At 61.1% G+C, this 112527-nt stretch carries 111 protein-coding genes, 1 tRNA gene and 1 pseudogene (1 of these 113 running past the window's edge); 48 read left to right on the top strand and 65 right to left on the bottom strand.

Annotated features, from left to right (window positions below; translation table 11 throughout):
* A protein-coding gene (locus tag VI234_RS11100) for a helix-turn-helix domain-containing protein (protein WP_336330041.1) crosses the window boundary here: on the bottom strand, window positions 1-309 show its start. It extends 396 nt beyond the left edge of the window; the window shows 309 of its 705 coding nt (coding positions 1-309); it begins with the start codon at window positions 307-309; the stop codon falls past the left edge of the window.
* Window positions 310-417: 108 nt separating this feature from the next.
* On the opposite strand from VI234_RS11100, the gene VI234_RS11095 reads away from it, so the two are divergent.
* The gene (locus tag VI234_RS11095; RefSeq protein WP_336330040.1) at window positions 418-1002 is read left to right on the top strand and encodes a GNAT family N-acetyltransferase; all 585 of its coding nucleotides are present in this window, start codon (window positions 418-420) and stop codon (window positions 1000-1002) included.
* Window positions 1003-1046: 44 nt separating this feature from the next.
* Here VI234_RS11095 and VI234_RS11090 read toward each other — a convergent pair whose 3' ends face one another.
* On the bottom strand, window positions 1047-1520 hold the full coding sequence (locus VI234_RS11090; protein ID WP_008309516.1) for an FKBP-type peptidyl-prolyl cis-trans isomerase: 474 nt from the start codon (window positions 1518-1520) through the stop codon (window positions 1047-1049).
* Window positions 1521-1650: 130 nt separating this feature from the next.
* On the opposite strand from VI234_RS11090, the gene VI234_RS11085 reads away from it, so the two are divergent.
* Window positions 1651-3333: an acyl-CoA mutase large subunit family protein gene (locus tag VI234_RS11085; protein ID WP_336330039.1), complete on the top strand. Its 1683-nt coding sequence runs from the start codon at window positions 1651-1653 to the stop codon at window positions 3331-3333.
* A 563-nt stretch (window positions 3334-3896) separates the two neighbouring features.
* Here the strand turns inward: VI234_RS11085 and VI234_RS11080 are convergent.
* Window positions 3897-4607, bottom strand: coding sequence for a cupredoxin domain-containing protein (locus tag VI234_RS11080; RefSeq protein ID WP_336330038.1), 711 nt, complete (start codon window positions 4605-4607; stop codon window positions 3897-3899).
* A 103-nt stretch (window positions 4608-4710) separates the two neighbouring features.
* On the opposite strand from VI234_RS11080, the gene VI234_RS11075 reads away from it, so the two are divergent.
* The 4 genes from VI234_RS11075 (at window position 4711) to mce (ending at window position 6102) form a co-directional block, all read left to right on the top strand.
* Complete coding sequence (locus VI234_RS11075) at window positions 4711-5064, top strand: ArsR/SmtB family transcription factor (RefSeq protein ID WP_336330037.1); 354 nt, start codon at window positions 4711-4713, stop codon at window positions 5062-5064.
* Between the two features lie 2 nt (window positions 5065-5066).
* Window positions 5067-5366 carry a DUF7521 family protein gene (locus tag VI234_RS11070; RefSeq protein ID WP_336330036.1) on the top strand — a complete coding sequence of 100 codons (300 nt, stop codon included), beginning with the start codon at window positions 5067-5069 and terminating at the stop codon, window positions 5364-5366.
* Complete coding sequence (locus VI234_RS11065; RefSeq protein ID WP_336330035.1) at window positions 5363-5638, top strand: DUF7521 family protein; 276 nt, start codon at window positions 5363-5365, stop codon at window positions 5636-5638. Before VI234_RS11070 ends, VI234_RS11065 begins: the two co-directional genes overlap by 4 nt.
* Window positions 5639-5712: 74 nt before the next feature.
* On the top strand, window positions 5713-6102 hold the full coding sequence (mce, locus tag VI234_RS11060) for a methylmalonyl-CoA epimerase (RefSeq protein WP_336330034.1): 390 nt from the start codon (window positions 5713-5715) through the stop codon (window positions 6100-6102).
* 25 nt (window positions 6103-6127) lie between these two features.
* Here the strand turns inward: mce and VI234_RS11055 are convergent, their stop codons facing one another.
* Window positions 6128-6775 (bottom strand): NUDIX hydrolase, encoded by a 648-nt coding sequence (locus VI234_RS11055; protein ID WP_336330033.1) that lies wholly within the window; start codon window positions 6773-6775, stop codon window positions 6128-6130.
* 84 nt (window positions 6776-6859) lie between these two features.
* On the opposite strand from VI234_RS11055, the gene VI234_RS11050 reads away from it, so the two are divergent.
* Window positions 6860-7828 carry an NDP-sugar synthase gene (locus VI234_RS11050; protein ID WP_336330032.1) on the top strand — a complete coding sequence of 323 codons (969 nt, stop codon included), beginning with the start codon at window positions 6860-6862 and terminating at the stop codon, window positions 7826-7828.
* A 26-nt stretch (window positions 7829-7854) separates the two neighbouring features.
* Here the strand turns inward: VI234_RS11050 and VI234_RS11045 are convergent, their stop codons facing one another.
* The 4 genes from VI234_RS11045 to VI234_RS11030 are packed head-to-tail and all read right to left on the bottom strand — an operon-like array spanning window position 7855 to window position 11540.
* Window positions 7855-8574: a diphthine--ammonia ligase gene (locus VI234_RS11045; protein ID WP_336330031.1), complete on the bottom strand. Its 720-nt coding sequence runs from the start codon at window positions 8572-8574 to the stop codon at window positions 7855-7857.
* A 35-nt stretch (window positions 8575-8609) separates the two neighbouring features.
* Window positions 8610-9731: a DUF373 family protein gene (locus tag VI234_RS11040; protein ID WP_336330030.1), complete on the bottom strand. Its 1122-nt coding sequence runs from the start codon at window positions 9729-9731 to the stop codon at window positions 8610-8612.
* A 40-nt stretch (window positions 9732-9771) separates the two neighbouring features.
* On the bottom strand, window positions 9772-10767 hold the full coding sequence (sppA, locus tag VI234_RS11035; protein WP_336330029.1) for a signal peptide peptidase SppA: 996 nt from the start codon (window positions 10765-10767) through the stop codon (window positions 9772-9774).
* A complete protein-coding gene (locus VI234_RS11030) occupies window positions 10767-11540 on the bottom strand; it encodes a proteasome assembly chaperone family protein (protein WP_336330028.1) in 774 nt (257 codons plus the stop codon). Before VI234_RS11030 ends, sppA begins: the two co-directional genes overlap by 1 nt.
* A 51-nt stretch (window positions 11541-11591) precedes the next feature.
* On the opposite strand from VI234_RS11030, the gene VI234_RS11025 reads away from it, so the two are divergent.
* Both VI234_RS11025 and VI234_RS11020 read left to right on the top strand, forming a co-directional pair.
* Window positions 11592-12503 (top strand): RsmB/NOP family class I SAM-dependent RNA methyltransferase, encoded by a 912-nt coding sequence (locus VI234_RS11025; RefSeq protein ID WP_008309528.1) that lies wholly within the window; start codon window positions 11592-11594, stop codon window positions 12501-12503.
* Entirely contained in the window at window positions 12500-13000 is a 501-nt protein-coding gene (locus VI234_RS11020; protein ID WP_008309530.1) for a DUF7122 family protein, read from the top strand. The genes VI234_RS11025 and VI234_RS11020 overlap by 4 nt, the downstream gene beginning before the upstream one ends.
* A gap of 33 nt (window positions 13001-13033) precedes the next feature.
* On the opposite strand, the gene VI234_RS11015 is transcribed toward VI234_RS11020, so the two are convergent.
* Entirely contained in the window at window positions 13034-14842 is a 1809-nt protein-coding gene (locus VI234_RS11015) for an ABC transporter ATP-binding protein (RefSeq protein ID WP_336330027.1), read from the bottom strand.
* A 150-nt stretch (window positions 14843-14992) separates the two neighbouring features.
* Between VI234_RS11015 and VI234_RS11010 the strand changes: the two genes are divergently transcribed.
* The 4 genes from VI234_RS11010 to VI234_RS10995 all read left to right on the top strand — a co-directional run bounded on the left by VI234_RS11010 (window position 14993) and on the right by VI234_RS10995 (window position 18263).
* Window positions 14993-15289 (top strand): PqqD family peptide modification chaperone, encoded by a 297-nt coding sequence (locus tag VI234_RS11010; RefSeq protein ID WP_336330026.1) that lies wholly within the window; start codon window positions 14993-14995, stop codon window positions 15287-15289.
* Entirely contained in the window at window positions 15264-15707 is a 444-nt protein-coding gene (locus tag VI234_RS11005) for a lasso peptide biosynthesis B2 protein (protein ID WP_336330025.1), read from the top strand. Before VI234_RS11010 ends, VI234_RS11005 begins: the two co-directional genes overlap by 26 nt.
* A gap of 424 nt (window positions 15708-16131) precedes the next feature.
* On the top strand, window positions 16132-17046 hold the full coding sequence (locus VI234_RS11000; protein ID WP_336330024.1) for a hypothetical protein: 915 nt from the start codon (window positions 16132-16134) through the stop codon (window positions 17044-17046).
* Window positions 17040-18263: a nucleotidyltransferase domain-containing protein gene (locus VI234_RS10995; protein ID WP_336330023.1), complete on the top strand. Its 1224-nt coding sequence runs from the start codon at window positions 17040-17042 to the stop codon at window positions 18261-18263. Before VI234_RS11000 ends, VI234_RS10995 begins: the two co-directional genes overlap by 7 nt.
* A 79-nt stretch (window positions 18264-18342) precedes the next feature.
* Here the strand turns inward: VI234_RS10995 and VI234_RS10990 are convergent, their stop codons facing one another.
* Both VI234_RS10990 and VI234_RS10985 read right to left on the bottom strand, forming a co-directional pair.
* Window positions 18343-19920 carry a DUF790 family protein gene (locus VI234_RS10990; RefSeq protein WP_336330022.1) on the bottom strand — a complete coding sequence of 526 codons (1578 nt, stop codon included), beginning with the start codon at window positions 19918-19920 and terminating at the stop codon, window positions 18343-18345.
* A 90-nt stretch (window positions 19921-20010) separates the two neighbouring features.
* Window positions 20011-21345: a DEAD/DEAH box helicase gene (locus tag VI234_RS10985; RefSeq protein ID WP_336330021.1), complete on the bottom strand. Its 1335-nt coding sequence runs from the start codon at window positions 21343-21345 to the stop codon at window positions 20011-20013.
* Window positions 21346-21455: 110 nt separating this feature from the next.
* Here VI234_RS10985 and VI234_RS10980 point away from each other — a divergent pair, with 110 nt between their 5' ends.
* The 4 genes from VI234_RS10980 (at window position 21456) to VI234_RS10965 (ending at window position 25576) form a co-directional block, all read left to right on the top strand.
* The gene (locus VI234_RS10980) at window positions 21456-22541 is read left to right on the top strand and encodes a right-handed parallel beta-helix repeat-containing protein (protein WP_336330020.1); all 1086 of its coding nucleotides are present in this window, start codon (window positions 21456-21458) and stop codon (window positions 22539-22541) included.
* A gap of 96 nt (window positions 22542-22637) precedes the next feature.
* A tRNA-Pro gene (locus tag VI234_RS10975) sits at window positions 22638-22708 on the top strand.
* Between the two features lie 286 nt (window positions 22709-22994).
* Complete coding sequence (locus tag VI234_RS10970) at window positions 22995-23312, top strand: hypothetical protein (RefSeq protein ID WP_155120741.1); 318 nt, start codon at window positions 22995-22997, stop codon at window positions 23310-23312.
* A gap of 422 nt (window positions 23313-23734) precedes the next feature.
* Window positions 23735-25576 (top strand): hypothetical protein, encoded by a 1842-nt coding sequence (locus VI234_RS10965; RefSeq protein WP_336330019.1) that lies wholly within the window; start codon window positions 23735-23737, stop codon window positions 25574-25576.
* Window positions 25577-25596: 20 nt separating this feature from the next.
* Here VI234_RS10965 and VI234_RS10960 read toward each other — a convergent pair whose 3' ends face one another.
* On the bottom strand, window positions 25597-26313 hold the full coding sequence (locus VI234_RS10960; protein WP_336330018.1) for a hypothetical protein: 717 nt from the start codon (window positions 26311-26313) through the stop codon (window positions 25597-25599).
* A 138-nt stretch (window positions 26314-26451) separates the two neighbouring features.
* Window positions 26452-26664 carry a hypothetical protein gene (locus VI234_RS10955; RefSeq protein WP_121302957.1) on the bottom strand — a complete coding sequence of 71 codons (213 nt, stop codon included), beginning with the start codon at window positions 26662-26664 and terminating at the stop codon, window positions 26452-26454.
* 486 nt (window positions 26665-27150) lie between these two features.
* Between VI234_RS10955 and VI234_RS10950 the strand changes: the two genes are divergently transcribed.
* From VI234_RS10950 to VI234_RS10915, 8 genes are all read left to right on the top strand, one after another.
* A complete protein-coding gene (locus VI234_RS10950) occupies window positions 27151-28227 on the top strand; it encodes a tyrosine-type recombinase/integrase (RefSeq protein ID WP_064287945.1) in 1077 nt (358 codons plus the stop codon).
* A gap of 315 nt (window positions 28228-28542) precedes the next feature.
* The gene (locus VI234_RS10945; RefSeq protein ID WP_336330017.1) at window positions 28543-28875 is read left to right on the top strand and encodes a hypothetical protein; all 333 of its coding nucleotides are present in this window, start codon (window positions 28543-28545) and stop codon (window positions 28873-28875) included.
* Window positions 28876-29157, top strand: a complete 282-nt coding sequence (locus tag VI234_RS10940) for a hypothetical protein (protein WP_336330016.1) — start codon at window positions 28876-28878, stop codon at window positions 29155-29157.
* Complete coding sequence (locus VI234_RS10935) at window positions 29157-29687, top strand: hypothetical protein (RefSeq protein ID WP_336330015.1); 531 nt, start codon at window positions 29157-29159, stop codon at window positions 29685-29687. The genes VI234_RS10940 and VI234_RS10935 overlap by 1 nt, the downstream gene beginning before the upstream one ends.
* Window positions 29684-31318, top strand: coding sequence for a DUF7845 domain-containing protein (locus tag VI234_RS10930; RefSeq protein ID WP_336330014.1), 1635 nt, complete (start codon window positions 29684-29686; stop codon window positions 31316-31318). The genes VI234_RS10935 and VI234_RS10930 overlap by 4 nt, the downstream gene beginning before the upstream one ends.
* Before the next feature lie 335 nt (window positions 31319-31653).
* Window positions 31654-31872 (top strand): hypothetical protein, encoded by a 219-nt coding sequence (locus tag VI234_RS10925; protein WP_336330013.1) that lies wholly within the window; start codon window positions 31654-31656, stop codon window positions 31870-31872.
* A gap of 127 nt (window positions 31873-31999) precedes the next feature.
* Window positions 32000-32368 (top strand): hypothetical protein, encoded by a 369-nt coding sequence (locus VI234_RS10920; protein WP_336330012.1) that lies wholly within the window; start codon window positions 32000-32002, stop codon window positions 32366-32368.
* A 292-nt stretch (window positions 32369-32660) separates the two neighbouring features.
* Window positions 32661-32852, top strand: coding sequence for a hypothetical protein (locus VI234_RS10915; RefSeq protein ID WP_336330011.1), 192 nt, complete (start codon window positions 32661-32663; stop codon window positions 32850-32852).
* Window positions 32853-33024: 172 nt separating this feature from the next.
* Here VI234_RS10915 and VI234_RS10910 read toward each other — a convergent pair whose 3' ends face one another.
* The 17 genes from VI234_RS10910 to VI234_RS10830 form a co-directional block, all read right to left on the bottom strand.
* Window positions 33025-33570 carry a hypothetical protein gene (locus tag VI234_RS10910; RefSeq protein ID WP_336330010.1) on the bottom strand — a complete coding sequence of 182 codons (546 nt, stop codon included), beginning with the start codon at window positions 33568-33570 and terminating at the stop codon, window positions 33025-33027.
* Window positions 33567-35393 (bottom strand): ATP-binding protein, encoded by a 1827-nt coding sequence (locus VI234_RS10905; RefSeq protein ID WP_336330009.1) that lies wholly within the window; start codon window positions 35391-35393, stop codon window positions 33567-33569. The genes VI234_RS10910 and VI234_RS10905 overlap by 4 nt, the downstream gene beginning before the upstream one ends.
* Complete coding sequence (locus tag VI234_RS10900; protein WP_336330008.1) at window positions 35390-35725, bottom strand: hypothetical protein; 336 nt, start codon at window positions 35723-35725, stop codon at window positions 35390-35392. The genes VI234_RS10905 and VI234_RS10900 overlap by 4 nt, the downstream gene beginning before the upstream one ends.
* A 292-nt stretch (window positions 35726-36017) precedes the next feature.
* A complete protein-coding gene (locus VI234_RS10895; RefSeq protein WP_336330007.1) occupies window positions 36018-37160 on the bottom strand; it encodes an ATP-binding protein in 1143 nt (380 codons plus the stop codon).
* 2 nt (window positions 37161-37162) lie between these two features.
* A complete protein-coding gene (locus VI234_RS10890; RefSeq protein ID WP_050037923.1) occupies window positions 37163-37993 on the bottom strand; it encodes a hypothetical protein in 831 nt (276 codons plus the stop codon).
* Window positions 37993-39750, bottom strand: a complete 1758-nt coding sequence (locus tag VI234_RS10885) for a hypothetical protein (RefSeq protein ID WP_336330006.1) — start codon at window positions 39748-39750, stop codon at window positions 37993-37995. Before VI234_RS10885 ends, VI234_RS10890 begins: the two co-directional genes overlap by 1 nt.
* Window positions 39750-43733: a hypothetical protein gene (locus VI234_RS10880; protein ID WP_336330005.1), complete on the bottom strand. Its 3984-nt coding sequence runs from the start codon at window positions 43731-43733 to the stop codon at window positions 39750-39752. The genes VI234_RS10885 and VI234_RS10880 overlap by 1 nt, the downstream gene beginning before the upstream one ends.
* Window positions 43734-43766: 33 nt before the next feature.
* Window positions 43767-44216, bottom strand: a complete 450-nt coding sequence (locus VI234_RS10875) for a hypothetical protein (protein ID WP_154021056.1) — start codon at window positions 44214-44216, stop codon at window positions 43767-43769.
* Between the two features lie 70 nt (window positions 44217-44286).
* Entirely contained in the window at window positions 44287-44598 is a 312-nt protein-coding gene (locus VI234_RS10870; protein ID WP_050037919.1) for a hypothetical protein, read from the bottom strand.
* Window positions 44598-45080, bottom strand: coding sequence for a hypothetical protein (locus tag VI234_RS10865; RefSeq protein ID WP_336330004.1), 483 nt, complete (start codon window positions 45078-45080; stop codon window positions 44598-44600). The genes VI234_RS10870 and VI234_RS10865 overlap by 1 nt, the downstream gene beginning before the upstream one ends.
* A complete protein-coding gene (locus tag VI234_RS10860; RefSeq protein ID WP_058997738.1) occupies window positions 45077-45457 on the bottom strand; it encodes a hypothetical protein in 381 nt (126 codons plus the stop codon). The genes VI234_RS10865 and VI234_RS10860 overlap by 4 nt, the downstream gene beginning before the upstream one ends.
* Before the next feature lie 43 nt (window positions 45458-45500).
* Window positions 45501-45947, bottom strand: coding sequence for a hypothetical protein (locus tag VI234_RS10855; RefSeq protein WP_050037916.1), 447 nt, complete (start codon window positions 45945-45947; stop codon window positions 45501-45503).
* Window positions 45948-45990: 43 nt separating this feature from the next.
* Complete coding sequence (locus VI234_RS10850; protein WP_336330003.1) at window positions 45991-47505, bottom strand: hypothetical protein; 1515 nt, start codon at window positions 47503-47505, stop codon at window positions 45991-45993.
* Window positions 47502-47648: a hypothetical protein gene (locus tag VI234_RS10845; RefSeq protein ID WP_336330002.1), complete on the bottom strand. Its 147-nt coding sequence runs from the start codon at window positions 47646-47648 to the stop codon at window positions 47502-47504. The genes VI234_RS10850 and VI234_RS10845 overlap by 4 nt, the downstream gene beginning before the upstream one ends.
* On the bottom strand, window positions 47641-47910 hold the full coding sequence (locus tag VI234_RS10840) for a hypothetical protein (protein WP_336330001.1): 270 nt from the start codon (window positions 47908-47910) through the stop codon (window positions 47641-47643). The genes VI234_RS10845 and VI234_RS10840 overlap by 8 nt, the downstream gene beginning before the upstream one ends.
* A complete protein-coding gene (locus VI234_RS10835; RefSeq protein WP_336330000.1) occupies window positions 47907-48503 on the bottom strand; it encodes a hypothetical protein in 597 nt (198 codons plus the stop codon). Before VI234_RS10835 ends, VI234_RS10840 begins: the two co-directional genes overlap by 4 nt.
* Entirely contained in the window at window positions 48500-48679 is a 180-nt protein-coding gene (locus tag VI234_RS10830; protein WP_336329999.1) for a hypothetical protein, read from the bottom strand. The genes VI234_RS10835 and VI234_RS10830 overlap by 4 nt, the downstream gene beginning before the upstream one ends.
* Window positions 48680-48834: 155 nt before the next feature.
* Between VI234_RS10830 and VI234_RS10825 the strand changes: the two genes are divergently transcribed.
* Entirely contained in the window at window positions 48835-49089 is a 255-nt protein-coding gene (locus tag VI234_RS10825; protein ID WP_336329998.1) for a hypothetical protein, read from the top strand.
* A gap of 9 nt (window positions 49090-49098) precedes the next feature.
* Here VI234_RS10825 and VI234_RS10820 read toward each other — a convergent pair whose 3' ends face one another.
* The 3 genes from VI234_RS10820 to VI234_RS10810 form a co-directional block, all read right to left on the bottom strand.
* On the bottom strand, window positions 49099-49875 hold the full coding sequence (locus tag VI234_RS10820; protein ID WP_336329997.1) for a hypothetical protein: 777 nt from the start codon (window positions 49873-49875) through the stop codon (window positions 49099-49101).
* Window positions 49876-49877: 2 nt separating this feature from the next.
* Window positions 49878-50438 carry an NUDIX hydrolase gene (locus tag VI234_RS10815; RefSeq protein WP_336329996.1) on the bottom strand — a complete coding sequence of 187 codons (561 nt, stop codon included), beginning with the start codon at window positions 50436-50438 and terminating at the stop codon, window positions 49878-49880.
* 224 nt (window positions 50439-50662) lie between these two features.
* Window positions 50663-51259: a site-specific integrase gene (locus VI234_RS10810; protein ID WP_336329995.1), complete on the bottom strand. Its 597-nt coding sequence runs from the start codon at window positions 51257-51259 to the stop codon at window positions 50663-50665.
* A 213-nt stretch (window positions 51260-51472) separates the two neighbouring features.
* On the opposite strand from VI234_RS10810, the gene VI234_RS10805 reads away from it, so the two are divergent.
* The gene (locus tag VI234_RS10805; protein WP_336329994.1) at window positions 51473-52039 is read left to right on the top strand and encodes a hypothetical protein; all 567 of its coding nucleotides are present in this window, start codon (window positions 51473-51475) and stop codon (window positions 52037-52039) included.
* Window positions 52040-52168: 129 nt separating this feature from the next.
* Here VI234_RS10805 and VI234_RS10800 read toward each other — a convergent pair whose 3' ends face one another.
* Entirely contained in the window at window positions 52169-52834 is a 666-nt protein-coding gene (locus VI234_RS10800; protein WP_336329993.1) for a hypothetical protein, read from the bottom strand.
* Window positions 52831-55227 carry an outer membrane protein assembly factor BamB family protein gene (locus VI234_RS10795; protein ID WP_336329992.1) on the bottom strand — a complete coding sequence of 799 codons (2397 nt, stop codon included), beginning with the start codon at window positions 55225-55227 and terminating at the stop codon, window positions 52831-52833. The genes VI234_RS10800 and VI234_RS10795 overlap by 4 nt, the downstream gene beginning before the upstream one ends.
* Window positions 55228-55434: 207 nt before the next feature.
* Between VI234_RS10795 and VI234_RS10790 the strand changes: the two genes are divergently transcribed.
* The gene (locus VI234_RS10790) at window positions 55435-56430 is read left to right on the top strand and encodes a Cdc6/Cdc18 family protein (RefSeq protein WP_336329991.1); all 996 of its coding nucleotides are present in this window, start codon (window positions 55435-55437) and stop codon (window positions 56428-56430) included.
* Window positions 56431-56510: 80 nt separating this feature from the next.
* Here the strand turns inward: VI234_RS10790 and VI234_RS10785 are convergent, their stop codons facing one another.
* The gene (locus tag VI234_RS10785) at window positions 56511-57254 is read right to left on the bottom strand and encodes a hypothetical protein (RefSeq protein ID WP_336329990.1); all 744 of its coding nucleotides are present in this window, start codon (window positions 57252-57254) and stop codon (window positions 56511-56513) included.
* Between the two features lie 290 nt (window positions 57255-57544).
* Here VI234_RS10785 and VI234_RS10780 point away from each other — a divergent pair, with 290 nt between their 5' ends.
* From VI234_RS10780 to VI234_RS10765, 4 genes are read left to right on the top strand one after another with little or no spacing between them, the layout of a single operon-like run.
* A complete protein-coding gene (locus VI234_RS10780; protein ID WP_336329989.1) occupies window positions 57545-57820 on the top strand; it encodes a hypothetical protein in 276 nt (91 codons plus the stop codon).
* Complete coding sequence (locus VI234_RS10775) at window positions 57817-58503, top strand: hypothetical protein (protein ID WP_336329988.1); 687 nt, start codon at window positions 57817-57819, stop codon at window positions 58501-58503. The genes VI234_RS10780 and VI234_RS10775 overlap by 4 nt, the downstream gene beginning before the upstream one ends.
* The gene (locus tag VI234_RS10770; RefSeq protein ID WP_336329987.1) at window positions 58503-58748 is read left to right on the top strand and encodes a hypothetical protein; all 246 of its coding nucleotides are present in this window, start codon (window positions 58503-58505) and stop codon (window positions 58746-58748) included. The genes VI234_RS10775 and VI234_RS10770 overlap by 1 nt, the downstream gene beginning before the upstream one ends.
* Window positions 58749-58751: 3 nt before the next feature.
* Window positions 58752-60863 carry a type B DNA-directed DNA polymerase gene (locus tag VI234_RS10765; protein ID WP_336329986.1) on the top strand — a complete coding sequence of 704 codons (2112 nt, stop codon included), beginning with the start codon at window positions 58752-58754 and terminating at the stop codon, window positions 60861-60863.
* A 38-nt stretch (window positions 60864-60901) separates the two neighbouring features.
* Here the strand turns inward: VI234_RS10765 and VI234_RS10760 are convergent, their stop codons facing one another.
* The 4 genes from VI234_RS10760 to VI234_RS10745 form a co-directional block, all read right to left on the bottom strand.
* Entirely contained in the window at window positions 60902-61132 is a 231-nt protein-coding gene (locus VI234_RS10760) for a type II toxin-antitoxin system HicB family antitoxin (protein WP_336329985.1), read from the bottom strand.
* Between the two features lie 120 nt (window positions 61133-61252).
* Entirely contained in the window at window positions 61253-61462 is a 210-nt protein-coding gene (locus VI234_RS10755; protein WP_336329984.1) for a hypothetical protein, read from the bottom strand.
* Window positions 61462-61845, bottom strand: coding sequence for a hypothetical protein (locus tag VI234_RS10750; protein ID WP_336329983.1), 384 nt, complete (start codon window positions 61843-61845; stop codon window positions 61462-61464). Before VI234_RS10750 ends, VI234_RS10755 begins: the two co-directional genes overlap by 1 nt.
* A gap of 223 nt (window positions 61846-62068) precedes the next feature.
* On the bottom strand, window positions 62069-62332 hold the full coding sequence (locus VI234_RS10745; RefSeq protein WP_336329982.1) for a winged-helix domain-containing protein: 264 nt from the start codon (window positions 62330-62332) through the stop codon (window positions 62069-62071).
* Between the two features lie 249 nt (window positions 62333-62581).
* Between VI234_RS10745 and VI234_RS10740 the strand changes: the two genes are divergently transcribed.
* The 5 genes from VI234_RS10740 to VI234_RS10720 all read left to right on the top strand — a co-directional run bounded on the left by VI234_RS10740 (window position 62582) and on the right by VI234_RS10720 (window position 66794).
* The gene (locus VI234_RS10740) at window positions 62582-62785 is read left to right on the top strand and encodes a hypothetical protein (RefSeq protein WP_336329981.1); all 204 of its coding nucleotides are present in this window, start codon (window positions 62582-62584) and stop codon (window positions 62783-62785) included.
* Window positions 62782-63261, top strand: coding sequence for a hypothetical protein (locus VI234_RS10735; RefSeq protein ID WP_336329980.1), 480 nt, complete (start codon window positions 62782-62784; stop codon window positions 63259-63261). The genes VI234_RS10740 and VI234_RS10735 overlap by 4 nt, the downstream gene beginning before the upstream one ends.
* Window positions 63258-63845 (top strand): J domain-containing protein, encoded by a 588-nt coding sequence (locus tag VI234_RS10730; RefSeq protein ID WP_050037893.1) that lies wholly within the window; start codon window positions 63258-63260, stop codon window positions 63843-63845. The genes VI234_RS10735 and VI234_RS10730 overlap by 4 nt, the downstream gene beginning before the upstream one ends.
* 225 nt (window positions 63846-64070) lie before the next feature.
* Window positions 64071-65249 carry a tyrosine-type recombinase/integrase gene (locus tag VI234_RS10725; RefSeq protein WP_336329979.1) on the top strand — a complete coding sequence of 393 codons (1179 nt, stop codon included), beginning with the start codon at window positions 64071-64073 and terminating at the stop codon, window positions 65247-65249.
* A gap of 294 nt (window positions 65250-65543) precedes the next feature.
* On the top strand, window positions 65544-66794 hold the full coding sequence (locus VI234_RS10720; RefSeq protein ID WP_336329978.1) for a mandelate racemase/muconate lactonizing enzyme family protein: 1251 nt from the start codon (window positions 65544-65546) through the stop codon (window positions 66792-66794).
* A 77-nt stretch (window positions 66795-66871) separates the two neighbouring features.
* Here the strand turns inward: VI234_RS10720 and VI234_RS10715 are convergent, their stop codons facing one another.
* The 10 genes from VI234_RS10715 to VI234_RS10670 form a co-directional block, all read right to left on the bottom strand.
* Window positions 66872-68743, bottom strand: a complete 1872-nt coding sequence (locus VI234_RS10715; protein ID WP_336329977.1) for a PAS domain S-box protein — start codon at window positions 68741-68743, stop codon at window positions 66872-66874.
* Window positions 68744-68797: 54 nt separating this feature from the next.
* The gene (locus VI234_RS10710; RefSeq protein ID WP_336329976.1) at window positions 68798-70462 is read right to left on the bottom strand and encodes an AMP-binding protein; all 1665 of its coding nucleotides are present in this window, start codon (window positions 70460-70462) and stop codon (window positions 68798-68800) included.
* A complete protein-coding gene (locus VI234_RS10705) occupies window positions 70455-71309 on the bottom strand; it encodes an alpha/beta fold hydrolase (protein WP_336329975.1) in 855 nt (284 codons plus the stop codon). Before VI234_RS10705 ends, VI234_RS10710 begins: the two co-directional genes overlap by 8 nt.
* Window positions 71310-71457: 148 nt before the next feature.
* Window positions 71458-72621: a branched-chain amino acid ABC transporter permease gene (locus tag VI234_RS10700; RefSeq protein ID WP_336329974.1), complete on the bottom strand. Its 1164-nt coding sequence runs from the start codon at window positions 72619-72621 to the stop codon at window positions 71458-71460.
* Window positions 72622-72760: 139 nt separating this feature from the next.
* Window positions 72761-73750 carry a branched-chain amino acid ABC transporter permease gene (locus VI234_RS10695; protein WP_336329973.1) on the bottom strand — a complete coding sequence of 330 codons (990 nt, stop codon included), beginning with the start codon at window positions 73748-73750 and terminating at the stop codon, window positions 72761-72763.
* Complete coding sequence (locus VI234_RS10690) at window positions 73747-74445, bottom strand: ABC transporter ATP-binding protein (RefSeq protein WP_336329972.1); 699 nt, start codon at window positions 74443-74445, stop codon at window positions 73747-73749. The genes VI234_RS10695 and VI234_RS10690 overlap by 4 nt, the downstream gene beginning before the upstream one ends.
* Window positions 74442-75254, bottom strand: coding sequence for an ABC transporter ATP-binding protein (locus tag VI234_RS10685; protein ID WP_336329971.1), 813 nt, complete (start codon window positions 75252-75254; stop codon window positions 74442-74444). The genes VI234_RS10690 and VI234_RS10685 overlap by 4 nt, the downstream gene beginning before the upstream one ends.
* A gap of 2 nt (window positions 75255-75256) precedes the next feature.
* Window positions 75257-76669 carry an ABC transporter substrate-binding protein gene (locus VI234_RS10680; protein WP_336329970.1) on the bottom strand — a complete coding sequence of 471 codons (1413 nt, stop codon included), beginning with the start codon at window positions 76667-76669 and terminating at the stop codon, window positions 75257-75259.
* A 397-nt stretch (window positions 76670-77066) separates the two neighbouring features.
* Window positions 77067-77399: a hypothetical protein gene (locus VI234_RS10675; RefSeq protein ID WP_242493312.1), complete on the bottom strand. Its 333-nt coding sequence runs from the start codon at window positions 77397-77399 to the stop codon at window positions 77067-77069.
* Window positions 77400-77815: 416 nt separating this feature from the next.
* Window positions 77816-78520 carry a helix-turn-helix domain-containing protein gene (locus VI234_RS10670; protein WP_336329969.1) on the bottom strand — a complete coding sequence of 235 codons (705 nt, stop codon included), beginning with the start codon at window positions 78518-78520 and terminating at the stop codon, window positions 77816-77818.
* 153 nt (window positions 78521-78673) lie between these two features.
* On the opposite strand from VI234_RS10670, the gene ppc reads away from it, so the two are divergent.
* Together ppc and VI234_RS10660 are read left to right on the top strand one after the other, a co-directional pair.
* Window positions 78674-81370, top strand: coding sequence for a phosphoenolpyruvate carboxylase (ppc, locus tag VI234_RS10665; protein ID WP_336329968.1), 2697 nt, complete (start codon window positions 78674-78676; stop codon window positions 81368-81370).
* Between the two features lie 97 nt (window positions 81371-81467).
* Window positions 81468-81920, top strand: coding sequence for a universal stress protein (locus VI234_RS10660; protein ID WP_008309612.1), 453 nt, complete (start codon window positions 81468-81470; stop codon window positions 81918-81920).
* A 24-nt stretch (window positions 81921-81944) separates the two neighbouring features.
* Here VI234_RS10660 and VI234_RS10655 read toward each other — a convergent pair whose 3' ends face one another.
* Genes VI234_RS10655 through glpA form a run of 3 tightly spaced genes read right to left on the bottom strand, consistent with a single transcriptional unit; the run spans window position 81945 to window position 86312 of the window.
* Window positions 81945-83321: an anaerobic glycerol-3-phosphate dehydrogenase subunit C gene (locus VI234_RS10655; protein WP_336329967.1), complete on the bottom strand. Its 1377-nt coding sequence runs from the start codon at window positions 83319-83321 to the stop codon at window positions 81945-81947.
* Window positions 83318-84592, bottom strand: coding sequence for a glycerol-3-phosphate dehydrogenase subunit GlpB (glpB, locus tag VI234_RS10650; RefSeq protein WP_336329966.1), 1275 nt, complete (start codon window positions 84590-84592; stop codon window positions 83318-83320). Before glpB ends, VI234_RS10655 begins: the two co-directional genes overlap by 4 nt.
* A complete protein-coding gene (gene glpA / locus VI234_RS10645) occupies window positions 84582-86312 on the bottom strand; it encodes an anaerobic glycerol-3-phosphate dehydrogenase subunit GlpA (protein ID WP_151146486.1) in 1731 nt (576 codons plus the stop codon). Before glpA ends, glpB begins: the two co-directional genes overlap by 11 nt.
* Before the next feature lie 350 nt (window positions 86313-86662).
* Between glpA and VI234_RS10640 the strand changes: the two genes are divergently transcribed.
* The 4 genes from VI234_RS10640 (at window position 86663) to VI234_RS10625 (ending at window position 93200) form a co-directional block, all read left to right on the top strand.
* Entirely contained in the window at window positions 86663-89206 is a 2544-nt protein-coding gene (locus tag VI234_RS10640) for an extracellular solute-binding protein (protein ID WP_336329965.1), read from the top strand.
* Window positions 89207-89334: 128 nt separating this feature from the next.
* The gene (glpK, locus tag VI234_RS10635; protein ID WP_336329964.1) at window positions 89335-90867 is read left to right on the top strand and encodes a glycerol kinase GlpK; all 1533 of its coding nucleotides are present in this window, start codon (window positions 89335-89337) and stop codon (window positions 90865-90867) included.
* Window positions 90868-90870: 3 nt separating this feature from the next.
* Window positions 90871-91962 carry a hypothetical protein gene (locus tag VI234_RS10630; RefSeq protein ID WP_336329963.1) on the top strand — a complete coding sequence of 364 codons (1092 nt, stop codon included), beginning with the start codon at window positions 90871-90873 and terminating at the stop codon, window positions 91960-91962.
* 62 nt (window positions 91963-92024) lie between these two features.
* Window positions 92025-93200 (top strand): Cdc6/Cdc18 family protein, encoded by a 1176-nt coding sequence (locus VI234_RS10625; protein ID WP_008309624.1) that lies wholly within the window; start codon window positions 92025-92027, stop codon window positions 93198-93200.
* 30 nt (window positions 93201-93230) lie between these two features.
* On the opposite strand, the gene VI234_RS10620 is transcribed toward VI234_RS10625, so the two are convergent.
* From VI234_RS10620 to kdgK1, 3 genes are all read right to left on the bottom strand, one after another.
* Window positions 93231-94202, bottom strand: a complete 972-nt coding sequence (locus tag VI234_RS10620; protein WP_008309626.1) for an ROK family protein — start codon at window positions 94200-94202, stop codon at window positions 93231-93233.
* A gap of 52 nt (window positions 94203-94254) precedes the next feature.
* Entirely contained in the window at window positions 94255-96045 is a 1791-nt protein-coding gene (gene pyk, locus VI234_RS10615) for a pyruvate kinase (RefSeq protein WP_008309628.1), read from the bottom strand.
* Between the two features lie 100 nt (window positions 96046-96145).
* A complete protein-coding gene (kdgK1, locus tag VI234_RS10610) occupies window positions 96146-97105 on the bottom strand; it encodes a bifunctional 2-dehydro-3-deoxygluconokinase/2-dehydro-3-deoxygalactonokinase (RefSeq protein ID WP_336329962.1) in 960 nt (319 codons plus the stop codon).
* 336 nt (window positions 97106-97441) lie between these two features.
* Here kdgK1 and VI234_RS10605 point away from each other — a divergent pair, with 336 nt between their 5' ends.
* The 3 genes from VI234_RS10605 to VI234_RS10595 are packed head-to-tail and all read left to right on the top strand — an operon-like array spanning window position 97442 to window position 101048.
* The gene (locus VI234_RS10605) at window positions 97442-98650 is read left to right on the top strand and encodes an ABC transporter substrate-binding protein (RefSeq protein ID WP_008309632.1); all 1209 of its coding nucleotides are present in this window, start codon (window positions 97442-97444) and stop codon (window positions 98648-98650) included.
* A gap of 2 nt (window positions 98651-98652) precedes the next feature.
* Window positions 98653-100575 (top strand): HAMP domain-containing protein, encoded by a 1923-nt coding sequence (locus tag VI234_RS10600; RefSeq protein WP_336329961.1) that lies wholly within the window; start codon window positions 98653-98655, stop codon window positions 100573-100575.
* A 47-nt stretch (window positions 100576-100622) separates the two neighbouring features.
* Complete coding sequence (locus VI234_RS10595) at window positions 100623-101048, top strand: hypothetical protein (protein ID WP_336329960.1); 426 nt, start codon at window positions 100623-100625, stop codon at window positions 101046-101048.
* Window positions 101049-101429: 381 nt separating this feature from the next.
* Here VI234_RS10595 and VI234_RS10590 read toward each other — a convergent pair whose 3' ends face one another.
* Window positions 101430-101552, bottom strand: a complete 123-nt coding sequence (locus VI234_RS10590) for a hypothetical protein (RefSeq protein ID WP_336329959.1) — start codon at window positions 101550-101552, stop codon at window positions 101430-101432.
* Window positions 101553-102727: 1175 nt separating this feature from the next.
* Here VI234_RS10590 and VI234_RS10585 point away from each other — a divergent pair.
* Window positions 102728-103141: a DUF5805 domain-containing protein gene (locus VI234_RS10585; protein WP_008309641.1), complete on the top strand. Its 414-nt coding sequence runs from the start codon at window positions 102728-102730 to the stop codon at window positions 103139-103141.
* Window positions 103138-104175 (top strand): tyrosine-type recombinase/integrase, encoded by a 1038-nt coding sequence (locus VI234_RS10580; RefSeq protein ID WP_336329958.1) that lies wholly within the window; start codon window positions 103138-103140, stop codon window positions 104173-104175. The genes VI234_RS10585 and VI234_RS10580 overlap by 4 nt, the downstream gene beginning before the upstream one ends.
* A 351-nt stretch (window positions 104176-104526) precedes the next feature.
* Here the strand turns inward: VI234_RS10580 and VI234_RS10575 are convergent, their stop codons facing one another.
* The 8 genes and pseudogenes from VI234_RS10575 to gdhB all read right to left on the bottom strand — a co-directional run bounded on the left by VI234_RS10575 (window position 104527) and on the right by gdhB (window position 112284).
* Complete coding sequence (locus VI234_RS10575; protein ID WP_008309643.1) at window positions 104527-105243, bottom strand: helix-turn-helix domain-containing protein; 717 nt, start codon at window positions 105241-105243, stop codon at window positions 104527-104529.
* Window positions 105244-105285: 42 nt separating this feature from the next.
* Window positions 105286-106272, bottom strand: a complete 987-nt coding sequence (locus VI234_RS10570; RefSeq protein ID WP_336329957.1) for an amino acid ABC transporter permease — start codon at window positions 106270-106272, stop codon at window positions 105286-105288.
* Window positions 106269-107021 (bottom strand): amino acid ABC transporter ATP-binding protein, encoded by a 753-nt coding sequence (locus VI234_RS10565; protein ID WP_336329956.1) that lies wholly within the window; start codon window positions 107019-107021, stop codon window positions 106269-106271. Before VI234_RS10565 ends, VI234_RS10570 begins: the two co-directional genes overlap by 4 nt.
* Window positions 107018-107698, bottom strand: a pseudogene (locus VI234_RS10560) (amino acid ABC transporter permease). Before VI234_RS10560 ends, VI234_RS10565 begins: the two are co-directional and overlap by 4 nt.
* A gap of 4 nt (window positions 107699-107702) precedes the next feature.
* Window positions 107703-108491, bottom strand: a complete 789-nt coding sequence (locus tag VI234_RS10555) for a transporter substrate-binding domain-containing protein (protein WP_336329955.1) — start codon at window positions 108489-108491, stop codon at window positions 107703-107705.
* 59 nt (window positions 108492-108550) lie between these two features.
* Window positions 108551-109873, bottom strand: a complete 1323-nt coding sequence (locus VI234_RS10550; RefSeq protein ID WP_336329954.1) for a class-III pyridoxal-phosphate-dependent aminotransferase — start codon at window positions 109871-109873, stop codon at window positions 108551-108553.
* Between the two features lie 173 nt (window positions 109874-110046).
* Entirely contained in the window at window positions 110047-110994 is a 948-nt protein-coding gene (rocF, locus tag VI234_RS10545; protein ID WP_336357954.1) for an arginase, read from the bottom strand.
* Window positions 110995-111000: 6 nt separating this feature from the next.
* Entirely contained in the window at window positions 111001-112284 is a 1284-nt protein-coding gene (gene gdhB / locus VI234_RS10540; RefSeq protein ID WP_336329953.1) for a glutamate dehydrogenase GdhB, read from the bottom strand.
* Between the last annotated feature and the right edge of the window lie 243 nt (window positions 112285-112527).

Raw genomic sequence — 112527 nt, 5'->3', positions numbered from 1 at the left:
GGTGATGTAGCCGCTGTGGTCGCGGATGACGCTCATCGCGTTCGTCTCGTCGATGCGCGAGCGGATGAGCGCCAGGTCGCCCTTCCGACGGAGAAGCTGATAGGACTCCATGTGATCGTGCGTCTCCAGCGCGTTCAGCCCGCGATCCAGTTCCTCCCAGTCCGCGCCGTTGACCATGATCCGCGTCTCCAACTCCCGCTCGACAGGGTGGAAATCCCACTGCTTGGCCAGAAACGACACCTCGTAGTCCCGTGTTGTGTCGATATACGGACAGTCGTACTGGACCATGTCCATCTCGAGCGAGATCATGGGTAATCAATCATGTTGAACTCTCTTAGTGATTGCCTCTCCGCCACGTAACCCGACCGTGCCAGTCACGCCGCAAACCCTTTTGACTGCGGCAGTTAACTTTCGAGTATGTACGTCCGGGATGCGAAAAACCGAGAGGAAGTCTGGTTGCTCGACCGTATCGAGGAGATGGGGCTGGACGAGACGGCTTTCAGATCCCGGGACTACGTCGTCGCTATCGACGAGGAGAGCCACGAAAAGGCGGGCTTCGGCCGTATCCGTATTCACAAGAGCGACGAGGAGTCCGTCTGTGAACTGACGAGTATCGGCGTGCTGCCCGTATGGCGCAACCAGGGGGTCGGCGCACACGTCATCGAGCGCCTGGTCGAGTACGCCGGCGACGAGGGGTTCGACACCGTCTACTCGCTGACGAACGCCTCCGAGTACCTCGCGCAGTTCGGTTTCGAGCGCATCGAGCCGGCGCAACTCCCTGACTCGCTCCGGGACCGACTCGCGACCAAACAGGAGAACATCCAGCCCGACGCGGTGCCGCTCCGGGTGGCCCTCGACCGCTTCGAAGTACCGGGGCACCTCCGCAAACGGTTCAAGCGGGCCAGTGCCGGCGAGTCCGAGGAATCCGAGCCGGAGGAGGGTCCCGAGGACTTCGGCATCGACCCCGACGAAGCGACCTACAAGTACGACACGGGCGACTGATTATTTGCCGACGACGGACCGATTACCTGCCGACGACAGACTGATTATCTGACATCGACGACTTCGATATCGAACACGAGCGTCTTGCCGGACAGCTCGTGGTTGAAATCCACCTCGATAGCGTCGTCGCGGACCGCAGTCACATCCCCGTGGAGGCCGTTCTCGGCCTCGACGTGGAGCCCGACCTCCGGCTCTTTTCCGACCATACCCTCGAACGTCTCCGGGTCGTACTCGCGGACGCGGTCGGCCTGGAACTCCCCGTAAGCCTTTGCTGGCGGCACTGTGACGGTGGCCTCCTCACCCGCAGTCATTCCGACGATAGCCTCGTCGATCCCTTCGATGATCTCCCCCGCACCGACGGTGAAGGAAAGCGGTGCGTACTCGCTCGCCTCGACGCCCTGTGCCTCGATGAGTCCGTGCTCTCTGGCGACTTCGGGACGTGACGTATCGAAGACGCTCCCGTCCTCGAAGCGGCCGACGTACTCGATAGTGACGCCGTCTCCCGGTTCGATTGGCATACGTCCTCGATAGATACCGACGATATAAACCCGCCTCGGAACAGCGCGCGACCGTCTCACGGTGGGACGCGCATTACAAACCGTGAAGGATTTAAGAACCCTTAAGCCTCCGCCGTCCGACAATCCGTCCATGTTTGACCCCGACGAGCTGGCGGAGATACGGGAGTCGAAGGCTCAGTGGGAGGAAGACGACGTCCAGCCCACCGTCGACCGCTTTGGCGAACGCAAGGAGACGTTCACCACGGACACCGAGGGACACGAGGTAGACCGTCTGTACACCCCCGAAGACATCTCCGATATGGACTACGAGGAGGACCTGGGCTTCCCCGGCCAGGAACCGTACACCCGCGGCGTGTATCCGACCGGCTATCGGGGCCGACTCTGGACGATGCGTCAGTACGCCGGGATGGGGACCGCGACCGAGACTAACGAGCGGTTCAATTACCTGCTCGACCAGGGCCAGACCGGGCTCTCGATGGCTTTTGACCTCCCGACGCAGATGGGCTACGACTCCGACCACGCGATGGCCGCCGGTGAAGTCGGCAAGACCGGCGTCGCCATCGATTCGCTGGACGACATGGAGACCGTGTTCGACGGCATCCCGTTAGACGAAGTCTCGACGAGCATGACAATCAACGCCCCAGCGTCGGTGCTGCTGGCGATGTACATCGCCGTCGGCGACAAGCAGGGCGTCGACCGCGAGGCACTCCGCGGAACCATCCAGAACGACGTGCTCAAGGAATACATCGCTCGGAACACGTTCATCTACCCACCGGAGCCGTCGATGCGACTCATCACCGACATCTTCGAGTTCTGCGCCGCCGAGACGCCGAAGTTCAACACCATCTCCATCTCGGGGTATCACATCCGCGAAGCCGGTTCGACGGCCGCTCAGGAAATCGCGTTCACGCTCGGCGACGGCATCGAGTACGTCGAAGCCGCCATCGAAGCCGGCCTCGATGTGGACGAGTTCGCCCCGCAGCTCTCCTTTTTCTTTGCCTCCTACAACAACATCTTCGAGGAGGTGGCGAAGTTCCGGGCGGCCCGGCGCCTCTGGGCGAAGATCATGGACGAGCGCTTCGACGCCCAGAACCCAAAGTCCAAGCAACTGAAGTTCCACACCCAGACCGCCGGCTCGACGCTGACCGCCCAGCAAATCGAGAACAACGTCGTTCGCGTGTCCTACCAGGCGCTTGCGGCGGTCCTCGGCGGAACCCAGAGCCTCCACACCAACGGCAAAGACGAGGCCATCGGCCTCCCGACCGAGCAGTCAGTCAGGACCGCGCTGCGGACTCAGCAGATTCTCGCGCACGAATCCGGCGCAGCCGACACCATCGACCCGCTGGCCGGGAGCTACTACGTCGAGTCCCTGACCGACGAACTCGAAGCCGAGGCCCGCGAACTCATCGAGGAGGTCGACGAACGAGGCGGGATGCGCCGCTCCATCGAGGAGCAGTGGGTCCAGCGCCAGATTCAGGACGTGGCCTTCGAGCGCCAGCGCGAACAGGAGGCGGGCGAGCGCGTCATCGTTGGCGTCAACGAGTATCAGGTCGAGGAAGAGGGCGAACAGGACATCGAGGAGGTCGACGAGGCCGTCGAACAGGCCCAGCAAGACAACGTCGCCACCGTCCGGGAGGAGCGTGACGACGAGGCTGTCGAGGCGAAACTCGACGCACTCCGGCAGGCGGCCGAGGGCGACGAGAACGTCATGCCCTACATCATCGACGCCGTGAAGGTGTACGCCACGACCGGCGAGGTGTGTGACGTGCTCCGGGACGTGTTCGGTGAGTACCAGCCCGGCTCGTCGATGTAACGCCGCGCTTTCGGTTCCAAAGGTTCCGGTCGGCTTGGTCTTTGTCCCGAATGACGGCTGGATTGACACGCCAGCCGCCGGCTAGCTGGCCCGGACCACGTTCATCCGGCCTGTCGGCCTCTGGACACGCCCCAAGCCGAAGCTGACGAGCGTCTGCACCACGCCGCTCCGGGCGATACCGTCGCACGTCCAGGTAGGCTTGGCCGCGATGGGACCCCAGGACCCCGGTAATGAGGCCGTCTCGACCAGCTCCGTCTACCGGGTCGGTCCAGCAGCGACTCGACGGAGTGGGCCGCCCTCGCAGGGTCGGCGACGATGGTGTGACCGTGGGTCGGCAGGACCCCCTCACAAACGGCCGAACGTGGCAGTGGAGTCGGGCTCGTGGGCGGAGTGCCCCCTGTCACCGGCAGCTAACCCCGTCGGCGAACACAGACAGGGGCGCTGGAGTGATATAGCCGAACTCGGTGTCGGGCATCGGCTAGCGTTGATAACGAGTAAAATGCTACCCTGCGGCCAGATACGGGCCGATGACGAGAGCGGCGTGGTACTCCGTGGCGGGCGAATCAGTGGGTGTGGCCGAGCGCCTCGTTGACGCGCTCGTTGAGTTCTTTGATCTTGGTTCGTTGCGTCTCGCCGAGTTCCGCGGGCGGGTCCTCCAGCGCGGGCTGGCCGTGGGCGTCGGGTTCGCCGACGATGACACTCCCAATCATCCCCAGGCTCTCGTGGGGTTCACAGTAGTAGTGGTAGACGCCCTCGGTCTCGAAGGTGTGCTTGAACGTCGCCCCCTGCTCGGTCAACAGACCGCTGTCCCAGGATGCCGCCCCGTCGGGAGCGAGCTGGGGCTTGTCGTTGTCGGGGTGATACGCCGCCGCAGAGTGGCTCCCGCTCTCGTTGTGGAAGGTGACGGTTCCGCCGACGTTCACGCGGGCGACGTGGGGCGCGAAGTGGTATTCGCCGTCCTTCGTTATCATCTTGACCTCGGCGTGGTCGGTCGGTTCGCCTATTTCATCGTGACCGCCGTCCTCGTGCCCGTGACCGCTCTCTGTCTCCTCGTGGTGCTCGCCCTCCGTCTCTTCGTGGTGCCCGGTTTCCGTCTCCTCGTGGCCGTGCTCGTCCTCCGTCTCTTCGTGGTGCCCGGTTTCCGTCTCCTCGTGGCCGCTCTCCGTCCCGCCGCCCGGTTGACCGCCGGAGCTGGAACAGCCGGCGAGTCCGGCGGCTGCGGCCCCGGCGACAAGCTGTACCATCCGTCGGCGAGTAGGGTTGGTGGTCGTCATCACAGGTGAACGTACCCCCTCCACTCATAAAGTCCGGATAGCCGATTTGCTGAGCCAGCAAACCGATGGCCGTTTATATATCTGGCTGGCTGTACCTCTATACGTGAGCTCCGACCATGCCGCGGCGGAGGTGTTCTCCGTTCTCGATGACGAGTACTCGCGGGCTATACTCGAGGCGACCCGTCGGGGCCCGAAGTCAGGGAAGGAACTCAGCGAGGAGTGCGAGATGTCGCGGGCGACCGTCTCTCGACGGGTCAACGACCTCCTCGACCGTGGGTTCATCACGGAACGGACCCACGTCGACCCGGACGGCCACCACTACAGCGAGTACGAGGCCGTCCTGGACCGGGTCGATGTCAGACTGAAACAGGAGACGGGATTCGACATCCGTGTCGAGGTCGAGGAAGACGCCGCGGACCGCTTTGCCCGCATCTGGAACGAAATGCGTAACGACTGACCATGCACATCGAACTTGTCATCGCCAAGATAGTCACCGCCGTGCTCGGTATCGCCATCGCGTACCAGGCGTACCGTGGATACCGGCGTACCGACAGCGCCCCGCTCCGGTACGTCGCCGTCGGATTCGTGTTCATCAGCATCGGAGCCGTCCTCGAGGGTATCCTCTTCGATGTCGTCGGTCTCAGCATCTTCGATGCCGGGACGATACAGACCGCTGTCGTCGCCCTGGGGATGCTGTTCATCCTCTATGCCCTCTACGGCGGAAACAGGGTACTGGACCGACCAGGGGCAGACGAATGACCGCCGTGACCACGCTGGTACTCGTCGGTGCACGCCTCACGGTGTTGCTGCTCGGCGTGACCATCACGTACTACAGCGTCGCGGCGTACCGCCGGACCGGAGCCCAGTACCTCCGGAGCGCCGCCATCGGCTTTGCCATCATGACTTTCGGTGTCCTGATCGAGGGCGTCCTCTTCGAGGTGGCCGGATTCGACCTCCAAATAGTCCACATCGTCGAGTCCGTCGCCATCGGGCTCGGGTTCCTCGTTCTCCTCGTCTCCCTCCGGCAGTGAACCGCTGCCTTTCGGGCGGACCGCCTTAGCCCGATGGCTTCCCAACTATATGTCGGGGCGGCCAATGTCCGCCCATGCGATTCGACCACGCCGGCATCGCCACCGACGACGCCGCCCCGCTCGCGGAACTGTTCGCCGACGCCTTCGAAACACCGGTCGTCCACGAGGAGACGTTCGACGGCCTGCAGGTGACGTTCCTGGAGATGGACAACGGCTATTTCGAACTGCTAGAGCCGCTGCCGGACGCCGGCGGCGCGATTCCCAGATATCTCGACAGCAACGGGCCGGGCATCCATCACGTCGCTCTGGAGACGGACGACATCTCCGCCGCGCTAGAGACAGTCAGCGACTGCGGCATCGACCTCATAGACGAGGAACCGCGGCCCGGCGCGTGGGGACACGACGTGGCCTTTCTCCATCCGAAGACGACCGGCGGCGTGCTCGTGGAGTTAGTCGAACACTAATCGGCTTCTCGTCCCGGTCCCGGATTCACTCGCCGTCGAGCAACGCTGCAAACCGTTCTTCGGCACCGGGCGTGAGCCGCTCGGGCGGCTCCGCGAACCACGCCGCTCCCACGAGTTCCGACTCGTCCACGTCGAGACTGCCTTTCTTGTACGCCGCTTCGAGGTAGATGTCTAGCGTGTGTACCGACCCCTGCGCGTCGGTGTCCGGATAGTACTTCGAGTGAACGACTTCCGCGACGCCGGTGACCGTACAGCGGATGCCGGTCTGTTCGTTGACGCGGCGGACGGCGGTCCCTTGCACCGATTCGTATTCGTCTCCTTTGCCGCCACCCGGCAGCGCCCACATGTCAGCGCCCCGGCCTAGCACTAGCAGGACGCGGTCGCGGGTGTCGTCGGCCGCCTGGTCGGGTATCTGGTCGCTTAGCTCCGGGAAATCGGAGCCGTCACGGGTGACGAACACGACGCTGTTCCCGGAGTAGCCGGTCCCGCGTGTCGCAGCGAACACGTCGACGTATTCGTCAGGCGACAGCTCGAAGGTCTCCTCGGTGACCGGGACCTCGTCGTAGGCCGCTTCCAGACTCGCAATGCGCTTGTCGACGTTCGTCTGGTTGATTTTCTCCGTGAGGTTCGCGTCGCCGGCCTCCGCGTCGACCGGGGTGTCGTCACCAGTCATACGGGGTGATACTGCGGGCCACCGATAAGTGCCGCGGTCCAGTCGATGAAAAAGAACTTGTATTCTGGTTGTCTGCTTCCGGACATGAAAGCGATTGTCCTCGCAGGCGGATACGCCACCCGGCTCTGGCCTGTCACCAAGAACCGGCCCAAAATGCTGCTTCCCGTCGGTGAGACGACTGTCATCGACCGGATTCTGGGCGAACTGGAGAAGGACGATCGCATCTCGGACGTGTTCGTCAGTACGAACCAGCGCTTTGCCGATGACTTCCGTGACCACATCGCCGCGAGTAGTTTCGAGAAGCCGTCCCTGACCGTCGAGGAAACCGCCGAAGAGGACGAGAAGTTCGGCGTCGTCGGCGCGCTCGCCCAGCTGGTCGACCGGGAGGGGGTCGGCGACGAGGACCTGCTGGTCATCGCCGGCGACAACCTCATCAGCTTCGACATCGCGGAGTTCATCGACTACTTCGAACAGTACGACGACCCCACGCTCGCCGCCTACGATGTCGGCTCGCGGGAGAAGGCGAGTTCCTACGGCCTCATCGAACTGGACGGCGAGGAGGTCACGGACTTTCAAGAGAAGCCCGACGACCCCAACAGCACGCTCGTCTCGATTGCCTGCTACGCCTTCCCGGCCGACGCGATTCGTTTCGGCGAGTACCTCGACGACGGGAACAACCCCGACGAACCCGGCTGGTTCATCCAGTGGCTCGTCGACGACGGCCCCGTCCGGGCGTTCACGTTCGACGACGCCTGGTACGATATCGGCACGCCCGAAAGCTATCTGGAGGCCGTCGCGTGGGAACTCGACGGCGACAACGTCGTCGCAGAGGACGCCACCATCGAGAACACCACGCTCGGCGAGAACGTCCACGTCCTCTCGGGGGCCGAAATCGTCAACTCCAGCCTCGACGGCACCATCGTGTTCCCGGACACGACTATCCTCGATTCGGACATCCGCGAGTCGATTATCGACCGGGATACACAGGTCGAGAGTCTGGACCTCGCCGGCGCGCTCATCGGTGCGCATACGCAGTTGACGAACGGGGACTGACCCCGCCTAGCCGCTTCGATACAAAGTCACGCCAGCCACGCGTCTTCAATTTTGAGTGTCCCGCGACTGCCGTCCCACTCCGTCTCGTACTCCAGTTCGATCCGGCGGTCCATGTGTGGCCCGTCGGTGACGAGCGTCTCGAACTCGCCGCCTTCCCCGAGAATGTGGACGCCGTACTCATCGTTGAGCGCTTCCAGTTCGTCGAGCGCGTCGGCATCGAGCGTGCGACCCAGCCAGGACTCGTCGAGGCCGTAGGCGGCCACGCGGATGATCCGTATCTCGAAACCGGCGTCGAGCATCGCGTCGGCGAGGTCACGAGGGTTTTCCTGCCACAGCGGCGCGAACACGTTGGCTTCGAGGCGGTCGGCCATCGATTCGATGCGGGTCGTCTGGTACTCGCTCTCGACCGCGCCGGCGGTGACGCCGGTGATGCCGCCGTCCAGTTCGACGTCGAGTTCGCGTAGCGCGGCCTCCAGCGGTTCGAGTTCGGCGTCGCCCTGGTCGCCGGAGTCGAGCACGTCGTCAGCCTCGAAGTCATCGGGCTCGACTTCGACCAGCGGGATGCCGATACTCTCGGCGGCCAGGCGGGCCAGTCGAGTCGCCGGAACGTGGTACATGTAGGAGTCGCCCTCCGGGTGGACCGTCACCAGATGTTCGACAGGGTGGCCCCGTTCCAGTGCTCGGTACAACGCCCACGAAGAGTCTTTGCCGCCGGAGAACAGCGAAACCCACGCGCCGTCTGTCATAGCCGCCGGTAGCCGGCGGCGGCGTAAATCGCTGTCTATTCCACCAGTTCGTCCTCGATATCGGTGTGGCTGACGTAGGTCGCCACCCGGACGCCGACGATGCTGATGAGGATACCTGCGAGGATGAACAGCCCGAGGCGGGTCCCCGCCTCCAGTATGAACCCCTGGACCTGAACGATGCCGAGGTTCGTCTCCGGCACCTGAAACGGCTCGAACACGCCACCGCGTTCGAGGAAGTACGCAGAAAAGCCGCGAACGACGAGCCCGACCGCGACCGCACCGAAGGGGAGGTTCACGTACGCGCTCCGGACCCCCTCTTGCTGGATGAGTTCGTCCAGCAGGCGACCGAGCGAGGCGGCCAGCGCCGCGCCGGTCAGCCACGGCACGGACGCGAAGGCAAAGCGGTTCGCAAGCAGGAACGGACTGATATCGCCGACCGCCGAGACGCCCAACACGCCGGCGAAGATGCCGACGAGCGAGAGGCCGGCGGCGACGACGTAGGTCACGAGCGACACCTGTCCCGAGTACAGGGCTTCTCGGGTCTGGCTGGGAAGTCGGGAGAGGTATGCGTCGATACCCAGTCCCTTGTAGATGAGGAACACGCCGATGGCGGCCGCGATAGCGCCGACGGCAATCGTCGGGCTGGTGACGACGAGCAACAGCGGGAACGCGAGCATGATGATTCCGACGGGGACCAGCACCGTCTTGCGCAGTTCCTCGTCTGCCAGGAACTGCTTGAGCAGGTAGTACGTGGATTCGATGTCGCGGGCCTGACGAACGACGACCCGGTCGACGGCGTCGACCTGGACGCGGCTCTCGATGATGGGAACCAGCCGCTCGTCGTCGGCGCTGTCGACGACGACGACCGCGGAGTCCGGGTCGTGCTCGGCGACCAGACTGTCGATCTGGCCGGCGATATCCCGGTCCGAACCGACGCTGTCGCTTCCGCCGCCGACGACGGCGAGGACCGGCGAGGACCCCTCGGCTTCGAGTTCGTCCGCGACTGCGAGCCCCTCGAGGAGGCAGTTGACCCGGCTGTCTTCCGGGTCAACGACGCCCGTCTGCGTGATGAGTGACTCGACGGCGTCGCGGCCGACGACGGGACACGCCGCTGCGGCCGGACTGTCCCTGTCGATACACACCACCAGCGTTGTCACACTACGGCGAAGGCGGTCCCCGAATAAAAAACCTCCCGAGCTATCGCCGGAAGGAGAGGCCCTCGATATCACCGTCGGCGACGCCGGCGATACCCGCGCCGAGGGCGAAGGCGACCTGCTGTGCGCCTCCGCGGAGTTTGCCCGTCAATCCGCGCTCAGGCTCGTACTCCTTGATCGTCACAGCCTCGCCCAGCCGTTGCTCCAGGCTCGCCTTGACGTCGTCGCGCGTGCCGAGCCGGTCGACGAGCCCACGCTCTTCGGCCTCGTCACCGAGGAAGATGCGCGCTTCGGTGTCCTTGAGCGTCTCGGCGTCCATCTCGCGGCCCTCGGCCACGGTGTCGATGAACTGGTCGTAGTAGTCGTCGACGATGCCCTGGAGGTACTCGCGTTCGTCCTCGGTCATCTCCTTCAGCGGAACGCCGGCGTCCTTGTACTCGCCGGCGGTGAACTGCTCGTAGGAGAGGCCCAGGCGGTCGGCCAGTTCCTTGGCGTTGACCCGCGAGCCGACGACGCCGATCGAGCCGACGATAGAGCCCTCGCGCGCCCAGAGCTCGTCACAGCCGGCGGCGATGTCGTAGCCGCCGCTGGCACAGACGTCCGTGGCGTAGGCGATGGTCGGGCCGTCGAACTCCTCGGCGGCGATGCGGATGTCCTCGCTGGGGACGATTTCGCCGCCCGGCGTGTTCAGTTTCAGGAGCAGCGCCTCTGAGCCCCGGTCCGCGTCGGCACGGTCTATCTGTTCGACGATGTCGTCGGCCGACGCGCCCACCGGCGGACTGGTGATGCCGCCACCGCCGTCACGGCTGATCGGCCCTTCGACGGCGACCTCCGCGACGTTGTGTGCTGGGAGTAGGGAGCCGGCGATGTTGCTGCCGATACGGGCTGTGGCGACGGCGACAGCGACGACCAACAGGACGCCGAGCAACTGGGCGAGGTTGTCGGGTGTTCTGACAAACAGCACCCACCCCAGGACCGTGCCGATACCGACGATAATTACGACCAGTAACCCACGTATGATGTCGTCTGCGCCCGCCATTACTGATACATCCCGAGCGGCCGTGCGCTCGTGCTCTCCTCCTGGTTCTCCTGGAGCTGCTGGGCAAGTTGTGCCTTGGCTCGACCGATTTCCTCGGCCTGCTCGACCAGCGCATCGGTGTCGACCTCGAAGTCGGCCAGCGGGCTGATCGCCGTCTGCAGGAGCGCCCGAGCCGCTTCCGGGTCAGGAAAGCGCTGGTCGGCCTCGACGATGAGCCCGATGCTCGTCAGCCCGACCCGCTGTGATTCGTGGACCAGCGCGCCGGTCGGCCCGGTAATCGCGCCGTTCTCCGAGGGCGGGTCCACGTCTGCCTCCTCTAGCATCGCCGCCCCGTCACCCGTCGAGACGCCGTACACGTCCGGAACACCGTCTTTCTCGGCAGGACGGCCGCTGAGGTAGATCGGCGTCGCGTCGTTGGCCTCGAACCAACTGACCATGCAGCCGGCGAACTCCTTCGCGCCGGACGGGGAGATCGGGGCATCGCTCTGGAGGACTAGCAGGTCACGGCCCTCGTCAGCGTACAGCCGGACCGGCGGGCGAACCGCCGGGTCGTCCGTTCCGTACACGGCGATCTCTGGCAACCCCTCGCAGTGGGCCGATGCGTAGTACTCCATGTCGTAGACGTCGACGAGGTGGTCGGCGGCTATCTTGCCGACGAGTCCGACGCCCGGGAGCCCCTCGACCAGTGTCGGGGAATCGAGCGAAATGTCGTCGCGGTGGACCTGTATGTGTGCCATACCTCGGGTATCGGCCGCCGGCGGCTTGAAAGCCATGGGCCGGTGCCGTTCGAAACCCACAAACCGACCGCCAGCGAACGCCGGACAATGGAACCACTCGACCGCTACCGACCCATCATCGACGACTTCGAGGCGTTCATCGACGCGTGTGAACGCCCGCTGCCGTCGGCTGTCAGGGTCAACACCATCAAAGCCTCCGTCGAGCGGGTCCGAACGGCGCTTGCGGACGCGGACATCGCCTACGACCCCGTCGACTGGCACGACGGCCTGTTCGTCCTGCCCGAGGACTCCCCCGGCGCGAACTGGCCGTACTTCCACGGCTGGATTCACGGGCAGGAGGAAGTGTCCGTGATTCCGGCGACCGTACTGGACCCCCAGCCCGGCGAGCGAGTCTGGGACGCCTGTGCAGCACCGGGGAGCAAGACGACCCAGCTCGCCGCGCTGATGGAGGACACCGGCGAAGTCGTCGCGACCGACAACAACCTCGGGCGGATCTCGGCGCTGCGGACCAATACCGAGCGGCTGGGCGCGACCACGGTTGCCGTCACCCACGAGGACGGCCGCAACCACTCGCTCAAGCCCTTCGGCGGCGAAGAGTACGACCGCGCGCTCGTCGACGTGCCCTGCTCCTGTGAGGGGACCATCCGCAAGAACCCGGATACGCTGGAGGACTGGACGCTCTCGCACGTCGAAGGCATCTCCGGCGTCCAGAAGGGCATCCTCAAACGGGCCATCGAAGTGACCGAACCGGGCGGAACCGTCGTCTACTCCACCTGCACGTTCGCTCCGGAGGAAAACGAGGCCGTGCTTGACTACGTGCTCGACGAGGTCGCCTGTGAGATCGTGGACTACGACCTCCCGCTCGACCACGCACCGGGAATCACCGAGTGGCAGGACGAGAGATTCGACCCCAGCGTCACCAACGCCAAGCGCATCTACCCGCATCACAACGACACGGGCGGGTTCTTCTGTGCGAAACTGGAGGTGCCCGCGGAATGAGCGACCAGAGCACGGAGTTCACGCGGCTCCCAGAGACAGACGAGGAGCGCGAGGACCCCGAGCGGGCGACCCGCGAAGAAGTGCTCGACTTCTGGGCTGAACGCTTCGGCGTCCCGCCGGAGACCTTCGAGGGGTACACGTTCTGGGAACGTGGTGCTGGCAAACTGTGGCTGTATCAGGGGAGTCCGCCATCGCCTGTCGATATCGAGGGCCTGGGGATGACGTTCCTGCGGACGCGCCAGGAACACTGGAAACCGACGCTGGAGTCCGTCCAGCGGTTCGGAGAGCACGCCAGCCAGAACGTCATCCACCTCGATGAGGACGCTGCCCGAGCGTTCGTGGCCGGCGAGGACCAGGAACTCGACTGGGACGGCGACTGGGGGTATCTGGTCGTCACCCACGACCTCGCCGGCGAGGCCGAACCGGTCGGCGTCGGCCTGTACGTCTACGGCGAACTCAGGTCACAGGTGCCGAAAGGACGTCGCCGAGAGGTCTGATTCAAGCAGTGCGACCGCTCCGGTGAGAGCGGCTCAGCCGCTGAAAGACTTCGCGGCCGCCGTTCCCTGCAACGCGTACAACTCCGCGTACGTCCCGTCGTCGTCGAGCAGTTCGGCGTGGCTGCCCTGTTCCGTGACCTGCCCGTCCTCGACAGTGTAGATTCGGTCGGCGTTCGAGACGGTCGAGAGCCGGTGGGCGATTGCGATCACGGTCTGGTCCCCGTCGAGCGTCTCGACGGTTCGATGGATTTGCCGTTCCAGGTTCGAGTCGAGGTCGCTGGTGGCCTCATCGAGTACGAGTATCTCTGCGTCCGTCAGCAGCGCGCGGGCCAGTGCGACCCGCTGGCGTTGCCCGCCGGACAGTTTCACGCCGTCGTCGCCCAGCACTGTGTCGAGCCCCTGCGGGAGGTCATCGAGGAATTCGAGGACGAGGGCCTTCTCGGCCACTTCGTAGAGTGTCTCGTCGGAGATATCCCGACCGGCAGTGAGGTTGTACCGCAACGTATCGTTGAAGATATGTGGGTCCTGTCGAACCATCGCAACAGCGTCACGCCATTCGTCGAGTGCATAGGTCGAAATCGGCGTCTCGCTCGCCAGGATCTCACCGCTGTCCGGGGTATAGAGCCGAGTGAGAAGCGAGACGACTGTCGATTTGCCGCCACCGGACTCGCCGACGATACCGACGAACTCGCCTCGCTCGACAGTCATCGAGAAGTCCGCGAGTACTGGCTCGTCCTCGTAGGCGAACGAGGCGTTCTCGAACGCGATTTCCTTGATGCAGTCCGGGACCGGCTTCCCACCGGTCGGTTCCTGCTGGGTTTCGAGGCGGTCGATGAACTGGTGGGTGCGAACCAGATGTGGTAGCTCTCCCTCGATGGCGTAGATGGTAGAATTGAGCGAACTCAGTCGGGGCGCGAGTCGGAGCATCGCGAACAGGAACACGCCGAGTTCAGCGATCGACAGCGCCCGGAAACTGATTGCGACGTAGACGAGACCGAACAGGAGCAGCGAGACCGAGAGCCGATAGAGACTACCGATTGCGACCTCGTTCCGGCGAACGGCGATGCTGGTTGCAGTGTAGCGGTCGAGCGTGGCCCGGAACTCGGCAAGCAGTCCGTCGCGCATGCCGAACAGCTTCACGTCACGGATACCCTGCGTCCCCGCCTGTGTTGTCTCCTGCAGCCGTTCGTTTGCCGTCGCCACACGGTCGCCGACGGCGTACCCGGGCTCGATGCCGTATCTGATGAGCGCCGTGACCCCGCCGAGAGCGACAGCCGCACCGACTGCCAGCATCGGCGCGATAGCCAGTGCGATTCCGATGTACACCAGACAGAGGATTCCCTGCTGGAAGAACTGGATAATCCGGCCGATGACACGGCCGGCGTACCGGGTCTGTGTCAGAATCGTGTTCATGATGTCGTCGGACCCCTTGTCGTCGTAGTAGGCGACCGACGCGTTCATCGCCAGTTCGTAGGCCCGGTTTTTGAGGTCGCGTTCGTACGCCTGTGTGAGCTTCGCCGCGAGCCATTTCACCGCAAACGATGCCGTGAACCGGACGACCATCACGCACGCGAGGCCGAGTAGCAGGGATTCGAGCGTGAGCGGCAGTCCGGCGGCGGCGTACGCGGACAGGAACTGACCGGTAACACCGTCCGCCTGAAGCGGGAGGCCTTGCCCGGCCTGTGCGGCGTCGAGTATCGGAAACAGGAACGAGAGGCCGACGCCTTCCAGCAGCATCACGAAGAGGCTGGCGGCGACGATACTCCCCGTCAGCGCCGGACGATACAGTGCCACACGGCGCAGCGATGCGTATTTCTCACTGACGGAGGGAGTATCAGCCATTGGTCCGGATGCGAGTTCTATGTAACATAGTTACCGACTCTCTACGGTTGGGCAGTACGGGAGCGAAGGGAGCGTCTACCGCCTGTCTGGGTCGTGACGGCGACGAAAAGAGGCCATAACAAATAGTGCGGGTATCCCTGGAGTCCACATATGGTCGCGATAGATGCTGGATCGACTGTCGTCGCAACTGACAACTGTGTCACCACGACTATCGACGGCGAGATCGTGCTGCTCAACAACGAGACGGGGCGGTACCAGGGGCTATCAGGGGTCGGCCCGGACATCTGGGGCCGAATTCAGGAACCGACGGAACCAGCGGACATCGTCTCGGCGCTGGTCGGGGAGTACGACGTCGACAGAGACCGAGCGGCAACTGACGTGGAACGATTCCTGGAAACGCTTGCCGCGGAGCAACTCATCAATGTCGATACGAGCCCGACTCCGTGAGTTCAGGGCGTTGCCACGGGCGCAGAAGCTATTACTATGTGAAGCAGTGGTACTGATCGTTGCGAGCAAAGTGTTGCTTGCAGTCGCTGGGCTGGAGAGGGCAGAGCGATATTTCGGCACGGTCTCTCAGTTCCTCCCGTGTCATCGTCAGTCCGGGTCACCAGAGTCAGTACGGTGGGCGGTTCTGACAGCAGGATCACGTCTCCCAGGTTCCTACGATTGTCTTGACCGAGCACTCACTGGTAGCACACTGCTGGTAGCAAACGACCTGCCGCATCGTCTCCGCTTCGGCGTGGACACCCAGTCCGAGACGTTCGAGGCTCACGCTTGGATCGAGTCCAACGGGGCTGTCCTTATCGGGGATGTCGACGACTTTGGGCGCTTCCGCACACTCACGGAACGCGAAGTACGTGGCTAACGAATAGTAAACACGGCATTCTGTATGAATTCAACAGTAATGAGTACTATAACAAATACATCTACATCTGAAACCAGAGGCGGGGGTAACCCATGAAGGAATACGAAACGCCGTCGGTCGAAACGTACGGAACTGTCGAAGAAAAGACGAACTGGTGGGACCACGACGACGGATACGGGAAGTGGAGCTAGCGTCCGCAGTCGGTTCACGTATCTAACTGATCCCTCCTTTATTGATCCTCGACACTGGCACCGGTCAGTGGCTACGTCGTGACGGTTTCGTGGCTGTGTGTCGGAAGTAGAGAGTGCATTCTTATCCACCACAGCAGTCAAGCGATCTGGTATGAACCAGGGGTGTCGTAGATGGGGTGTGTTTCAGCACGGACGGAATCGATGGACAACTACGCAGGGAGGGACCTAGCAGGATGGCAACAGTAAACACAGCCACGTACGAAGCCTTTGGACTGACAGTCCGCTCGGCATTCGACGTACCGGAGCTTCCGCCCGCTGAGACAGAGCCCGACGGGCGGGCCGACGTCACCATCACTGAAGAACGGCTCCCTCGCCCACTGTCGGCTGACTCCGAATCGACCTTTCACGCGGTAGACGAGCGCGAATACTACCTTCTATACGACGCCGCAACGGTCAGAATTCTCGACGGGACGTCCATCGCTGTAGACCCGGCCTCGGACGTGCCAAGCGAAGTCCTCCGCCACGTACTGGTCGGCCCGGCGTTGAATCACTTGCTGGACCAGCGGGGCTACTTCGTGCTGCACGCCAGTACCGTCAGCATCGACGGGCGTGCAGTGGCGTTCGTCGGGGAGTCCGGGGTCGGAAAAACGACGACTGCGATGGCCTGTTTGCTTGACGGGCACCGTGTCCTGAGCGACGACGTGGCCGCGATAGCGCTGGCTGATGCGGGTCCAGTCGTCCGGAGCGGCTACCCATCGATGAAACTCGACCCGGAGGCAGTTGCGGCATTTGACCCCCCGGTCGAGCCGCCGGAACAGGTCCACAGCGGGCGCCCGCGACATTTCTACGGGCTCAGACACGACCAGCCCGCGACTCCGGTGCCGCTAGAACGCATCTATCTGCTCGAAGACGGCGACTCTATCGGGGTGGATTCAGTCAGGCCGGACGAACAGGTCATGGCGCTCGTCGATAACACGTACACGCTGGGCGCGCTGGACGCCGACGGCCAGGCCGTGTCCAATTTCAGTGCTTGCGGGGAGATCGTCGACATGACAGATATAAAACGGCTCCGCCGACCGTTCGATCTCGATATGCTCCCGGAGGTCGTAGCCCGGATTCAGTCTGATCTCAAGAGTGAGCCATGCTAACGGAGGCTGAACCCGAACTCCAATTGGTAGTCGACTGTGTTCGTACCGCAATCGTCACCGACGCTTCCCCCGACCCTCCCGCGCTGGATGCCGAACCTGCCTGGGACCGCGTCCTTGAACTCGCCCGATATCATGGCGTTGTGCAACTCCTCTATCAGGGGCTGGAACCGATAGCACGCGAGAGCGGTGATGAGTTCACCGTGCCAGAGTCCGTGTTGACACGACTTAGCAGCACAGTACAGGGAAAGCGGATGCGAAATCTCGCGTTCACGACCGAGCTACAGGAGATAATCGAGAGTTTTGAGACACGCGGTGTACGCGCGGTACCGTTCAAAGGACCGGTGCTTTCGGCCGCCACCTACGACGACGCAACGGTGCGGGAGTACAACGATCTGGATCTGCTCGTCCATCCTGAAGATATCACTGTCGCCGCGGATATTCTGGAAGAGCGAGGCTACGAGTGGCGCGGGGGCACGCCGCGATTGGACGACGCCGCGCTGTTGGGCGGTCCCGTGACGAAGGCAATCGTTCACGAGTACGAGATGCGAGGTCCGGAGTTCGACGTGGAACTCCGCTGGCGCGTGGGCGACGCCGAGCGACCGTTCACCACACCGTTCGGTGAACTCTGGGACCGCCGCGACACAGTCGCGGTCGGCGGCCAACCGCTTCCGGCGCTTGCACAGCCAGACCGGCTACTCGTGTTAGCGTTCCACGGAACCAAGCACCGCTGGTATCTCCTGAAGTGGCTCTGTGATTTCGTTGCGGCGCTGGAGTCGACGGAAGCCGACTGGTCACACGTCCTCGCTCGGGCGCGGGAAACTGGCGTCCAGCGGAACCTACTGCTCGGGGCCGCGCTCGCCCGTACTGTCTTCGGGTATGCCCTCCCAGCGCCGATACTGGATCGCCTTCGCACGGACGACCGCGTCACCGAGTTAACCGAGGCCGTCGTCGAATCGCTGGCCGCTGGGACGCCACAGGCACCCACGCAGTTCGAGGCCGCTCAGTTTCACCTGGCTGCCAGCGATTCGGCAACTGCGCTGGTGCCGCTCCTGCTGTTGCATTCGTCGCTTCACCCGACTTACTCGGAGTACCAGTTTTGCCCGCTCCCCGGTCCGCTGCATCCGCTGTACTACGTCATCTGGCCGCTCCGACTCCTCCTCGAAGTGCCACAGTGGCAGCGACAGCGGTCCGAAGAGCCACTTGACGAAGCGACCTGAACAGCCGAGTCGCTCGCTTCGTTCCGGCGACGATTCGCTGTATCTGGGGGCTGATTCTCAGCGGTATCCCACAGGCGGCTCACTCCCGTGGCTGGATTGTCCCCTCACCCAGCCCTTCCCAGGCGACGCGGTAGCCAAGGCGTGCGAGGGTGGCGCTGTCGTCCTCGAGACCGTAGTCTGCCAGTCTGTCGCTCGCCCCCTCGTACGCCATTCCGGGCTCGATCTCCTCGGCCAGGTCGTCTAACACGGCAGGGGAAACGAGCGTGCGCCCGACGCGCTCGTGGGCCGGATAGGCCACGTCTTCCAGCGCATCCTCGCTGACGCCGTACTCCGCGGCGAGGTCAGCGAGCGAGGTAACGTCGGCATCCGGCCGGAGTTCATCGGGTATCTCCGCGGCGCTCTCGCGCACCAGCCGCTCCTCGTAGGGTCGCAGGGCATCCCGCACGTCTTTCACTCTGACCGTCCCGGCGTACGGAATCGCTCGGTTATCCGTCGCTTCGATTTCGTCCCCGACACCGAGCGATTCGTCGACGGCGACCAGCATCTCCACGTCCGCCAGCGCGTCGAGGCGGGCGAGCTTCTTCTCGACGTACTCCGGCGTCCAGAAACCCATAATTTCGAAGAAAATCCGGAAGGGAGCGTCACTGGCGGCCCCGTCAGCCCCGTCCGAGCCCCCGCCACTGCGCCCGGTGTCCCGAACGCCGGTATCAGCGCCGGGTCGCCACTCGAAGGCGAAATCCGGGATGATGACATGTTCGCCGGCCGCCAGCGGCTCCGGCTCGCGGATGAGGTCCCAGTCGAGGTCCAGCGCGGCGAACCGGCCGGCGAAGTCGGCTTCGACACCGCTGTCGTAGCTGACCTCAGTTACGGGCTCGACGCCGGGCACGGAGACATCCCCATCTGAAAGGGTGAGTTCCCGCTCGGTGCCCCGGTCGTCGATGGTCGCCGTCAGTTCCCACTCGCTCGCGGCCGCGACCGTCCGAAGGAGACGAGCGAAGCGGGTGCCGTACCGGCGTGTATTCGAGAACAGCGCGTCCGGCCCCGTGACGACGACCTCTCGACCGTTCCCAGTCCGGCGAATCTCGTACATCAGCCGGAGGCGTTTGACCGCCGAGACGAGCGCCTTCGGGTCGGATGAGCGGACCCGTACCTCGGTCGCGTCGAACAGCGCCGTTTGCGCTAGCGAGAGGTTGTACTGGGTCCGCAGTTCGGCCGGCCCCCAGCGCGAGTCGACGTCAGTGAGAACCTGTCGCGAGTCCCGGTCGGCGTATAGCGCCTCGGCCAGCGTCTCGGCGTCCGTGCCGAAGTGGTCGGCCGCCTCGGAGAGTGCTCGCTCGCGCTCGGCCTCGGTCACGACGCCAACGTCCGCGGCGGCTTCGAACACCCGACGACGGGCGCGAACGGGGTCGACCGGAGCTTGCGTCTCGAAGGTAGCCTCCCGTTCGACGAGTTTCGCCAGCCCGCGGACCAGTTTGAAATCGTCGGCCTCTCGCTCTACGTCCGCGAGCGCCGTCTCCAGCGTCTCGCGGGATTCACCGACGTGGCCCTGGTAGATACCGAGCACGCGGGCCGCCAGTCGCTCCACATCGGCATCGGCGAACTGCAGGTAATAGCCGCCGCCCGCCCGAGACACCCGCAGGAGGTCTTTCGTCAGCACAGATGCGTCTCCGCGACGGAGCGACAAAAACACGGGGAGTCAGGGCACCCACTCAGCACGCTCAGGGGCACCTCGACGCTGCGACGCCCGCTATCTGCGTCGCCTGGCGACGCGCTCTTCCGCGGTCTCCTCGGTCACGAGTTCGTACAGCAGCGCCCGACCGCCGTCGGCTTTTGGCCGCAGAATCCGGCCGAGTCGCTGGGTAAACTCCCGCTCGGAGCCGCTGCCCGAGAGGACGACGGCGACGTTGGCGTCGGGTACGTCCACACCCTCGTCGAGGACGTTCGCCGTCACGACCCGGGAGTAGGTCCCGTCGCGGAACCGCTCTAAGATCTCCCGACGCTCGTTCGCGCCGGTCTCGTGTGTTATCGCCGGGATGAGGAACCGCTCGGAGAGGCGGTACACGAGGTCGGTGTGGGCGGTGAAGACGATGATGCGGTCCTCGCGGTGGCGGTCCAGAATCGTCGCCAGCCGTTCGACCTTCCGCTGAGCGTTCATCATCACCTCGCGGGCGCGCTGTTTCGCCAGCAGCGCCTCGCGGGCCGCCGGGTCGTTGCCGGACCGCTTCACGAGTTCCTGATAGTCGCTGCCGGACCGGAGTTGGATGTTGGACTGCTTCAGGTAGTCGGTGAACGTCCCCTGGGACTCCTCGTAGCGGTCCCGTTCGTCCGGTGTGAGCGCGACTTCGATTCGTTTGATATCGTAGTCCGCGAGGTGCTCGCCCGCCAGGTCGTCAACGCTGACTCGCTGGACGAGCGGCCCGACGAGTGCCTCGATGGTCTCGTGTGCGCCGTCCGGCCGCTCGAACGTCGCCGTCAGCCCGAGTCGCGCCGGCGCGGCGAGCAGCCGAGCGATGTCCCGATACCCCTCGCCGCCGAGGTGATGGACCTCGTCGAAAACCACGAGTCCGAATCGGTCCCCGAGTTCGTCGGCCCGCAGGTACGCCGAGTCGTACGTCGACACCGTGATGTCCTCGACCCGCTGTTCGCCCCCGCCCATGCGGCCGACCGGCTGGTCGAACTCCCGCTGTAGCTCGCGCTGCCACTGCTCCAGCAGGTCGATGGTCGGGACGACGACCAGCGTCGGCGTCCCCAGCGCGACCATTGCCGCAATGCCGATAACGGTCTTGCCGCTCCCCGTCGGGAGTTCCAGACAGCCCCTATCGCCAGCCTCTCGCCAGGCGTCCAGCGCTGCCTGCTGGTAGGCTCTGAGGTCGTACGTCGTCGAGAGCGACAGCGACGGCAGGGAGCAGACAGCGTCTTCGTACGCTATCCCGCGGTCCCCCAGCGCACTCCGGAGGTCGGCGTACCGGTAGGCCGGCGCTCTGGCTGTCTGGGTGCGTTCGTCGTACTCGACGCCGGGCAGGTCCGACGGCGGGTCCCCCGTCACGCGGATGGTCCCCGACTCGTACGTCAACTCCAGCACACTCCGGGGTTCGCCGGTCCGGCCGATAACGCTTTCGCGGGCCGCATCGCCGGGGGCACCAGTTCAAATAACAATACGGTTTACGTCCACTCGCGCCTACAGTGTCAACTATGGACGACAGGCGTACGACACTACTTGCCCTCTTGCTGTCGGTAGTGCTGACCCTCGCTGTGTTGCCGGCGAGCGTAGCGGGAGCACAGACGGCACAGGAGACACTGACCGTGGATAAAGACGGGCGTGCCGACTACCGGTCGATACAGGCCGCTGTGGACGCCGCCGACAGCGGTGACACCGTCGAAGTCCGTCCGGGCACCTACTACGAAGAAGTCCGAATCAACGAGAACATCTCCATCGTCGCACCCGACCGGGCGATACTGGACGGCTCGCGGTTCGTCAACGGAACCGGCGTCACGGTGGCCGGCACAGCCGAACCGAACGTCACCGGATTTACCGTGCGGAACTACCGCTTCGGTGTCGTGGCCAACGGAACCAGGGGCGACTGGACGGTCACTGATACGACCGTTATCGCTGCCGACGTCGGCGTCTACGCGCCGAATTCGTCCGGGAACTGGACTATCGAGGACGCCGCCGTCGCCAGCACGACCTACAGCGGCGTGTTCGCCCGCGGGACCAGCGGTGACTGGACGATTCGCGACACTCGCTTCGTCGCTGTCGGCGGCGACGGCGCCGACGTCCGCAGGTCTTCCGGCGACTGGACGGTCGCAGCAGTCGTCGTTGACCGGTCCGGCGCGGACGGCGTCGACGCCTCCGGGACAACTGGTGACTGGTCGGTCCAGAACACGGAGGTCCGCCGGAGCGATACCGGCGTCAAGGCTATCAATAGCGCCGGCGACTGGACGGCGACCGACCTGACAGTCCGCCAGAGCGACACCGGCCTCGTGACCGCCTTTTCGAGCGGCGCGTGGACGGTCACGAACGCCACGGTCGATACACGCGATATCGGGGTCTTCACCGCTCGAACGACCGGCGCGTGGACCATCCAGAATACGACCATCGAAAGCCGGCAACAGGGAATCCACGCCATCAAGACCAACGCGTCGTGGACTGTCTCTGGGTCGACCATATCCGTGACCGCCGAGCAGAATGCCATCGGTGTCGACGCCCGCTCCGCGAGCGAGGGCTGGTCGCTCAAGGACGTTACCATCGAAAGTCCCGATATCAAAGTCGCCGAGTGAAGCGACCGCACCGACACTGCCCTCCCTCGTCACGGGCTGCCACTCTCGCCACCAAAGCGAAGCCCTTAATTAAAACACCCCCTTCTCCCAGAGTGCGGGACCGTGGGGTAGCGGTATCCTCGGCGGATGGGGTCCGTCGGACCTGAGTTCGAATCTCGGCGGTCCCACTCAAGCTTTTACCAGATGCCGACACCTGTACGCTTAGGTGTGCGAGCGGTCAACTTCCTTCGCGTATTCAGCTGAAATTTAGTCGTTCTTTAAATACCTCTGAGAACCATAAGAAGTCTGTCAAGAAGCTGCGGCTTCTGATCGAAATTCGGCGTCGTCAGCAGTGGCCGTACCCACCCTGTGCGTTCGTCCCTGCAAGCCGACTCATCGAGGACGGTGCGACTGATTCAGAGGTACGTCGTGCAGTCCAGGAAGTCGACGACGAACTCGTGCGAGGTGGTTCCGATGAGTGACGCGGAGAGTCACGTAGAGCCCGCTGAGGAAAGCGACGAGAGCGAGATACCGAACTCCGGCCCCAGTCCGGCACAACGTGGTTCGACCCCTGAGAACCTGCCAGAGGAACATAGGCCGAACCTCCCACACGTCGCGGACGGCGAGAGTACCGATTGGTCGCAGTACACGGCCTATCGGTGCGTCCACTGTCACGACAACTGCATCAACAAGATCGACTCGGACTACGCCCGGGCGAGAGAGTGCCGCCACTGCTACGCAGTTCCGGTACTCGACCGACACAGCGTCGACGATCCGGCGCTTGATCGGTAACTCCTCTGTCCGACGATGTGCCGAGGAGAGGACAGGGGAGTACCCGCCGTTGGTAGCCGTCCCACCGTCCGACCAACCCAGTGTGTCGGCGGCTCGACCCCTCGGGTTCGCGTTCCGGGAGAGGAAACCCCCCTTGCGGGGGTTGACTCGACCTCTCAGCCGCGCGTATCTGCCAGCCTCCACAGTCCACCGAAAGCGAGGGCGCGGGAGAGCTGGCACGCCCGGCAGCGCAGCGGAGCGAGCAGCCCGGACCGGGCCGCGAGCGCCAATCGCGGCCCGCACCTGCTCGACCAGCCGGCAGCGACCCCTTGCGGGTCGACCCGGAAGCCCGAGCGTTTCCCCCGAACCCGGCGGGTGAGGGGAATCGTTACCGCGTTCACCTGTCCGACCAATGCCGTTCCTGCCCCCGCGGGGTCCCACGTATGAACAGCCGTGTGGAACCGCCGGGACACCTGGGCGGTCTCGACCTTGCGGACAGATGTAACACTCCCGTCTTAGCAGACCTTCTCGAAGAGCGCGATCTCCTCGGCCATGGCCAGTTGCTCGATGGAACACTGACCGAACGCGACGAAGACCGCGTACGCATTGCGAAGTTCATCGCGGCGCATCCGGAAGGTACGCCGGTGTCTCACGTCGTTTCGTACGCAGTGAAGGGAGTGTCGCCTGAAACGTGCGAGCGCGTCGACGGTTCGGACCCGGATTACCAGTTTGCATACCGCTTCATCGACGACCTCATAGCCCCCGACGACCCGTACGTGCGGAAATCCCGGTCGTCAGGCGTTCTTTTCGTGACCCCGACACTGCGGCTTCTTGACTTGATTACAGAAGGCATTACTCAAACAACCCAGACAGAGGGCCTGACGTATGATCGTGAGTTCCTGCGTAATTACCTCTCTCGCGTCGATTCTGTAGACGATAACCTGCGGGAGCTACTGAAGGACGGTTTTACATCCTACCTGAACCGCATCAAAGATTACAAACTGCTGTTCGATGTCCACTTCGTCGACCGGCGCGGCGGCGAGTCCACACAGCGGATGACGAAAGACTACAAGACCCGCTTCAACGACCAGGGCCGTGTTTCCAAGCAGTTTGCCCGGTTCAATGATGCGCTGGAATACGGCTACGAGAACGCTGAGAACGCTGTGCTGGTGACGTTGACGACTGACCCGAAGCGCCAAGACTCGCTGCTCGACGGGATAGATTCGATAAACGAGAACTTCAACCGGCTGTTGTCGTATTTCGACTCGGACCCGTCGACGAAAACCGATACCCGCGACCCGGATGTTCCCGGCTGGCGGCACGATCTCGATAGCGAGGTGACCGGGCGACCGCGTGACCGACCGGACTACATCAAGGCGCTGGAGTTCACCGAGAAAGGATACCCGCATCTGCATGTGCTGTTTTTCGACGTGCCGACCCGCCAGCAAGACGGATTGCCGTGGCTGTGCGACAAGCCGGAAGTAGCCGCGAAATGGGCCGACTACGGCCAGGGTGAGATCGTCGACGTGTACCCGCTGACGTACCGCGACGACCTCGGCGACCTGGAACCAGAGTTCCAGAGCGACGAAGGCTTCGTCGATTGGTATCGCTTCGGCGACCACGATCACGGTGAGCAGTGGGTTCGAGAACGGACCCGCTCGCACGAGCTGATCGAGTTCGGCGACGATGGCCATGAGATGGAGTCAACCGCTGGCGCGTATCTCGGGAAGTACCTTAGCGCGACGTTCGGCTCGCTGCTCGACGCGACGGAGTCTTTCGAGCAGGCCGACGACGACCGAGAGACGTACGCCGATAAAGCAGCGACGTGGAAGCTAGCGCTGTACTGGGCGACGAACCGGCGGTTCTGGTCCTGCTCGGAATCGATTACGGAAGGAATCGACCCGAACGATCACCTGCAAGACCCGGACGTTCGTGAAGCCGTTAGGTGGTGTTCGCTCGACTCCGTAAAGGCCGCGAGCGAGAGCGAGATACGCGACGACCTCGCGCGTCGGCAGTGGGATGACCTCGACGATCTCGACGCCGCCGTAGAGCGGGCGATTTCCGATGTGGAACAGCCGCAGGTGCGTTCCACGCTCCCTGATGAAGCCACGTTCCGATGCATCGTCGACTACATCGGTGCGTATGCGTACTGGGATCTCCCGAGTAGCGAGTTAGCCGATGATTCGTCTGACCTCGAAACCACCGAGGACTATATTGTTGATGACGACAGCTTGCCGATTGTCGACTGTGAGAACGACCCGCCAATAGTCGATGTATGGTATTGAGGTGTTTTTTAGTTGGATATCTAAATTGGCAACTGAAGGTAAAAATCTATAGAATAAGATAAGATGCTGAAAATACCAGTTTGATACAACAAAGAAGCGAGTGCAACTAATGCACCTAATATAGCAAAACGTTGCGGCCACGGTTCATATTCTTCAACCACTGATTTCACGTGTATTTCTACTGTTGAGGACTCCTGGAAGGTGTCTAATGTCCCACTGTAAAGAAAAACGAATTGGAAATCATAATTTCCCGATTCAGCATCTTCAGAAATATCTAATTCAATTTCCATTGGTGCGTGGTCTCCCCAATCACCTTCTGAGATGATCGTTGGGTAAAGTCGATCTTCAGCGTTTTCTTCGGGAGGAAATTCAAATGCTGGACTGTCAAAGAATATGAATTCAGATGGATACATTGTACTTGCATTAGATTTTATATGATGCACGAATTGATTATTTTCTTCAAGAGCAGGTGCACCATATGAAATATTATCATCTTCGTCTTTATGAAATGGTATTGATATTTTCCCACCGCTATCAGAGAGCAGAGAATCATAATCCACGAAAGTTGTCATCTTAAATCGATCAATATTGCCATATCCAGTAAAGTAAACGCTGAACTTTGCTGTGCCACCTTTAGAAACCGATAATCTTTGTGTTGAAGTGATGATTTGATACTTCGGTTTAGTTGTAGGAACCCTTCGCTGTGCCCTTCCCTCAAGTATGTTATTGTCGCTCATGGAATAGATTATCTGATGGTCGTATATATTAATAATGTTGATAGTGTAATCCCGGCGCTTCGGGTCGTATCTGTGAAGTGTTCGGTGAGCGAGTCCCCGATGCGAAACCGACGACCGAGTCCCCGATGGGAGAGCGTACTATTCGTCGTCAACCCACCAGACCCAGCTACGACCGGCTTGCTTGCCGTTGATGCGCCCCTCGTCGTGGAGTTCCTTGAGTCGCCGAATCGTGGCCTTGTCCTTGATCGGCAACTGCTCCGAAACCTCGATAGTCGATAAAACGTGTTCGGACGTATCGCGTAGGACCTTGACGATCTCGTCGTCAGTTACGTCTGGTTTCCGTCCAGCCATTACCACATCCAATCGAGTGTTTTGCTTATAAAATCCCACCAGAGCCGCTGTACGTACGTCGTTTGTTACATCTTTAGAAACTATTAATAGAGTTCAGTATGATTATTCGCTACGGAGGTCACCCGGACTGCTGGAACAGTTCGGAAAACGCGGACCCGGTGCTGGAACACCGGCCCGCCGTGGCTCCCGTGTCCAGACCACGGAAGCATGTTAGCAGACACAACCGCGAGGATTAAACCCCTCGCTCGACCCCGCCGGAGGTTGTCCGGCAGTCGTGTTAGTTTTTCAAGAGTGGATTCAGAAACCTGGATAAACGCAGTAATCAGTGGGTCTAACCCCACGGTTCCACTTTCACCCTACCGAGACGGTCCGGTTTATACGTGCAATCAGCAGTCAGGAGTGGATGACTGCCCCGTCAAATCTGAAATCGGATTCGCTCGTCCGCCCTCGAAACAGAACCGGATGCCCCATCCGAGAGGGACACCGATGAGTGACGATCTCCAACCGCTTGCCCCGCGGCAAGCACTGGAGATGTGGATAGACCGGCAGAAAGCCGAGAAAGCCGACGAGACGGTCCAGAGCTACTACTACCGCGTTCGGCAGTTCGTCGACTGGCTCGACGAAGAGGGCATCGACAACCTGAACGACCTCACCGGGCGCGACGTGTTCCGGTACGACTCCGACCGGCGTGCTGACGGGCTAACCAAGAACGCCCTGAACACGCAACTCGGGACGATCAAACTGTTTCTGGACTTCTGCGTCGACGTGGAAGCCGTTCCGCCAGTGCTGCCCGCGAAAGTCGACGTGCCGACCCTCTCGAAGGCAGAACGAGCGAACGAGGAGAAACTGACGGCGAACCGTGCCGAGACGATTCTGCACAAACTGGAACAGTTCGACTACGCCAGCCGCGACCACATGCTGTTCGCGCTGGCGTGGCATACTGGTGCTCGACTCGGTGCGCTTCGTGCGCTCGACCTGGACGACTGCTACCTGACCGACGACGATCTCGACCGACTGGCCCACCGGGACGGACTCACCGACGAGGAACTCGAACAGTTCGACGTTCCGTTCGTCTACTTCTGCCACCGGCCTGAGACGGATACGCCGCTGAAGAATCAGGAGGATGGTGAGCGTCCGGTCGGCCTGTCGGAAGAGATCGGGCAGCTGCTCGAAGACTACATCGAGGTGACGCGCGTTGAGGTCGAGGACGAACACGGGCGCAAGCCGCTGTTCTCCAGCAAGCGCGGAACCGGTCGAATGTCGAAGGGCGCGATTCGCTCGCGGTTCAACATCATCACCCAGCCGTGCCGTTTCGGGACGTGCCCGCACGACCGCGATACGGAGACCTGCGAGGCGCTGGAACACGGCTACGAATCGCGTTGCCCGTCGGCCCGTTCTCCGCACCGGATTCGGACTGGCTCGATCACGCATCACCGTGATGAAGGCTGGCCCCCGGAGGTGCTGGCCGAGCGTGTGAACGCGACTCCGGAGGTCATTCGCACGCATTACGACCAGCCGGACCTGCTGAAGCGGATGGAATCGCGCCGTAGCTACATCGACTAACCGCAGTTCACAGAATACCCATGAGTCACAACCACGACAACCCACGGATGAACGATTCTAGAGACGAACCGCGGCACTCGGCGGTCCCACTACATTTCTACCCGGATGGAAATTACGAGAAGTATAGCGCTTCGCTAACCAAATTCCTATTCGTTCCGCGACGAATAGAACACCCTCATTTAAGTAGGGGGTGGGCAGCATGAGTTCGCACACCTCCAGTGGGGAAGAAAGCCAGCTCATCTGCGAGTTCTGCGGCTTCCCCATCACCGAGGAGGGGCAGGACTGCCTCGCTCTTACCGAGGGGGTGTGTCGGCCATGACGCTCGAGGTTACGCTGGAAACTCCGTGTCTAGCGAACGGACACTGGCAGCGGCTCCCGGCCGACTCGACACGCGTCGCCGAATTCGACCTTTGTGGGCAGTGTTTCCCTGACGACTGGGACACAGTTTCCGAGAAAGACGTCGAGACGTTCCTGTTTACAGCGAAAAACGGGTCGAAGCTCCACCGGAGCATCGACACCGGCGACGACGCTGACACCAGCCAATTCGGAAATCACGACTATCCCGACGAGACGCTCGCCGCCAAGCTCGCCGGCGGTGCCTCGCTCGATCACGAGTTCGAGTGGGACAAGCAGGGAGGTGACGCGTAAATGGTCACCCACGACGACGAGTGTGACTCCTGCGGTGCGGTCGGTCGGACCTGCCGAATGCGGTGGCCCGACGGCGAGACGCGAGAAATGTGCGGTCCCTGCGAGCGGCGCTGGACGTACATTTGGCGGCACTTCTGTGAACGCCAGCCGCGACAGGCCAATCGCGTTCGCGCGAAAGCAAATCGCGAGAGACGTGCCCGTCCTGACGGCGGCGAAGCGGTGCCCGACAGTGGGGATACAGTCCGCACGGAATCTGACTGCTCCGGAGGTGACGGTGCGTAATGCCGTCGGAGAACCAGGCGGGAGACCGCCGCGAGCGACTGCGCTGTCCCAGGCTTGTCGACGATATCGGCGAGGACCCTGCTCGGTGGCTGGACCAGGATCTGCTGTCGTACCCGGATCGGCGCAGGCTGGTCTTCTCGCTCATCGACGGCATCGACAGTATCGAGCGGGTTCGCGCCTGGCGAAGCACCGAGCGAAAACTCGCAAACGACCGTGCTGTCGAGAAAGCACGGAACCCGCTGGAAAAGCCGCGGGCGAAGATCATGCAGCGTCTGGACCAGCGCGAGGAGTGGCTCGAACTCCACGGCGAGCGACCAGACCGACTTCCCTGTGGCCCATGTCGGCCGTGTGACTGCTGCAACGGGGAGTCTGCGGTCACGCCCGAAGACTTGCGGGAACGCGATGAGGCGGCTGCCCAGCGGCTCGTTGAGAGCTACCAGGCCGGCGGCGTCGATACGAGTGAGACCAGTCCGGAAACGGAGGCGTCGACGCTCGGGGCGTTCGCGACCGACGGGGGCGAAGCACAGTGACGCACGTCGAGCCACACATCCACGAGGCCGACGCGTGGCTGTACTACGGCCCAGTCACCGACGGGAACAGCAAGGCCGACGATTACGACGGTCTCGATCCCTACTGGGCGCTCGCGGACCTACTCATCAACGAGTGCGATGGATACACCGAGGTCTCCGAAGTCGTCATCGACGGTGAAATGTGCGACCTCCGGCTGAACTACTCGGCTTCTGGTATCGCACCACGGCCGACCGATCCAGTCAACAGCGACACGCTGTACGAGTTCGACATCCACGTCGACGGCGAGGGCGAGCGCAAGTGCAATTTCAACGTCTCACCACGCTTCCCGGAGATGCGGAAACCGGACGGTGAAGCGCTGACGTTCCCGTTCCACCACAGCTCAGCTGAATCCGGTGTGAGTGTTCACGCCCAGCCATCTAACATCGACCTCGACGAACTCCCGAGCCTGTTGGCGCGGGCGATCTTCGAGCTGGCCGACGACGCTGGCGTTGGTCTCTACCACGGGTACTTCGACGCGCCCTTCGACGGTCATATCACAGCTGTCGAGCGGTATATTCGCCTCACGCGCTCGATGAACGAGAAGCTCATCGGGACTGGTGGCGTCCTCGACCGGCTGACGATGCTGCTGTCCGACGCAGATGGCACCGTCGGCGAGTACAAGTGGGACAACGAAGAGGAGCGCGGCCATCACCACGCACTCAGACACGGGTCTGTCAGCGCCCGCGAACTGGTTCCGAACCACCGTCTTGGCGGGCAAATCAAGAGCTATCTGCCAGAGAACCCCGAGAACTTCAGTCCCGACGATCCCCTGTATCATCCAAAGCTCGGTGTGAAGTTCGTCTCGGGGCGGACGTCGACGGGTTCGGTCTCGTGGGCAGACCGCCACGAGGTGATTCAGGAACTCGATGAACGTCTGCTGTCGCTACTTTCGTGGGCAGACGTGCCAACCGAGGCTGGCGGCACCACGTTCGTTGCCGACGACCACTTCGAGGCAGCCCCCGCTGACTCGTCGGTCCCGATCCACGAGGACCCGCTGCCACGCCTGGAGGCACAGCAAGAGCATATTCTGATGAGTGTGCTGCGCGATATGACGCCATCAGATAAGGACCTGACCGAGGCGCTCGCGACCGACGGTGGGATGCCCGCTCAGGACCTTGCCGACGCCACGGACACGTCGTTGTCGACTGTTTATCGGGCGCTGCAGCGGTTGGAGGGAGTCATCACCAGCGACAACGGACACGTTCGATTCGTCTCTGAGAAGCTCCGGCAAGAGGTTCGTGGGCTCGTTGAGTCCGTCGAGCACGCGATAGACTCTGCTGCCGACCGGGCCGCGCGCATCGTCGATATGGATGTGCGACAGTCGGCGTCGAGCGCGTTCGACCGATGGCTCGCCAAGTACGGAGCTGAGTTCGATGCCCCCGATCACGACGGACAGCGCCCGGTCGTCCGCATCGATACAGTGCTGTCCGAGCTGCGGTCAACGGATAAGCCGCTCGTCGGAGAGGTCATCACCGAAATGATGCGTGCGTGGCGGAAGGACAGTCGGGACCCAGAGATACTGCTGGACGCAACTGTCGAGGTCAGCATCGACGGTTCGCGGTTCGAACGCCCGGTTCGGACCCTCCGGTAACGCCCGACAGCTGAGAGGCATCACTGTTCTGCGGCCCGTTCCTTTATAAGTAATTCCGCGTTTGACCACGGACCACGGTCTCGCATGGAGCCGCTTCCGATGTGGTGTTACGTTCGTCAGCAGTCCGTCGCTGGTCTCGTTCCCGCCCGGCGGGCAAACCCCCTTAGCGGGTGTGGCTAAGGCCACGCCCCTGCGGGGCGCAAAAATACACACCGCACCGCTCCGCCGCCGGCTGTCTAGAAGATATATTCTAACGTTTGTTTTCTCGCCTCTGGCGTTCTCTGACAGCATATTATTCCAAATCTTTACAATCCTGTGAAGAAGATATCTTCTACATGACCAAGTGGACCAACCGAGACAAGATATGGAACACTGCGCTCAAGAAAACCGATGAAATTCGTCCCGAAGCCTTCGCTCTCGCAATCGGTATCAGTGAGAGAACAGCAAGGGACTGTCTGGAAACGATGCACGAGTCAGGAGTATTAGCGAAACAAGGCGGTAAGGGTAGAGAGCCCGCTGTCTACACCTCACTCGTAGATCATCCGGAAGAATAGCAGGTCTCAGACCATTTTTAGCCGGTCCGCTTCACAACTTCTACCGCGCACTGAAACACCGGTTGAAGCGAGCGAAACAGTGGTAGTTGCCTGCACATCTAAGTGAGTGGTCAAGAGAGTTTCATACATGCCCCACGAGTCCACCGCTGAATTAGAAGACTACGCCCACAGCACTGTGAATGAGGCTCTACGGACGATAGCTATATTGTACGAAGATGACTGTGAAGTAGTCTATCTCCGGGATAATCTCAAAGGCAAGTACTCAAAAGAAGAGTACTACGCAGTTGCCGATACGTTTCGAGAGATTCCAGAACTAACAGAGTCGAAAACTGAAGACGCGCCTCTGGGCAGCAAGCAGTCACTTGTCCACTACCACGAGGAAGCTTACGTCTTCCAATTCCCGCACGAACAGTGTCACAGCATCCTATTGAGTGTGGATCCAACTGTCGGGTCACGTCTCAAATCGTTCATTACCGGCTGTCAGGAACGACTGTAAGCCTGTAGATAGAGACCAGCGGAAGCGGTGGTGTCCTCAGTTCGACCCGTCAATCCGAGCTAACGTTTCAGCGCGTCCTGGCCGACATCGTCGATTACTTTGAGATCCTCAACATCGGCAGCAACAAATTCCCCAACGGTGTTGAACTCACGAGCCATCCTGCAAGAGATTTCGTCCCCAATCCCATGCTCGTCGTCAGCGAGGTCTCGAATCGTACGCGCCCGATCGTCGACAAGAACTTCAAGTTGCTCCTCGAGGTCGTCCTCGTCGATTTCGTCGTTCAGTACAGCTGATGAACCTCGTCGACGGCGGTCGGCTCCGGGTCATCGCCTGTCACCCAATCAGTGACGCGGTCAATCACATCCTCGACCTGCGAAACGAGTACTGCGACGGCCCACAATCCCGCAACAATGAGCCAGACACCGTTGTCATCGGCGTCTCACCCGAACTTCTAAGATTCGTCCGCTACTACGATTTAGTATGATCCTTGGCCTCGAGATGACGACTGAGCTCATGGCATCTCTGATAGGGATTTTCTTAGTTTTCATTTTTTATGGGGTGTTGATAGCACAAGAGATGCGCGACGGGCGTAGTTTCTCGGATATTTTGAACAGAGGGTTGTTTGCCGACCGGTACGAGGGTTCCTTCCGTAACTCCTAGTCGTCTGTGAACGGGTTTGTGAGGTCGTTTATCCGGGTAGTCGCGACTGTGATAAGCATCGCAATCCCAGCTACTGGAAATCCGGAAAGGTACGATATCGGCCCGATTCCTGACGGCCCGCGTGTGAGCAAGGTGATGAGCGTCGTCACCATCGACCCGACGAGTATCATCCGTAGGGCGCCGCCGATACTGAACCACCAGACGTATTCTGGGACTGTATCGACAGCATCGGACCGCCAAGCGACCAGCAAGACGAGTCCACCGGCGACGAATGCGCCGTAGACACGAAGGGCGCCGAAATCGGCATTCGAAACGGTCACCAGCACTGTCCCAGCTGTCCCGATAGCGATGAGACCGATGCCGTCGATCCGAGCCAAGAAGTTCCAGATGTTTCGCTCAGTAAAGTGCTGGATCAGGATGAGAATCAAAACCAGCAGTGCGGTGAGGATACCACCCGCTGTAATGAATCCGTCATCAACACCAGTCACGTCAGTCGCGCTCTGTACGACCGTGGAAAAGAGTGTGTTCAGTGCTTGTATCATGCAACCAGCCTCCCGTCAGGAGTTTCATCAATCGTCTCGGCTGTCAGCATCTCCTCAACAAGCTGTTCGGCCTCGTCGTGATCTACGTCGTCGGCCTCCTCGACGACAGCGTCAACCACGTCGCCTCGGTCCGCGCCGTAGCCAGCGCCGTCGAATTTGAGTTCCTCGACGACCTCGGTCACGACGGCGGTCGGCGCATCCGAGGTAACGACAAGCTGGCCGTCGTCGTCGGTTTCGACTTCCACGTCCGGGCCCGGATCGAGGCCCAGTTCGCGGAACGACCGGCTTTTCAGCCGCGTGGCTCGCTCGGCGTCGACCATCTCGATGGTTTCGGAGTGACGGGCCTTCGCCGACGCTTCGGCCAGCCTGATGAGGTCCAGTAGCGACCGCGGTGTGACCGGGATCGTGCGTCCCTCCTCGTCTTCCCGAGCGACCAGTCGCGTCTTCACGGCCACGTACCACTCGCGTAGCGCGTCTTTCACCGCGTCGCTCGCGAACGTGGGCGTGAGTTCGCGACAAGACTGCAGGTACGCCCGCAGCGCGTCCATCGGAAGCTCGCCGTCAACGTCCTCAAGGAGCTCATCGGGAACCTCGTCGCCCCGCTCTTGTCTCGTGGCAACATCTCGCCCGTCGATGATGTGGCCAGCCAGGTCGTCGATTTCATCGCGGTCGGTCCGCTCCCGGAGCACCCACATCAGGTCGAACCGGTCCAGCAGCGGCGAGATGATATCCGTTTGTTGAATCGGGCTTTCGTCGGTTCGGAAGTGGCCGTCCTCTGGGTTGGCCGCCGTTAGGATAGCCGTCTCGGCGTTCAACACCGCACGTTCGCCGGCTTTTTCGATGGTCACCTTGCCCGATTCCATCGCCTCCAGGAGCGCGTTCTGTTCGGCACTCCCGGCGCTGTCGAGTTCGTCGATGAATACGGCGCCGCCGGAACATTTCGGGATCGCGCCGGCGGTGACGGTCAGATCACGGTCGTCGAACCCATCTTTCGTCATCGCGGCGGTCAGGCCAGCAGCCGACGTGCCCTCGTTACCCGATGTCTTCTGGGCACGCGGGCTCAGCGCTGTCAGCGCCTCGCCGAAGTCCGTTTTCCCTGTTCCAGGGTCGCCCAGGTGCAACTGATGGATCAAGCCACGATGATTCGTCCCTTCAGCGTCCGGCGAATTGCCACGTACCAACTGGAGAATGAGACTCTCTTTGATGTGCTCATCGCCGTAGTGCGTCGGCGCAATCGATGCGACCAGCGTTGAGATTGGATCATGGATATCGGCGAGTTCGTCGATAACGTCACGGTGAGCGTCACGGTCGATCTGCTGTCGGGCCGATTCCTCGACGATGACCTCCTCGACATCGAGGATCTTCTCACCGACCGTCGAGCCGTCAGGATGGACGGCCTTGTACTCCGCGACGAGTGTCACGACTTCGCCGGACTCGACTCCGCGTCGCGCCAGTTGTTCGGTGAGATGAGCGTCAATCGTCTCCGTGCCCTCCTCAACGCGCTCGGGAACGGGCTGGAGTCGGAGTGCCTGGTAATCGACGTAAAGACACTGTTCGTTGACCAATCTGAACGGACCGCGTTTCTCACAGCCTTCGCAGACCGTTGGCTGGCGAATCGCACCGAAGCCCTGCGGAACCCGATGTAGGGTTCCACAACGGTGGCACTCGAAGGTCGCCTCCTCGAGTTTTGGATCTACCGAGGACCGCTGTCGGATCTGGCCGCGAACGGCGATTGTCTGGCTGACGGTGCGTGCGTAGTGTTCGCCGACGTGGTAGACATCGACGTCGTCGACAATCGGGAGCGAGTCAGCGTCGATGCTCATTTCATCATCCCCTTGAGGCTCTCCACGATCACGTCGACGCCAGCACTGAGGATGTCAATGGTCGCCTGGATGTCGAAGCCGGGAATGATGCCTGTCCAGAACAGCAGTCCGAACAGCCCTGCCGAAAAGAGGACCGAAACGAGCGCGTGCCGAGCTGCCGTCCGCCCGACCGTCGCGACGAGTGTAGCGATCCCTTTCAGTTTGAAGCCCCACCACAGCCAGAGTCCGGTCGTCATCAACGTCCCAACGCCCACGCCGAGCCCAGTCAGTCCGAAGTTCTCAAGTCCGAACTGCAACAGGCTGCGAAGCAAATCGAGCGGCGTAATCAGCACTACTGGACACCTCCGACTCGTCGAAAACTCTCAGATTTTCGAGTGTTGCTCGCGACCAGCCAGCGGCGCACGCTCGCGTCGCATAATGCGCCTGCCCACACGGGGGGGTACTCATGTCTTGTCTGGAATTCCGCGCGCGCGAAAAATCTCGCCGCTCGCCGCGAAATCGGTGCGGGGACCGGTTTCCGGTAGTCCGGCCCCCTGGGTTCGTCTTCGAAAACTGAGAGATTACAGCCGAGACTCTGTGGTGCCGAGGAAGATCGTCGACGACTGGACTCTGGGGTCGGGCCGATCATGCCGACGCACCCCCCGGGACTGCAGCTCGTTCTGAGTTCGTCTCGGAGAGATACACTTTCAGGTCGCCGTGGATTGGCTTCGAAATCTCCGGCCATGTGATCGGCGGCCAAGTGAACGCTTGTTCGTTGTAGAGGACAGCCTCGCCGATGTCAAGATCGGAAGTTAGGTCTTCCTCCATCTGGACAGTCTCAAATCCTTTCGGCGCGGAGCCGCCGTGAGGGTTCGCGGTACCGTTCATCGCGACACGCCAGCGAATCCGGTCCGTCCAGAGGTTGTGGAGGTGTTTGTCCTTGTGGCCGAAAAACAGGCCGATGATCCCGTTCTTCCGGAAGTCCTCGACGGCCGTCCCAGCGAGTTGGACTTTCTGGAGTGTGGCATACTTGTCCTTCGAGACGCCCTCCCGAGCGAGCGACGCAACCTCGTCGCAGATCCAAGTTGTCCAGTCAAACGGGCCGCGTTCGACGAGTGATAGCGCCCAGCCGAACCACCAGTGATCGACCGGATCACCATGCTGGAACTCGACGCCGTCAATGACCTTGTCAGATTCCTCGTAGACCCACTGACACCCTCGCATCTTCGGGTCTGGGTAGACGACATGAAACACACCGTCCTGCAGGACGTTCAGGTTCAGGTCCATGATATCGCTGTAGTACGTGACCTTCCGAACGACGTCCTCGAGCGGGACCTCTTTGCCCATCGAGTTCCGATTCCCGCCCTTCGGGACGACACGCACGGTCACCTCGTACCCCTTGGGGAGGCACACATGTGCGACCGGCGCGTAGGGGAGCCACTCCGACCGCGAACCCGTCGCAGCTCGCCAGACCACACGGGAGTTGTTGACTTCCATGTCAATCTGGGCGGCCCGGAGTGCAAGCGTCGTCTTCCCCGAGTTCGGCGGGCCCGTCGCGAACCACTCGACACCGCCACTGGGCTGGTTCCGGCCGCCGTCCCATGTGTGGTCCCAGAAGGCCGGAACGAGACCATCCTCGTCGAACTGGTCGGGATTGAACTTCGGCATACCATGGAGCCGGCAAAGGTGGCGGCCATCAGAATGCCGGCGGCTGTCATCGGTCCACTGTTCGCTTCCGTAGTGCGGTTCTTCGAATCCCAGGTCCTGTGGATCGTGCATCTCAGACATGGTTACATCGTCCTCGCTGGTTCGTGCTCGCCGTTCTCGTCCTCACGGTGTTCGTCAGCCTCGCCAGCCCAGCGTTCGACAGCGCGGTTGTACGCCGGCAGGAGGTAGGTCGCTGCCCACAGTTCGCGTTCGCGGGCGAACTTCTCCCCGTCCCGGAGTAACACACGCTGGGCGCTGGCCCGGTCATGGATTTTCCAGTCGAAGTCCGGTTCAACACGATACAGCTCACCGAGCGTGCCCCGGTCCAACCGAGACAGCCACTCGTCGACGGCGGTCATGTCCTCAAAGCCGTCCAGCAGCGAGACCAGCAAGTCACTCTGTTTTCGGTAAAGTTCATCCAGCGCTGGCCGCATGGCGAAGAACTCCGTCTTATCGGGATTCTCGACACGTTCGGACTGGTTGGTGTACTGCTGGGCGTCGGTCCGAAGCGTCCGATAGGCGGCCCGGAATGCTGGACGGACGTACTTCGCCGCGAGGTAACGGCGCTCTCGCTCGGCTGTCGCGAGCCCGACTGGGTCTTCCCGCCACTGCTGGCGGTTCTCCGACGTGATGACGACCGACAGCGGCACAGGCCGGGAACAGACGTTCACAAACCAGCCGTCCGGAACCCGACCCAGCGCCCAGAACTGCATCTGATGAAGTGACAGCACCAGCTCTCGACGAGAGTCATAGCCTTCGACGGTCCAGCGCTGGAGCCAGTCGTGTTGGTCCTGATTGAGGCTGTCCAGCGCTGGCGTGAACGAAATCTCGGAGGTCGCGACATCAGCAGAGTCGTCCTCCTGAACTTCCTGGAGAACCTTATCGAGCGATGTCCGGATGGAATGGCTCGACATCAGTCGTCACCTCCCGCAGCGGCAGACGGTCGCTCGTCGCGGTCCAGTGCTGGGTCCTCATCGGACAAGACCGAGTCGAACGGTTTGCCCTCCCGGTTGTGTGCCTCGTCGATAAGGCCTTCATCCCGGAGGTCTTGGAGCCACTTCTGGACGTCGTACTGCTTGTTCTCGCTCTCGATGAGTTTCTCCAGGACCGCGTCGATCGTCCCGAACCGGCGGACGTTCAAGTCGACGTACCAGGCCGTGGTCCACGCTTTCCGCGCCTGTCCCGGAGCGACCCACGACTGGGCCTTCCCTTCGATGGGCTCGGCGAACAGGAGCCCGAACGGCAGGCACGCCAGAAGGCCCCACTGCCACGCGCCGACGAAATCCAGCGATGCGTACGCTGAGATGGCTGGAATCACGAGCATCCCGGCGGCCTGGAAGTACTGTTCTTTCCCAATCGACTCGGGCAGCGCTCGCAGCTTGCCCGGGTCCAGTTCGTCCTCGAGGAGAGTGCCTTCGTCGTCGCGGGGTGGCTGGTAGGTCCGCCACGGCCATGTGAAAATAACACGCGAAGGCAGGTGTTCGACCAGCCCCGGCGCGTCCTGGTCGACGATGACGACCTTGTCGTAGTCGCCGACACAGTCCCACTCAGCTTCTTTGTTGTTGATGTTCAGCCCAGCGTAACAGCCTTTGTAGCGGGCCCACATCGACAGCAGGCCCTTCGAGTACAGCACCGGCGCGCCGTCCTCGTCGAACACGACGTCGTAGCCCTCGATCTCGATATCACCAGAATCGAGAATCTCGCTCTTGTCGTCGAGTGGGCTGGTAGCGGTCTCCGGGTCCATCCGAATGAAGCCCCAGTTCTCGATGGCGTCGTCGTGGTCCTCGAGCTGTATCACCGCCACGACATAGGCGATGAACACGCTGAACACAATCGGGAAGTGGGCAGTCAGCGACGCCAGCGCGTAGTAGCCCACGAAGTACGCACCCACGGCGAATATGAAGCCGATGGCGATCCATGCCATCGCCCCGCGGCCAGTCCCAGCCAGGGCCTTCCGGCGGAACTTCGGGACATACGTATAGCTGAGCAGCGACAGCACGATCGTCGGTAGAACCACCCACAGCAGGATGTACTCGTTCAGGTCGCCGCGAGTGTTGATATCGGGTGCGGCCTTCGCCGTCGCGATGGATTTGTGCTTGAACGTCCAGCGGAGTGTGTCTCCGCTGGGGAGTTCCATCAGCATCGTCACCCGCTCAGCGTCGTCGTAGTGGCCACGCAGGGGGATGTCGTTGTGCCGTCGCATCCCCGACTGGAAAGTTACTTCCTGCTCGCCAACCGCCGTGACGTTCGCGTAGCGCTCGGTGATGATCGTCCCGTTGGAGGTCTCCGTTTTGCGCGTGTCCGGATGCCAGTAGATCTTCGTGAGCGAGAAGGTACGATTCTGGCCATCGAACGGGAAGCTTCCATACAGCCGCACCTGATTCCGGTGAACCGTCGTCGTGGGCGTCAAGAACTCCTGTGACGAGCGCTGGCCGTATGTTCCGGTACCACGCGGCGGATACCGGACCATCCAGAAGGCAGTCATCTCACCGGCCGTCCGGAGCGAGGGATAGCGCTCGTCGGTGACTGTGCCCTGGGTCTGGAGTTCCTGCAGCGTCCACTCTTGGTCCGTCGATGACTGTGCGTCAGCACCCACAGACAGCGGGACCGACAGCGCGCTGATGATAAGCAGTACGACAAGCAAGCAGTGTTGAGTTTTCCGTCCGAACATCAGTTGTTCCCTCCGCGAAGTCGATCCGAGCCGTCACGAACCCGACTCGCGCCGTTCGAAACGATCTGGATGGGCCGTGGTCCCTGTCCCTTGATGTAGGTCATGTAGAGGTAGTACGCCGTCAGCAAGAGCCCGATGAGGCCTGCCAGTGGGACGAGCGGCTGTAGGCCGCTGCCGAGTGACTGCGTGATGACGTGCCCGCTGGCCCAGTCGATTATATAAACCACGACCAAGACGGCCGCAGCCGCCGGGAGTGTGCCTTCTGGGACTGCCGACGGGAGCGTAATGAACTCGAACCGCCGGACCAGCACAGCCAGTGCCAACAGGAGTACGACGCCGACGATGAGCGGAACTGGAATCCCTTCCTCGGGAGCCGTGATCGGTCCCATCGTCGGCCCGTTGAAGGGACCGCTCGTCGAATCGGTCGCCGAAGACGTCGTGTTCTCTTCCTGGAACTGCAGCGTCTCGTCGCTGTCGTCGTCGGACAGCGTCAGCGGCGAATTCGCCGTCCCAGAGTCCCGAACGACGCCCTGGGACGTACTGTAGAGGATGTACTTCTGGTCGTCTTTCGCGTCGACGAAAGTGAACTCCACCTCGTCGCCGTAGGTACTGCCCGCCCCGATCTCAAGCGACGGTTCGTTCGTATCTGGGGCGTCGGTGACCGACACCTGGACGTCGCCGTTGGTCGGCGTCGCAGTCACGGGCACTGTCGCAAGCTGGAACTCGTAGCCAGCATCGGACGGCGGTAGGTGGAGCCGTTGCGTGCCGTTGGCCTCGACTGTCGCGTACTCACCGCTCTCGCCAGCCCACGGTTCGTCGTAGGCGTAGTGAATCCGCTCAGCACCGTCTGGCAGCCGCATGTACGAGTCGCCGTTCCAGTCGGTCAGTTTGACACGGGAGTCCAACGTCGAACCCCGGACGCTCGGGTCAACAACCTGTATCGAGCCGTTGTTGACCCGTGCCATCGACCCGTCCGCTCGGACAGTAACCGTGTCGCCTGCACTGACAGAGCCAAGTTCTACGTTGAGCGTCGTGTCGTTGAGCTCGTAGTCTGCCGGAGCTACCTCTGACCACGTCCCGCCGTTGGTTCGGACTTCGAGATTACGGATTTCGTAGACGTTGCGCTCGAAGGGGATCGTCAGCGATGCCGCTGAGCGGTCGCCGGCGAAGGACTTCGAGACGTTGTAGCGAGAGGTCAACTGTTCCGCAGTGTAGGTGACCGTCTGCTTGTCCTGGACCTCGTGGCGATAGGTCAGCTGGACCTGTGTTGCCGGCGCATCCGCCGACTGCTGGGCCAGCCCGAGCTCAACGTTGTTCGTCCCTTCACGAACCCACGCAGAGTCAGTCGTCAGCGAGGCGGTTTCTCCATCGCCCAGACGGCCCGTATAGCTCGTCTCGTTCCCGTTCACGTAGAGACTGACGTCCTCGGTCTCGGTCCGTTCTGTATACGTCACCCGGGCGGTCGTAGCCGATCCTCCGACAGTCGATATCGTCACATCACTCGTTTGCCGGTCGATGCTGGGCAGCTCGGCAGTGGCTGTCTCGCCCGGTGCGAGCATACCCGAGTAGCCCGCTTCAGTGACGCCATCACCGTCGACATCGACTGCAGGGTCTTCCGTGTGGTAGGTCCCGTCAGCGGAGATTGTATAGTCGACAGTCCCGGCCGTCAGCGAGGTCTCGACAGTCGAGTCGCCGTTCGACAGTGTCTCGGCCGAGACAGACGTCGACTGTCCCGAAGTCAGGATACCCGAGTAACTCGCGTCGGTCGCCCCGTCTCCGTCGAGATCGAGGCCTGGGTCCTCGGTCGCTGTTCGCTCGGTCATATCAATATCGACGTCGACCTTATGACCCGTCGAGACGCTGGCCGTGTGCGAGCCGGTCGGGAGGTCCGAAACGCTCGCGGTGTGAGTCTCTCCCGATTTCAGAACCCCCGTATAATTCGCGTCGGTCGAGCCGTCGCCGTCGACGTCAATCGACGGGTCCTCGGTGGCTGTGCGCTCAGTCCACGACAGATTCCAGTCTGGTTGTGGGCCGTTCGTCGTTCCGGTGCTGATACTGTTCGTTCCCGGTGATAGGCCGTCGACGCTCTTGCTCGACGGTGTCTCGCCGGACGTATACACGCCTGACCACGACGCCTCAGCGGACCCGTCGCCGTCAACGTCGACGCTCGGGTCCTCCGTGCCAGTGTGGGCGGTGTAATCGAGCGTGTAGTCGACACTCCCGGACCCGCTAGCGGATATGGTATCGGCCCGATTGACGCTGAACGATTTTGTTTCCGAGTTGCCGCCACCGACGGAGAACGATTTTGAAGCCCCGGTATCGGACGCTTCAACCGTCACATCTGCGCCCGTTCTATAGGTGGCGGTGGCGGTCGAATCGCTGGGGCTATCGTCCGCGTGGCGGTAGACTTTACCGTCTGCGGCGTCGGTACCGTCGCTCCTCCCCACTGTGATAGTCGTACTCGCTAGGCTCGTTTGGACAATTTCGACGGTGACTTCGGACGCCCCATTCGGGTTCCATGCATCTATGTCAACTTCCTTATTTGAAGTCGTAAATTGCACGTCGCTGGCGACTAACGTCCCCTCTTTTTGTGTTGTGTCAACTCCTTCGCGGACGAGATATATGTCGGCCTTGCCGGACCCGTCGCCAGCGGCGTCATTCGGTAATTTGAGTGACGTAATGGGTTCGCTGGGCGTTGGTTCCAGCGAAAACTCGGATTGGAGTTTCGTATTGTCATCTAAGATGGCGTATTGGTAATTGTCTACACCTTGGCTAACGCTCTGGCCAGCAGTAACGGTCAGTTGCTCGTTTGTCGGGTCCAGATTGCCGTTAAGATTGAGTGACTCTGAATTGCCGGGCGAGAGAGAGCCGGAGGCCGACGCGCTGGAAGTGCTTTCGCGTCCCGTGACCGAAACACCCTCGTCAACCGCGTCAATGTTGCCGCCGACGCTGACCGACCCGCTACCCGTGCCGCTCGCGGAGGTGGATGTGGATGACAAACCGCCGGTAAACGTCACTTCCGCACCCGTCGCCGGGATATTTCCGCCCACATTATACGAGAGCGTATCGCCACTAGCGAGGCTCGACCCCGAGACGGTTCGCGCCGTCGTCTGTTCGTTTCCAACGAACTCGACTGATTCACTCGACGGATCGACGTTACCAGGAACCGAGACAGACTTCGTCGACCCGCTACTCGACGACGTCGCCGACGCCGACCACGCTGTTGTTTTCTCGGTCCCTTCAAAGACAATTTCTGGTTCGTTGTTCGTTGATGGGCCGGTCGGTGGGAGATTCCCCGCGACAGACAGCGAGAGCATGTCACCATCAGTCAGCGACGATGCACTCTCCGTGTCCGTTTCCGTATTCGTGATGCCAGTCACATCGGCAGTGAAGTCATTGACTGCGTCCTTGTCGCCCACGCCGTAGGCGGATGTGAATCCATCTGTCGCCGGCGAAGCCGTGATCTGGACTTCACCGGAGAACGTGATGCCGTTCTCGCTGAACTCAGGTACTTCAAAGACGAGATATCCGTTCTCGTAGGCAACTTCTCGTGTCCAAGTCGACCCGCTGGAGTGGACTCCTCGGACCTGTTTCGGCGTGTACCCCAGCTGCTCATGCACGGCCCCAGCTGGCAGCGCGACCTCACGACCAGCGTGGTGCTGGTCGTCACCAAGGATGAGCGCGAGATCGCCCGCGCCGATGAGATTCGCGTTCGAACCGACAAGGTCCTCAGCCCGATCGGGTGTCGTCACCGTCACCGACATCGAGGACGCGTTCGACCCGGTATAGGTCGCTCCGCGTAGCGATTCCGCCGGGATGGCCGGCGTCTGTCCGTCGGGCACGTCCACATCGATATTCCCATCCGGAACCGCGGACATACCGGAGGGACCACTGTCCGCCGCCACAGCGCCGATGCTCCCGGCTGGAATCCCAGCCAGCACCACCAGCGCAACCGCCAGAGTCGTGAGTAGTTTTGAGGTCATGTACTGAAAGGAATGGAATGCCCGACAGGCGCGTTAGGCCCTCCGTGTGCTGGCTCCGCTCGTACCGTACCGAGCGACAATCGTCACGACCAGGACGGCCATGACGATGGCTCCGAGCTGCCACGGTTGCAGTGGGACATAGCCCTTGATCTGGAGATAGGCCAGCACGCCGAGGAGAATTTCACCGGTCAGTGCCGGTGCGGCCTTGATGAGCGGAGCAAGTTCGCCGCCCGCCATCGCTAGCTCCCGGCCGATCGTCACCATGATCGACGTGACGACCACCGCCAGCGAACCAAAGCCGCCTGCGATTCCACCGGTCGTCACACGGGCCCGCTCGCCCACGCGTTCGACCAGTTCCACGTTGTCGTTGGCTTCCTCGTACTCTTCGAAGGCCCAGAGAGCCAGCGCCCCCACGGCGAGTAAGCCGATGATCGTCGCGATGACCGACCCGGTAAGGAGTCCCATCAGCACGTCCAGTGCCACGAGTCCTCACCTCCCTTCGGCGTCTGTTCTCGGTTCGTCAGTTGTGCGGTGTCTTGAGTTGTCATGTTCCTTAGTTTGATTTCTGAATTTCTTTGTAGAAACTGTGCAGCACCTTCACGACGACCAGTTTCACCACGAACAGGCCGCCGATGACCAGCGCAGTGTTCTGAGCGATCCCGGTCGGTATGAACGGGACACGCGGTGCAATCGAGAACGCCGTCACTGAGAACGCCGTGAACAGCGTCCCGAGTTGTGCCCAGAGCGTCCCGACCAGTGCGACCACCAGCGGGAGTTTGATGATGATGCCAACCAGCGCAGAGACGCCGGTTGCCTTCGCGAGCGGATGGCGAGATACTGTCTTGAGGAACTCTCGGACACCCATCAGCCGTCACCTCGTGCGAACTCGATGAGACGATACGCCCATTCCTGGACGAACGTCAGCACTGCATCCAGGACCGACCCAGCTACTGGGATCGCACCCAGGAGGTCCGTGACTGCTGGTCCGAACGCGACGATCGCCAGCACGATCGCGACAAACGTCGCCGTCCAGAGAAGCAACAACACGAGCGGCGCTGCGGGCCCGAACGCGACAGCGATGGAGACGAGGAACGACTGCCAACCCTCTGCCATCAGCGTCAGTCCGGCACCGAACATGGACACAGTCTCGGACAAGGACCCGCCAGCAGCGCTGATAGCATTCTCGACGATTCCGTAGCCGCTCTCGATGACACCCGCAATCTGGAACACGAGCGCCGCGACCGCGCCGATCACGTACTCAGTGATTCGGCGACTAATGAGCTCGTCCAGTTCGCTCGAGTCGAGTACCCTGTCGACGGCCTTGTCGACTAACGACTGTTCGCTCATAATCGCGATCGCGCCTCCGCAAGCACGAGTGCCATCAGCACGACGAACGCGAGCGCGCCGATGAACGCGAAGATTCCGAGGCCATCGATGAACCGTTCGGTCTGCTGGAATGCCGCATCGACAGCCACGCCGGGACTCTGGACCAGCAACCCGACGGCTTTCTCCATTACCGTCGCATACTCGCTGGCCGGGCCGATGATCCAGGACTGAAAGAACGTCCCAATGAGATCGGCGGCCGACGAGAAATACGCTGTCGAGATGGCACCCAGCGATGCCATCAGGACACTTTTCCAGTCAACCGAGGTCCCGCCGTCGGTCGTCAACGGATCCGTGGAGCCGTCGAGCAACCTCGCAGCGCGGCCGCTGTCACCACTCACTCGGCCTCACCTCCGCGTCTCGACGCCGACGGCCCCCGAACCATCACTCCTCGCCCTCCTCTGCTCCGACGAAGGGGAGCCATTCTGGCGCGTCGATGCCACCGGCCCCGGGGAAGATGTTCGACGTCGACTCTTCGCTGCGGGCCCGAGCAATGATGAGCGCGCCGAGGACCACCGAACCGATTGCGACAGCGAACGTCAACGGGCCAAACTGGGCCCAGATACCACTGCCAAGCGATGATGCAGACTCTGCTGCACCGGATTGGATGATGTTCGCGCCACCACCGAGGAACGAATCGATGAGGCCGCCGATCCCTTCGCCGAGCGCGAGCCCGGTGTTGATCGGGATATCGAAGAACGCCCCGATTGCGTCCGCTAACGACGCGAAGAACGCAATCACCGGCAGCAGTAGCGTCTTCGGGAGGATATTTGTCCAGTTACCGTTGGACACGTTCGCAATCTCCCTGAGCCGATCTGTCCACTTCCCCATCAGCGCTCACCTCCTGGCGGGGGTGTGGCGTCCGTCATCGGAATCACGCCCCTCGCGATGGCCCAATGAACGGAACGAGGCCTTTGACGTACGCCCAGAGACTGCCCAGCGTGGCCAGCGCGCCACCGACGAGCGGGATGCTACCGAGCCCGCCGCCATCGCCGCCAGGCCCCATCACGGCTGCTCCAGCGGTTGCGAAGGCGTCCTGTGTGGTCTGGAACTCGTTCTCCTGCAGCTGGAGATTGAGAACGACGTAGTTCGTCTGGCCCGGCTGGAGCGTGTCGTCGACGGTGACGTTCGCGCCCTGCGAGCTGAACGAGGACGTGATGTCCGTCCAGGAGCTGATGTTCTTCGGCGCTGTGTCACCCACACCTTCGGCGTAGCTGACCTCGATGTACCGGTCGGCGAGGAACGCCTGCGTCTGGGTGGTTTTGACGTCCGCGTACGACAGTTCGTACGCCGATGGGAGGCCGGTCGGCATGTAGATCGTCGCCGTCCCGTAGTACCCCGGCCGCTGGTCGGTCTGGTTGAATTCGGTCACGATTTCGTCAGCGTCGCGGTCGCTCCGGTTGCTGGCGAAGTCAATCGTGAGGTCGTGGACGATTCCCTTCTGGAACGTCTGGCCCATCGAATCCAGCGACGTGATCGAGACAGCGCCCGGCGAGGATACTTCCTTGAGCGTCGTCTCCTCGAGCTCGCCGTCGCCGTTCGTGTCTTTCAGCTGAGTGCCGAGGTCCCAGGTCGACATCTTCTGGACGTTCACCGCTGTGACGGAGACGTCCGCATCGCCCTCTGCGATGACGACTTCCGTCTTCTCGATGTTGTCGAACGTGCCGTCACCGTCTGCAACGAGTTCCATATCGCCAAGCTGGCGCTGGAACACGTAGCCTTCGCCCTGGGCGCTCCCGATGAGGTCCTCACCGGAACTCCGGGACGGGTTCACTTCGGCGGCATAGTAGTCGCCGTTCTCGTCGACAACCCGCACGTCGACGGTGGCTCCCGAGTCGAGTTGGTTGACGTCCATCGCGACCTGCAGATATCGCTTCTTCTCGTCACTTGTGACCGAGAAGTTCGAATAGGTCGCCGTGGCCGTGTCACCGGAGCCCATCGAGCCGCCGGTTGCGATGTTCACCGCGTCGACGCCGGGTGCGGTCTCGACATCGCTCGTTGAGAGGCCCGTGTTCGTCGTGTCGCTGACCGAGGTTGACCACTCGCTCGCGTCGAGCGCGCTGGCCGAGTTGTCGGATTCGGCACTCTTCCGTGGGAAGACGCCGTAGTCAGCGACCTCGATGTCCGTCGCGACGAACGAGTAAGGGTTGTCGACTGACTCGTTGACGTGCGAGGGATGGGTGACGAGTTCGCCGTTGTTGTTCTCGTACTGGATGGGATCCCAGCTGACGTTGTACGACTGAATCGTGACCTCGCCAGAGGTAGTTGTGTCCGCTACGGTCGTACCGCTCTGTTGGGCCGCCACCGTGCCGGTCCCGGCGACCACCGAGGCGACAAGTAAGACGACCAGAAACAGCGAGCGGGCTGCTGTGAATGGTTTGTTAGTCATTTGAATTGTGTGCCCGTCGTCGGGTGGGCGATCCCCTGGTTGTCGGTCTGTGCCTCAGAGAAGTCGAACAACTCTGCATCGCGCAGTTCGCGGATGTACTCACGGAACGCATCGGACATCCGGATGTCTGGTAGGTCAGACATCGTCACCCCACGCGAGCATGAATCCTGACAGGAGGATACTCAGCGAGAGGAGACCACCGAACGCCGTCAATGCCAGTGAGAAGGAGCCAGATAGCGACTGCCAGCTCATCGCAAACGAGAGTATAAGGAAGGCGCCTGAACCGAGGTTGATCCCGGCGACAGCCGCCCCAGCAAACGAGTTGATGAGTTGGTCTGCAGCCGTGTGCAGGGACTCGTCAACACTGTCCCAACCATCGCGAACGCGTGTGATGGTCCCAGTCACGGCTGGCCCTCCTGGAGGCGCTCAAGTTCGGTGACCAAGACATCGTCTCGGACGGCTCCGCTGCCCTCCTGGTCGACGGCGTCGATGATCTGGTCGAGCCGGTCCGCGCCACCGTCAGTTGCCGCGAGACGGCCGGCAGCTGTCGACTCCGTGTCGGTTCGGGATGGGATCTGCATCCGACGTCGGTCAGCATCGGCCGAAGCGCAGTCGCCAGAGCAGTAGTCAAAGGTCGCCGTCCGGCGCTGAAGCACCACCGAGAGCGGTCCCAGTCGGCCCCGCCGCGGGTCCGAACTGCAGTAGGCTTCGATGTGCTCATCGTGGCCGTCGTGACTGGAGTGAGCGACCACTCGGTCGCCGCAGTGGTCGCACAAGGCGTCTATCTCCGGCGTGGCGCTTTCGTAGGCTACCGCCCCGCCGAGCAGGACGGCTCCGGTGCCGACCAGGAGTCCCTCGACGACCCCGCCGCCGACGGTCACTGCAGTCATGAGCGTCCAGGCGGCGTAGGCCAGGCCGCCGACAGTGAGGCCGACGCCGAGCCAACCCAGCACGGAGAGGTCTGACCTGCGGGCAGTGTCGACTTCGATGAGGCTCACGCGCCACCTCCGGCCAGTTCCGCGGTTGGGAGTTCGCGACTCGCACCGGCGGCTTCGTGCCGGGCTCGCTCGCGGCGGTGCTCGTCGACGTTGTGCCAGTCGATTCGATACGGTCGGTGCGCGGTCTCAGCCGCGCTATCCGGCGGATTCTCGCCGCCGGCCCGTTTAGTCGTCATGGGTAGGGGTACTCCCCCGCGGCTAGGCCGCGGGTTGGCCGGCGATGTGGCTATCAGGCCATATACCCGCCGCTAAGGTACAGAAAATGGGGATGGACGTTACACGAAGTCACCATAGAAGCAACACATAATAGCCATGAACTTGCCACTCCGCTATGCAGAAACTACAGAACCGAAGCGGGTCCGGTCTCGTGACGCTGCCGAAGGACTTTCTCGAACGTGACGGGTTGATCGACGATGCTGGTGAGCCCGACGAGGCGCATCTGACCGTCGACCGACTGGGCGAGCGCGCCTACGTCGTTCGCGTCTGTGACGGCGACGTTCCCGAGTTGTCCGAGTGTGAGGCTGTCCAGCGGCTCGCTGCCGAGCGAATCATCAACAAGGACGCGTTCGAACTGACAAGGGAATAGAGTAACTCTTCAATTTTTACTTTTGAGCTCCTCTAAAACAACAGTGTAGTCAACGGTCCGCTCATCAGTCCAAATGTCGTCATAATAGCTGTTTAACGCAGCAATCAAGTCTGAATCCTCTGTCCAAAACAATGGTGAATCTCGAAAATCAACTACTGATGGACTGAATGTGAATCCCGCCTCTCGATTCCCATGAACGTCTTCGTATATTGCCATACGAATCCAAGGCGTATGCCAGTATGAAGATATTGTTACATTTTCCCAATCATCTTCCCCAGACGCATATGTTTTGAGACGGTGGTACATGCCCTCAAGACGCCCGAGGCTTGCATCTGCATCAAGACTCGTCTTTAGATGGCGAATTAGCTCATTCCCTGTGTATTTTCCTATCGGATTTCCCGATTGTTCAGGACGCATAACGAGGAGGTGCTTTTCGACATTCGGATTGCAGAACGCTTCGTAATCATCCTGATTCTTTTGTCCTTCAAGATTACCGGACAACCGTCGTATCTTTACTGCATCCTCGGCTGCCTTACTGATTCGCCGCCCATACTCTTCACCATCTTCAATAAGTTCGACTTCAGTCTCGCTTCCGAAGAGATCGTCAAGAAACTCCGATTTGCCCTCGGCTTTGAGTTCCTCATCTTGCTTTCCAGTCAATCGCCCCAATTGATGTACCACATAGTGTCGTCGGGCAATCAGCGCGATTACTAAGGCAATGATACTTGCAAGAGAGCCGATAGAAGTAATTGAGAGTGATTCGAGTTGAAGCACAGTAACAGCCATCTTTAGAAGTCACCTGAACATTCATTTTGTCTGAGTTGATATAGAAACAGTCCGGTCAATGTCTTTGCGTCAAGAATCTCACCGGCTGCCGCTGCAGTGAGTACATCCTTGAGCGACTTTGTGCAAACCTCGGTTGCTTCCATCGGTTTACTTGCTGGTTCGGAGTTTTGTGTGCACCCCGTAGCTAAGAAATGGAAATGGCGTCCGTTTGAGAATCCATTATCTACCTCAATCGTATTCATCAATTCTAAGCAGTCAGCTGTATATCCCGTTTCTTCTTCGAGTTCGCGAAAAGCGGCAGCCTTGGGGCTTTCGTCATTTTCGATACTTCCACCTGGTAATCCAGTTGCGTTACGTTTGACTGCTTGACGCCATTCAGTAATTGTGACGACTTTTTCATCAGACGTTATTGGAAATACTACTACTGCATCGGGTTCATCTAAATAATCGAACTCTGCAGAAGTACCATTAGGAAGTTCGACTAGATCACGTTGAATTACAATTGGTGGGTTGTTATACAGCGTTGTCGTTCCCTTTGTTTCCCACTCTCTCTCCTCAGACATGGCTGTAGTAACACGAGTCAATAGTATCAGGGTTTCCATCAATATAGACTTGTATTGAAGCCGGCGAGAATGATATCAGCCCAACTTTGACCCTTAATAAGTGCGTGTATTGGAATTTGGCTCGAATTTGATGATAGGGCTTATTTCACTGAATTGCCATGCTATTATGACATTGATTCGTTTTCTGAGCTAATCACTTCCCCGTAGAGGTTATTCGCAAACTGTCAGTAGCCGATTTCTGCGAACGCGTCGTCGATCACGTCCTCACTCGGAGCGTTCAGGTAGGGTTCGATAGCGGCGAAGGAGTCCCAGCCGCCGACGGCCATCACCACGCGCGGGTTCACCTGCTCGTCGACCAGAAGGCGCTGGGCGAACCGGCGGCGGAGATCGTGCGTACTCACCTTCTCGAAGTCGTCGTCGCCAGTCGCTTCCGCAGCTCGGGCAGCGGTGCGGCGGACGACCGCGCGGACGCTGGGCTGTTTCAGATCGATAAAGGGGTCTTTCGGCGCGATGTTGTGCTCGTTCTGGTAACGCTGGAGGTCGCGCTCGACGCTGTCGGGGAGGTAGGCGTCGCGGGGCTTCCCACCGTTGCCCGCCGTGTCCTTCCCAGCGCGGACGCGGAGGCGGTACTGTCCGCTGTCGGTCGCCTTCACGTCGACGGGACGGACCTGCGGAATCTCGAAGGCGCGCAGGCCGACGAACGCGCCCAGTTGGATAATGAGGTCGTCGCGCTGGCTGTTCGTGGCTCGGCGGAGGTCCTCGATCTCGCTGTCGGTGAGCCAGACCTTGTGTTCGTTCCCGTCGGTGGCTTCTATTCGCATTACGATTACTTTAGTTTCCGTTAGGATAGTGGTTGCGGACGGCGTGAACAGTGCGTAGACACACCGGGTTTCGAGTGAAAATCGGGCTGTTTGTTACGACTTGTTATACAAGTCGTCATTCTAAGCAATCGATTCAATTCAGGATTTGCTGAACGTAGCAGTCCTCAGTAAATATATGAACCTGTAGAATATTTCTAAGGGTAGAACTCATTTATGTCAGAACCCTCCAAAGGCCACAATTATGCAAAAACCGAACTCTCAGACGCACATGGAGCAATTGACGAAAGTAACTACACCGGGGCTGCCCTCTTTGTCCACAATGCACGAGCGGAAATTCAGAATTATGGTATAGACTACGGGCCAATTACAGACCGATTTGATGGGGTTTACGACGATTATATGCGAGAAGTTGCTAAATCCGGGGCCAACAAAACATTTCTTATGGACTATGAGACCTATCCTGAACACATTCAAGAAGAAGAGATAGATGACGGTCTTCTCCATGATAAACTCGACCATCTGGAGAGTCTCGAAAAACAGATGAGCAACCTCAATGGGAAATGGAGTCAGTATTTCGACCCCAGGAATCCAGAAAGGACATCTTTAGATGAGTTTGAAGCTGAAAATCTGAATCTTAATGATCTGGTTTGTATCCGGTGTGGCGAAGATATGGGATTGAAAATTGGTTCATCCCTTTCGGACTTACCCGGTGACGCTGGTCTTTGTAGAAAATGCCTCTTCCACCTAATTGTTCTCAAGCATGAGGAGCCAGTCGTATAACTAAGTCCCACATTCTTTCTGCCGTCATGGAAGGTCGAACCTCATCTGACTGAATATCGACTTGTCTGAGAAGTCGTAAAGCACTGGTATAGAATATAAACGCTCGATACCTTCAGAAAGACAAAAATATCAATCTGACTTGTTCATATAGAACCTACTGAAATCGTCAATAAGATGTTGTGTGTCATCCAATGTTTTCCCTCTAGCAATGAGAAGTTTATTTGCTTCACCCTTCTCATACGTCAACGGGCCGAATGCCACAGTGACAGGGCCATCATATATTGAAAATCGGATTGATTGGTTTGCAACTTTTGTCTCATATTCTGCAAATGATTCACCATCAGTCCAAAGAATACGTAGTAGCTCAGTAATATCATCCAAGGCGTCAGCGTCCACGTGGAGTATGACTCGATCACCATTCTTTTCATCGGATGGGGTAGCTTGCACTCGATAGACTGATCTCGATACCTTGGCCTCCTCGGATTGCACATCAACTGGTGTATAATCAAAATCCGGCATACGGGCCGTGCGAGATACTGGGGCTTCTACTGTCACGTCTTGACCGAGGCTCCAAAGAGAATCTGTACTAGATTCTACAGGAGTGCTGGATTGGGTTTGGTTTTTGATTGATTCGTTCGATTGTCTGTCAGAGTCCGAAATTAATGTAACAGCGCCTAATGCTGCGACAACGCTAGTGACTCCGCCAGCGGCGAGTAGTGCCCGGCGTGAGATATGGCGATCGTCTGACTCCATATGGTTCTCATTGTTGTCAACTGTATTTGGGTTCTCTTTCATGTTTCGGGGAAAATTGACTGCTTACCGTGAATCTCTTTATTCAATGAATTGTTGTAGCGATCACGAGCCAAATGAAATGTGCGGCCAGTCTGTGCAATTGTTAGGTGGCTTAGATTCTCAAGGTTGCGTCCGGTTTGAATGAATTGTTCAGCCGCTCTGTCGGTATTAAGTAATGCATCGTAGCCAATCCCTAGCAATCCATCAGATAACTGTTGCTGCATATGCCCAATTCCTAACCATGCTGCTGCGCCAAGTTGGTACGCTGTTTGCGACATCGCTTGGAGTCTGAGAATCCCCATTGGACCGAGTTTACTACTCTCAAGAACTTGTTCTAAATACAATATTTCATTCAATAGGGGACGCTGGGCAGATGTGAGTCCTTTTCCCAAGGCACTCTGGCGAGCTTGAGACTCTGCAACATTCGAGACACTTTCAACTGCCGCTCCTACTGCCAAACCGACTACCGCGGTGTACCCTGCTGTCCGAAGGCTGCTTACAGACGATCCGCTCAATGACACATTTGTCGTAATTGTATCTGCTTTTGTGATGATTTTTCGAACGGTGCTTGCTGATTGCGCAAGATTGGATACTGCTCCAATAGCTGCACCAACTTCCAGCATCGTCTGGCTAGTCCTGATTGCGTCCTTCGGCAACTGTGAGAAGGATCCATCAGGATTGGGGACTGCCTCATCAGCCCAGAGCAGTGTTGAGGAGCTTGCTGTGCTGGCTGCAAACTGGCGTCTGTATGGATCATTAATCTCTGTTGTTGCCCAATTAACTGCACTCCCGATAGCATCAGCTGTTGAAATAGCTGATGAAAGTGGATCAATATTGGCTAACGCAAGTGCACCACTCAATTCGCTAAGAATATTGGCTAATCGGGCCATCTGTTCAAGATTTTCAAAACTCTCATAATTTTTGTTGGATAGCTTGAGTCTTCGCTGAGCGCTGTAACTGTATAACTCCTCAAACGTATAACTAGTTGCAACATCCAAAGCCTGATCAGGGCCTAACAGCCGATATCTCTTTGTTGTGAACGCATAGCGGTCGGTATTCTCTTGCGGAATGTTTTGCAACACACGGTAGCGTTTCCCATTAATTATACCAGAATTGACTTGTGTTCCTTTCTGAAGTCGGCGGCGTAATTCAGTATGTGTCGCTGTTGGTGTTCTAACCGGTGTTCGTGAAGACGTCTCTGTTGATGAGCTAGTTTGTGATGGCGTTCCAGTGGCTGATTTGGTATTAACGGGCGTTGGAGTTGCAGTTTGACCCCTCCTTTTATTCCCGCTGGAGTGATGTCCAAGGGCACTAAGACGCACTCTAGAGCCAGAACTATCTTCAGAATGTTCTGTTTCAACAGCATATAAGTTGCCATTATTACACCCAATATAGACAATTCCGTCCACCACTGTTGGTGACGATTCGAAGAAGTACTTCGCTTCAAACTGCCATTGCTCTTCTCCGTTCATCGCGTCTACTGCATATAATTTACCAGCACTACTTTCTCCAAAATAGACGGTGTCATTTGCTACAGATGGTGATGAGAACACCTCAACGCCAGTCTCAAACCGCCACTGTTCAGCACCGGATTCAGCATCGATAGCATACAGATTACCCACGTAACTCCCAATATAAACCGTTCCGTCAAAGTATGTGGCTGACGAATTTACCACATGATCGATTTCAAATGTCCACTGTTCTTCCCCAGATTGTGCATTAACACTATACACGCCGGAATTACATCCGCCATAAACGGTCCCATCTACTACGGTGGGAGATGAATAAACGTACCCGGGGATACTTAGACGCCACTGCTCACTGCCGTCTTGTATATCAACTGCGTATAGGTTTTCACTTCCAAAATAGACATTCCCATTTGAAACCACCGGCGATGAAATCACACTTCTATGAGTTTCGAAACGCCACTGTTCCTCACCACTCTCCTCGCTTATCGCATATAGATTTCCATCGCTTGAGCCAACGTAAATAGTTCCGCCCAGTACTAATGGTGATGAGTTGACCTCATCATCAGCTTGGAATTGCCATCGCTTTTCACCACTTTCAGTATCAACTGCATACAAATTGTTATCTCCACTCCCAATGTAAACTGTGCCATCAGAGACCATTGGTGAAGACAGTATTTCACCACCAGTTTTGAAGCTCCATTTTTTCCCTCCCTCTACTGAGTCCACAGCATATAGCTTGTTATCATGACTTCCTACGTATACTGTTCCGTCAACTACTGTCGGTGATGATTTCACATCGCCACCGGTTTCAAACACCCATTTTGGATTGCCTGGACTGGATGTTTTTCCGTTCGACAAACTATTTCCAGTATATGCGTTATTTAATTTATTATATGGTTCATTCGTTGACCCTTTGTCACCTTTCATCCTATCTCGTAGGTATATATATTTTCCTCACAGATACATGTATTTGAAGATTTATTTACAATATTGGCATTTTGGTGAGTGAGGTTTTCATTGAAAATATAATAAATACAATAATATTATCGAATGTCCTTGTTCCACTTTCACTTTCACTTTCACTCCGGATATGGCTCGCTCTTTTAGTGGTCTCTGTTGACCATCCGAAACACAATGATTACCGACGCCAGAGCACTTCGCCCGGAGTTCGTGCCACGCGACCTCTACCATCGCGAGGGCCAGATCGACCATCTGTCTTCGCAACTCACGCCGTCGACGTTGGATCGGGGCGACCATGTCTTCATTTTCGGACCGAGTGGAGCCGGTAAGACGACAGTCGCGAAGTACACGCTCGGTCAGCTCGAAGCCGAGCATCTCGGTATCCGGTGGGCCTACGTAAACGGAATGAGCGACAATACGGATGCCGCCGTGATGCACAAAATCGTTCGCGATGTGGGACTCGGGGCCGATCTTCGCCGCGAGGGGACACCGACCTCGGTAGCCGTCGACCGACTTCGAGAATCTGACGACCGGATCATTGTGATTCTCGACGAAGTCTCCGTGATGGACGAACGGCCGTTGTATGTCCTCTACGAGATTCCCGGCGTCTCTATCATCTGTATCACAACCGATGAGGACGAGTGGCTGGCAGACCTCGACGAACGGGTGTATTCTCGGCTGAGCGCTGCCCCAGTCATCCGCTTAAATAAGTATAGTCATGCTGAGCTCGTAGACATCCTTGATGCTCGTGTGAACCACGGTTTGGTGTCTTCACGTGTCGACGACAACGCGGTCGCGTACATCGCAGACATTGCTGCCGGGAATGCACGCAATGGTATCGCCCTGCTGCGGCAGGCCGCCGCCTACGTCGAGGACAACGAGATGCGCGAGCTGACGACGGAGGTTGTCGACGCGATCGCCGACGACGCACAACGGGAGGTTACACAGCGGAAGATTCGTGCTCTCGGGACACATCAGCGACTTCTATTCCGGATCATTCGGCAGGCTGGCGAGATTGATGCCGGGACGTTGCACGCTCGCTACGAAGATCAGAGCGATTCGTCAAAGGCACGTCCGACGCGGCGACGGTATCTGCGAAGCCTGAAACAGTATAATCTCATCGACGACGACGGGAACGGTCGCGGGAAGTCGTACCGGTCGTTGGTCTGATCCTCGTTTCTTTGATTCTGCGGTAATCCATGGTTGATGATAGTTTGTCGTATCGGTGCTGAATACACAGCGCGAGTCGGTCACCTCCAATCGCCAAACAGATTATAGATCGAAGAAAGTCTTGTTCCGAGTTGGCTGTGTGTCTGATTACTTTCGATGTCCCAGCCCTGCTCTTCGAGTCGCTTAACAATCCCCTCACGATGCATCTCACCTACAAGAATCAGCGCCTTGTCGTAATCCTTCTCTGTTGTATATTCAACGATATTCTCAACCATCACTTGATTTCTTTTGCTGGAGTTAGTCGGGTTGACTACAGTGAATATATGGACTAATCCGGGCAGGACGGGGAAGAATAGCAGATATGAATGCCACTGCTGGTAGAAGAACCAGGGAAAACTCTTGTCGGATAGATATACGAACTCCTCGGGTTGTATTAAGATAACAATTGAACCGAGTGCTGCAAAAAGTAGCAAAGTCCATCGAAGCGATCTATCAGTAAAACCCCAAATCTCTCTATGTTCTGCATCAATACGCTTATTTGAATCAATTTCAGCTTCATCAACAGGATCTTGCTGTGCTATGCCGAGTTTATCACTGACCTCGTGAAAGTATCGTTCTGCGGTTGTGAGGAACATCGCCCCAATGGCATAATATTCGAATCCAAATTTGGAGTTTTGAAGGCTATACACTGGCTCCCTTCCTTCTACGAGAAGAGTATCCCATTCCTCCAGATTCCTTTCGAGGAGAGTATTTGCATCCTTATTCGAACCGTGGAACTCTCCCTGTACGATGGCTTCTTTTTTCGGGTCTGTGGGCCTACCCATTTGATATTAATATCTTATTCTCGTAGTGAATAACAAGATTTCCGGTAGTGACTACATCCTCTATATTCAGCAAGCGACTCTAATCACGAAATAGAGATTACAATAGAACCGTTCATTTCAAAACCACCAGACGGCGGTACTTCCGATCACTTCCGTTCATCTTCCGTTCATCGGCTATATTCAAGGGTTTCGGGCATATCAAACACACTCCTATCAAACAAATATGGCTGAAAACTATTTCCGTTCACCCGCGCCCCAGTCCTTTTACATACCACATCGTCGCCACGAGTATGCCGCGTACACAAGCGCCTGATCGAGTCGAGAGCGAGACCATCGACGGCAAAGACACGAAACTGTACATCTACTACAGCGACCCCGAGTACAACAGTCGGATTGAAGTCAAGCGTGACGAGTCATGGGAGTTCGGCGTCGACGGCGAAGCCGTCGCCACGCTGGTCTCGACAAGCGTAGTCGCCGACGATCTTCTCGCCGAGCCCGAGGTGCCCGAGTGGCTGGTCGAATCGCTGCTGGGGTTAGGAATCGAGAAGATCGAGGGGGAGGCATGAAGCGCGTTCCCCAGGCCAGCCCAGATGCGAGTTTGCCCGACCTGGAACCGGGCCTGACGCTGTTGGAGACACCGGACGCCCGGTCAACAGCGATTCACCAGCTGGCCCTCGATACGGTCCAGCAGGCCGACGGTGTCGCGTACTGGGTGGATGCCCGGAACACCAGTTCCTCGTACACGCTCCACGAAATGGCTCCCCATCGGCGTATTCTACGGCGGATTCGCCTTGCGAGGGGCTTTACCGCCTACCAGCACTTCCAGATAGTCCGACGCGTTATCAAGCAAGCCTCCGCGCGGACAGGGTGTGTCATACTGCCGAATCTGGCGTCGTTGTACCGTGACGACGACGTACCGGCTCACGAGGCCGAACCGATGCTCAACGCAGTCCTCGACGCGCTCTCCGAGGTGGCAGCTGTGTACGAGATTCCGGTGCTCGTGACCGATGCGGCCGGAGATGAACTCACTGAGATAGTATCGGAGCGAGTCGCTACGTCGTACGAATGCGAGCGGACGCCGATGGGCTATCGCTTCGTCGGAGAGGATTATGAGACGACCGTCTACTGGGCGGATGGGTACTGGCAAACGACGATTCCCTACTGGGTTGACTTGCTCGGCGTTGCCGAAGAGCAGGCCGACACCGCAGGAATCGGTCCGATCACGCCGGCCGTGCTGGGAGGTGCCTGATGGGCCGAACGAACCCGACCTATCGGGACTTCCTCGGTCGCTTCGAGGATCGATGTCAGCCGTTTCGGCGGGCGCTGCGGCGAGAGTACAAACCGGCCTTCGATGAGATATTTGCGGAGGCGAAACAGCACGCCGACGCCGCTGGCTACCTCAACAGTACTGATCCCGAGTTCGCCGTACTTCTGTCGGTGCTGGTCGCCCAACAGCAGGAAATTCAAACACTTCGTGAGGAGGTTCAGGACTGAACCATGCCACTGCTCACCTGCGAGTTTCGAGCAGAAGGAGTTCGAAAGTGGCACGCGACCAACGATGGGATCGAGCGTCGGCTCAATACCGATTACGAGCCCGCGTTGATGGTATCCGGCGATAATCTGGATGGGCTCCGGGATCGGCTTCAATCAGACCCGAAGGTCACCAGCACACGATACGACGAGTGGTTCACCTCGTTGGGTTCGGAGACGAAATCAACAGTCCTTCGTGTCGGTCTTGAGCGGGCGACTGAGGTTCGAACACTGGCCCACGAAATCCGACGGCTGTACGAAATAGAGCAGTTCCATCCCGGAGCGTTCCGATTGTTCAATGTTGACCTCGCGCCGCAGTTCCGGTACTGCGTCGAGACGGCCACCTCCCCGGTTCCGGAGCGGGACCTCCGCGTACTGGAGCTCGGTATCTCGGAGACCGCGCTCCGTGACCAGGACGTGACTGCGCTGACCGTCGACGGGAGCCAGCTCGGAGACAGCCCGGCGGCGGTTCTCGGGGCGCTCGACGAGCGGTTGCGAACTGTGGACCCTGACGTATTGTGCTGTTCGACAGCCCGAATCGTTCCGTTCTGTCACGAACAGGCCAGTGAGCAGGGGCTCGATGACTTTCGGCTCGGTCGGGCGGACGGCTACGAGAAGCTTGCCGGAGCCAGCACCTACGAGAGCTACGGGCAGGTCGGGCACTCGCCGGCTCGCTATCGCGTGCCGGGGCGGGCCGTCGTCGACGAGGCCAACTCGTTCCTCTTAGACGAGTCCGGCATCCCGGGTCTGCTCGACCTCGTCGAACGGTCCTGGCGGCCGCTTCAGGAGACCGCCTGGGGATCGATTGGAACGATACTGACGGCGATTCAGGTCCGCAAAGCGCTCGAACGCGACGTACTGATTCCGTGGAACAAGTGGGAACCGGAGCAGTTCAAAACGGTCGCGACGCTTCACGAGGCCGACCGTGGCGGCTTCACCTTCGCACCGGACGTAGGGATGCACGAGGACGTCGTCCAGATCGACTTCGGGTCACTGTACCCGAACATCATGTGTGAATACAACATCAGTCCGGAGACGGTCTGCTGTGACTGTCACGACACCGAGGACGTGCCCGGCATCGGGTACAGTATCTGTGACCGGGACGGGTTCATTCCTGAGGTTCTCCGTCCGATTATCGATGACCGTGCCGATATCAAGTCGGAGATCGCGTCGACGAGTGATTCGAAGCAGCGGCAAGCCCTCCAGGCGCGGTCGGATGCGCTGAAGTGGATTCTGGTCAGCTGTTTCGGCTACCAGGGGTATCGGAACGCCAAGTTCGGCCGGATCGAGTGTCACGAGGCGATCAACGCCTACGCCCGCGAGATTCTGCTGAACGCCAAAGAGACGCTCGAAGCGGGCGGCTGGCGGGTCGTTCACGGCATTGTCGACAGTCTCTGGGTCCAGCCCGTCGAGGGCGAACCCCAGACGCTCATTCCGGAGCTGTGTGACCGCATTTCCGAGCGGGAGTCCATCCCACTGGAGTTGGAGGACCGGTACGACTGGATCTGTTTCGTCCCGCTCAGTGATTCCGAGGCGGGGGCGCTCACGAAGTACTTCGGTCGCGTGGCAGGTGCGGACGAGCTCGTCACGAAAGGCATCGAGGCGGTCCAGCGGAGCACCCCGGCGTTTGTCGAGGCGCTCCAGCGTGACCTCATCTGGACACTCGACCGTGACCAGTCGCCAGAGGCCGTCTGCGAGCGGCTGTATCGCGGCATCCAGGCGCTCGAAGCGGGCAACGTCGACCCGCAGGATCTACTGATTCGAAAGCGTGTCTCCAAGGCAGTCGAGGACTACGACCAGCGAACGCAGACCGTCGCGGCCCTCCAGCGAGCGAAGGACCAGGGACTCCCTCGCCATCCCGGGCAGGATGTCGAGTATGTCGTCGTCGACGACGACCGCCGCTCGAAAGAGCGAGTACAGTTAGCTCACGAGTCCCTCGGTGAGTACGATACCGAGTTTTACCGGACGCTGGCGCTTCGGGCCGGTGAGAGTGTGCTTCGCCCGCTGGGGTGGGACCAGACGGATTACCGCCGCTATCTCCGCGGCACGACGACGCTCTCGCTGGAGGGGTTTCAGTGAGCGGCCGGCTTGTGAGTCCGAAACGAGACGCAGAGTCACTACGCGTTGGGATCGAGACCCATCTCTTGGAGTTCCTCGTCGGTGGGTTCGTGGCCGGCTTCCCCCTTGTGAAGCGCGACCGCGTCGTCGAGCATCTCCAGGGCATGCTCGCGGGTGTCGCCCTGCGTGGTGACGCCGGTTTCGATGTGGGTGATTACCCACCAGTCTCCCTCTCGCCACATCCGGATTTCGTCCTCGTGGATGTCTCCCTCACGCGTCGAACCGGTCATACCTCTAATTGCCGTATCAGTGGGATAAGCGTTCAGCCGTTGGCGGGATGGGGTTGTTGGAAGCGGCTATTCAGCCCACAGTCTATTTCAGCAGAGGTCCCACAGGCCAGAAAATCTGTACTACGATTTGGCGATGAGAATTTCCAGCGCGTACATCAGCACCACCGAGAGTACAACTGCCGACATCGCTGTGACTGTCCCGCCGGATGGCAGACCGACATTGTCGCCAATATTGAGATTGATGAACGCATAGGCGACGGCCAGAAATACAGCTATTTGGAGGGGCAAAAGCAGCGGTTCCAGTCGCTTTTTGAGGTCGGCCGCCGACATTATTCGATTCCTCTTGGAGGTTCGTTGGCCTCCTCATTAGAACCTTCGCTCGGTCGACCAAGCCTGTACAGATGGTACAGCAAAAAGCCGCTTCCAACCATCAGCGCCCATACTGCAATCAGCAACGAGTCAAGTCGCGGGATAATCCACTCCGCACCAGTACGCTCGCTGAGGTCGCCGAGTGTGTTCACACCGACTGCTGCCAGTACGACAATCGATCCGGTGAGGAGGCCGAATCCGAGTCGTGCGGCCCCCACGAATGGTTCATCACTATGTTCGAAAATGGTGTTTACGACGAACTGGAGTAGAATTGCGACCGCTGGTATTAAAAGCGCGACCAGTTCGACAAGCCGTAGACCAACAGCCACCCCGTCTGTTTGCATCGTCTCGTCAGGTGGGTGGCTCTGGCAAAAACGTGTTGTGGTTAGACCGTCGCGACGACAGTCGCAAACTCTCGCTGAGGCGGTATCTGGCGGAGGGGCAGGTCAACCAGCGCGGGAGGAATGGGGATTGGGAGAACGGGAATCGGTCGCCGTGGGAGTGGGGGGTGACGATAACGACCGATTGCCCGCTCGGGGGTGCAGATGCATGACTGATAAAGCCACCTTATTCAGATGGATCTGGCTCGTCACGGAGATCGGCTTCCTCATCAAGATATGCCTCGCCGCGCTCGGTGATAGCGTAATATTTCCCCTTCCCGGGAAGAATACGTACAAGGTCTGCACCTTCGAGTTTTGGCAATCTTCGAGTAATAGTTTTATACGAGATCTCGATACCTCTATCCTCGAAATTGTTTGCGATTCCCTGATAGTTGTGACCGGCACCGGTGTCTTTCAAAAATTCCAGGATGGCATCATCGCTGCCTGTCATCCAATTTGCTCGGTGCCGAGACATAGGTCCATCCCCGAAGAGCCATCTAAAACCCTCTTCGGAATCACCCATATTGTCCATAAATCTAGACATACTGTCCAATCATTTCCCCAAAGACTAATATCCGTGGGAAATCATTTGGACACTACGGTCGACGCGACGCTCCCTCAGGGTTGTAGCACTCTGGAAAACGGAGTGCGACACCGTGTCACCAGCACGGGTGTCGCGTCGGTTGCAGGAGCAACCGTGATGAACGCAACACACGGGGGCGACAAAAGCCTCCCGCACGATTCAGGCCGTTATGAACAGGCTACTAAGTGGAAAGTAAACATTACCTGTCCGTTCTGTGGCACGCCCGTCGACGGGCTTGCCGCAGATGACCGGACGTCCATCGATCCCTGCGGCCACAGCGCGGACGCGCTGACGACTGAGCGATTTCTGGAGCAAGCATGAGTGAAACCACCGACAGCGACGAGTGTCCCGACAGCATCGGACTGCGCGACATTGAGGACATCGGCGTCGCCGACGGCGAGTCCTGGGCTGAGGCCGCGGCGCGACTCCGCAAGCGTGACGACGACCGCTGGCACTACTGTATCTGTGGCGCACGGTACCGTTCACGCGGTCCGGCGCTGCTGTGCTGTAGCGAGCGGTTCACCGATGAGGAGTTGGTAGCTGACGGTGGTACGCCGACGGCCACAGAGACCAAACACTACGCCGACGGCTCGTTCGTCATCTGTCCCGACTGCGATGGTGACCTGAAATACCAGAACCCCGAGGTCGTCATCTGCTCTGACTGCAACGCCGAGTTCAGCCACTTCTACGCCGACAACGGGACGAACGAACTGTGCCGAGCGCCCGACATGGACCGGGTGACGACGGTCTACGACCCGGCCGACGACCAGCGTGAGTCGGGAGGTGCATCGGCGTGACGGCCATCGATTGGCCCCCGGGCTTCGACAGAACGCCTGAGCGCCGTCGTGAACCGAATCGGAACTTCGAGGCGTCCCTCGCACAGACGACCGAGGACCTCGCGACAGAGATGGACCGCCTCGACCCGTCTGAGTGGCGCGCGTCTATCGGGAGTTCACATACGAAGACGGACACGCTGCCACGGGCCAACGCTAGTCCCGATGATCCGGGGTTCGTCCTCCGCTGGACGAAGGACGGGCAACAGTTCGCTGTCGCGTGTGACCGCTATTCGCGGCTTCGAGACAACGTTCGCGAGGTCTACTTGTGGGTTCATGAGACCCGGATGCGGGGGAACCGCGCAGTCGTGACTGGTGAGAGCGAGTTCGCTGCGGCCCGACTCCCGGCCGGTGACGGTGAGACTGAGACGATTGCCGCGTCGCCACCGGCACACGAGGTCCTCGATGTCGCTCCGGACGCCCCTGACGGTGTCGTGGAAGCGGCGTTCCGTGAGAAAACGAAGGAGTTTCACCCGGATCACGGCGGGAGCTACGAGGAATTCAGACGACTCCAGAATGCGAAGGAGGCGATGGTCGATGACGCGTAATGCCACCCACGATAGGGGCTGTTGCAAAGCGTAGCGACTCGGCGGTTTCGGTCGGTTGGACTCACTGGTGGCGTTCCGGTTCGATTCCGGAAGGGTCCCTCGACGGCGAGCGCGTGTCAGATTGGTACCCTGGTCGCGCTCGCTGTCACTTTAGAGACCCATGCAAGACCACATAGAGCGCACAGTTGGTTGTTTCGGCCGTCGAGTAGCCGGAGGTGTCGGGGCGTGAGCGAAGACGAACCGGACGCCGACGAGCTGCTGGACGAACTACGTGACATGGTCGATTCCAGTGCCGATCTCGACTCTGTCGAGCCGCGCGAGGCATTCGACCTGTGGATGCAACAGCAGGAGATGGCCGATTCGACGGCCCAATCGTATCGCTATCGTGTCCAGCCGTTCTTGGAGTACTGTGACGAGGTTGGCATCGACGACCTGAGCGAGCTAACGACACGCGATATAAAAGAGTTCGAAGCCCGTCGCTGGGATTCGGACCTGCAGCGGAACACGCTGAACAACCAGTTCGGGACGCTCCGTCTGTGGTTCGATTACTGCCGGGACCTGAACGCGGTGTCGGAAGACGTGCTCCGGGCGTGGGAGGTTCCAGACCTCTCCAAGGAGGACCGGGTAAACACGGCGAAGCTCATCACCGACCGGGCTCAGGGGATTATAGACGAACTGGACCAGTTCAGATATGCTTCGCGGGAGCATGTTCTGATGCTCTTGTTGTGGCGGACGACAGCCAGAGTTGGTACGCTCCGGTCGCTGGATTTGTGTGATGTATATCTTGATGATGAGGACAAGCAACGCCTGCGTTCGGAGCTTGAAAGTGAGGGCTTCGCTCCTCATGTCGTCGAGAGCATCCTCGACGAGGCGTCGCTACCTTTCCTGTATCCCCGGCATCGCCCGGAGTCTGAAACGCCGCTGAAGAACAAGGCCGGTGGTGAACGTGTCATCAACATCGCCGGTTGGGTAGCTGATGTTCTCCGCGCGTATCTCCGTGTCAACCGTTCAGATGTCGTGGATGAGTACGACCGTGAGCCGTTGTTCAGTTCGAAGAAGGGTACGGGCAGACTGTCGAAGTCTGCGATGCGGAATTGGGTGTATGTCCTGACCCAGCCGTGTGAGTTTGGCGGTCCGTGCCCTCATGACCGAGACCCGGAGGAGTGTGAGGCTCGCGAGCATGGTCAGGGGTCGAAGTGTCCGAGTTCGCGGAGTCCACATAAGATTCGCACTGGTGCGATTACGCATCATCGTGATCAGGGCTGGCCAACTCCAGATCTCGCTCAGAAGGCGAACACGAGCGAGGAGTTGATTGAGGGCGTCTACGACCAGCCGGAACAGCTTATTCGCGGTGCCTCACGGCGCGAACACCTGGATAAGCTCGACGATTCAGATGATGGATAGAATTATGATAGGTCAGGTAAGTGTAAAAGGTAGAAGGGCATGGAAACCGCACGACAGCGCGGCATTGTGCTCGGCGGTCCCACTTCAAAATTCTGCGTAAGGAATACGACTTGACAGCAGCGGTTTCATATGGACCGCAAGGGTTGCGCTGCCACAGTGGTTGACGGAAGCGTCAAGCAGGCACCCAAGGCGGAAGCAGACGAAGGCTGACAGCCAAATTGTGATTTGTGCGGTCCTGCCAGAGCGAGACCGATTTCCTCTACACTTTTGTAACGCCGATAGCAAGCGAGGGGTATGGGAAAGGCAAACGACGTAGACTACGCTGACCTGCACGACCCCAACGCAGAGTACACCATGCGGGAGCTCTCTGCGGAGACGATGGGCGTCACCGCCAAGCGCGGTGGCGGCCGTGACGTGGAGATTACAGACGTTCAGACGACGATGGTCGACGGGAACTTCCCGTGGACGCTCGTCCGAATCTACACCGACGCGGGCATCGTCGGCACGGGCGAGGCATACTGGGGCGCGGGCGTCCCGGAACTCATCGAGCGGATGAAGCCGTTCGTCGTCGGCGAGAACCCGCTCGACATCGACCGCCTTTACGAGCACCTCATCCAGAAGATGAGCGGCGAGGGGAGCGTCGAGGGTGTCACCGTCACCGCCATCGCTGGCATCGAGGTCGCGCTGCACGACCTCGCGGGCAAGATCCTCGAAGTGCCGGCCTACCAGCTCCTGGGCGGCAAGTACCGCGACGAGATGCGCGTGTACTGTGACTGTCACACCGAAGAGGAGGCCGACGCCGACGCCTGCGCCGAGGAGGCGCGCCGCGTCGTCGACGAACTGGGCTACGACGCGCTGAAGTTCGACCTCGACGTGCCAAGCGGCCTGGAAAAGGACCGCGCGAACCGCCACCTCCGTCCGGGCGAAATTCGACACAAGGCCGAGATTGTCGAGAAAGTCACGGAGGAGGTCAAAGACGAGGCCGATGTGGCCTTCGACTGTCACTGGACGTTCTCGGGCAGCTCCGGCAAGCGTCTCGCCGAAGCCATCGAGGAGTACGACGTCTGGTGGCTCGAAGACCCCGTTCCGCCGGAGAACCTCGAAGTGCAGGAGGAGGTCACCAAGTCCACGAACACGCCGATCACCGTCGGTGAGAACCGTTACCGCGTCACCGAGGAGCGCCGGCTCATCGAGAACCAGGCCGTCGATATGATCGCGCCGGACATGCCGAAGGTCGGCGGCATGCGCGAGACACGCAAGGTCGCCGACGTGGCGAACCAGTACTACATCCCGGTCGCGATGCACAACGTCTCCTCGCCGATTGCGACGATGGCGAGCGCCCACGTCGGGGCGTCTGTCCCGAACTCTCTGGCCGTCGAGTACCACTCCTACGAACTCGGCTGGTGGGAGGACCTCGTCGAGGAGACCGTCATCGAGGACGGCTACATCGAGATTCCGGAAGAGCCGGGTCTCGGTCTGACGCTCGATCTCGACGCCGTCGAAGAGCACGTCGTCGAGGGCGACACCGTCTTCGACGAAGCGTAAGTTCAGCCCCCATCTGTTGGTGTTGACTGGGACGGCACCGGGTGACGTGGTGGTCACCCGATATCACGGCGGCACAGTTACGCCGCATCGAATTCGACGCCGGTGATCTCGAAGCGAGCACCGCCGGCGTCGCTTTCTGCAACCGTTATCGACCAGCCGTGGGTGTCGACGATCTCATCGACGATTCGGAGGCCGAACCCGGGGCCCGAAGCCAGCGAGTAGCCGCCCTCGAACACGTTCTCGCGCTCGTCGGCCGGAATCCCGACGCCGTCGTCCGCGACGTAGAAGCCGTCGTCCAGTTCGCCGACAGTTATCGTCAGGTCGGTGGCCGCTCCCTGCGACTGTGATATCGAGGTTGTCACACGCTGCTCGCCGGTGTCTCCCTGTTTCTCAGTGTGTGGCGTTTGTCCATGTTCCACACTGTTGCGGATGAGATTCTCGAACAGTTGTCGGAGCCGACCCGGGTCCGCGCGGACCACGGCCGAGGTCCGTAGCTCCAGCGTCACGTCGCCGGTCTCGACGGTTTGCCAGCACTGCTCGACGACGGTCTGGAGCGGCACCGGCTCGCTGTCGAGCGCGGCCTCGCCGTTCCGGGCCAGCGACAGGAGGTCCTCGATGAGCTGGCCGATACGGTCGTGGGCTCGCTCGACTGCGTCGAGATGCTCGCTGTCGTGTTCTATCTGTGCGAGTTCTAGCTGGCCTCGGGCAACGTCAAGCGGGTTCCGGATGTCGTGACTGACGACGCTGGCGAACTCGTCGAGGCGCTCGTTTTGTTGTTCAAGGGCCTGTTGACGGCTGTCGGGGGTAGAGATCTCCCGTCCGATACCGGCCACGCCGAGCGTCGAGCCGTCAGCAGCCGTTATCCGGCCGCCGGTGAATTCGTACGGGACTGTCGTTCCGTCGGCGGTCAGCAGGTCGGCTTTGAACGACGCCTCACCGGTCTCGAACGCCGTCTCAATGCCTTGGCGAACCGTCTCGCGGTCGGACGGGGCGAAGAGGGCTGTCAGAGCCATCGACGCGAGATCAGCGTCTTCGTGTCCGGTGGCTGCCGCCAGTGCATCATTCCAGCGAGCCAGATCGCCGTTCTCGTCGAGTTCATAGAACAGATCCGGCACTGCATCGACTGGCGCGTCGGGGCTATCCAGTTCCGTGACGCGTTCGGACTCGCGTCGCTTCCGCTCAGTGATGTCGCGCGAGGCACCGACGATTCTGATGACTGTGCCATCGTCGACAATCGGTTGCGCCTCGGCCCGCACCCAGCGCTGTTCGCCATCCGGTTTGGTAATACGGAATTCGAGATCGACCGATTCGCCGGCTGACACGCGTTGCATCGCCTGCATGACTCGCTCCTGATCCGTGTGGTGAATCGCGGTCATGAACTCCGCGGGGTCAGCCTGCAGGGACTCCACGGAGCGGCCGTAGAGCGTTTCGTATGCCGAATTGACGAACTGTATCTCGGTCCAGTCCCCGGAGAACACCCACAGCAGTTCGTTCGACTGTTCCGCCAGTTCTGTGAGTTGCCGTCTGGTCCGGCTAGCGATTTCTGTCGACTGATGGTGTTCGACGAGCAACCGAATTCGATTGGCGAGGAGGTCGCCACGCTCGACAGCCGTGTCTCTGCTGAAAACGTCGGTGACGCCGTTCGAGACCGCGTTACTGGCGACGGATTCCGACTCGATCAGCAACAGTACCGGGAGATTGCTATCCCGCTCGCGGACCGCGTCGACGAACGCACGGCCGGACCGGTCCGAGAGGTCGTCCGCGGCAACGATGCCATCGATAGCGTTGTCTTCGAGGTGTTCGAGCGCACTGTCAGCCCGGTCAGTCGTAGTCAGGGTAAGCGAGTCCGGGTCCCGTCCAGCCGGGAACTCGACAGTCTCGTCGAGTAGCGGGGTGTCGTCCACCTGCAACACATGTATCGAATCCGCCGGCGCATATGTGTCAGCCATCTTGTGTAAATGGAACTGCATCACCCCTCTTGAAGATACGCCTGCATTGATGGATTACGCCCCGAATCGGTCCGAGATTGCACCCCGGTCGATCTTGTCCGGGCCGCTGGTCGGTATCGCCTCGACGAACGCAATCTCGCGGGGGTGTTTGTACCGGGCCAGTCGGTCGTCAAGGAACGTCCGGAGGCCGTCGAGTGTCAGCGGCCGGTCGCCGGCCCCGCCCGCCGTGCTATCGGTCGCAGGTTCGATGACGGCCTTCCCGACCTGTCCCCACTTGCCGTCGGGGACCGGAATCACGACGACTTCACCGACCGACGGATGGTCGGCGATAGCGTCCTCGACCTCCGCGGGGTAGACGTTCTCGCCGCCGCTGACGAACATATGCTTGGTGCGACCCTCGATGTAGTAGTAGCCGTCCGCGTCGGCGCGGGCGAGGTCGCCGGTCGACACCCAGCCGTCGCCGAACGTCTCGGCGGTGGCCTCGGGGTTGTCGAGGTAGCCCGTCGCGGCGTGGGGCGAGCGCAACTGGAGTTCGCCGACGGTGCCGGGGTCGACCGTCTTTCGCGCGTCGGAGGGACCATCGCCGTTGTCACCGTCGTCGGGTTCGACGACTCTGGCGTCGACGTGCATCGCCGGCTTGCCGACGGAATCGGCCTTCTTTCGGGGCCAGCCCTCCGGCATCGCGAAGTTGTTCGGGCCGCACTCGGTGAGGCCGTACCCCTGTGAGAGGTCGACGCCACGGTCCCACCACGCCTCCATCACGCTCTTGCGGCAGGGGCCACCGCCGGACTTGGCAAAGCGCAGCGTCGAGAGGTCCGTCTCCGCCCAGCGGTCGTGCTGGGCCATCATCCGCAACACCGCGGGGACGGCGACGAGGACGGTCCCGCCCTCGGTGTCGATGGTCTCCAGCACGTCGCCGGGGTCGAACTCGCGGGCGATGACGACCGTTCCGCCCATGTGCCACAGCGGGACGGTGAGGACGTTCCAGCCCCCGGTGTGGAACATCGGGAACACCATCGGCGTCACGTCGTCCTCGCGCAGCCCCCAGGCCGTAATCGTGTTCAGGGAGTTCCAGACGATGCCGCGATGCGTGATTTCCGTCTCCTTGGGCGTCCCCGTCGACCCGCCGGTGTGCAGGAGGAGGTGCGTGTCGCCGGGAGTCGGTGTCGCCGTTTCGACGGATGAGTCGTCCACGGGGAGGGCCGAAGCGTAGGGCGTGCTGTCGAGAGTGGCGAAAGCGGACGACTCCGTCGTTTCGGTTTCGAGATGGATGAGTTGGGGGCTCGTCGCGTCGGCTGTCTCCAGGGCGGCCGAGACAGTTCCTGCGAAGGAGGCCTCGACGACGAGGAGTTCGGGGTCCACGCGGTCGAGGAGGTCGGCGAGTTCCGGGGACGCAAGCCGGTGGGACAGCGGGGCCAGTCGGCTCCCGGTCTTGCCGGTGGCGAAGAATAAGTCGACGACGGCGGGGCGGTTCCGCGAGACGACGGCGACGGTGCCGGCTGCCGCCGTGGCGTCCGTCGCAGTGCGGGCGTCGTCTCCGTCCGCGCCGACGCCGTACTGCCGGAGCAGCCGAGCAGTCCGGTTCGCTCGCCGGTCCAATTCGGCGTACGTGAATCGTTCGCCGGTGGTCGCATCCACCAATCCCTCGCGGTCCGGCGTGAGCGCGGCCCGGCGCTCGCTCCAGGCACCGACCCACTCCTGTGCCAGCCCCTCAGACATCGTCGATGAACTCCCGTATCTGTGTGTTGACGCGGTCGTACTCCTCGATGAACAACAGGTGCGGACCGCCGTGGACAGTGACGAAGTCGGCGTTTGGCAAGCCCCGCGCCAGCAGTTTCCCGTTCTCGTAGGGGACGACCTCGTCAGCGGTCCCGTGGATGACAAGTGCCGGGGCCGTGATCTCTCCAAGTCGTTCCGACACGTCGTGGGCCTGCACGGCCGCGCCTTGCCATTCGAGGGCCTGGTCGCTGGCGTCGCTGTCGATGCGCCAGTCGATGATGCGCTCGATGAGGTCTTCGTGGGTGCCCATGAACCGATCCGAAAGCGCGGGCTGCATTTTGTACCGCCGGAGTTCGCGCTCGTCGAGGTCCTCGGGTACGTTGAACATCCGCTGCTGGGTCTCCTCGGGGACCGCCTTGGCTTCCAGCCCGCCCGGCGAGGTACACATGAGCGTCAGCGACTGCGCCCGGTCGTACTCCAGCGCGTACTGCTGGGCGATCATCCCGCCCATGCTGGCCCCGACGATGTGGGCCTGCTTGATGTCGGCGTCGTCGAGTACGGCCTCCAGGTCACTCGCCATCTGGCGCATCGTGTACGGTCCCTCGGGTTCGTCCGAATCGCCGGTGCCGCGGTTGTCCCATACGATTGTCTGGTACTCGTCGACGAGTGCCTCCTGTTGCCACAGCCACATCCAGCGGCCGTAGCCGATGCCTTCGACGAAGACCACAGTCTCGGCGTCTGACGGCCCCTCGCGCTCGTAGGCGAGCGAGACCCCGTCGTTGGTCGCGTATTGCATACTGGCTGGTTCTGGTTGGATATCCTTCAAGTGGTCCGGTTCCGCGCTCATTGCTCTACTGGCTCCCCCTTCGGGTTGTCACACTGCGTGTCGTTTCGCTGGCGATGCACCGCCGTGGGGTAGCCGGGTCGGAAGCGGCCGCCCCACGCCCAAGTTGTCGTACGGTCTGGCGGTTCGACGGTCGTTTTCACTGGTTTCGTCATTCCGAATCATCCCAGAGTTTCGCCGGCAGCGCCTCGGCGAACGTCCCGCCGAGACGCGCCCGCAGCGTCCCCAGCAGGCCGTCAGGGACGTAGAGGACGAACAGCACGAACACGATACCGACGTAGAGGCTCGCGTGGCCGTTCAACAGCAGGTCGATGAGGCCGCCGATAGTCGTCTCGCCGACCAGCGTCGCGTCCAGCGTTTCCTGGCCCAGCAGCGCGCGGAGATAGGGCAACAGCCCGCCGCCCTGCCCGGCCTTCGAGAGGAACTCCCGAACCGTCTCGTCGAACAGGTGGCCGTACAGCGAGCCGGCAAGGGTCCCGAAGCCGCCGATGATGCTCGCCAGCAGGGCGTCGCCGGTCACCAGGAAGTAAAAGGAGTTCTCCGGGCTGGCCGAGCGCTTGAAGCCGGCGAACAGGCCGCCGGCGACGGCGGCGAAGAAGCCGCTGATGGCGAAGGCCCCGAGCTTGTAGCAGTAGGTGTTGTAGCCGATTGCGACGGCGCGCTCCTCGTTCTCCCGGATAGCGATCATCACCCGGCCGAAGGGGGAGTGGATGACGCGCTGCATGGCGAAGTAACAGGCCAGGACGACGAGGCCGATCATGTAGTAGGACACCTCGGTCCCGGACAGCGTCGACCCCAGCAGGGCCACCTCGTCGCCGGTGAGCACGCCGATAGACAGCGATAGCTGGTCGATGCCGGGGACTCTGATCTGGAACCCCTCGGCGTGGCTTGGCCCGACCGCGGGGCCGTCCCGGGGATTGGTCGCCACGTAGTCCCAGCCGCGGACGAACACGTAGAACACCTGCGCGAAGCCGAGCGTAATCATCGCGAAGTACACGCCCGACAGCCGGAACGACACCAGCCCGACCAGCATCGCCAGGGCGATAGCGATGAGACCGCCGACCAGCAGTGACAGCATGAACGGCGTCCCAGGACCCAGGAGCGGGACCTTCCCGTTGGCGATGAGGATGACCGTGTACGCCCCGGTGCCGTAGAACACCGCGTGACCGAAGGAGAGGTAACCGGTGTAGCCGCTGATGAAGTCAAAGGAGATGGCGAACAGGCCGAAATAGAGGACGCCGACCATCGTCTCCACGGTCGGCAGGAGCATCTGCGTCTCGGCACCGACAGGCGAGTTCAACAGCGTGTGATACACCGGCGGGTACAGCGCCAGCAGGGCGATAACGAGGATGTGAGCGGTGTGGTCCCGCAGGTACTCGCGGGGCCAGCCCGTCTCAACAGTCGTGGGGGCCTGTGGCTCGGACGCCGCCTCGGCGTCAGCCTCGGGTTCGGCGCTAATGGCCCCCCACCTCCTCGACGCCGAATAGCCCTTGCGGGCGGACGATGAGTGTCACCACGAGGACCAGAAACAGCACGAGTTCCGGCAGGCCCGTGAACTCGATGACGTTCTGGAACCACCAGGTCGTCACCGCGTCGGCCATCCCGACGACCAGCGCGGCGACGACGGTGCCCCGGAACGTCCCGAGGCCGCCGACGATGACGACGATGAACGCCGGCAGCAGCGTCTCGGCCGCCAGCGGGACGCTCGCGCCCCACGTCGGGTCCCACATCAGCAGTGTTCCGGCCGCGCCGGCCAGGCCGATACCCAGCGCGAACACGACGGTGAACACCTGCCGAACGTCGATGCCCAGCGCTGACGCCATCTCTGTGTCCTCGCTGCCGGCGCGGATGTACAGGCCGTAGCGGGTCTTGGTGAGGAACGCCCAGATGCCGACCACCGTGAGAGTTCCAAGGAGTATCTGGAACAGCGACATCCACCCGGCGCTGACGGGGCCGAGCGCGACCGGTTCCCGGAGGAACTGCGGCTTGGTCGCCAGCGCGGCCTGCCAGTCCGACAGCGGCTGGAGGTCATAAATTCCTAGCACGATGCGGACGACCTCCTCGATGACCAGCGTCAGCCCGAAGGTCAGGAGAATCTGGTATATCGGCGGCCGGTCGTACAGCGGCCGGATGATGGTCGTCTCGATTGCACCGCCCAGCACCGTCAACAGCGCGAACACGACGACGATGGCGACGAAGAACAGGCCGAGGCGGGTCAGCGGCGCTGTCCCACCGGTGACTGTGACGACCATCAGGAGGCCGCCGAGGTACGCCCCGACCATCGTCAGTGACCCGTGGGCGAAGTTCAACACGCCCATCAGGCCGAAAATCAGCGTCAGACCGCTGGCAATCATCACGTACAGCGCCGACTTGGCGAGCCCGTTGACGATGACGCCGCCGAGTTCGCCGAGCGTCAGGAACTCCACGAGCGCTTCGAGTATCATGCCGACAGATACCTCCTGAACCGCTCGTCGTCGGCCGTCACCGCCGCCGTGTCGCCGCCGTCGACGACGCGGCCCTTGTCGAGGATGTAGAACCGGTCGGCCAGGTCGAGCGCGAGCGGGAGGTTCTGCTCGACCAGCAGCATCGTCACATCCTCACTTGCTTTCGACAGCGCCTCGGCCACGTCGGCGACGATTTGGGGGGCTAACCCCTCACTCGGTTCGTCGACCAGCAGCAGGTCGTTGTCGCCGACCAGCCCGCGGGCGATGGCGAGCATCTGCTGTTGGCCGCCCGACAGCGTGCCTCCCTCCTGCCCCCGCCGCTCTTCGAGGATTGGGAACGAATCGAAGGCCAGGCGGAGGCCATCGCTCACGTCATCCGGGTTCGGTATCGCCGCCCGGAGGTTCTCCTCGACGGTGAGCTGGCCGAATATCCGGCGGTCCTCGGGAATCCAGCCCAGTCCCCGAGCGGCGACCTCGTGGGTCTCCAGGCCGACCAGCGACTCGTCGCGGAACGTTATCGACCCCTCGCGGGGCGGCGTCAGTTGCAGAATCGTTCGGAGCGTCGTCGTCTTGCCGACGCCGTTGCGGCCGGCCAGCGCGACCACTTCCCCCTCCTCGACCGAGAGGTCGACGCCTTCGAGGATGTGGCTGTCGCCGTAGTACGTGTGGACGCCGGCGAGTTCGAGCAGGCTCACGCCGTCCCCTCCTCCGAGTCCGGGTCGGACCCGGCCGCAGTGGTATCATCGTCCAGGCTGCCCGGTTCGTAGCCGCCGAGATACGCCGACTGCACGTCGGGATTGGCCCGCACGTCGGCCGGCGGCCCGTCAGCGATGACCGCACCCTGATGGAGCACAACCACGCGGTCGGAGACGCCCATCACGATGTCCATGTTGTGCTCGACCAGCAGGACCGGGTAGTCCTCGGCGACCGCTTCGATGAGGTCCCTGATTTCGTCGACGCTCTCCGAGGAGACGCCCGCGTTCGGCTCGTCGAGCAGGAGGACCGCGGGGTCGCCGGCCAGCGCGATAGCGACTTCGAGCTTGCGCTTTGCGCCGTGGCTCAGCGTGCTCGCGAGGTCGTCGGCCCGATGGGAGAGCCCCACCCGGTCGAGGATGTCCCACGCGCGCTCGGTGAACTCCTCATAGTGGTCGACGTTGCGCCAGAACGTCGTGGCGTCGTCGCTGTGGGCCTGCTCGGCGACCCGGACGTTCTCCAAGACCGTGCTGTTGGGGAAGACGTTCGTCACCTGGTAAGACCGGTGGATACCCTTGCTGGCCGTCTCGTGGGGGGAGGCGTCGGTGATATCCTGCCAGGTCCCGTTGCGCTGGAGTTCGACTGTGCCCTCGGTGGGCGAGAGGCTCCCGGTCAGCAGATTGAAGAACGTCGTCTTGCCGGCCCCGTTCGGGCCGATGAGCGAGCAGAGTTCGTTTTCAAGCTCGAAGTCGACGCTGTCGACGGCGGTGAGTCCCCCGAACTCCTTTGTCAGTCTCTGTGTTCTGAGCATGCCTACAGAGAACAGCCCATCTGGTCGCTGTCCTGTGGGATGGTCGTCTCGTCGGCGCTGATGCGGGCGAGCGGCTCGCCGGGCATAATCGCGGCTCCCCAGTTGTCGGCCCACTCGTCGGTCGTCGGTATCGGGTTCGCGACGGTCATCGCCGACTGCGCCTGATTGTTGTACTCCTGGAAGGTGTAGCCGTTCTCGCCTTTCGGCGTGTCGGTGACGGTCATCCCCTTCAGGGCGTCGGCGATATCCGCGCCCCCGGTCGACCCGCTCTCCTGAACCGCCTGGTGAATCGCCGACGCGCCCGTGAACGTCCCCGCGGTGAAGAGGTCCGGGACGACGCCATAGGCGTTGGTGTAGCTCTCGACGAACGCGTCGTTGATCGGGTTGTCGTACTGGTTCCAGTGGTAGCGCGTCGTGAACGGCCCGAGCTGTGAGTCCCTGATTTTCTCCTCGGTCAGCGGTTCGCCGAGCACGCTCTGCATCGTCCCGCCGACGACGTTGTTGGTGATTCGGGTGGCGAACCCCCCGAACACCCGATAGGAGTAATCGCCCGAGAGGAAGGCGTTGAACATCGCCGGGAGCGTCGCGACGGTGAACCCGCCGACGACGCCCTCGGCCCCGGCCACCTCCGCATTGTCCAGCAGCCCATCCCACTCGGCGTATCCCTGTTCGACGAATCGCTCGCCGACGATCTCGACGCCTTCGGCTTCCAGTACGTCCCGGTAGTTGTTGACGACCGCGCGGCCGAAACTGTAGTCCGCGCCGAACAGATAGACGCTCGATACGTCCGTCTCTCTGGCGACGTACTTCCCGCCCGAGCGGGCGTCCATCGCGGTGTTCTCGCTCGCTCGGTAGACGAGGTCGCTACAGGTCTCGGAGTTGGACGTGATGTCGGCCGACGCCGCCGGACCGAGCATGATGGGGACCTGCGCCTGATTGACGACCGTCGTGACGACGCGGCTGGCGACTGCTGAGGACGCACAGCCGGCGAGCATGTCCACGCTCTCGTTCTCGACGAGGTTCGTCGCCGCCGTCTGGGCCGTGTCCGCCGAGAACTCGGTGTCCCGTATGAGCAGGCGATACTCTGTGTCACCGGCGGTGATCGTAACCTCGCCGCTGCCGGGGTCTGTCGGCGGATCGGTATCACCCTTGTACGCCAGCCCGGAGAGGAACCCCCACAGCGACTGGTCGCCGTAGTACTTCAGGTCACCAGCGCGGGGCTGAAGGACCCCGATACTAACGGTCTGTGCCGAACCACTGCCGCCCGATTCGCCGTTCGTGCCACTGTCCGTCGTGCCGCCGTCCGAATCGTCCTGTTCAGTCATGGATGAGTCGTCACTGACACAGCCGCTGAGCCCGACAACACCGGCACCGAGCGCGCCGAGAACGCGCCTCCGTGTAGCCGTGTTCTGCATAACAGATTATCGTAGATTCGCCGACTACATAGTGTGCTGAGTTAACATGTTAACGCGGCGAGACAGACCGCAATTCTCGTCCGTACCGGGACTGTCACAAAACTGGCCGTAAACGGTCTGTACCGTTCTTTCCTTGGCGAATTATGCGCTCACACCGATTTGACTATCTGCTACGTAACTGCTTCAGTAACTGTCAATCGATATATTTCAGCGGTCACCCACGTTAGTAACGCCGGAATGATAGAGAGGACCAGTCCAAGGGCCACAGCGAACTGTGTGTCCGACGAAATAGAGTAGATATCTGCGACAAAGGTCCATCAGAGAACTGTTTATCAACCCGACCAGAGTTCGGACGAAAATACGCCGCTATTCGCTGTCCCAGTCGCACTGCGGGTAGTTAGAGAATTTCGTGGTCAGTGTATCGATGCAGGATACCGAGGATGACCACCCACGGCAAGGTCATTCCGACGGTGATTGAAATCAGAAACCCAATCTGACGGTTCACACCGAGGAAGTCAAACAGTTCCATTCCTCCCGCAAACCCCGCAAAAATGAACACGCCGAGGAATACGGCAACTGGTAACAGGATAACTCCAGCAAGCAACCGTCTTGCGAGCCGACGGAACGGTACGAATATGATTCGTAAGAACAACCCGAATACCGTTTTGAAAAGCATCCCAAGAGCCGGTATGGCTCTTCTAGACGATGATTCGTCTTCTTCAGCAGTCATGATTATGTTGTCTTTGCTTTTGTATAAAAATATCTTTGGTCGAAATATTTGTCTGACCGGTCCCCTCCTAACCACTCGTATCGAGTCCGGCCGTGGGAATATGATTTAAGCAGGTCACAATCTCGGAATCATGCATGGAAGTAACCCTTACTCTATCCGTCTGGGTGGAACCAGCGGTCACCACCCAGCAACACAGATATGCGGACAGTTCAGGATTCGTTTGACCGGCATTTGCTGATTCATATCTCAGCCCACGCAATCGGTGTTGTCTTGTATCGATGTCGCTCTCACGAGTGTCAGTTATGCAGTAAAACAACGCTAAGGCCTACAGTGGGAGCTAGGTACGGCCGTTGTGACAATTGCACCCAGCTGTCATTCTGGACAGAGTAGCGAACAGGCCGGCGGGAACACCGAACTCAGTCCTCGATGTCATCAAGCGCTTCGACGACGCGTTCGATCATCTTGCGCTCGCCGCGCCGGAGGTTCTTCGAGACGGCGGGTTTGGACACGCCGAAGTCCTCGGCCAGCGACCCCAGTGTCGCGTCCCGGGGCGACTCGAAGTAGCCCTCGGAGACGGCGGTTTCCAGCGTCTCGCGTTCGGTGTCTGAGAGGTTCCGACAGCCGTCGACGAGCGTCATCGCCGCGCCAGCGTTCTGCACGAGGTCCTGGAGCTGTGGGAGCGTCGTCGACGTGCGCTCGACCACGTCGTACTCGTTGTCACGGTCAAGTTCCGAGAGCGTCGTGTCGGCGTCCCGGCCGCGGTCGAATCCGACGTGCCAGGTTTCGCTGCCCGCCTCAATGTGGAACGGGCCGGTGATGTAGCCGCCGTTGTCCCGGATGGTCTGCATCGCCGCCGTTTCCTCGATAGTCGTCCGGATGTGGGCGGCGTTGTCCTCGCGGCGCAACAGCGCACAGTCGTTCATGTTCTCGTGGGCCTGCAGACTGTCCAGCCCCGTATCGAGTATCCCCGCGTCCTCGGCTTCGACAACCATCCGCGTCTCCAACTCCCGCGCACGCTGGTCGAAGTCCCAGTGTACCGCTGCAAAGGCGACGTCGTGGTCTGCCGTCGTGTCGATGAAGGGACAGTCGTACTGCTCCATGTCCAGGGCGATATCTATCATTGGCAGTCCACTGTATCCTGTGTGATTCGTGTGATACGGTAAAGAACCCCACGATTAATAATAACTATTTCCCGAAACCGAGTTCTTCACGAACGTCTATCCCTGATACACCGTTTCAATAGTGTTTTAGGGCTCGGTTCTGGAGGAAGTGGTATGACTTTGCACGCCAGAGAGATAAACCAGGACGTACGGGAGTTGGGTGCGCTCCTGGGCGAAGTGCTGGAAGCACAAACCTCGACCGAGGCGTTCGAAACGGTGGAAACCATTCGAACGTCGTGTATCGACTACCGGCGCGGTGACGCCGAGACGCGGGACGAAGTCCACCGGGCACTGAACCGACTGAACCCGGAGACCCAGGATATCGTCGCACGCGCGTTTACGACCTATTTCGAACTTATCAATCTCGCCGAGGAGCGCGAACGGGTCCGCGAAATCCGAGAGGGGAGCCAGGAGGGTGTACTGGCCGACAGCGTCGAGGAAGCCGTCCGGGACCTGGCCGAACGCGGCGCGGACCCGGAGGAGTTCGAGCAGGTGCTCGAAGACGTTCTCATCCAGCCGACGTTCACGGCCCACCCCACCGAAGCCCGCCGGAAGACGGTGAAGGCGAAGCTCCGGTCGGTTGCCCGTGACATCGAACGACTCGACGAGCGGCGACTCACCGAACGCGAACAGAAGCGTATCGAGCGGAACCTCGACGCCGAAGTGACGAGTCTCTGGCAGACCCCGCAGGTCCGGGACCGCCGCCCGGAGGTTACCGACGAGGCGCTGAACGTCCAGTGGTACCTCGAAAACGTCCTGTTCGACGTTATCGACGAGGTGTACGACGAACTCGAACACACCCTCGAAGACGTGTACGACGAGGACATCGACATCGACACCCTCTACGAATTCCGCTCGTGGGCCGGCTCTGACCGCGACGGCAATCCGTTCGTCACCACCGAGGTGACCGAGGAGACGCTGGAGCGCCAGCGCGACACCGTGCTGCCGCTGTACCGCAACAAGCTCAAGGAACTCTCCGGCGTGCTGAGCCAGGACGCCTCGAACATCGCGACCGACGCGCTGTTCAACGAGCGACTGGACCGTCACAAGTCCAGGCTCCCCGGCATCGCCACGGAGGCCGAGGAACGGTATCCGGACGAGCCCTACCGCCAGAAGCTCCGGCTGATGCGCGAATCCGTCATCCGGGTCAGCGACGTTCGCCAGGGCGGCTACGAGAACGACGAGGAACTGCTAACCGACCTCCGCGTCATCGCCGACAGCCTCCGTGAGAACGACGCCGAGGTCATCGCCGAGGCCCACGTCGACCCGCTGATCCGCAAGGTCGAGACGTTCGGTTTCAACCTCGCCAGCCTCGACCTGCGCGACCACCGGAAGATGCACACCGATGCCATCGCCGAATCCGTCGAGCGCGAGGGCATCGACTACGCCGGCATGGACGAAGACGAGCGTGTCGAGTTCCTGACCGAGGCTATCCTCCAGGACAACCCCGTCATCGACATGGAAGACACCGAGGGGCTCTCGGAGGACGCCACCCGCGTCCTCGACCGCTTCCGCGCGGCCGCCGACTGGCAAAACGAGTTCGGCATCGACGCCATCGACACCTACGCTATTTCGTGGTGTGAAGAACCAAGTCACGCGCTAGAAGTGCTGTTCCTCGCCGACCAGGTCGACATCGTCGACCTGCCCGGCTACTGCGGGTTCGACGTGGTTCCGCTGCTGGAATCGGAGTACGCCCTTTCCGGAGCCCGCCGCATCATGGGCACGCTGTTCGAGAACGAGGCCTACTCTCAGGCCCTTGAGGCCCGGGACAACATCCAGGAGATCATGCTGGGGTACTCCGACTCGAACAAGGAGAACGGCTTCCTCGCCGCCAACTGGTCGCTGTACAACAACCAGAAGCGGCTGGCGGACATCACCGACGACTACGACGTGGAGATGCGCCTGTTCCACGGCCGCGGCGGCTCCATCTCCCGCGGCGGCGGCCCGATGAACGACGCCATGTTGGCCCTGCCAAACGAGACGGTGACCGGCCAGATCAAGTTCACCGAGCAGGGCGAGGCCATCGCCGAGAAGTACGCCAACCACGACATCGCCGAGCGCAACCTCGAACAGATGCTCAACGCCCAGATCCGGGCGCGTCAAAACGCCATCGAGGAGCCCGTCGAGGAGATCCCCGACGAGTGGGAGGAGGCGATGGAGACGGCGGCCGACGCCGCCCGCACCGAGTACCAGGACCTGCTCGAGACCGACGGCTTCGTCGAGTTCTTCGACCAGGCGACGCCGATCACCGTCATCGAGAACCTCAACATGGGCTCGCGACCGGCCTCCCGGAGCGAGGACCGCAGCGTCGAGGACCTGCGGGCTATCCCGTGGGTGTTCTCCTGGACGCAGGCCCGCTGTATCATCCCCGGCTGGTACTCCATCTCGACCGGGCTGGACGCCTACCTCGAAAACGGCGGCGACATGGAGACCTTGCAGGAGATGTACGAGAACTGGCCGTTCTTCCGGACGAAGCTCGACAATGCGTCGCTGGCGCTCGCCCGTACTGACCTCGAAATCGCCGAGGAGTACGCCGACCTGGCCGACCCCGAACTCCGCGAGCGCATCTACCCGCGTATCGTCGAGGAGTACGAAGACACCGTGGAGAAGGTGCTCGAAATCACCGGGCAGGACGGCCTGCTCTCGCGTGAGTGGCTGCAGGAGAACCTCGAGCGCCGGAACCCGTACGTCGACCCGCTGAACCTGTTGCAGGTCCGCCTGCTCAAGCAGTCCCACCGGACCGACACCGAGCGCCGGACCCTGCGGCTGACCGTCCAAGGTATCGCGGCCGGGATGAAAAACACCGGGTGAGGCACTGAGCGACACCGGGTGCGGCATCGTGCGAACGACTTACTACAAAAGTAGTACCCATCGAAGGATTTAGGCGTCTTCCCCCGGAGTAGCCGGTATGGCACTCGAAACTGTTCTTCTTGCAGTTGGACCAAACGACGCCGACCGAATCGACGAACTCGCCGACGCCGTGCTCGATATCGCGAGCCCGGCCGGCGCGACGGTCATCGTCGCACACGTATTCACTGACGACCAGTACGACGGTGTTGTCGACAGACTCGAATTCGAGTCGACCGGCGAAGCCGACCCCGACGAGGTAGCCGACCGCCACACAACCGTCCGGGAACTCGTCTCGCGGTTCGACGACGCCGGGCTGTCGACACAGGTGCGCGGTGCCGTGGGCAACCACGGCGAGCAGATCGTCAGCCTCGCCGAGGCCACGCAGTCGGACCTCGTCGTCGTCGGCGGCCGCAAGCGCTCGCCGACCGGGAAGGCCGTCTTCGGCTCCACCGCACAGGAAGTCATGCTGAACGCGCCGTGTCCGGTCACGTTCGTCCGCGGCGAGGACTAAGACCGCAGAAACCGAGTTTTTCAGTTACTCCACCAGCGCGGCTTCGAGGAGTTCGAGCGGATGCCGGATCTCGTAGCCGCTGCCGTGTTCCATCTGCATCGCGCAGGTCGGACACTCGGTCATGCCGGTTTCGCCCTCGGCGTGGTCCATGTGCTCGAACATCTCCTCGCCGATCTCCATGGACTTCTCGTACTTCTCTTCCTTCCAGCCGTAGGTCCCCGAAATGCCGGAACAGGAGTCGCCCACGTCTTCGACTTCGACGCCGTCGAGGTCGCGGAACAGTTCGACGGCCTGGCGGTCGAGTCCCTGGTTGCGTGAGTGACACGGGGCGTGGTAGGCGAACTCCTCGGCGAGGTCGCCGTCAACGTCTGCCGCCTGCACTTCGCCCTTGAGGTCCTCGTGGATGCGGAGGTACTCGACGGCTTCGAAGGTGTTCTCCGCCACTTTGTCGATACCGTCGATGTCGAACAGCTCGGGGTATTCCTGTCGGAGCGCCATCGAACACGAGGTACAGGAGGCGATTGCGTGATACCCCTCGTCGACGAGTTCGGACATCGACGAGACGTTCGTCTCGGCGTGGCGGCGGGCGTCGTCGAGCATCCCGTTTGCGAACATCGGCGTCCCGGAACACTTCTGCTCGGGTGCGACGACCTCGTAGCCGAACTCCTCGAACACCCGGACCGTCGCCTTGCCGACTTCCGGCGTGTTGTAGTTGGAGTAACAGCCGTGGAAGTACGCAACTTTCTTATCGGCGTCCTCGGGGAGTCCGCGGCGCTTGCGGGCGGCTCTCGCGTTCTCCCGCGACTGGACCTGACCGCCGCGGTCGGCCCACCAGTCGCGGAAGGTCTGTTTTGCGAAGGCGGGGAAGTCACGCTCGCTGGTAACACCGAGGGTCTTCTCCATCACCCAGCGGGCTGGGCCGAAGTTCATGGCGAAGTTCGCGAGTCGGGGAACCTTGCTCGCGAAGAACGCGGAGGTGCGGTAGTTCGCGAGGATGCGGTTGCGGATGTACTCGACGGAGAGCTTGTCCATCTGCTCGCTGACGTACTCCCCGCGGGCGGTGTTGTGCATCTGGCTGAGCGGGACGCCCGACGGGCAGGCGTTGTCACAGCGCATGCAGTTCGAGCAGTCCATCACCGAGTCGTCGATCTCGTGGTCGTCGTCGGACTGCTTGAGCCGCCACTGTTCGGGGCCCTGGAACTTCGGGCCGGGGAAGTCGTCGTCGACCTCGGCGACGGGGCAGTTCGTGTCACACGTCGAGCATTTGTAACAGGAGTCCGCGCCGGGTCGGAGGTCGAAGTCGTCGCTGTCGGGGAAGACGTCGACTGGTTCGAACTCCTCGCCTGTGTTCGGTGCTACCGGATCAAACTCTGTCTCTGGTGGGGTTTCAGCGTCACTCATCGTGCCTCCTGTGCGGCGCGCTGGCCCGCCGCGTAGCCTGTGGCAATCGAGACGCCGCTGCCGGATTTTTCGGCGGCGAAGTCGTAGCCGCCCAGCACGGAGCCGGCAGCGCGCAGGTTCTCGAACTCGCTGTGCTCGCTCGCATCGAGGGGCCGAAGGTCGTCGTCAGTCGCCACGCCGTAGCGGGCGAACTCGTGGTCGCCGAACAGTTCGCCGTCGAACCAGTCGTAGCGGTCCGCGGCGTGGGGGACGTGGCAGTCGAACACCGGCTCGTACACGCCCTCGCGGTCGGACTCGACGCCCTTGCCGACGAAGCCACCGGTCGCGAGAACGTACTGGTCGGCGCTGTTGGGTATCTTCGCGCCGTTCTTCTCGATGAATACCTTCTCGATGCGGTCTTCGCCCTCGAAGTCGACGACTGGATTGCCGGTCTCGATGCTGGCCCCGGCCTCGTCCAGTGCCGAGAACAGCGCGTCCTCCAGTCGGAGGCCGGGCAGCGACGGCGGCCCCATCGGCACCTCGAACACGTCGACGCCGAGGTGGTCGCTCAGCGAGTCACGGATAGCGCCGGGATTGTCGTCGCCGAGAATCGCCGGGAAGCCGACCCGCTGTTCGTCCTCCAGTAGCGGGTTCACGCGCTGGGCAAGCGCCTCGCGGGCTGGGACCATTCGCCCGCGGACTGCCACCTCGCTGTTGGTATCGAGCAGTTTGGCATAGCGCGTGACCTTCGCGTCCGCGCGCAGGTCGCCCGGGAACCGGATCGTCTCGCCGCGGACATCGAATGGGACGCCCGTCGCGTCGAGATGGGCGGCGACGTGCGGGGCGTCGAAGTCGACCATTTCCTCGATGCCGACCAGCAGCGTATCGCGGGTGTCGCTGGCCAGACCGGCGCTGGCCCCGGCCGGGTAGCGGGCGGTCGGTTTGATACTCCCGCCGTGGGTCGGCAGGAGCGCGTTCGTGTCCGTGTGTTCGCCCTCGTAGGTCGGGACCGCGTCGTCAAACAGCGACAGTGCGTCCCGGACCGTCTGGACGCCGACTTTCCGGTATGGGTGGGCCTCAGGCAGCGACGGAATCGCCTCGTACGGGTCGGTCAGCGGGCCGTCGCCGTCGGGCGTGTAGCCGAGCACGTCGACAAGGCCCGACGCCTGCCGGAGCGTGCTCTGTTTGTAGGAGACCAGTCGCACGTCAGCTCCCTCGCGGGCGGCCGCCAGCGCGCTGGTCAGCCCGCCGAGGCCGCCGCCGATGACGAGTACCTCCGACTCAATAGCCATTTGTCCCTCCGTCGGCAGCGACATCAGCGCTGTCGACGCTGCCGCCTGTCTGTCCGCGGCCCGAATCGAACGCCGAGAAATCCACCGGGTCGCCGTCAGCCGGGTCCTGGTCGCGGTTCTGCGTGGTGGCGTGCAGCGCGTAGTTCAGTGCCGCCTGGGAGAGCTGTTCGCCCCAGAGGGCGTGTCGTTGTCCCTTCCAGCGCTCCTGTAGCAGCTCGTCCCAGGCCTCGCGGACGACCGGCTCGTCGTACTCCGAGTGGAGTTCGCTCGCCATCCGGTGCGAGCAGAAGCCACCCTGACAGTTCCCCATCGACGCGCGGGTGCGGATGCGGACGGCGTTGAGGTCCGAGCCGGACCCCTCGATAGCGTCCTGAATCTCGGCGCGGGTGACGCCCTCGCACTCACAGACCGTCGGGTTCGGCCCGTCGGTTTTGAGTACCTCGTCGGCGCGGGAGCCGAGCCGTTCGACGCTCCGGCGGCCGATCGGCGAGCGAAGCCCGAACTCGTCCATGTAGTCCCGGAGCACCGAGAAGTCCTCGCTGCCGGGGAGGGGCACGTCGGCGGTCCGGCAGTCGGCGTCGATGCCGAACTTCCCGCAGACGTGGTCGGCGATCTGTTCGCCCATCATCCGGTAGGTGGTGAACTTCCCACCGACGATGCTGGTCATGCCGGGCAGGTCGTCGCGCTCGTCGTGGTCGAGCAGGAAGAAGTCCCGCGTGATGTCTGTCGGGTCGTCGCTGCCGACGTCCGGCGGTTCGTACAGCGGGCGAACGCCCCAGAACGAGCGGATGGTTCGCGCCTCGTCGAGCATCGGAATCAGCTCCGAGAGGGTGTCGATCATCATGTCGACTTCCCACTGCTCCTCGGGGTAGTCCTCGGGGTCCTCGACTTCCTCGTCGGTCGTCCCCAGAATCGCGGTCGTCTCGTGGGGCACGACGATGTCGGCGTCGCCCTTGGGCCGACAGCGGTTGATGACGGTGTCGACCTGGCGGATGTTCATGATGGTCATGACGCCCTTGGAGGGGCGGACTTCGATGTCGAGTCCGGCCATGTCGCCGATGCGACCGGCCCAGGCTCCGGTTGCGTTCACGACGTAATCGGCGCGGATCTGTTCGGTTCCGCCCTCCGTGCCGTGGACGCGTTTCCCGGGGCCGGAGTCGTGTTCGACTTCGATACCGACGACCTCGCCGCTCTCGACGAGGAGGTCAGTCACTTTGGAGTGTGTCTCGATGCGTGCGCCGTGTTCCTGTGCGCTCGCGGCGTTCGCGACGACGAGTCGGAACGGGTCGATGGCCCCGTCGGGGACGCTGATTGCCTTGTCGATGTCTTTCGCCAGGTGGGGTTCCATCGCCCGAGCCTCCTCGCCGGAGACGACTTCCGCGGGAATCCCGCACTCCTCACAGCCGCTCAGTTTCTTCTGGAAGTACTCTTCGGAGTCCTCCGGCCGCTTGACGAAGAGGCCGCCAGTCATTTCGACGCAGTGACTGGCGATATCCCGGAGAACGCGGTTCTCCTCGATACACTCGGTCGCACTGGCCTGGTCCGAAACGGCGTATCGCCCGCCGCTGTGGAGCAGCCCGTGCATCCGACCGGTGGTCCCGTGGGTCAGATTTCCCTGTTCTACCAGGGTCACGTCGAGCCCGCGCATCGCGAGGTCCCGCGCGATGCCCGCCCCAGTCGAGCCGCCACCGATGACGGCGATGTGTGGTGTCGGTCCCATCTATCTTTCCGTGGGTTTGGAGCGCATACACTTCACTTTACCGTTGCTGGTGCTTGGGCAGTAAATTTTCTATGTAATCATGAGGAATCCCGGTGACACCCACTGTTAATCGGAAACGCACACCACATTATTTTTCACTGATTGGTCAGGGCAGTGGTTGAACATATTCTCTCAAATTCGAGAGATAACTCCACATTTTCAATTACTGACGTACTACAGACGACGTTGCAGGATAGAAACCGCGCTCACGGATTAATTATCACTCCTACCGTTTCGACAGTAACTATTATATATTTTGATAGTGGACTATTCCCGAGAACGTGTTGGCCGTTCGGCCAACGGGATCGACAATGAGTAAATGGAACCCACTTGATTCAGAAGACGGCCCGCCTGACGGGGAACGCACCGACGGCGGCGTCACAGAGGGGCGGGATGGAAACGAGTCGGAGACTGAACCGCCGTCAGCAGAAGCCCTCCAGAAGGACACAGAGACCGAAAACGACCCTGAACGGGCGGAGCTGGAAGCACGATGTGAGCAACTGGCGGCGGAACTCGAACAGGAGCGGGCGGAACGTGAAGCGCTCGAAACCGCTGTCGCCCGTCTCACTTCTGTTGCCAGGGCGAACGCCGACGGCGACCTCACTGCGAAACCGGGGCAGCCACCAGCTGAGGCAGCTGAGCCGCTGTACGACGCATACAGTGAACTGCTCCGGGAATGGACCGACACTGTCGACCGGATGGCGTCGTTCAGCGAGCAGGTGACTGCCGCAACGGAACAGGTCGACACCCGTCTCGGGTCGGTCAAGTCCGCCAGCCGGGACGTGAGTGGCGCTGTCGGAGAGATTTCGACCGGGTCGGACGAGCAACGCGACGAGATACAGTCGATCTCCGACGAGATGCGGAACCTCTCGGCGACGATCGAGGAGATAGCGAGCGCCGCAAACGAGGTCGCGGACACGTCCAGCGAAGCCAGCGTTCGAGGCGAATCCGCACTGGAGTCGGCGTCCTCGGCGATGACGACGCTCGACCGGTTGACCGACAACGCCGAAGCGACCGTCGACAAGGTCGAGCGACTGAACGACCTGCTGTCGGACATCGAGGAGATTGTGGGTTTCATCACGGACGTCGCGGACCAGACCAACATGCTGGCGCTGAACGCCAACATCGAAGCGGCCCGAGCAGGCGAATCCGGCGACGGGTTCGCCGTCGTCGCAGAGGAGGTCAAATCGCTCGCGACCGAGACGAAGGAGGCGACCGACGAGATCGCAGCCTCCATTCAGGAGGTCCACGAACAGGCCGACACGACGGTTTCGGAGATGTACGATACGCGGGAGAGTGTCGAAGACACCCGCTCGTCAGTCGCCAGCGCGCTCGACGAACTGGATTCCGTCGTCTCGATGGTCGAAGAGGTCGATTCGAGCGTCCAGGAGATCGACGATGCGACGGATACGCAGGCTGATTCCACGCAGGAAGTGGTGTCGATGGTCGACGACGTCGAGGACATCAGCGCCCGGACAGCCGAAGAGGCGGCTATCGCCGCCGACGCCGCAGCGGACCAGACGACGGAACTCGCGGAGGTCTCGACGCGGGTGTCGACGCTCACCGAGCGGGCCGAATCACTGGACGCGTCGCTGGATTCCTTCGAACTTGCGACCGGTTCGGCGGCAGCGAACACGGACGGAACCGTCGTCGAGTTCTGGCACGCGATGGGCGGCGAGAAAGCGCTACTGCTTGAAGAGCTCGTCCGCGAGTTCGAATCACAGACCGAGGGTATTAGTCTCACACTGCGGTCGAAAGGGAGCTACCGCGGGACCCTCGACGCAACGCTGAACGCCGCCGAAAACGGCGATCCGCCCGCGATCGCACAGATCTTCGAGATCGGCACTACGCGTGCGCGCGACAGTGGACACTTTACGCCAGTCGAGGACCTCCTCCCCGCAACCCACATCGACTCGCTGCTCGACCCGGTGACGAACTACTACCGCTTCGACGGGACGCTCCACTCGCTCCCGTTCAACGCGTCGAACCCGGTGATGGCGTACAACCGCGACGCGTTCAGGGTGGCGGGGCTCGATCCCGATTCGCCGCCGGAAACCCTCGCTGACGTGCGAAGCGCGGCCGAGCAGCTCGTCGACGGGAAAGGCGTGGATACAGGTATCACGTTCGCGAACTACTCGTGGTTCGTCGAACAGTGGTTTGCCGAGGCTGACCAGCTCCTCGTGGACCAGAACAACGGTCGGTCCGGGTCGCCAACGGAGAGCCATCTCGACGGGGAGTTCGCCCACGACTTATTCGAGTGGTGGAAAGGCCTCGAAGCGGACGGACTGTACCACGACCCCGGCATCGAAGCCAGAGGAGCCGCTCGGACCCACTTCGCCGAGGGGAACGCTGCGATGCTGATCGGCTCGACATCGTCGCTGAACAGCATCGAAAGCAGCGCTGACTTCGACGTCGGAACCGGCCGGTTCCCCGTCCTCGACGACCGGACCGGCGTACTCGTCGGCGGCGCGTCCCTCTGGGTCGGTGATGCGGTTTCCGAGGCCGTGCACGACGCTGTCGGCGAGTTCCTCACATGGCTCACCGAACCGGCCCAGCAGCGACGGTGGCACCAGGAAACCGGGTACTTCCCAGTGCACGCCGATGCGATCCCACAGCTCCGGTCGGCGGACTGGTTCGAACAGAACCCACACTACAGAACGGCGTTCGACCAGCTCGTCGACACACGCGACACCACGGCGACACGGGGCGCACAGATCGGTCCGTTCGATACGGTACGAACGATCATCGAAGACGCGGTCGACAGTATGGACGGGCCCGACTCGGTCCCGTCCGCGCTCGACCGACTCGACACACAGGTCACGAAACAGCTTGAGCGGTACGATTCCGACCGGTAGCGCCGTCCCGTTCTTTCTTTACTAGCCAAACATCACCATTAGTAATCTTTATAATGGTTCACTATGTTGTTTACTGGCAAGGTGGTAGCTTTCATAAATAAGCTACCTCCACCACGGAGAACACAACAATGGCAGACACATACGTTGGCGCGATCGACCAGGGAACGACCGGGACCCGCTTCATGGTGTTCGACCATAGCGGCCAGGTCGTTGCGAATGCTTACGAGAAGCACGAACAGATCTATCCGGAGCCCGGCTGGGTCGAACACGACCCCGTCGAAATCTGGGAAAACACGCAGGAAGTCGTGACTAAGGGGCTTGCAGACGCAGGTGTCGGTGCCGAACAGCTGGAAGCGCTCGGCATCACGAACCAGCGTGAGACGACGATCGTCTGGGACAAGGAGACCGGCAAACCGGTCCACAACGCGCTGGTCTGGCAGGACCGCCGAACCACCGACCGCGTCGAGGAGATCCAGGAAGAGGACAAAGTCGAGTGGATCCGGGGGAAGACCGGGCTGGAATGTGACGCCTACTTCTCGGCGACCAAGACCGAGTGGATCCTCGACAACGCGGAGCCGCTCAAGATGCAGAGCTCGCGCGGTGCTGACCTCCACGAACGGGCCGAAGACGGTGAACTCCTGATGGGGACCATTGACGCGTGGCTCATCTACAAGCTCACCGGCAACCACATCACGGACGTCTCGAACGCATCGCGGACGATGCTGTACAACATCCACGACATGGAGTGGGACGACGAACTCCTCGACGAATTCGGCGTTCCGAAGTCCATGGTTCCGGAGGTCCGTCCGTCCTCCGACGAGAGCCTGTACGGGCACACCGACGCGGACGGCTTCCTCGAAGAGGAAGTCCCCGTTGCGGGCGCGCTGGGCGACCAGCAGGCCGCAATGTTCGGCCAGACCTGCTTCGATAAGGGTGATGCGAAGAACACCTACGGCACCGGCGCGTTCTACCTGATGAACACCGGTTCCGAAGCGGTCGCCTCCGACAACGGCCTGCTGACGACCGTCGGCTTCCAGATGTCCGGTGAGCCCGTCCAGTACGCGCTTGAAGGCTCCATCTTCATCGCCGGCGCGGCAATCGAATGGCTCGAAGACGTCGACCTCATCAACAACGCCGCCCAGACGGCGGAACTGGCCCGTTCCGTGGATTCCACGGACGGTGTCTACATGGTGCCGGCCTTCACCGGTCTCGGCGCTCCGCACTGGGACGGCCGCGCCCGCGGGACGATTGTCGGTATGACTCGCGGAACGCGAAAGGAGCACATCGTGCGTGCGACACTGGAATCCATCGCGTACCAGACCCGCGACCTCGCAGAAGCGATGGAGGAAGACTCCGGTGTCGAGATGACGACGCTGCGAGTCGACGGTGGTGCAGTCAAGAACAACTTCCTCTGTCAGCTCCAGTCGGACATCATCCAGACCGACATCGCTCGACCGCAGGTCGACGAGACCACCGCGCTGGGATCGGCATACGCGGCCGGCCTCGCCGTCGGATACTGGGACACCGTCGACGAACTCCGGGACAACTGGCAGGTCGACGAGGAGTTCTCGCCGGAAATGGACGCCGAGGATGCAGACAAGATGTACGACCGCTGGGACGACGCCGTCGACCGTTCCCGCGACTGGGCACAGGAGGAATAACAGATGGCAATCGCATTCGGACTCACGGCAGTCGATATGCTCGTCCTCGCCATCGCGGCGTTTGCGGGCGGCGCGTTCGGTGCATCTATCGGCGCACTCCCGGCGTTCTGTTTCACCGGCTTCATGGTGCTTATCGGAGAAGCCGGCAACGTCGTCTCAGAGTCGTTCGTCGGCGGTTCTCCTGACGTCATTGCCGGTGCCGCCGGTGGGTACGGAGCCGGCATCGTCGGCCCGCTGGCCTTCGGTCCCGTGTTCGGGCCACACGTCGCCTTCGCTGGTGGTGTGGCAGCAGCCGCTTACGCCGCGAAGTACGACGGAATGTACGAGCCGGACGACGGTGACTACCACCCGGCGAAGGACATCGCCTACGCCCTCGGCACCCGACCCGACGTCCTTGCTGTCGGTGGGGTATTCGGTATCCTGGGTATGGCGATCCGGCAGACGTCCGGCGGGCTCGGGATTCCGATCGACCCGCCTGCGGCAGGCGTCATCCTGACCGCTGTTGTCGCCCGTCTGGTCTTTGGCTACCCGGTTATCGGCCGTGCCCGCGGAAGTGGCCTGCTCGATATGTCGCCGTTCGAGAGCGGGAAGATGCGGTCGAGCAACGGTGAAGAAGTCGCAACGGATGGCGGAGCCATGGCTGCCGAGCGACCGGCTGTCGAGCCGTGGCTGCCACACCAGTACAAGTGGACACACGTCGCAATGCTCGGGCTCATCACCGGCATCCTCGGTGCGTACATCTTCGCGAAGACCGGGAGTCTCTTCCTCCCGTTCGGTATCTCAGCAGCGAGTCTGCTGTTCCTGAACCTCGGCGTGGAGAAATTCCCGGTCACACACCACATGACGCTCCCAGCAACGTTCGTCGCTAGTATGGCGATGACGGATGGAGCGAGCGTCCTAGTCGCGCTCGGGCTGGGCGCATTCTTCGGTATCCTGGGTGCGCTGTTCGGTGAAGTCTACCAGCGCATCTTCTACGCGCACTCAGATACGCACTTTGACCCGCCAGCCGCCTCGATCATCACGACGACCCTCATCCTGGGCATTCTGGCACTGGCTGGAGTGTTCACGACGTCCGCAGCGATCCCCCTGCCGTAAGAACTCATACGGCTTTTTATTTACAGGTCCAATCGAATATACACACGATCTAATTTCCAAGCATGGACATCGAAGCGAGAATCAAGCGTCGACAACGCCGGAACGGTGAGCCACGGCTCATTCAGGATTACGAGTCGATCTCACCGGTCGTCCACATAGAGGAGCCGGCTGACCGCGGTCCGGTTCTCGAGCGCCTACTCGACCATCTCGATCCGGTGTTCGATGGGCAGCTTCCGCCGAACGCGTACGTGTACGGCCCCCGTGGTTCAGGGAAGTCCGCAGTTATCACGGCGCTTTTCGCCAATTTAGAACAGCTCCCGACGGAACAACAGGCGATCATTCACACGACGACCCGCGCACAGCCACCGACCTCGCCGTCGTTCGTCTACGTGAACGCCCGAGAGACCGCAAGCGAGTTCGCGTTCTACCATGCAGTGCTGGACTCGCTCGTGGACGAATCGGTGCCGGAACACGGGATCGGAACGGAGACGCTCAAATCCCGACTCCACGAACTGGTACGAGAGCAACGCACGGGCATCGTCATTGCAGTCGACCACATCAGCGAGCCGGAAAGCATCCAGGCACCGGCCCTCGTTGACCTGTTTGCTGGCTTACCGAGCAACGTCAGTTGGCTCGCTATCGGTCGCGACGACCCGTCGACAACGGAACTGACGCGGTACACCGCTGAGTCGATCAGTATCGACCGCTATCAGCGGCAGATGCTCGTCGACGTGTTGATGACCAGAACCTCGAACGGGCTGGCTCAGCAGGGACTCGATCACGGTCTGGCGAGGCATATCGCCGATTGGGCGGACGGAAACGCCCACGATGCCCTTGCCGCACTGTTTATCGCTGCGGAGTTGGCCGAGGAACGGGGCCAGGACCGCATCACACAGGCCAACGTCGACGCGGCCATCGCGGAGGTGCCCGATCCCTGTGTTTCGTTGGGGGTCGTCCTCTCCCTGCCGACGAATCGGCAGGCCGTCCTCAGAGAACTCATCGACCTGGAGGAGAGCGAACGCTCCTCGGTAACGGCGACGACGGAGGCGATTGCGTCGGCACAATCAGTCGATCTCTCGGCCGGGACCGTCAAGCGGTTTCTCTACGAGATGGCCGAGTCCGGTGTCGTCGACCGGGTCGAGGCGACAACCACCAACGGCCAGGGCCGCCCGCCGAGCCGTGTCGAACCGCGGTTCCCGCCGACGGCCTTCCGGCGACTGTACGATTTACAGCAGTAGGCCAGCGGTCCGCGGTCAGGTCGACGTTTTTCAAACGCGCTGTGACGGGTCACCTGTGCCGCCAGTCAGCGCGGACGCCAGTGCGCCACGGACTACGACGTCGTCACCGAACTGCGTCAACTGGATGTCCGGAATGTTCGACATCACCATGTCGTCGAGCCGGTCCCGGATCGGGTCTAGCACCTGTTCGGGGTTGTTGAGCGCAACGGCCCCGCCGACGTAGACGACGAGGGGCGCGTACGCGTGGACGATGTTCGCGACGCCGATCGCGTTCCAGTGACAGATCTGGTCGAGAACGTGGGACGCGAACTCGTCTTCGCCGGCATATTCGAAGATATCCGCCGCGGAAAACTCCTCAGTCTCGATCGGGAGCGCCGTCTCGACGGGGTCCTCTCGGTGCAGTTGCGTGGCGTACCGCGGGATGTTCTCGCCCGAGCAGTACGCTTCCCAGTGGCCGTCGTGCCCACAGCCACATGTCATGAATCCGTGCGGGTCGATGGTCAGATGGCCGACTTCCCCGGCGTTGCCGTCCCAGCCTGAGAGGATGTTCCCGTCGACAGCGACCCCGGCACCGACCCCGGAGGAGATAGTGAGGTACACCATGTCGTCGGGGCTCCGGTCCGAGTAGAACCGCTCGCCGATGACGCCGGCGTTGGCGTCGTTGTGCAGCGACACCCGCTCGCTGCCGATGAGATTCTCGACCGGCCCGGTCAGCGGAATCCGGTCGATGGTGTCGGGGAGATTCGCGGGGTTTTCGACGACGCCTTCGGCCAGGTCCATCGGACCGAAGGACCCGATACCGGCGGCAACCACGTCTGTGGGGGCGATATCGGCGGCGTCACAGGCCTGCCGGATCGCGTCGAGGACCGCCTCCGTGACCGCGATACCTGCCGGTCCACGCGGTGTCTCAGTTTTGTGTGACGAGACTATCGAACCCGTCTCGTCACCGATAACAGCCCGAATATGTGTCGCTCCGAGGTCGACCCCTGCGTAAGCGCCCATGCTGGTCGAAGGGTTGCCCCACCGATACTTAACTACACAGATTCTACTGCGGTCAGTAGTCTCGCTCCCTGCCCGAGATGTCCTCTCGGCCAACGGCCTCCTCGTAGACGACGCCGCGCTCGGAGTCTAGCGTGACGGTCGATCCGTCGGAGACAGCATCGGGCAAGTCCGCGTTCGAGATCATCGGAATCGAAAGCTCGCGGGCGACGATGGCCGCGTAGCTCGTGACGCCCTCGTGGGCGTCGATGATGCCCCCGATGCGGCTGGTGTCACCAATGAACTCGCCGTCGAACCCTTCGGGCACTGCCAGAATAGCCCCGTCGGGGACGTTCGAGAGGTCGCCCGGCGACTCTTGGGGCGGTGCTGTCGAAATCCGGTGGACGGGGCCGGTCACCAGGCCGTCGACGATGGACCGACCGCTGGCGACCGTTTCGGCCGCGACGTGGACTTTCAGCATATTCGCCGTGTTCATCCCCTCCAGTTCGGTCATCATCCCGGACAGGACGACGACCGTGTCACCGCTGTCCGCGGCTTCGGTGTCGAGGGCTGCCTGAACTGCCGTCTGGATGACGGCGTCGGCCCCTTCGGTGGTGTACTCGGTCGTTACGGGTGTGATACCCCACGAGAGCGCGAGCTTCCGGCGGACGCGCTCGCTCGGCGTCGACGCGACGATGGGGATCGAGGGCCGGTACTTCGCCGATTTCAGGGCGGTGTAGCCGGATTCGGACGCGGCGACAATCGCCGACGCCCCGATGTCGCGGGCGAGAAACCGACCGGAGCGCGCGAGCGCGTCTGTCCGGGTGTCACCGGCGTTTGGAACGCGCTGTTCGCGGGACTCGGCGTACTCCTCGCTGCTCTCGACATCGCGGATGATCCGGTCCATCGTCTCGACGACGCGGGCCGGGTGGTCACCGATTGCCGTCTCGCCCGAGAGCATCACTGCATCGGTGCCGTCAAGCACTGCGTTTGCCACGTCTGAGGCCTCCGCGCGGGTCGGCCGCCGAGAGTGGACCATCGAGTCGAGCATCTCGGTGGCCGTGATGACCGGGACGCCGGCCTCGTGACACCGACGGATGATGCGCTTTTGAATGATCGGCACGTCTTCGAGCGGGCACTCCACGCCGAGATCGCCGCGGGCGACCATCACGCCGTACGCTTCGTCGATGATCGAATCGAGATTCTCGACGGCCCCGGCCCGTTCGATCTTGGCGATGATCGGGATGTCGACGCCGCGCTCTTCGAGCGCCTGGCTGATCTCGTAGATGTCCTCGCCGTCACGGACGAACGACGCGGCCACGAAATCCGGCTCCTTCTCGGCAGCTACGTCGAGTTCTCGCTCGTCGTTTGCCGTAATCGTCGGCAGGTCGAGTTCGACGCCGGGAACGTTGACACCCTTGCGGGCGGCCAGTTCACCGCCGTTCTCGACGGTCGCAAACACCGTGTCGTCCTCGACACGTTCGACAGTCGTCTCGATGCGTCCGTCGTCAAGCAACACCCGGTCTCCCGGCTCGACTGCGGTAATCGACTGCGAGAGGCCGACCTCCTCGGGCGTCGCGTCGTCGCCGACGACGTACCGGATGGTGGACCCCTCAGTGAGCTGAATCGGCGCGTCGATCTCCGCAGTCCGGACCTCCGGCCCCGGCATATCGAGCATGGCCGCGACCGGCTCCTCGACCGCCTCGTCTACCTCGCGGATGCGATCGATCATTTCCCGGCGGTGTTCCGGCGAGCCGTGGCTCGCGTTCAGTCTGGCAACAGACATCCCGGCCTTCGCAAGTGACGCGATGTCGTCGACCGAGTCCGACGCGGGACCGAGGGTACAGACGATCTTTGCGCTACGCATTGTGACCTCCGTCTCCGGGGAGCCACAGTTTACAGCGTTCATAGTTAATCATACCCTGCCGTTCCCCGCGAAGGGATAAGAACCTTGCTGGACGGCGTAGCTACCGCGAAATCGCTTCCGTGTCGCCGCTGAGAACCGAACGGATTTCCTCGGGCGACACGACGGCAATATCACCTGGAATCGTCCGTTTGAGTGCGGCTGTCGCGGCACCCCAGGCGAGCCCGTCTGCAACGGTGCCATCGGAGAGATACTGCGAGAGGAAACCGCCGACGAAGGAGTCGCCGGTCCCGACCGGATGTGCGTCGGTCGACTCGAACGTCGGTTGCTCCGTTACAGTCCCGTCGGCAAGCGCGAGCGCCCCGTCGCTGCCACGGGTGATTACTGTTGCTTCGAACCCGTATTCGGCGGCGAGGTCCCGGGCAATCGTTTCCGCGTCACCGCTCCGGTCTAACACGACGTTCGCGTCGCGTTCGGCGACCACAAGCACGTCGACAGACGGGAATAGCTCGGTCAGGACTGCGCGGGCTTCCGCCGGCGTCCAGAGCTTCGAGCGGTAGTTCAGGTCGAGGCTCGTGGTCGTGCCCGCGTCCTGTGCGAGCGAGAGGAGGTCAGTAGTGGTCGATTCGAGCGTCTCCGAGAGCGCTGGCGTGATACCCGAAGTGTGGAATCCCGCGGCGTCCGCGATGGTCTCCGTCGGAAGCTCCCCCGGTGTGGCGGTCGTGACACTGGCGCTCTGGCGATCGTAGATAACATCGTTGCCCCGCGGTGGACTACCCTGCTCCAGATAGTAGGTTCCCTGTCGGGCGCTGTCCGAGTCGTCCCAGGCGACATCGACCGATACGCCATGGTGTTTGAGTTCTCCCGTGACTCGGCGACCGACCGGTGAGTCGGGGAGCTTTGAGGCCCACAATACATCGAGCCCAAGCCGTTGAGCAGCGACCGCGACGTTTGACTCCGCACCAGCCGCCCTGACGGTGTACTGGTCTGCGGTCTCCAGTCGCTCGTCGTCAGGTGGCGACAACCGCAACATCGTCTCACCGAACGTAACTAACTCCGTCATATCCGACGTTGCTCACTGGCTGGGTATAAATCCCGGAGAACCCGTCGTCTAACGGACCTGTTAATTACACCTTACTGGGGTGGAGGGCGTTAGCTCGTATTTTTCGTCATGGGTTATGGACAGTATAAGTTTTCTCCAAAAGTTTATGTGCTATACTAATTTAGACATGCCAGTATGGATTCAGGGAGAGATGGTGGTGGGCCGTCCGTCTTTAGGCGGAACCTACTCCGTTCGATTGGTGCGGCCGGACTGGCCGGACTTGCAGGCTGTGGTGGCAGCGAGGGAGTGACAGATGGGGACGGGACGCCGACCCCAACGCCAGTTGGAAACTTTCCGGTGTCCGGGGATTCGGTGACGTTCGGTTTCAACGTCGCTTCCTCCGGGGCGTACTCAACGGCCGGCAAGCAGGAGCTCCGAGGTTTCAAACTCGCGGTCAAGCACATTAACAACGGTGGTGGGTGGGTAACGAGCGAGCAGTACGAGTCACCGCTGGACGGTGACGGACTTCTCGATAAGGATGTCGAATTCGCTGTCGAAGACACGGGTGGCAGTTCAGATACCGCCCGGAGCAACGCACAGCGGCTTGTTGATAGTGAGGAGGTGATTATGCTTGCTGGCGGAACGTCCAGCAATTCCGGCCTGGCCAATCAGGAGGTTGCCGCGCAGAACCAGGTCGTGTATATGGCGACGATGGCCAACGCGAACTCGCTGACGGGTATCGACTGCAACCGGTACTCCTTCCGCGAGATGTACAACAACCACATGGCGGCCAAAGCGCTGGCTCCGGCCCTCAGTAACGAGTTCGGAGACGACGTCAATTACGTCAAGATCTCCCAGGACAATGAGTGGGGACAGACGCTCCGGGATGAGATGGATACAGCCCTCGGAAATCTCGGCTGGGCACCTGTTTGGGACACAACTGCACAGGTCGGGACGACCGACTACTCTCAGTACGCAGAAGACATCGAGTCGGTCGATTTCGACGTGATCGTGCTCGGACTGGGGGGCCTCGACGCAGTAAACGCACTCAGAGCGTTCCGGGAGGAGTTCCCGGAGTCGAATATCGTCCTTCCGATAGCCTCGAAAGATATTGCCCGGACCGCAGGCGATGCGATAGAGGGTGTTATCGGGACGGTCGCCTGGAGCCCGGCAATCAACTCGCCGCTGTCTGATACCTTCCGAGAATCGTTCCGTGAGGAGTACGGCAGTTCGACGGGGACCTCGAAATCAGCGTCCCCATCAGGAGCAGCCCACATCGCGTATACGCAAACGCTGCAATACGCCAGTGCAGCCGAGCGGGCGGGAACGTTCAATCCGATCGATGTCATCGGAGCGCTCGAAGGACACGAGTACGATGCCGGTCTCGGACCGCAGACGCTCCGAGCCTGTGATCACCAGGCGATGCGCCGGGTGCCAGTCGTGAAAGGAAAGCCAGAGGTTCAGCAGTCCTACGGCACCTACTACGGCCTGATTGGGGAACCAGCGGATGTACAGTACGCATGCGACAGCGGTCCAGCGGCTAACTGCTCGCTTGGAGGGAACTAGCTATGAGTTCAGGAGACACACAGATACCAGACAGTTCAGAAAACGATTCGAACGCCTCCGGTGGGATTCTTGCAACAGTCGTCCCGGATTTCATCCGGCGAAACTTCGCACTCAAATTCGGTATCGTCCTCTTCGTTATGGCGCTGTCGGTTGGGCTCATCGGCCTTGCCGCGACAGAGCAAGTCAAGGACTACACGGAACAACAGGTTCTGAGCGACTACGAAAACGCCGCCGCACAGGAAGCTGACATCCTGTCACAGTGGGTTGACCGGAATAGGTTGTCAACACAGTTTGTCTCCTCTGACGACGTTTGGGCCAGTAGTGATACTGAAGACATCAATATCGAACTCAACAATCGGAAAGCCGCCTTGTCCGCAGATGCTGCCGACATCCATCTGGTCGAACGGAATGCCGGCCAATCCCAGGTTGTCGCCAGCACATCTAACTCACAGGTGCTAACTAACTCGGCGCTCGAATCGACGAGCAGGGCCTGGCTTACCGGTGCGAACTTCGAAACGGCAAGCGATGTCACCGTCTCCGACGTGTACCAGACGAACTCCGGCCCGGTCGTCGGCTTCGCCAGTCCTGTCGATGCCTCACAGAACCGGTATATCCTCATCGAGTACTCGCTTGACGAGATCGCGAACTCGCTTCAGGGGAACAACAGGGCCGAAGGCGGGTTCACGCAGGTCGTCAACGGATCGGCGGTCGTCATGATCGACGAACCCAGAGACGGGAGCCGCGGCCTCGGCGAAAACATGCTGCAGTCGTATAGCTCGAACAGCCCTGCCACGGAACCGATCGACGCGGCAGATGACCTCCGCTCGTCGGAGCAACAGTCCGGCGTCACCGCCGACATGCCGGCGACTGACGTACTCAACGAGCGCTACACTGTCGGCTATGCACCGATTCAGGGCACTGACTGGGTCGTTCTCGTACACGCACCCAACTCCGCGGTCTTTGGCTTCGTCCAGAACGTCCAGCAGTACGGGCTCATCGGCACGGCACTGATGGTGTTGCTCATCGCGGGTGTCGGTGCGATACTCGGGTACAACACGGCAACGTCCATCGACCGCCTGACCCGAAAGACGGATCAGATGCGACAGGGGAACCTCGACGTCGAGATCGCCACCAGTCGTATCGACAATATCGGCCGCCTGTACAGCGGGTTCGCTGATATGCGCGACGCGCTCAAACAACAGATCAACGAGGCCGAGCGCGCACAGAAAGAGGCGGAGGTATCCCGCGCCGAAGCCCTTGAAGTCAACAAATACCTCCAGAAGAAGGCCGAAGAATTCTCCGACGTGATGGAGGAAACGGCCGCTGGAAACCTCACCGAGCGGATGGCGACCGACGGCGAGAACGAGTCGATGGACCGGATCGCCAGCGAGTTCAACGGCATGGTCGACGAACTCGAAAAGACGATCGGTCAGCTCAACAGCTTCGCCGACGAAGTCGCGGAATCCGGAGATGTCGTTCTGTCGAGTGCCGAGTCCGTCCGTGACGCGTCCGAGCAGGTGGCCGAATCCACACAGAAAATCTCCGACGACGCCTACGACCAGAAGGACCGCCTCGCGACCATCTCAGAGGACCTCGATACCCTCGTGGACACGCTCGAAGAACTGGAAGCGGACAATCCGGACATCGACCTTGGTGACTCGCTCGAGCGGTTCCGGACGGTGGCGACGACGCTACAGTCGGCAGCCGAGACAAGTGACCAGATGATGGCCGAAACCCAGACCGTGGCCGGCGCAGCCGAAGAGCAGGCTGCAGAACTCAACGAAGTGTCCTCGCGTGCCGAGCAGCTCAAACGCTACGCGAAGCCACTCGGTGACATCTTGAACCGCTTCGAGACCGAAGCCGAGCACGAGTTCGTCTTCTCGGGCGGTCCGTCACAGAGTCTGGGCGAAGAGGAAGAAGAGTAATCCGGTTCACCGAAACCGATTTTCGCGCTGGCGACGTACGGTGTTCAATGAGTGACGACGCAGGCGACATCTCTCAAGCGGAACTCGCCGAGTACTGTCGGACCCAGGCTGCGATTCTTGCCGGCCATCTGGACCAGCGCAGTGCGGAGCTCTCCGATTTGCTCGAAGAAATCGAACAGGACACTGCCAACGCTCGCGCGACATTGTCTGAAAGCCCCGAGCGTCCGGGCACCGATGCGGAAGCCGCTGTCGAAAACATCGAGGCCAAGCAGGAGCGAGCGCAGGCGAAACAGGAAGAAATCGACGAATACCGGACGCTCGCAGAAGGCTATACGGATCTTGCCGAACAACTCGCCGAAGGCTCCGGTGACCTTGAGACCGTGCTGGAGTTCGAAATCGATACCGATGCCCCGACATATTTCGACGCCGAGACAACGATTCTGGGAGTGGCGACCGGGAGTGACGGGGATTGACAGTGGAGACTCGGACCATGAACTGGCTGCTATACAGCGCTGGTTTCTGCTGATAGCCTTTGTTTTCACAGTAACCCAACGCTGACATTCGAGTAGCTCGCGGGCAGAGACTGTCCTTGCCACAGGGGTGGGCGTAACCCAGACAGCCTTTTCAGGTGTCCATCGACGTGACAGCGCGCTCTGTCCTGTCGCTCATCGGGGTCCCTGATCTCCGATCCGAGAAGGTCGAGCTGACGAAAATTCAGTATAGCGCCATGCAATTTATGCGCACCAGATGGACCACTGTGGCTGTAGTATAGGAATTACCATCAGTAATTACAACATGTTGCCTAGGAAAATCTCAGTCAGTCTGCTCCACAGTCAGCGCTCTGAGGGATCGAGCTACGAATTGAACGTCCGCTCGACGAGGTATTTGACCAGATAGAACCCACCAATAAGGGTAACAGTCATGACTACGAGTACAATCGCAATCATGAACAAAAGGACAAGTGCGTCGTTAGCCATCGGACCCACCCGCCTGAGAGAGTGCGTATCGTCGAGCGCGCATGTCGCTAGCTTCAGCCTGGACACGCTAATGAAGTAGGGTTTCCGTCCGACACTCTCCGGCGCTCGCGGTTTATACTGGGTCCACTATCGATATACCCTGGGCGATCCATGTAGAAAAGGGAGTAACAGGGCTCGAGTAGGTCACATATCTGGTTGCTGACAGCGTCCTATACCTTGCACTGAACAGAGCGTTCAGGGACGGTGGTGGAAAGCGGGACATTCCGCTCAGTCGGGAGCGGAAATATCGAATATGGCTGACCGTGACCGAAATCACCGGTACGCAGCGGTCGCTTCTGAGGAAGGCCATTCTGAATTTGGCTACGGAACCGTCGATAGGGTATTTTAACGGCGATCTGTGTTTCCCAACTGAGCCACGAAAGAACAGAACCAAATCGTGTTCTCGTTGCGAGAGGGCGCTTTTCGGCCACTGCAGCGAACCAGTGGTGTGTAGAGGGTCACGATAGCGAGGGTCGCCAAGACTGGTACTGTAGCAGCGACGGGTGCGCGCTTTAGCAGCTTGTGGAGTACACTTTGGGGTCTTGAGTCCGAGAGAGAACAGTCCCGGCATACTTAGGCAACGACGGCTTCCCCCAATAAAGTCGTAATATGGCGATTACGGTGGGACATAGACGGCCTCTCCATTTGGCAACAGCGCCAACAGGCGCGTCACCAGAAATGACACGCGTGTCATCCGGGAAAGTCGCGGCTGTCGGTATGCAGCGTGGGAGATCAAGGGGACGGTATGCAGGGAGGGTCTGCGACACCTGAGCGGTTGCGACAGACTGTCGGTCCACTGGTTTGAGTATTGGTGAGTAGCTGAACCAGGCCGGAATAGTCTCGGACCCACTCGAAGTGGTCTCTCACTAGATCAGAACGACACTGCCTCGTATTGACAAACCGTGACTGTGCTACCATACGTCTTTATCCGGGTGATGGAATGGACCGATCAGATGAGGGATAGAAATCCACGCCTATTTTGTATTTGTGTATCTGACCTCATCTACTGCTAAAATGACACTCTGTTATCAGTATCGGCGCATAGCTCCCGCAAATAGGGTGTCACACACCCAAATAAGTGTGTTTATCTCTGAGTATGGGACTACATTGAAGTCCCCGGCGTCCGAGGGTGAAATATGTCCAGTGGCAGTGAGCGAACGACGGTTCGGACGTATATTCCGGCCTACCAGAAAGAACAGTGGCAGGCCCACGCCGAGGAACTGGATATGAGTCAAAGCGAGTTCGTCCGGACGATGGTACAGGCAGGCCGAAGTGGCTTTGAGCCAGCAGCATCCGAAACAACCGAGTCGGACGCCGCTGAGAGCGAGAGCGAGGAGCCCCGTTCTCCGGACGCTACCCCCGGGGGTAACGGGCTGAAAGACCGGGTCCAGAATATTCTTGCTGACGGGGACTACTACGAGTGGGACGACCTCGTCGCCGAACTGACAGACGGTATTGAGGAGCGTCTCGAAGAGGCACTGCAGGAACTGCAGTCCAACAACAAAGTGCAGTACAGTGGGCGACACGGGGGGTACGTTCGAGACGAATGAGCACGGAGACAACCACGCCGGACGCCGAGTCGGACCCGGTCGGGTATTTCCTCGATGACATCACGTACCACGGAAAGAGCGACCGGACCCGTGCCTCCTACGAGCGCGTCCTTCGGGACTTCGAGTCCTATCTGGCGGACGGCCACCAGTCCATTCCCGTCCAGGAGGCCTCCCACAGGGACTGCATGTCATATGTCCACAGCCTCCGTGGTACCGTCGAGGAAAGCACAGTCGCGACGTATGCCTCCTATCTACACCGGTTTTTCGCGTACATGACGCAGGTGGGCGTCTTCGAATCGAACCCGATGACGCTGGTCATGGAAGAGATGGACGAGTCCATCAACACCGACCCGACCCGCCGGGAGATAGACCTCCAGTCGATGCGGACGTTCGTCGATAGCGTCTCGCATCCGCTGGAGCGGGCTGTCGTGGTGACGTTGCTGAAGACCGGGATGCGGGCCGGCGAGTTGTGTAACCTCGATATTCGTGATCTCAACCTCGAAACCCCTGGCCCCAGACCGGAGATTCCGGTCCGAGCGGGGCTTGACGGGCGTCCGGACTCGTTGTTCGTCGCGGCAGACCCGACTCTTGGCGAGGCCAGCAACGGGGAAGAGCGGACAGCGTCCAACAAGCGGAAACGGGAGACGACGATCCCTGTCGACGCCGAGCTGGCATCAGTGCTGCGACACTGGCTCGCGATTCGGCCGGACACGCAGTCCCCAGCAGCGCCGCTGTTTGTGTCTACGAGCGACAGCTGGGGGGAGCGGCTCACGCCGAATATGGTACACCACATCGTCGAATCCCACGCCCGCGAGTTCGGTTGGTACTCGGACGGTGGGGGAGCCGAAGAGAACGTTACGCCGCACTACTTCCGGCACTTCTTCACGACGCATCTCCGGGACCGGACCGGTGATCGCGGCGTCGTCAAATATCTCAGAGGCGACGTGGCACAGGACGTCATCGATACCTACACCCACGAATGGGGAACTCGGGTCAGGGATGTGTACGAGGCCGAAATTTACTCGCTACTGTGAGTTTATTGTTGGATATTCAATACTGTTGCCGCACTCCGGGTGGTGGCTGCTGAACTAATAAATCATATGGCGCTATATAGAACTGGGCGAATTCTGCTTCTCAGCTGTATTGTCTCAATGGACGATTTCGATAGCCGCATACGAGACAGGAGGTACGGCCGGATTACACTGCGGGGCCTCCCAGCAGGTAGCTCGACCGAGCAGCGCTCTGGCACGCGCTTGTCGGGGACTCCCGACCGGACTACAAGAGATCACACCGGCTCGAAATGGAACGTCCTACCGGAGCTGCAGACGCCGGGGTCACGCACGTCTCAGACGGAGACTCTACCGGATGCAGGGCCACTGATAGAGCTACTCGGGGTCCAGAAGTTTCGACTCGGCAGTTCGGAGATGTTCGAGGAGCGTGGTCTTCGAGATGTCCATCTGGGCGGCGAGCTCGCGGACCGAGATTCCACGCGGCCACTGATAGTAGCCGGCCTCGCGGGCCGCTTCAAACGCGCGCCGCTGGGCCGGCGTTAGCGAATCAGTTCGCAGCCCGCCGACTGAGCGTTCGGAGTCGCTGTCCGGCGTGACGATGGACTCGACCGACACGTCAGCGTCGGCGTCGGCTTCAACGGCATCGAGTGCGGACTGGATCTCGGGCCGCTCTCCGGTGAAACTCACTTGCCACCGTTCGCGCCCGTCTTCGATACGAACGGGCGCGCTGTGGACGAACCCGTGTTCGAGCAGCGTTGGGCAGACTAACTCGTCCGGATCGTACTCCAGCAGGAACTGTCTGACGACGGTCCCCGGCGCGTCGCGCTTGTGGCCGATGCGCGCCTGAAGCTCTTGTATCTCTCCGGCGTAGGGCGACGCACGGACCGCATCGAGGCAGTTTTCGACGTCTGACTTCGTGGCCCCATACGCCGTAAACACGCCGTTGACCGATGCTGTCGGCGACTGTACGGTCTGTTGCACCGTGTGTGCCAGAATGCCGCCATCGGTGCGGTCGGTCGCTTCGATAGCCCAGCAGTTCGGATGCCACAGGTCGAGTGTTAGCCGTGCTCCGGCGCTATCGGTTTGGCTCATGGGATGTGCTGAAATATTTGGTTGGTGGCCCTAAGAGAGTAATCATTGTCTGGTGTGTCCGACACCGGCGGTTGCAGTGTGCGATTCGACGCGGTCCATCAGTGCTGATGCCGACACGACCAGGGCCAGGTACAGTATCGCCACCAGCACGAAGAGTTCCGTGTACTGGTACGTTTCGTTAGCGATTGTACTCGTCCTGCCGTACAGTTCCTGCACAGTGATGAAACTCGCCAGCGAGGAGTACTTGATGAGGTACACGAGTTCGTTCGTCCAGCTGGGAAGCGCGAGTCGGAGGCCCTGTGGAACGACGACGTACCGTATCCCTTCGAGCTTCGAGAGCCCGATGGCGCGTGCGGCAGTCAGCTGTCCGCCGTCGACGGACTCCAGTGACGCGCGCAGATACTCGGACTGGTAGGCGGCGCTGTTCAGCGTGAAACTGATGACGGCCACCCAGAACGCCTGTGCCGGGATGAACCCGACACCGACTCCCGGCACGCCTCTGAGAACCTGCGTCAGTGAGGTCGCGAAGTAGAGGACGAACAACTGGGCGAGCAGCGGCGTCCCGCGGATGAGTTCCGTGTACGACAGGGCGAGCCAGCGGGCCCACCGCCCCCCGTACACGCGGACGACGCTGAGCGGGAGCGCTAGCGTGAACCCGAGACAGACACTGAAGACCGTCAGGAGAACGGTCGTCCAGATGCCGTGTGCCAGCGCCGGCAGGTACGCCGTCGCGTCGGCGGCAAACCGGAGCGTGTCAGCGAGCCATACGAGCGGTGCTCCGGCGACACCGAGTGGCGCGGCGAGCGAGGCGACAGTGTCCGCTGTCGTCAGAAACGGGGCCGCCGGAACGAACGGCGTGCCGCGGTCAAGCCCGAGTACCCCTGCGAGCACGAAATCGGTCGTCCAGCGAGCCAGAACCCAGACCCAGAACAGTGCCAGGCCCACTGTGAGCGGGCGGACGGTGAATACCGTCCCGACACGGTCACGGAGTCCCGGATTCGGTGACGTTGTGGATTCGGCCGTACTCATGGCGTCGCCTCGTGTGCGTGCAATCTGCTCAGGAACTGTTCGGTTCGCTCCGCTGTGGGGTTCTGGAACAGTTGCTCCGGCGGGCCGTGTTCGACGATTTCACCGTCGTCGAGGAACACGATGTCCGACGCGGCCGACCGGGCGAAATCCATCTCGTGACTGACCACGAGCATCGTGATGCCCTCCGCTGCGAGGTCGCGCATCACCTCGACGACCTCACCGACGAGTTCGGGGTCGAGCGCACTGGTCGGCTCGTCGAACAGCAACAGTTCCGGGTCCATCGCGAGTGCGCGCGCGATGCCGACGCGCTGTTTCTGGCCGCCGGAGAGTTCAGCGGGGTACGAGTCCGCCTGCTCTAGCAATCCGACCTGTTCGAGATGGGTCCGGCCGGCTTCCTCGGCGTCAGCAGCGTCCATGCCGAGTACTTTCTTCGGGCCGAGCGTGACGTTTTCGAGCGCCGTCAGATGCGCAAAGAGGTTGAAGTCCTGGAACACCATGCCGACCTGCTTTCGCAGCTCGTTGACGTCAGTGTCGGTCCCGGTCACGTCCTGTCCATCGAGGGCGATTCGGCCGCTGTTGATCTCCGTCAGTCGGTTCACACACCGGAGCAGCGTGGACTTGCCCGAGCCACTGGGGCCGATGAGGACCGTCACGTCGCCCTGCTCCATCTCGAGGCCAACGCCTTCCAGTACTTCTTCGCTCCCGTAGGACTTGTGCAGGTCGTCGATTGAGAGTAGTGGCTGTGTCATGTCGTTCCCTCCGGTACCGCGTAGTAGTCGCTGAGTCTGTCGAGTGACCGATTCGTCGCGAACGTCAGCACGAAGTAGACGAGGCTGACGGCGAGGAATATTTCGAGTGCTGCCGTCGATTGTCCGCCTTCGTAGAGGTTCTGTCCCGTCGTCAGCAGTTCACCGATTCCGATGACGATGGCGATGCTTGTGTCCTTGAGGACGATAGTGAACTCGTTCTGGAATCCAGGCACGCTCCGGCGGAGTGCTTGCGGGACGACGACGTGCCGAATCGCTTCAAACCGGGACATCGCGACGGCGCGTGCCGCCTCAAGCTGTCCGTCGTCGACGCTCTAGAGCGCACCGCGGAAGATCTGGGACTGATAGGCGGCGCTCCGGAGACCGAGCGCGATGGTCGCCGTGACAAACGCGCTACTGGAGATAGAGAGGCCGAAGTACAGAATCATAATGATGACCAGCAGCGGGGTGCCACGGAGGACGACCCCGACCTGTTCGACCAACCGCCGGGCCCTGTCCGAGCCGTACACCTCTATCGCACCGGCCGGGAACCCGACGACGAATCCCAGGAGAATACTGGAGACGGTGAGCGCGATGGTGACAGCTGTCCCGCCGAGCAACAGGCCCCAGTTGTTGGCGACGAACAGCCAGTCAGCGGTCTGGAGTAGGATTGCTGCCATGGCCTCACTTCTGTCCGAACCACTTCTCGGTCAGGTCCCGGTACGTCCCGTCGTCCTCGACAGTGGTCAGCCCGCTGTTGAGCGCACCCGCGAGTTCGTCGTTGCCGGACTGAATCCCGAAGCCGAACTGCTCGCCGGTCTCGTGGACGAACGCGGATTCGATGGGGCGGTCTGACACGAAGGAGTTCGCGACGGGGACGTCGATGATGATGACGTCGACGTTTTCGTTCAGCAGGTCCTCGACGGCGAGCACGTAGTTCCCGTACGCGTTGTAGCTCGACTCTTGAATCGTCCCCGCTTCGATGAGCTGGTCCTTGATGACGGATTCACCCGTTGTCCCCTTCTGTGCCCCGACTGACGCCCCGGAAAGGTCGTCCAGTGACGACGGCGAAAACGACCCGCTCTCCCGGACGACGATGGCCTGATTCGAACTGTAGTACGGGTCGGAGAAGTCGATCGCTTCGTCGCGGTCGTCGTTGATCGTCATGCCCGCCGCGACGACGTCGACGTTCCCGTTGTTCAGCGCAGGAATGAGTGACTTGAACTCCAGTTCTTCCCAGCCGCTCAGCTCGTACTCCGACGCCGCGATAACGGCTTCCAGCAACTCGACGTCGAAGCCGACGAGTTCGCCGTCCTGTTTCATCTCAAACGGCGGGAAGCCCGGCGCTGTTCCCGCAGTAAGCGTCTGTGAGTCCCCGCTGCCCGATTGACAGCCAGCGACCGACAGGGTCGCGACAGTGCCACCGATTGCCTGCAGATACCTCCGTCTGTCTACGCGTGCCTCTCGTGGCATAGTCCCACAGCCGAATCAATCATATTTTAACATTTCGGTTACCGCAGAAGTCGCGAGGGTCAGGCCGACGCGACAGGGTCTGCAACCTCGGTAAACACCGAATCGAGGATGTCGAGACAGAGTTCCAGTTCGCGCTCGGTGACGTCGAGTGGCGGGAGGAGTCGGAGGGATTTCTGGCCACAGCCGAGCGTGAGAAGGCCGTGCTGGAGCGCGGTTTCCATCACGGCGTCGCGGCGGTCGGCCGTATCGAACTCCAGAGCGATCATCAGGCCGAGACCGCGAACGTCCTCGACCAGCTGACGGTCCGCCGAAACCTCGCGGAGCCGATCCATGAAGTACGTCCCCTTCTCGGCGGCGTTGTCCAGCAGGTCGTGATCCTCGATAGCGGCGAGTGTCAGTGCGCCGCGCATCGAGCCGAGGATGTCGCCGGCCCCCCACGTCGAGGAGAGCCGCGACGTTTCGGACGGGAAGATGTCCGAGCGGGAGATGGTCGCGCCGACCCGGAGCGCTTTCGCGCTCGTGATGACGTCCGGCTCGATGTCGTAGTGGTCGACAGCCCACATCTCGCCCGTGCGGCCGGCTCCCGACTGGATTTCGTCGGCGATGATCGGGATGTCGTGTTCCCGGCAGAGGTCGTCGACGGCCGAGAGGAACTCGGGGCTCGGGACGCGATAGCCGCCTTCGCCCTGTATCGGCTCCAAGATGAGGAATGCGACTTCCTCGGGCGGGATGTGGCCGGTGTCTGCGTCGAGTTTCGAACGGAGACGCTCGACTCCGGCCTCGGAGTACTCCACGTCGTGAATCCCGCTGAGTTCGGGGAACTTCCGGCGGTAGACGGACTTCGAACGGTTCAGCGAGAGCGCTCCCAGGGTCCGACCGTGGAACGCGCCGTCGAAGGTAATGCCGTACTTCGGCGTCTCGCAGTTGTCGTAGCAGATCTTCATCGCGTTCTCGACGGCCTCTGCGCCGGAGTTCGAGAGGAAGACGGTGTCGAAGTCGTAGTGGCTGGTAATGTCGGTCAGCCTATCCATCAGGTGGGCGGGACCCGGCAGCGACGTTTCGTCGGGCGAGCCGCCGGTGCTGACGTAGAAGTCCTGGCCGGCTATTTTCAGCGGGTCGACCATGTCGAACTCGTCGGCCCGGTCGAGCACTTTCGGGTTGTTGTAGCCGAGCGGCGACGCGGCGACGTGGCAGGTGAAATCGAGCAGGACGTTACCGTCCGCGTCGGTACAGAACGGACCGATTGCGTCTTCAGTGATGTCCCAGACGAAATCGTACACGTACGTGCTCGGCGCGGCGGTTTCGTGGTGGTACTCGACCCACTCGCTGCTCTGTGGGCCGGGAAGGCTATCGACACGCGGCTCCGCAGTATCGCGGTCCATGTTATCACAATCGCCATCATTGGTAATAAATCACTGTGTTCCGGCCCCGCGTGCCGGCCACACAACTGGGTGCGTGCCGCAGTTCGAAGCTGTAACAATTGAAACGATTTACACACTGATCGCACTGCCGCCATGCGATCAGGTGTACCTTGATTTTCAATGGCTACTATACGCTACAGGATCCGCTTGCCGAACGCGCTGGCGGCGAGTTCGGCCGCTCGTTCGCCCGTCGTGTTGCGCTGGTCGAGGATAGGGTTGACCTCGACGACGTCGAGCGAGCGCAGCACCGATTCGGCGGCGTCGCGGTCGGCGACCCGTTCCATCGCCGTATGTGCCTCTCGGTAGGTGACGCCGCCCGGGACTGGCGTCCCGACCCCCGGCGCGTCGTCCGGGTCGAGCCAGTCGAGGTCGAGGCTGACGTGGATGTCGTCGACGCCGTCGGTCGCGATGTCGAGCGCCTCGTCGGTGACCGGTCCGATACCGCGCTTGTCGATGTCCGCCATCGTAAAGACTGAGATATCGCTCTCACGGAGGACCGCTCGTTCGTCAGCGTCGAGGCTCCGCGCTCCGACGATGACGGTGTTCTCCTCGGCGACGTTCGGGGCGGTCGCCCACGGCATCTCTGCGAAGTCGCCGTAGCCGTGGGCGGCCGCAAGCGGCATCCCGTGGACATTCCCGCTGGGCGACGTAGTCGGGGTGTTGTAATCGCCGTGGGCGTCGAACCAGATGACGCCGAGTTCGGCCGTCTGGGCCGCACCGCGCATGGTGCCCATTGCGATAGAGTGGTCGCCGCCTAACACCAGCGGCACGCTCCCGTCGGCTATTTCCGTCGCCACCCGGTCGGCGAGGGTGTCGGTCATTTCGGCGATCGCATCGAGGTACTTCGCGCCGTCGTCGGTGGTCGCCGACTGCGACTGTAGCGTCGGCAGTGCGAGGTCCCCAGCGTCAGTGTATTCGACGCCGGCTGTATCGAGGGCGGTACTGAGGCCGCCGTAGCGAATCGCCGACGGTCCCATGTCGACGCCACGCCGGTCGGCGCCGAGCGCGAAGGGGACACCGAGCACCGCGACAGGTGACACGGAACGACTGTGGTCTCGCGAGTGGGTAGACTGAAGCGACATCCGTTGCTACGGCCATAGCCCGCGGGCGTTCATAGCCTCACCGATTCGTGAGAGCGCGACGATGTAGGCAGCCGTTCGCCATGTGACGTCACGGTCCTCGACTTCGGTCCGGAGAGCCTCCCAGGCATCGAGCATCTCGGTTTCGAGTTCTTCGTTGACCTCCTCGCGGGACCAGCTCCGGCGATTGATGTGCTGGAGCCATTCGAAATAGCTCACAGTGACGCCGCCGGCGTTGGCGAGGATATCCGGGATGACTGGGATGTCGCGCTCTTTGAACACAGCGTCGGCTGCTGTCGTTGTCGGGCCGTTCGCCCCTTCGACGACGATGCTCGCCTGCACGTCTGCAGCGTTCTCCTTGGTCAGGACGTTCCCGACCGCCGCGGGAATGAGGACGTCAACGTCGAGTTCCAGCAGCTCGGCGTTAGATATCTGCCGTGGTGCGTCGACGTCCCCTAACTGACCGTGTTCGTCGCCGTCAGCCGAAATCGATTCGATATCGAGACCGGATTCGTCGTAGATGCCGCCGTCGACGTCGCTGACAGCGACGACGGATGCGCCCCAGGAGTCGAGGAGGCGTGCGGCGTTCGCGCCGACAGCACCGAAGCCCTGTACGGCGACAGTGGCACCCTCGACGGTTCCGTCGTAGTAGTCGAGCGCTTCGCGGGCGACGATGGCGACGCTCCGGCCGGGTGCCTCCTCGCGGCCGTGTGTCCCGCCGACCGCTGTCGGTTTGCCGGTCACGATGCCGGGGACCGTCTCGCCCTCCTGCATCGAGTACGCGTCCATGAACCAGGCGACGGTCTGTTCGTCGGTCCCCATATCGGGTGCGGGGATGTCTTTCGTCGGCCCGACAACTTCGCGGAGCTCCTCGGCGAACCGACGGGTCAGCTGCTCGGTCTCCTGTGCGTCGAGCGTCGACGGGTCGACGACGATGCCGCCCTTCGCGCCGCCGAAGGGGAGGTCCATCACCGCACACTTCCACGTCATCAACATCGCCAGCGCCGTACACTCTTCGGCGGAGACGCTCGGGTGGTATCGCATACCGCCCTTGTACGGCCCTCTGACCTCGAAGTGCTGGACGCGATACCCGTTGAACACCTCGACGCTCCCGTCAGTTCGGCGGATCGGGACAGACACCTCGACGGTTTTCGATGGGTGACGGAGCTGCTCAAGCAGCCCCTCGGAGAGATCGAGGTGTTCGGCCGCCCGCTCCAGTTGGCGGCGGGCTGTCGCGATCGGCGATTCATCGTCGTCTGGTGCTTGTTCTGATGGCTCCTTCTGTGTGCTCATGATTGGTTGGTGGATTCGGCTCTTGGTTCCGGTGCGTACGCCCGTTGCTTCGGGACCAATGGGGCGAGTACGCTGCGTCGTTCAGGACACTGCTTCCGTCCTGACTGTCAACATCCGACGGCTGGAGTGAGACAGTGTATCGGCACCAATACCGGTATTGTTAATAAATATTTGGGACTGTCTGCGGGACAAATAGTTTGAACATAGCAAAACCAAGTAGACATCTTGGTTCGTCGCTTATAG

It is taken from the genome of Haloarcula sp. CGMCC 1.2071, assembly GCF_037078445.1.
GTDB classification, from domain to species: domain Archaea; phylum Halobacteriota; class Halobacteria; order Halobacteriales; family Haloarculaceae; genus Haloarcula; species Haloarcula amylolytica.
The sequence above is the reverse complement of the archived record's forward strand: the minus strand, read 5'-3'. Positions and strand labels throughout refer to the sequence as shown.

Excerpts from the sequence above, each read along its gene's own strand:
- VI234_RS11095 (WP_336330040.1), top strand. The coding sequence starts at position 418 with ATGTACGTCCGGGATGCGAAAAACCGAGAGGAAGTCTGGTTGCTCGAC.
- VI234_RS11090 (WP_008309516.1), bottom strand. The coding sequence starts at position 1,520 with ATGCCAATCGAACCGGGAGACGGCGTCACTATCGAGTACGTCGGCCGC.
- VI234_RS11085 (WP_336330039.1), top strand. The coding sequence starts at position 1,651 with ATGTTTGACCCCGACGAGCTGGCGGAGATACGGGAGTCGAAGGCTCAG.
- VI234_RS11080 (WP_336330038.1), bottom strand. The coding sequence starts at position 4,607 with ATGACGACCACCAACCCTACTCGCCGACGGATGGTACAGCTTGTCGCC.
- VI234_RS11070 (WP_336330036.1), top strand. The coding sequence starts at position 5,067 with ATGCACATCGAACTTGTCATCGCCAAGATAGTCACCGCCGTGCTCGGT.
- VI234_RS11065 (WP_336330035.1), top strand. The coding sequence starts at position 5,363 with ATGACCGCCGTGACCACGCTGGTACTCGTCGGTGCACGCCTCACGGTG.
- mce (WP_336330034.1), top strand. The coding sequence starts at position 5,713 with ATGCGATTCGACCACGCCGGCATCGCCACCGACGACGCCGCCCCGCTC.
- VI234_RS11055 (WP_336330033.1), bottom strand. The coding sequence starts at position 6,775 with ATGACTGGTGACGACACCCCGGTCGACGCGGAGGCCGGCGACGCGAAC.
- VI234_RS11050 (WP_336330032.1), top strand. The coding sequence starts at position 6,860 with ATGAAAGCGATTGTCCTCGCAGGCGGATACGCCACCCGGCTCTGGCCT.
- VI234_RS11045 (WP_336330031.1), bottom strand. The coding sequence starts at position 8,574 with ATGACAGACGGCGCGTGGGTTTCGCTGTTCTCCGGCGGCAAAGACTCT.
- sppA (WP_336330029.1), bottom strand. The coding sequence starts at position 10,767 with ATGGCGGGCGCAGACGACATCATACGTGGGTTACTGGTCGTAATTATC.
- VI234_RS11030 (WP_336330028.1), bottom strand. The coding sequence starts at position 11,540 with ATGGCTTTCAAGCCGCCGGCGGCCGATACCCGAGGTATGGCACACATA.
- VI234_RS11025 (WP_008309528.1), top strand. The coding sequence starts at position 11,592 with ATGGAACCACTCGACCGCTACCGACCCATCATCGACGACTTCGAGGCG.
- VI234_RS11020 (WP_008309530.1), top strand. The coding sequence starts at position 12,500 with ATGAGCGACCAGAGCACGGAGTTCACGCGGCTCCCAGAGACAGACGAG.
- VI234_RS11015 (WP_336330027.1), bottom strand. The coding sequence starts at position 14,842 with ATGGCTGATACTCCCTCCGTCAGTGAGAAATACGCATCGCTGCGCCGT.
- VI234_RS11010 (WP_336330026.1), top strand. The coding sequence starts at position 14,993 with ATGGTCGCGATAGATGCTGGATCGACTGTCGTCGCAACTGACAACTGT.
- VI234_RS11005 (WP_336330025.1), top strand. The coding sequence starts at position 15,264 with ATGTCGATACGAGCCCGACTCCGTGAGTTCAGGGCGTTGCCACGGGCG.
- VI234_RS11000 (WP_336330024.1), top strand. The coding sequence starts at position 16,132 with ATGGCAACAGTAAACACAGCCACGTACGAAGCCTTTGGACTGACAGTC.
- VI234_RS10995 (WP_336330023.1), top strand. The coding sequence starts at position 17,040 with ATGCTAACGGAGGCTGAACCCGAACTCCAATTGGTAGTCGACTGTGTT.
- VI234_RS10980 (WP_336330020.1), top strand. The coding sequence starts at position 21,456 with ATGGACGACAGGCGTACGACACTACTTGCCCTCTTGCTGTCGGTAGTG.
- VI234_RS10970 (WP_155120741.1), top strand. The coding sequence starts at position 22,995 with ATGAGTGACGCGGAGAGTCACGTAGAGCCCGCTGAGGAAAGCGACGAG.
- VI234_RS10965 (WP_336330019.1), top strand. The coding sequence starts at position 23,735 with ATGAACAGCCGTGTGGAACCGCCGGGACACCTGGGCGGTCTCGACCTT.
- VI234_RS10960 (WP_336330018.1), bottom strand. The coding sequence starts at position 26,313 with ATGAGCGACAATAACATACTTGAGGGAAGGGCACAGCGAAGGGTTCCT.
- VI234_RS10955 (WP_121302957.1), bottom strand. The coding sequence starts at position 26,664 with ATGGCTGGACGGAAACCAGACGTAACTGACGACGAGATCGTCAAGGTC.
- VI234_RS10950 (WP_064287945.1), top strand. The coding sequence starts at position 27,151 with ATGAGTGACGATCTCCAACCGCTTGCCCCGCGGCAAGCACTGGAGATG.
- VI234_RS10945 (WP_336330017.1), top strand. The coding sequence starts at position 28,543 with ATGACGCTCGAGGTTACGCTGGAAACTCCGTGTCTAGCGAACGGACAC.
- VI234_RS10940 (WP_336330016.1), top strand. The coding sequence starts at position 28,876 with ATGGTCACCCACGACGACGAGTGTGACTCCTGCGGTGCGGTCGGTCGG.
- VI234_RS10935 (WP_336330015.1), top strand. The coding sequence starts at position 29,157 with ATGCCGTCGGAGAACCAGGCGGGAGACCGCCGCGAGCGACTGCGCTGT.
- VI234_RS10925 (WP_336330013.1), top strand. The coding sequence starts at position 31,654 with ATGACCAAGTGGACCAACCGAGACAAGATATGGAACACTGCGCTCAAG.
- VI234_RS10920 (WP_336330012.1), top strand. The coding sequence starts at position 32,000 with ATGCCCCACGAGTCCACCGCTGAATTAGAAGACTACGCCCACAGCACT.
- VI234_RS10915 (WP_336330011.1), top strand. The coding sequence starts at position 32,661 with ATGAACCTCGTCGACGGCGGTCGGCTCCGGGTCATCGCCTGTCACCCA.
- VI234_RS10910 (WP_336330010.1), bottom strand. The coding sequence starts at position 33,570 with ATGATACAAGCACTGAACACACTCTTTTCCACGGTCGTACAGAGCGCG.
- VI234_RS10905 (WP_336330009.1), bottom strand. The coding sequence starts at position 35,393 with ATGAGCATCGACGCTGACTCGCTCCCGATTGTCGACGACGTCGATGTC.
- VI234_RS10895 (WP_336330007.1), bottom strand. The coding sequence starts at position 37,160 with ATGTCTGAGATGCACGATCCACAGGACCTGGGATTCGAAGAACCGCAC.
- VI234_RS10890 (WP_050037923.1), bottom strand. The coding sequence starts at position 37,993 with ATGTCGAGCCATTCCATCCGGACATCGCTCGATAAGGTTCTCCAGGAA.
- VI234_RS10885 (WP_336330006.1), bottom strand. The coding sequence starts at position 39,750 with ATGTTCGGACGGAAAACTCAACACTGCTTGCTTGTCGTACTGCTTATC.
- VI234_RS10880 (WP_336330005.1), bottom strand. The coding sequence starts at position 43,733 with ATGACCTCAAAACTACTCACGACTCTGGCGGTTGCGCTGGTGGTGCTG.
- VI234_RS10870 (WP_050037919.1), bottom strand. The coding sequence starts at position 44,598 with ATGGGTGTCCGAGAGTTCCTCAAGACAGTATCTCGCCATCCGCTCGCG.
- VI234_RS10865 (WP_336330004.1), bottom strand. The coding sequence starts at position 45,080 with ATGAGCGAACAGTCGTTAGTCGACAAGGCCGTCGACAGGGTACTCGAC.
- VI234_RS10855 (WP_050037916.1), bottom strand. The coding sequence starts at position 45,947 with ATGGGGAAGTGGACAGATCGGCTCAGGGAGATTGCGAACGTGTCCAAC.
- VI234_RS10850 (WP_336330003.1), bottom strand. The coding sequence starts at position 47,505 with ATGACTAACAAACCATTCACAGCAGCCCGCTCGCTGTTTCTGGTCGTC.
- VI234_RS10845 (WP_336330002.1), bottom strand. The coding sequence starts at position 47,648 with ATGTCTGACCTACCAGACATCCGGATGTCCGATGCGTTCCGTGAGTAC.
- VI234_RS10830 (WP_336329999.1), bottom strand. The coding sequence starts at position 48,679 with ATGACGACTAAACGGGCCGGCGGCGAGAATCCGCCGGATAGCGCGGCT.
- VI234_RS10825 (WP_336329998.1), top strand. The coding sequence starts at position 48,835 with ATGCAGAAACTACAGAACCGAAGCGGGTCCGGTCTCGTGACGCTGCCG.
- VI234_RS10820 (WP_336329997.1), bottom strand. The coding sequence starts at position 49,875 with ATGGCTGTTACTGTGCTTCAACTCGAATCACTCTCAATTACTTCTATC.
- VI234_RS10815 (WP_336329996.1), bottom strand. The coding sequence starts at position 50,438 with ATGTCTGAGGAGAGAGAGTGGGAAACAAAGGGAACGACAACGCTGTAT.
- VI234_RS10810 (WP_336329995.1), bottom strand. The coding sequence starts at position 51,259 with ATGCGAATAGAAGCCACCGACGGGAACGAACACAAGGTCTGGCTCACC.
- VI234_RS10805 (WP_336329994.1), top strand. The coding sequence starts at position 51,473 with ATGTCAGAACCCTCCAAAGGCCACAATTATGCAAAAACCGAACTCTCA.
- VI234_RS10800 (WP_336329993.1), bottom strand. The coding sequence starts at position 52,834 with ATGAAAGAGAACCCAAATACAGTTGACAACAATGAGAACCATATGGAG.
- VI234_RS10795 (WP_336329992.1), bottom strand. The coding sequence starts at position 55,227 with ATGAAAGGTGACAAAGGGTCAACGAATGAACCATATAATAAATTAAAT.
- VI234_RS10790 (WP_336329991.1), top strand. The coding sequence starts at position 55,435 with ATGATTACCGACGCCAGAGCACTTCGCCCGGAGTTCGTGCCACGCGAC.
- VI234_RS10785 (WP_336329990.1), bottom strand. The coding sequence starts at position 57,254 with ATGGGTAGGCCCACAGACCCGAAAAAAGAAGCCATCGTACAGGGAGAG.
- VI234_RS10780 (WP_336329989.1), top strand. The coding sequence starts at position 57,545 with ATGCCGCGTACACAAGCGCCTGATCGAGTCGAGAGCGAGACCATCGAC.
- VI234_RS10775 (WP_336329988.1), top strand. The coding sequence starts at position 57,817 with ATGAAGCGCGTTCCCCAGGCCAGCCCAGATGCGAGTTTGCCCGACCTG.
- VI234_RS10770 (WP_336329987.1), top strand. The coding sequence starts at position 58,503 with ATGGGCCGAACGAACCCGACCTATCGGGACTTCCTCGGTCGCTTCGAG.
- VI234_RS10765 (WP_336329986.1), top strand. The coding sequence starts at position 58,752 with ATGCCACTGCTCACCTGCGAGTTTCGAGCAGAAGGAGTTCGAAAGTGG.
- VI234_RS10760 (WP_336329985.1), bottom strand. The coding sequence starts at position 61,132 with ATGACCGGTTCGACGCGTGAGGGAGACATCCACGAGGACGAAATCCGG.
- VI234_RS10755 (WP_336329984.1), bottom strand. The coding sequence starts at position 61,462 with ATGTCGGCGGCCGACCTCAAAAAGCGACTGGAACCGCTGCTTTTGCCC.
- VI234_RS10750 (WP_336329983.1), bottom strand. The coding sequence starts at position 61,845 with ATGCAAACAGACGGGGTGGCTGTTGGTCTACGGCTTGTCGAACTGGTC.
- VI234_RS10745 (WP_336329982.1), bottom strand. The coding sequence starts at position 62,332 with ATGACAGGCAGCGATGATGCCATCCTGGAATTTTTGAAAGACACCGGT.
- VI234_RS10740 (WP_336329981.1), top strand. The coding sequence starts at position 62,582 with ATGAACGCAACACACGGGGGCGACAAAAGCCTCCCGCACGATTCAGGC.
- VI234_RS10735 (WP_336329980.1), top strand. The coding sequence starts at position 62,782 with ATGAGTGAAACCACCGACAGCGACGAGTGTCCCGACAGCATCGGACTG.
- VI234_RS10720 (WP_336329978.1), top strand. The coding sequence starts at position 65,544 with ATGGGAAAGGCAAACGACGTAGACTACGCTGACCTGCACGACCCCAAC.
- VI234_RS10715 (WP_336329977.1), bottom strand. The coding sequence starts at position 68,743 with ATGGCTGACACATATGCGCCGGCGGATTCGATACATGTGTTGCAGGTG.
- VI234_RS10710 (WP_336329976.1), bottom strand. The coding sequence starts at position 70,462 with ATGTCTGAGGGGCTGGCACAGGAGTGGGTCGGTGCCTGGAGCGAGCGC.
- VI234_RS10705 (WP_336329975.1), bottom strand. The coding sequence starts at position 71,309 with ATGAGCGCGGAACCGGACCACTTGAAGGATATCCAACCAGAACCAGCC.
- VI234_RS10695 (WP_336329973.1), bottom strand. The coding sequence starts at position 73,750 with ATGATACTCGAAGCGCTCGTGGAGTTCCTGACGCTCGGCGAACTCGGC.
- VI234_RS10685 (WP_336329971.1), bottom strand. The coding sequence starts at position 75,254 with ATGCTCAGAACACAGAGACTGACAAAGGAGTTCGGGGGACTCACCGCC.
- VI234_RS10680 (WP_336329970.1), bottom strand. The coding sequence starts at position 76,669 with ATGCAGAACACGGCTACACGGAGGCGCGTTCTCGGCGCGCTCGGTGCC.
- VI234_RS10675 (WP_242493312.1), bottom strand. The coding sequence starts at position 77,399 with ATGACTGCTGAAGAAGACGAATCATCGTCTAGAAGAGCCATACCGGCT.
- VI234_RS10670 (WP_336329969.1), bottom strand. The coding sequence starts at position 78,520 with ATGATAGATATCGCCCTGGACATGGAGCAGTACGACTGTCCCTTCATC.
- ppc (WP_336329968.1), top strand. The coding sequence starts at position 78,674 with ATGACTTTGCACGCCAGAGAGATAAACCAGGACGTACGGGAGTTGGGT.
- VI234_RS10660 (WP_008309612.1), top strand. The coding sequence starts at position 81,468 with ATGGCACTCGAAACTGTTCTTCTTGCAGTTGGACCAAACGACGCCGAC.
- VI234_RS10655 (WP_336329967.1), bottom strand. The coding sequence starts at position 83,321 with ATGAGTGACGCTGAAACCCCACCAGAGACAGAGTTTGATCCGGTAGCA.
- glpB (WP_336329966.1), bottom strand. The coding sequence starts at position 84,592 with ATGGCTATTGAGTCGGAGGTACTCGTCATCGGCGGCGGCCTCGGCGGG.
- glpA (WP_151146486.1), bottom strand. The coding sequence starts at position 86,312 with ATGGGACCGACACCACACATCGCCGTCATCGGTGGCGGCTCGACTGGG.
- VI234_RS10640 (WP_336329965.1), top strand. The coding sequence starts at position 86,663 with ATGAGTAAATGGAACCCACTTGATTCAGAAGACGGCCCGCCTGACGGG.
- glpK (WP_336329964.1), top strand. The coding sequence starts at position 89,335 with ATGGCAGACACATACGTTGGCGCGATCGACCAGGGAACGACCGGGACC.
- VI234_RS10630 (WP_336329963.1), top strand. The coding sequence starts at position 90,871 with ATGGCAATCGCATTCGGACTCACGGCAGTCGATATGCTCGTCCTCGCC.
- VI234_RS10625 (WP_008309624.1), top strand. The coding sequence starts at position 92,025 with ATGGACATCGAAGCGAGAATCAAGCGTCGACAACGCCGGAACGGTGAG.
- VI234_RS10620 (WP_008309626.1), bottom strand. The coding sequence starts at position 94,202 with ATGGGCGCTTACGCAGGGGTCGACCTCGGAGCGACACATATTCGGGCT.
- pyk (WP_008309628.1), bottom strand. The coding sequence starts at position 96,045 with ATGCGTAGCGCAAAGATCGTCTGTACCCTCGGTCCCGCGTCGGACTCG.
- kdgK1 (WP_336329962.1), bottom strand. The coding sequence starts at position 97,105 with ATGACGGAGTTAGTTACGTTCGGTGAGACGATGTTGCGGTTGTCGCCA.
- VI234_RS10600 (WP_336329961.1), top strand. The coding sequence starts at position 98,653 with ATGAGTTCAGGAGACACACAGATACCAGACAGTTCAGAAAACGATTCG.
- VI234_RS10595 (WP_336329960.1), top strand. The coding sequence starts at position 100,623 with ATGAGTGACGACGCAGGCGACATCTCTCAAGCGGAACTCGCCGAGTAC.
- VI234_RS10590 (WP_336329959.1), bottom strand. The coding sequence starts at position 101,552 with ATGGCTAACGACGCACTTGTCCTTTTGTTCATGATTGCGATTGTACTC.
- VI234_RS10585 (WP_008309641.1), top strand. The coding sequence starts at position 102,728 with ATGTCCAGTGGCAGTGAGCGAACGACGGTTCGGACGTATATTCCGGCC.
- VI234_RS10580 (WP_336329958.1), top strand. The coding sequence starts at position 103,138 with ATGAGCACGGAGACAACCACGCCGGACGCCGAGTCGGACCCGGTCGGG.
- VI234_RS10575 (WP_008309643.1), bottom strand. The coding sequence starts at position 105,243 with ATGAGCCAAACCGATAGCGCCGGAGCACGGCTAACACTCGACCTGTGG.
- VI234_RS10570 (WP_336329957.1), bottom strand. The coding sequence starts at position 106,272 with ATGAGTACGGCCGAATCCACAACGTCACCGAATCCGGGACTCCGTGAC.
- VI234_RS10565 (WP_336329956.1), bottom strand. The coding sequence starts at position 107,021 with ATGACACAGCCACTACTCTCAATCGACGACCTGCACAAGTCCTACGGG.
- VI234_RS10555 (WP_336329955.1), bottom strand. The coding sequence starts at position 108,491 with ATGCCACGAGAGGCACGCGTAGACAGACGGAGGTATCTGCAGGCAATC.
- VI234_RS10550 (WP_336329954.1), bottom strand. The coding sequence starts at position 109,873 with ATGGACCGCGATACTGCGGAGCCGCGTGTCGATAGCCTTCCCGGCCCA.
- rocF (WP_336357954.1), bottom strand. The coding sequence starts at position 110,994 with ATGTCGCTTCAGTCTACCCACTCGCGAGACCACAGTCGTTCCGTGTCA.
- gdhB (WP_336329953.1), bottom strand. The coding sequence starts at position 112,284 with ATGAGCACACAGAAGGAGCCATCAGAACAAGCACCAGACGACGATGAA.